We start from the raw sequence: 100,172 nt of genomic DNA, 5'->3' as shown, positions 1-100,172 counted from the left end.
TGCATGAGGGGCCTCCTTCGTCGTGAGACGTGAGCACCCCGAGCATCCCGCCCGGGACCCACGAGGAGCGAGGCCCCGCTCCTTCATGCCATCAAGAGGCCGCGGCGAGGGTTGTTCTAGGCTGGGGTGTGGCGGGTCCGGGAAATGACTTTTCCGAAGTGTCGATCTCGGGGTTCAGGTCGGCCGCGCTGGATTGCAGAGTCGCCCCCGCGTGTCCTCCCGGACCCGTCTTGACCAGCTTCGCGTCGGCGACCATCTGCCGGTAGACGATGTCGGACAGCCGCCGCTTCAGTGCCCGTAGGGCCTCCATCGGGGTCTTGCCCGCGGCCAGTCTGCGCCGGTAGTAGCGGCGCCCTTCGGTGTCACGGCGGAGTTGGACGATGGCCATGATGTGCAGCGCCCGGTTGATGCGCCGGTTCCCGGCTCTGGAGAGCCGGTGCCGGTTCTGGTCGCCGGACGAGGCGTCGATCGGTGCGGTGCCGTTCCACGAGGCGAAGTGGGCGCGGCTGGTGAACCGGGCGATGTCTGCGATGTCGCCGATCAGGCGGGCGGCGCCGGACGGTCCGATGCCGGTCAGGTCCATCAGCCGGCTTCCGGTGCTGTTGACCAGGTCGGTGAGCTCCTGTTTCGCGATTTTGATCTTCTTGTCGATGACGACGAGTTCGCCGATCAGCTCGCAGGCCAGCCGACGGCGGGTCTTGCCGACCACGTCGCGCGGGCGCACGGTGCCCAGCAGGACGCGGGCCTGCTGGGCGGACAGGTCCTTCGTCGCGCCGCCGGGCATCAGTTCGAGTAGCAGGTGGTGCAGCCGGGAGACCACGTCGGTGCGGGCCCGGCCGAGTTGGTCACGGCGGTCGACCAGCAGCCGTAACGCGACTGTGGTGTCGTCGGTGACGACCTGCCGTAGACCTTCGGTGCGCAGGGCGACCACAGCGACGCTGCGGGCGTCGACCGGGTCGGTCTTGCGGCCCTGGCCGGTGGCGAACACCCGGGCCCGGGCGGACAGCTTCGCGGGAACGTCCACGACGGTCTCGCCGTCAGCGACCAGACGTTGAGCGACGTGCCGGCCGATGCCGTTGCAGCCCTCGACCGCCCAAAGGCGGTCCTTGTGCTTGCGACCGGCGGCGAGCATGGCCTGGTAGCCGTCGCGGTCGGTGCCGAACCGGCCCTGCCCGAGCGTCTTCTCCCGCGCGTTGATGATTTCGATGGTGGCGGAACGCTTGTGCGGGTCCACGCCGATGATGACCTGAGCCATCCTGTCCTCCCTCGATCCGACGGTGTTCGTCGACGGGAGGGCAGCGCTACCTTGAGCCGGGCAGTCCCCTCTTGAGCCTCTCTCCGCCGCGGCGACCGGCGGGGCGCACGCCAGATGAGAGCCACACCAACCTGCGGTGGGCAGCCGCGATGAGAGCGACCCCACCGGTCACCTCGACCAAGCCTGGCCGGGCTGCGGTCGTACCACCAGCTAACAGGTAGCCGCGATGCGGGCGGCGCACACCGTTAGAACGGCGGGGTCGCCGGCCGATTTGTCAGCCGGTACAGGGCGAAGCGGTGCTGTAGCGTGCGAGCCTGCACGGACTGAGCGAGCGCTGCGAGGATGGCTGCGGTGGAGACTGACGACGAGGACAAGCTAGGCCTCGACGACCTTATCCCAGCTGCGGGCGGTGAGTGGCACGGACTGCTGTTCGACAACCCATCCCTGCATCTGCCACCGCGCCTAACTTGGTCCTTCACATTTCCCTTCGAGGATGTGTCACGCGAGGGTGACGGCAGCCCGGTCGGCCTCGACGTGGAGTGGCTTCCCATTCCAGCGGACAGTTGGCGCCGCATCGCCGGACACCACCTGACAAGCGCTACCTTCGGGGAACCGGCTGAAGCCACCGTCTACTACTACATGCACCACCGCTTCGAGACGATCGACCTGCAGCTGATAGACCAACGCGACCGTTCGCTGCGGGCCGTCGCCGCCGTGTCCGGCGACATCGATGGCCTCGGTATCGATCCGGTGCGCGTCGACGCCTGGCTCACGTTCACCGGGATACTCGTCTCGCTCCACGACGCGACCTCGCCCGATATGGCCCTGGCCCGCCTCCGCCAGTTCACCGACACGACCGGCCTGGCATTCGACCCCGACAGCGGGGACGCGGCGCTGCGATTCACCGCAGAATCGGACTGATCGCTGCGTGCAGCTCGCACGTGCGGACCGGCGCGGTCACCAGCACCGAGAACCTCACGTACCCAGACCCATCCCTACCAAGATCAGGTGCACGGATCTGCCGCGATGCGAGCGCCGCCGTGACGACGATGGATGTCCGGGCTCGGGCTTTCGAGGCGGCTGCTCCTATCCTCTCTGTTCACGTCGCGGCCCGGCTGCGGATCACCGCCCAGCCGGCTGGCGACGGGGACAGCGCGATCCGGATCCGACTCGACGGCGACGAACTGCCTCTCGATGGACTCGCCGCCACCTCGGCGGCGGTCGCACCGGGCCGCCACGTCCTGCAGGTGAGCGCATCCGCGACCGTCCTGCTCGACGGCCTGACCGTCACGGCGGTCCCCTGACCGCACCCGGCGGCCACGTCCCCGACCTTGCCTGGGCAGCCCACCTAGTCGGCGGGCGAGACCCTGCACTCGGACCGCACGGCGTCGACGTTCCACCGCGACGGCAACCACACCAGCACGCTGCAGGACTCGATGATCGGCGAGATCGCCAAGGCGCACGGCAAGACGCCCGCGCAGGTGATGCTGCGCTGGCACCTGCAGCAGGGCCGCTCGGCCATCCCGAAGTCGACGAACCCGCAGCGCATCGCGGAGAACTTCGACATCGTCGACTTCCAGCTCACCGACGAGGAACTCGCCGCGATCGACGGCCTCGACACCGGCCGGCGCGGCGGACCAGAGCCGGCCGACATCACCCTCGAGACCTTCGGCCGGCCGATCCCCGAGGCCTGATCAACCTCGCACCCCCGCTCTTCGGCCTCGCCGCGTAACAGCGGGGGCTCAATCGACGACGACACGAAGGGACCTACATGCGTACCGCCAAGCTCGGCGACCTCAAGGTCACCCGGATCGGGCTGGCAACCTCATCCTGCGCCACATCAGCCGGAACCGGGCGTCGGCCGGCCATGACCTTGCAGCCGACGACGACGCGCTGTCAGCCTGGCTTACGGCGCATCACCACACGGTCCGGGCCCGGCTCGCCGAATTCCTCACCGCAGCAGGCGAGTAGGTCCGCCACGACGGGCGCAATGCTGTCGACGCCCCGGGACAGCTACACAAGCGCGGCCAACAAGCAGGCCGGCCGGAACCTGACCAAGCTGACCAACACCTTGCTGGGTTCGACGACCACCGAGAAGCCCATCGCCAGCTGACCTTGACGAGGACGAGGCACGGGCGCCGCAACCACCAGCTGGGCTACGGCGACCTGGGCCTCGTCGGACGTCAGTCTGCGGTAACGGTGAGCCCGGCGGCCAGCGCGGCCGTGATGACGCCACGGCGGACAGGCGTTCCCGGCCGATCGACGGTGTGGTGGTCATGGAGCCTCCTTTCTTGGGCAGCACCGGGCGGGCGGCCGGCGCTGTCGGGCGCCGGTCGCCGTACGCCAGGTGAAGGGATGGCTGTTCGGTCGGCTGCTGTCGCTACTGGCCGTTCGTCGTCTCGACGCGGGCGATGAGCTGCTTGAGTCGCGCGATCTCCTCGGCGAGCGCGGCGTTGCCCGCGGCGGTGAGGGTGAACCAGGTCTGGCCGCGCCGCCCGGCGTAGCCCCGTCCACCAACGCGCCAGTCGTGGCACCGCCAGCCGGTAGGGTCGCGGGGTGACGACGAGCGCTGGTCCCGGGGCTGGCGGTCCGCCCGAGCAGCGGCGGTGGGCGTGGGAGCATCCGATCGGCCCGCGCTGGCTGCTCCTCGGCGACGTCGGCTTCGAGGGCTCCTACGAGACCGATGTCCCGCTGGCGCTGTGCGCGGAGATCGAAGGGCTGTTCGTCGACCTGCCGCCCCGGCCGCGGGAGCGGTTCACGCTCGTCGGCTGCACTCCGGAGGGTGCGCTTGCCGACCTGCTCGATCGGCTGCCCGCCGAGGCACTCGGCACCGAACGAGCCTGGCTGGGTGACATCTCGATGATGGCGCCGTCGCCATCGCCGGACATGCCGCCCTCCTGGTGGGGCGAGGACCTGGGCGACGTCGTCGTGGTCGCTCAACGGCCGAACACCACGATGCCGGATGTCGTGGACATCGATCTCGACGGGTTCGTCCACGTCTACGACCGCACGGACGAGGTGGTGCGCCCCCGCGGCGTCGACGAAATCGTTCTGCTGGGCCCGGACGAGGTGCGCTACGGCACCTGTCGGGACATCACCGGCCTGTTCCGCGAGCAGTCCGCACCGCCGGTGCCGCACGTCCGGCTGCTCGGTTGCCGACCGGAAACCGCGTTGCTGACCGCGCTCGGCGCGGTCGGGCAGTTGACCAAGGCGGCCCTGCGTCGCCGCCGGATCCGCGCCGAGGTGTACGTGGTGGGTGCCGATGGTTCGGTCAACCAGGTGACCGGCGCTGTGGTGTCCGGGACGGTCGATGCGGCCGAGCCGTCGCGGCTCGGTGCGGGACTCGTCGACGTGACCGTCGTCAGCGACCCGCGGGAACCGCTGCCGCTGGGGGTCCTCGACGTCCTAGAGCATTGGTACACCCGACGGCCCGTCGAGAAGAATATGTGGGCCGGCTACGACCGGGACTTGCGCCACCATTGGGCCGGGGTGGCGCTCGCCCACCAGTCCGATGTGGTCGACCGGCCGGCCGGCACCACGTACGACCTCGACGGCCGGTTCGTGACCGACATCGAAGGGTTCTACTGCGCGATCGGCGAGGCGATCAACGGCCCGGGCGGATACTTCGGCTGGAACCTCGACGCGCTCGACGACTGCCTCCGCGGAAGGTTCGGCGCGCGGGCGCCGTTTCGGCTGGTGTGGCACGACTCGGCCGTGGCCCGCCAGCGCCTCGTCGCCGGCTACGACCGGCGCCTGCTGGGACCGGCGACCACCATGGGATATCTGCTGGACATGTTCGGGGAGCACCACGTCGAGGTCGACTTGCGCTGACCCGTGAGCTGACGACCACTACAGCTACCTCAGCCGGTCGAACCCTGATCCTCAGGATCTGGCGCGCTCATGCCGCGGGCTATCCGGAGTTCGGCGCAGGCGTCCCGCCAGGCGTAGGACTTGTAGGCGGAGCCGTTGTCAGTAAGCGGCGGGCGGTGCCGGAGCGGGATCAACGGGGGTGGCTGCCGGCGTCCGTCCACTGGGTACCGTTCCTCCGCGACCGCCGCAGTGGTGTCGTTCGCCTTCCGGAATCACCGACCCGTTGGTGGTCGGCTTCCTACGGGTTGACCGCCCCGCGCGCGGCCCTTCGTCGCCAGGGAGCCGCCAGGAGCAGGGCGGCCAGTACGACGGCGGCGCCGAGGCCGAGGATGGCCGTCAACGAGAACGTTGGTTCTGCTGCCCCAGCGTGACCGTGGCGCTCGCCTCCCACCTTGGCAATGGCACGGTCGTACTTCTTCTCGTCGGGGGTGACCAGGCGGCCGACCGACGCGTCGGGCGGGAGAGCGAAGCCCCAGTCCAGCAGGGCCGCCGCCTCGCCCAGGCTCCCCAGTGGCGCGGTCTCCGCGCCGAGCAGGGTCACGGCGAGCCGACGGCCGTTACGTTCGGCCACCCCCACGTACGTCTGTCGAGCCAGGTCGGTGAAGCCCGTCTTCCCGCCGAGCGTCCCCGGGTAGTGGTCCAGCAGCGTGTTGTCGTGGGTGATGGAGAAGCCTGGCGTTCCCGACTCTGCCGGTATCTCCGCCGCTCGGGTGGCGATGTATCGCCGGAAGTCTGCGCGGGCGTAGGTGGCGCGCGCGATCAGTGCCAGGTCGTACGCGCTGGTGTACTGACCGGGGCCGTCCAGGCCGGACGGTGTCGCAGCGTGGGTCTGGTTTGCGCCCAGCCGGTGCGCCTCGTCGTTCATCGCCTGCACGCCGCCCTGCCGCCCGGCGGTGCCACCGCCGGCGCGGGCCAGCACGTTGGCCGCGTCGTTTCCCGATTTGAGGAGGAGCCCGAGCCACAGGCTCTCGATCGAGTAACGGCCGCCCTCGACCACCCCCATTCGTGAACTGGCCGGATCGAGATCCTGCAGATCCGCCCGGGTCACCTCGACCACCTGTGCCGGGTCGAGGTGGGGCATCAGGGCCGCGGCCAGGAGCATCTTCTGCACGCTGGCTGGCGTGCGGTGCTCGTGCGGTCCGCAGCCACCCAGCACCGCACCACTGTCGAGGTCGGCCACGACCCACGAGGTGGCGGTCACCGACGGCGCCATCGGCGCACCCGCGGGAATGGCCAGCCCCGCCGTCGCCAGCGTCTCGCCGCCGACGGCGAGGTCGGCGGGACCGACCGGTGGCGGCGACGGTGCGGCGGGCGGCGGCACTGGCGGCTTCACGGCCGGGCAGGGCACGTACGGCGCGGACGCCGCCAACGTCGATGACCCGGCCGCTACGCCGGGCGTGGTCAGAAGGGCGCTGAGCGCAACGGCAGCAATGCGAATGACAGCCACGTTAAAGCACCGTAATTGCTGACAAGGCCGGCACGGCTCGGTTGCCAAAAGTAGTCCTGAGGCGGCACGAAATTCGGTCTTTGGGTGGGCCGCACTTGTTGGAGCGCCTTGTGCTGTTTCGCGGATCGATGTCCGGATAGTGGAGATACGCGATGGGTCCGTTCACGGCCAACCAGCGCACAGTGGCCTAGTCAGACTCCATCGGATCATTGGGGGTTGTGGGTGGCTGCGGGGTCGACGGCGCCGCAAACGGAAACGCGGGGCGCAGTCGGGCCAGGACGGGGCGGGCGACGCGATACACGATCTGACCGCCGGGCGGTCGGGGCTCGGCGTGGCGGCGCTGGTGCTGCTCGAGCTGGCCCGGTCCCGCCGCCGCGGCCGGTGATCCGGCGCGGACCGGGTGGGCGGCCCACACCGCCGCCGCGGGCGAGGTGTCTGTCGTATGGATATCTACTGTGGCCAATGTCACGTTAGCGTTCTCGCACGCCGGCCGTCCCACCGGCGCATTGACGGGAGAACACCATGCAGACACCGTGGAAGGCCGTCACCACCCTCGCCGCAGCCCTTCTCCTCGTCCTGCCCGGCGGCGTGGCCGCCCGCGCCGCGGGCACGCCGTACACCACCACCCCGGTCTCCGGCTCGCTCGGCACCTACCCGGTCTCCGCCGTGTACGTCGCCGGGATCTCCTCCGGCGGTTACCTGGCCACACAGCTACAGGTCGCCTACTCCGCACGGATCCGCGGCGCGGCCGTCTTCGCCGCCGGCCCCTACTACTGCGCCCAGAACACCGTCGCCCAGGCCCTCTACGGCTGCGGCGACAACATCTACCCGACCCACGTCTCCACGCTGGAGAACTACACCCGCACGTGGGCTTCCTACGGTTGGATCGACGGCACCGGCAACCTGTCCGGGCAGCACGGTGTACGTCTACCACGGCAATAGCGACACCACCGTGAAGAAGTCCGTCACCGACGACCTGGTCCGGTACTACCAGGACTTCGGGGCCAGCGTCCGCTACGACAGCGCCGGCGCCGCCGGCCACGCCTGGGTCACCCCGTACGGCACCGTCGGCTGTACCGCCACCGCCTCGCCCTATCTCAACGACTGTGGCACCGACCCGCAGGGCGCCTTCCTCGGCAAGCTGCTCGGCTCGGTCTCCCCGCCGAACACCGGCCCGCTCGGCGGCACCCTCATCCGGTTCAGCCAGAACACCTTCGCCACCAACGGTTGGGCCAACGGGTTGAGCATGGACTCCGCCGGCTTCGCGTACGTCCCGAGCGCCTGCGCCGCCGGCCAGACCTGCCGGCTGCTGGTCGCCCTGCACGGCTGCGCCCAGGGGTACGCGAAGATCGGCACCGCCTTCGTCGACCGGGCCAACCTCAACCAGTACGCCGACACCAACCGGCTGATCGTGCTCTATCCGCAGGCCATTGCAACCGGAGCGAACCCGAACGGGTGCTGGGACTGGTGGGGCTACCTCGGTGCCACCAACTACCCGATCAAGGGCGGTTACCAGGTGGAGACGATCATGAACATGGTCCGCCGCCTGGACGGCTGACCGCCGTCTGGTCTCCCGCCCCGGCGCTGATCCGCCACAGCACCGCGGCGAGGTGAGAGGAGGTGCTGCTGGCCGCGCGGCAGCGTCAGTACCGGTAAAGATCCAGGTCCGGTGCGGATCATGCAGCCAGCCGGCAGAGCCGGCGGTACTCGGCGGTGACCACGCCGAGCAGAAAGAGGTCCACGCCGAGCGCGGAGAGCGCCCCGAACTGGTTGACGGTGAAGCTGAAGATCTGCCCGAACAGCAGATCCACCAGGAGCGCGAGCTTGAACAGCCGGAAGGCGCGCGTCCGATCGCGGGGCAGCAGCCACGCGCCACGGATGCTCAGCACCGCGGTGATCAGCGCCGAGACCGAAACCCCGAGCACCGCACGCCATTCTCGCTGGTCGTTCAACTGGCCGGTGACCGCGTCCTGCAGGACGTTCACCACGACGACGAACGGCTCGCCGACCAGGTAGAGCACCACCAGCGCAACCACCCACCGGTGGGTGGTCACCCAGATCACGGCCCGGCGGGCCTGGCTGACCCAGGGCTGCCAGAACCGGGAACCGGGTGGCTCGCGTCGAGGCACCGTGTCGAGCAGCCGGGCCACCCCGTCCTCGACGTCCGGGCCGCAACCGCGGACCAGCCGGACCACCGCCGCGCGGCGATCATCGGTGAGGCCGGTGCGGAACCCTCCGACCACCGCGTACAGCGCGTTCGCCGTCCGCTCCCGGTCGGAGAGCCGGATCCGGCTTCGGATCGCCTGGGTGATCACGACCAGCACGGCGAAGGCCCCGTAGATGATGCCGGCGGCCGGGGCGTAGAAGTAGTCGGTGCCGGCGGTGACCAACTTGCCCACCTCGTCGATGAAGAGCCCGAACCCGATCCCGCCCAGGACCGCGCCGACGATGCGCGCCGCGCTGCCGAGGAAGACCAGCGCGACAGCCAGACCGGCGGTCATCAGCAGCCCACCCCAGAGCACGTGCGCGATGTGCAGCCCGCCGCCGCCGAGCTGCGGGTAGCCGGTCGCCTGGAGGTATGCCCGGGTGACCAGCACCGTCACCACCCCGGAGAGCACGAACGCCTGCAGGTACGACGGTGCCTCCAGTACCCGGGGTGGCATCGACCAGCGGGACGGGCGGGCGGCCATGGTCCCGACGCTAGTGGCGGTGTCCGTCACCCCGGGCCGGTTCCGCCGGAGTGGGCGCGAAGCGGGTGATGACCGTCGCGGCGGCAGCGCTGGCTGCCGCCGCCACCAGGAGCGCCGCGTAGGGCGGTGCCAGCGCACCCGCCGCCGTGCCGGCCAGTGCCAACGCTGCGCTGCCGACCAGCCACCGTCGCGGGTTGATCCTCGGCACCGCCCACAGGTACCAGCCCTGGGCGAGGAGGAAGAGTATCGGTCCGCCGAACAGCAGCAGGCTCAGTGCGGCGGACGGGTGGCCGTGGGGGTGGGTGATGGCCATCTCGAAGGCCGCGGCCGCGGCGATGAGTCCGGCCACCATCACTGTCAGGACGTTGCCCGCCATCCGGGTGGCGTGGATCGGGTCGCGGGTCTTTTCCAGGTGTCGCACGACCAGGTGGCCGGGGCCTCCGTAGGCGATCATCCACAGGGCCGCCGTGACGATCAGGGCAGCCAAGCCCGTCGCCAGTGTCATCACCGTCATCGGCACCGCGGCGATGGCTACCCCGGTGGACAGGATCGTCTCACCCAGGGCAATGATCAGGAACAGTCGGCATCGTTCCAGCATGTGCCCGCTCTCGGCGAGCCCGACGCTCTGCGAGTGGAGCCTGCGCCCGGGCACCGGGTGTCCGAGCCAGGTGCCGACCAGGTCGTGGGCCGCGGCCGCGGCCCACCAGTACAAGCGGTGTACGGGGTCCACCGCGGCGCCGACCACCCACAGGGGTGAGCTGGTGAGCAACCACAGGATCGTGCGCCGGTAGTGGTCGCGCCAGATCGCGTTCGGAGCGTTCAACAAGGTCCACAGGCCACGGCCGAGCTGAATGAGCAGGAACGGAACGGCGAAGTTCCATCCCGAGCCGGTGAAGGCGCTGGTCACGGCGGCGTTCATGAAGAGACCGACGAACAGCACCGTCACCATCATGGCGACAGTGCGGGTGCGTTCGATCCTTACGAGAGTCGCTTCCCAGCTGGTGTAGTACCAGACGGTGAAGACAGCCAGCAGTATCACGGCGGTCTGCGCGATGCCGCGCCCTGACAGGTGGTCCCGCAGGTGGTACGTGAGCTGGGAGACTGCGAACACGAACACGAGATCGAAGAACAGCTCCACGGGATCGACCCCGTACGTCTGGGTGCGCCGCAGCTGCTCGTCCATCGCAGGGTCTGCCTCTCGGGTCTCGGACGTAGAACCCGTTCCAGTCGGGCCGACCGGCTGGTCGACGCGGTGGGATTGCGCGGCGCAGCCGCGCTCGACACCGAACTGGGTCGCCTGATCGGGCTGACCGAACCTGCGACGACGATCGCAGCCCGAGCCGGACGGGTGCCAGGCTCCTCGCCGCGGCCGGTGTCTATGGGGCGGGGCTCGCGGCAAGTCCGGTGCAGGCGTGCAGGCCCGCGTACTCCTGGCGGATCCGGGCCGTGTCCTCCCGGCCGGCGAGTTCGGGTCGGCCGGTGCGTCGGGAGATCGTCGCGGGCACCAGTTCCGTCTTCGAGATCGCCGATCCGTCGAGGGTCACCCGCAGCACCCCCGTGTCGTTGCTGTACGCGTCGTCGCGCCACCACAGGAAGTTGCCGAGCCCGTACTGGACGAAGGTCTTGCCGAGCCACCCGTCGCCGAGCAGGAGGTGGGCGTGGGTGCCGACCACGATCGTGGCGCCCGCCCGGGCCACCTCGCTGGCGAACGCGCGCGCCTCGGCGGGCGGACACGCGTCGCCCTCCGTACCCCAGTGGACGTAGACGACGACCACGTCGGCCTGCTGTCGGGCAGCCCGAACCGCGGCGACGGCGCGGGGCAGGTCCCGGGTCATCGCGATGCCGGCCCCGGCTTCTGTGGCCCTCCACTGCGACCACAGCTCGGAGACCTGGCTGAAGCCGAGGACAGCGATTCTGGTGCCGCGTATGCCGGTGATCCACGGCCGGTACGCCGCCGCCGCGTCGGCGCCCGCGCCGACGGCCGGTACCCCGGCGGCCCTGGCCGCGTTCACGGTGTCGGCCAGGCCCGTCCGCCCGTAGTCCAGCGTGTGGTTGTTCGCGATGGACACGACGTCGATGCCGGCGGCCTTCACCGCGTCGTACGCGCTTGCCGGTGCCCGGAAGTGGAACTCCTTCGGCTCGGGATCGCCCCGCGTGGTGACCGCCGTTTCCAGGTTGACCATCGCCAGGTCCGCCGCCGACAGGGTCGACGAGATCGACCCGAACGCGGTCGCAGGGTCGCCCAGCAGATCGGCCGTACGGTCGGCGAAGTGCACGTCGCCCGCGAACGCCAAGGTGATCTCGGCAGGCTGGGACGGGGACGCCGCCGGGGCGGAACGGGTGGGCGCACCGGCCGGCGGGGTCCGGGCGGCCTCGCACGCCGTGACACTCAGGGTCGCCGCCAGCGCGACGAAGGAACGTGCCCATCTCACTCAGCGCAGCGTACGGAAACCCGCCCGACCCTGAGCCTACTTGGCCAGGATTGCATCGACGGGGTGCCGGCCGTCGAGTACGTTACCGGCGAGTTGATCTGGCGATGGTGGACGGCGGGGAGGCCGCATGGCCGGGAAACACCGTTCGTGGTGGGGTTGGGGGCACGTCGAGGACGCAGTGACCGGCGCGGAGGCGACGGCGTTGGCCGACCGGGTGCGTACCCTGCTGCCCGACGTCGATCTGACCGAGCACGTCGCGCCGCCGGTGGCCGAACTCGGCCTGCGCCAGCCGCGGGTCGATCCGCCGACGTCACTCGCCCGGCTGTGCTCGACGGACCCGGGCGACCGGGCGGCCCATGCCCACGGCAAGGCGTTCCGGGACGTCGTGCGCAACCTGCACGGGGACGTCCGCGATCCGCCGGACCTGGTGGTCCGGCCGGCAACCGAGCAGGACGTCGTCGACGTGCTGGACTGGTGTGCGGGGCGGGACATCGCGGTGATCCCCTACGGCGGCGGCTCGTCAGTGGTCGGCGGCGTGGAGCCGCGGCTGGACGACGCATATCCCGCGGCGGTCAGTCTCGACCTCGGGCGCCTCGACCGGGTGCTGGAGGTGGACCCGACCAGCCGGGCGGCCCGCATCCAGGCCGGCGTGTTCGGGCCGGCGCTGGAGGACCAGCTCCGACGGCACGACCTCACGCTGCGGCACTTCCCGCAGTCGTTCGAGTTCTCCACCCTGGGCGGCTGGTTGGCCACCCGTGCCGGCGGTCACTACGCCACCGTCCTGACCCACATCGACGACCTGGTGGAGTCGTTGCGGGTGATCACCCCGGCCGGCACCAGCCAGTCGCGCCGGCTGCCCGGCTCCGGCGCCGGGCCGTCCCCGGACCGGCTGTTCCTCGGCTCGGAGGGCGCGCTCGGCGTCATCACCGAAGCGTGGATGCGGCTGCAGGACCGGCCGCGCTGGCGGGCGGGCGCCTCGGTGCACTTCACCGACTACGACGAGGCGGTCGCGGCCACTCGGGCCATCGCCCAGTCCGCGCTGCACCCGAGCAACTGCCGGCTGCTCGACCCGGCCGAGGCGCTCCTCAACGCCGGCGCCGCCACCACCGGCGGCGTGCTCGTCCTGGGATTCGAGTCCGCCGACCATCTGGTCACACCGTGGCTGGACCGCGCCGTCGAGCTGTGCCGCGACCACGGGGGAACCCTGCCGGAGCCGCCCCGCAGCGACGACTCGTCCGGCCCACGGCAGCGGACCGCCGCCGACGCCTGGCGGTCAGCGTTCCTGCGGATGCCGTACCAGCGCGACGCGCTCGCCGCCCGGTCGATGATCGTGGAAACGTTCGAGACCGCCTGCACCTGGGACCGATTCCCCGCCTTGCGCGCCGCCGTGCTCGCCGCGGCCGGCGACGCGCTCCGCGCCGTCGCCGCGACCGGCGTGGTCACCTGCCGCTTCACCCACGTCTACCCGGACGGCCCCGCCCCCTACTTCGGCGTGTACGCCACCGGCCGCTGGGGCGCCACCGTGGACCAGTGGGACCAGATCAAGCATGCCGTCTCCGACGCGCTGCTCGCCGCCGGCGGCACCATCACCCACCACCACGCCGTCGGCCGCGACCACCGACCGTGGTACGACCGGCAGCGTCCGGACCCGGTCGCGCTCGCACTGCGCGCCGCCAAGGGCGCGCTCGACCCGTCCTGGATCCTCAACCCCGGTGTCCTCGTCGATCCCGCCGGCTGACGTGGGCCGACCCCACGATGCCTGACTCCCCGGTAAACCCCGTGCCGGCGGGGTGGCCGCATCCGCCCGGAGCCGTACCGGGGCCGGGCGGTGCGACGTGTACGGCGACGAGGTGGCCGCGGGGACGCGGCCGGCCGGCCAGCTTCTGTTCGAGCCGGAGGTGCGGTAGACGACGGTGTCGTTGCGGCTGCCTGGCTGCCGGTTCGTGGAAGGTGTGCGGAGGCTCGGCGGTCCTGGCGTGCAGGCCCCGCGCCGATCAGCGGAAGTGATCCAGGTCACTCCCGATGAACTTTCACCCGCCGGCCACGTCCGGGACACCTGGATACCTCTCGCGTTCATCCAGGGAGAATGATGCGTTCAGTTCGCAAGATATCGGCGCTGGCACTGCTGGTGCTGGGCGTCTCGGCGGTGGCTCCGGGCGGTCCGCCGGCGTCGGCGCAGCCCCGGGTCGCGAAGCCGGCGACCACACCCGCCGTCGCGTCCAAGCCCCGGACGGTCACTCTGCTCACCGGCGACACCGTCCACGTCAGCAGTGTGGACGGCCAGACGGCCGTCGACGTCGTGCCGGGCAAGGGGCGGGAACGGATTCCGTTCATCACCCACAGCGCCGGCGAGGACGTACGGGTCATCCCCGCCGATGCCGTTGGCCTGCTCAACCGGGGCAAGCTCGACGAGCGGCTCTTCGACATCTCGACGCTGGTCGACTTCGGCTACGACGACACCCGGGCCACCCTGCCGCTCATCGTCCAGCACAGCAGCGCCGCCACCGCCGGCCTCGCCGGCGCCCGGACGACCCGGGAGCTTCCTGGGGCGAGCGCCGTCGCGGAGAGCCGCGCGGACGCGGTGTCTTTCTGGAACAACCTCACGTCCGCCGCGAGTGGCACCGAGCGGCAACTGCGGGCCGGGTTCGACAAGATCTGGCTCGACGGGCTGCGCCACCCCACCCTCGACGTCAGCGTCCCGCTGACCGGCGCGCCGCAGGCCTGGCAGGCCGGCTGGACGGGAACGGGGGTGAAGGTCGGCGTGATCGACACCGGCGTCGACCAGACCCACCCCGACCTGGCCGGCCGCGTCGCCGCCGCGGAGAACTTCACCGCCGACCCGGACGCCCTCGACCGGGTCGGCCACGGCACCCACGTCGCTTCCACCATCGCCGGCAGCGCGGCCGCGTCGCAGGGCCGGTACAAGGGCATGGCGCCCGGCGCGACCCTCTACAGCGCCAAGGTCTGCATCGAGGAGGGCTGCCCGGAGTCGGCGATCCTGGCCGGCATGAACTGGGCGGCGCAGCAGGGCGTCAAGGTCGTCAACATGAGCCTCGGCGGCCCGGACAGCCCGGAGACCGACCCGATCGAGGCGGCCCTGGCCGACCTCACCCACCGCTACGGCGTGCTCTTCGTCGTCGCCGCGGGCAACACCGGCATGGCCGGGGAGTCCACGGTGAACTCGCCCGGCAACGTGACCGAGGCGCTGACCGTGGGTGCCGTGACCAAGACGGGCGAGCTGGCCGAGTTCTCGAGCCGGGGTCCGCGCACGGGCGACGCCGGCATCAAGCCCGAGATCACCGCGCCCGGCGTCGGCATCGTCGCCGCCCGCAGCTCGACCTCCGACCTGTGGCCGAACGACGAGAACCCGCAGTACGCCAGCCTGTCCGGCACCTCGATGGCGACTCCGCACGTGGCCGGCGCGGCGGCGATCCTGACCCAGCAGCACCCGGACTGGGCACCTGAGCGGATCAAGTCCACGCTGATGGCGGCCGCGCAGCCGAACGCCGCCATCGGTGTCTACGAGCAGGGCGCGGGCTTCCTCGACGTGGCCCGGGCGATCCAGCAGACCGTCACGGCGAGCCCGGTCAGCGTCGCCTTCGAGCGGACCACCGCCGCGCAGCAGAGCACGGTCACGTACGCGAACAGCGGCTCTTCCGCCCTCACCCTGGCGGTCTCCCTCGACGCCAAGGACGCCGACGGCGCCCCGGCGCCGGCCGGACTGTTCAGCCTCAGCGCCTCCTCGGTCACCGTCCCGGCCGGCGGCACGGCCACCGTGACCGTCACCGTGCAGGCCGGCGCCGACCTGCCCGACCGCTACTTCGGCGGTGAGGTGACCGCCACCGGCGGCGGCGCGCAGGTGCAGACCCCGGTCGCGCTCGACATCGCCCGCCACCAGCTGTCCCTCAAGCTCGTCGGGCCGGACGGCGGAGCGCCCACGCCCGAGCAGGGCTGGGTGACCGTCCTGACCGACCTGGACCGGCAGACCATCCTGGTGCTCGGGGACCCCGCGGCCACCAGCTACCGGGTCCGCGCGGGCCGCTACCTGGTCCAGACCTACCTGGTGAGCGGCGACCCGTTCCTCCCGCACGTCACGACGCTGGTACGCCCGAGCCTCGACCTGACCACGGACCAGGCGCTCACCATGGACGCCCGCCTGGCGAAGCCGATCGCGGTGTCGGTGCCGAACCCGAAGGCCACCGCGGTCCACCAGGAATTCGGCTGGACGATCCGGACCGAGCAGCCGCAGATCTGGGGCAGCAACGACCTGTACGGCGTGCTGATGAACCTCCCCTTCGACTACCTGCGCACCGCGCAGATCGGGGCCGGCGAGACGCCCGGCTTCGTCTCCTACGTCAACGGCATCTGGGGCCAGGTGGCCGAGGACGGCAGCCTGCACAACAGCCCGTACGCCTACCGGGTCTACCTCTACGAGCCGCAGAAGATGATGACCGGGCTGACCCGCAAGCTGCGCGCGGGCGACTTCGCCACGGTCCGCTCCCAGATCAGCGCGGACGTGGCCGGAGTGCCGGTTGCGCGGACCGCGGTCGCGCACGCGCCCGGCAACTCGCCGATCTACCGCGACGAGCGCAACATTCCGCCGAGCTTCACCTACGACGTGCCGAGCACCATCACCGAGTACTACAACCAGGACAAGCAGGCGGTGTGGAAGTCGACCTCGGCCCAGCCGCGGCACACGTACTACGAGTCGGCGTGGACCAGCTTCCAGCCCGGGCGCGCGTACAACGTGAAGTGGGCCAACGCGGTGGCCGGGCCGGTCTTCCCGGAGCCGAACTTCGGCCAGCAGTTCGCCACCCGCTACTGGGGCGACACGCTGGGCGGGCCGGGGCCGCTGCACGGCGACGGCGCCGGCCACATGGGCTTCCGGCATGTTCGCGGCGGCAGCGTGCAGGTGAGCCTCTACCGCGACGGGGTCAAGATCGGCGATGGGAGCCAGGCGCCCTGGTCGTGGCAGGTGCCTGCGCAGCCGGGTGACTACCGGCTGGCCGCTACCTTCCGCAGCGACCCGGCGTTCACCCTGTCGACGGTGGTCGACGCGGAGTGGACCTTCAAGTCCGCGCACGTGAGCGACGGTGAACTGGTGAAGCTGCCGATGACGGCGATCCGGTACACCCCGGAGCTCGACATCGACAACCGGGCGCCGGCCGGCCGGCCGTTCGCGATCCCGGTCTCGCTCGACCGTCAGGTCGGGGCGGCGCCGGGCCAGACCACGGCCTTGACCGTCGAGGCGTCCTTCGACGACGGCGAGACCTGGCAGCAGCTGACCGTGCGACGGTCCGGCGAGAAGGCGGTCGCCTGGGTGCGCAACCCGGCCGGCACCGGCTTCGTCTCGCTGCGGGCCGCCGCGACGGACACCAGCGGTAACACGGTCAAGCAGACCGTCATCCGCGCCTACCGGTACTGACGGTAGGCCCCGGACGCGGCGCCCACCGGCGCCGCGTCCGGGTCACCGGTGCCAGAGCAACCGGTCGCGGATCCGCCGGGCCATCGGCGAGTCCGTCCCGTCGAGCTCGGCGAGGGCCTCGCTCCAGGCCTGCCCGGCCAGGGCCGGGTCGCCGTTGGCGGAGTGGAAGTCGCCGATGGCAACCAGCACCTCCGCGGTGTGGTGGGTGGCCCGGGCGCCGCGGAACGTGTCGATCGCCTGCTGCCAGCTCGCCATCGCGTGCGGCAGGTCGTCGATCATCGAGTACGTGTGTGCCAGCCAGGCCTGGGTGGTGCCCACCCCGTGCAGGTCGCCGAGGACCTCGAACTGCCGCCGCGCCTCGATGAACATGCCCAGCGCCTCGGCGTGCCGGCCGAGCCAGCCCTGTGCCCGTGCGATGGCCAGCAGGGCGTTGGTGGCGCCCCGCACATTGCCCTCGGCGCGAAAGAGCGCCCGTGCGGCCTCGGCATGCCGGATCGCCTCGTGGTAACGCCGCTGGTCCAGCCGGATCTCGGCGATGTTGTTCTCCACGTGGCCCTGCTCGGTGCGCCGGCCGAGCCGGTCGAAGAGCGCCCGGGCGTGCTGCAGGTGCGCCAGCCCCCGGTCCAGATCGGCCAGGAAGTAGCAGGCGCCGGCGAGGCTGCGGTGCAGCAGGGCCTGGGCGGCGGGGTCGTCCCCGGTCGCGGCGAGGCCGGTGCTCACCGTCGCCGCCCACTGCGTGAACTGCGCGGTGTCCTGGAAGAAGTTCTGCAGGGCCAACGCGATCTGCCAGGCCGTGCGAGGCCGGCCGCGCTCCCTGGCCCGCGCGACGATGTCGGTCAGCACCCGCTGCTCGGCGGCGAACCAGGCCATCGCGTCGGCCCGGCCGGTGAAGCCGCGCCCGGTGACCCCGCGCTCGGACGGCAGGGGCAGCGGCAGCGGCACCTGCGGCTGCAGGGGCAGATGCGCGGCGTAGGCACTGAGCTGGTAATAGTCGTAGACCCGATCGATGGCGGCGTCCCGCTCGGCCGCGTCGTCGTGCTCCTCCCCGAGCTCCACGGCATAGGCGCGCAGCAAATCGTGCATCCGCCATCGGCCGTCGCCGGGCTGGACCAGCAGCTGCCCCCCGAGCTCGGCGAGCAGGCCGCGGGCGGCGCGCGGGGACAGGCCGCCCAGGGCGGCCACCGATTCCGTGCTCACCTCCCCGGCCGGGTGCAAGGGCAGCAGCCGGAAGAGCCGGGCTGCCTCGGGAGTCAGGGCCCGGTAGGACCAGGAGAAGATCGCCTCCAGATCGGCGTGTGCGTCCCCGAAGCCGGCCAGCCGGCCGTCGGCCTCGGCCAGCTCACCAGCGACCGCGGGCAGGCTGAGCCCGGGCCGGCCGACGCTGCGGGTGGCGACCAGCGCCAGGGCCAGCGGCAGCCGGCCGCACCGCGCGATGATCTCGTCGACGGCGGCCGGGTCGGCGGCCGCCGCGTCGCCGAGCCGGCGAGTGAGCAGCTCGCGGGCCTCGGCGTCGGTCAGCAGGTCGAGGTGCAGCGGTTGGGCGCCCGCCGGGCCGGCCACGCCGGTGATCCGGCGGCGGCTGGTGGCGATGACGAGACTGCCGCCGGTGCCGGGCAGCAGGTGGCGGATCTGGTCCCAGTCGCGGCAATTGTCGAGCAGGATCAGCATCCGGCGCTCGGCCAGGATGCTGCGGTAGAGGCCCGCCTGGGCGTGCAGCTCGGCGGGGATGGCGGCCGGCGCGACCCCGAGGGACCACAGGAAGCCGCGCAGCGCCTCCGCCGGTGTCATCACCGAGTCACCGGAGTCGAAGCCGCGCAGGTCCGCGTGCAACTGCCCGTCGGGATAGCGGGCGGCCAGCCGGTGGGCCAGGTGCACCGCGAGGGTGGTCTTCCCGACGCCGGGCATCCCGTCGATGACCAGCGCGCTGGTCCGCGGGTCTCCGGCCAGCAGTTCCTCCGCGGCGGCCACGACGCCGCGGCGGCCGGTGAAGTAGGGGTGGTCGGCCGGCAACTGCGCCGGCGGCTCGGCCCGGGGCGACTGCGACAACTCCAGCTCGGCTGGCGGCCATAATTCGGCCTCCGCGCCGCTAGGCGGCGCTTCGGGCCGAATGAAGGCCGGTCTGACCCCCCGCCTCGTCCTGGAGCCGTCGGCCGGGGCGTCGTGGTCGAGCAGGCTGTCCCGGGCCGCGCGCAGGTCGACACCCGGCTGGATGCCGAGCTCGTCGGCGAGCCGGTGCTCGATGTCGGCATAGGCCGCGAGAGCCTCGGCCCGCCGGCCGTCCGCGGCGAGCGCGAGCAGCAGCCGCGCCTGCAGTGCCTCGTCCAGCGGCTCGTATTCGGCGGCCAGCCGGATCGCGGGCAGCACCAGGGGGACGCACCCGGCCCGCAGGGCGGCGTCGGTCGCCGCCCGGACGGCAGCGAACCGCTCGCCGTCGACAGCGACGAACTCCGGATGGGCCCGGCCGCCGGCCTGCAGGCCCGAGGCGCACCGGTCGCGCCACAGCGCCAGCGCCTCCCGGTAGAGCTCGACGGCCGGCTCGCCGGAGCTGCCACCGGCCTGGGCGACCAGGCGCCGGAAACGCAGCAGGTCGAGTGACTCCCCGTCGATCCGCAGCCGGTATGCGGCGTCATCGCGGATCAGCACCGAGCCCGCTGCCCGCGTCGGCAGGCCCGGCTCGAAGCGCCGCCGGAGCACCCCGACGTGCCGGTGCACCACGTTGACCGCGCTGGGTGGGGGGTCGGATTCCCAGAGCAGGTCGACGAGCTCGGCGACGCTGACCGCGCCGCCGGCCCGGGCGAGCAGCAACGCCAGGATCAGCCGCTGCTGCCGGGTACCCAGGTCAATTTCGGACTGGCCGCGCCAGGCCCGCACCGGGCCGAGAACGGCGAATGAGAGCAGGCTGGTCATCCTGATGCGATCCATACCGGGCTGGTGGCCACGAGGGCCGCAGCATGGCAGGGCCGGCGCCACGAGACGGGCGCGCGTCGCGGCACTGTGAGCTGCGACTCAGCGGTCGGATCGCCGGCCGGCAAAGTCGTCCCTGCTCAGGCCGCCTTGAGGCCGGTGCGCAGAGCGCGCAGCGCATAGTGGGTCCGGGACTTCACCGTGCCGATCGGCACTCCCAGCCGGCCCGCGAGCTCTGCCGGTGACCGTCCGACCAGGTAGACCTCGGAGAGCAGACTGCGCTGCGCCGGGCTCAGCCGGCCGAGCGCGTGCCGGATGGCGTACGACGCGAGCGCGCTGCCGACGGTGTCGTCACCAGCGGGAATCCAGGTCATGTCGACGAGGTGGACCTCGGCCGGCCGGTTGAGCCGCAGCCGGACGCCGTCGATGACGAGCCGTCGCGCGATGGTGATGAGCCATCGGCGGGCGGCATCGGGCTCGGCCGGCACCGAGTCGAGGTGCCGCCAGGCCCGCAGCATCGTCTCCTGGAGCAGATCCTCCGCGGTCTGCCGCTGGCCGCGGGTCAACACGAGCAGGAGACGCAGCACGGCACGGGCGTGGTCCGCATGCAGCGCGGTCATGCGCTCGGTCCGGCCGTCCGGTGATTCGTCGGGTGCCCGCAGCACGGTGTTTCCTCCCCCAGAGGCAGGAGCAACGGTGAATGCGGCACGAGCCTAGGGACGGCCGATGCGAATGGACTGACGCGAAAGTGCGGATCGAGTGCCGTCGCCGATCGCGATCGGTCACGGACCCGACGTGACCGCCGCGAGCAGGTCGGCCAGCCGCCGGCCGGTCCGGGTCTGCGCGTACGGGATCAGGGCCAGCGCCTCCTGCCACGCCCGCACCGCGGCGTCCTGGTCGCCGGCGGCGGCGAGGGCGTCGCCGAGCCGCGCCAGCACCTCCGCAGCCGGCGCCGACGCCGAGGCCTCCTGGTAGGCGACGGCCGCCTCGCGCCAGCAGTCGACCGCCTTGCCAAGCTCCCGGCGGGCGGAATGCACCTGGCCGAGCACCTCCCACGCCTCGGCGATGCCGAGCCTGTACCGCGCTCCGCGCGACAGCGCCATCGCCTGCTCGGCGCAGCGTACGGCCTCTTCCTCCCGGCCCAGCTCGGCGTTGCTCGCGGCGATGATCACCAGGGCGTCCGCGAGCAGCCTGTCGTCTCCGGCCGTCCATGGCCCCAGCGCCGCGGACAGCGTCCGGACGACCTCCTCGTGTCGCCCCTGGGCGCCCAGGACCATCGCCCGATTGATCCCGGCCCGAATCATCTCGCCGTGCAGGCCCAGCTGGGCGAGCAGCTCGAGCGCCTGGTCGAGGTGCCCGACCGCGGTCTCGTGCTCGCCCCGGAAGTAGGCCGCACCGGCCAGGCTGCGGTGCATCCGGGCCTGCCCGACCAGGTCGCCGCCCGCCCGGGCGGCCTCGAGGGCCACCTCGCCGGTCGTCGTCCAGTCGGCCCACCGGCCGCTGCGGTCGAAGAAGTGCTGCATGCCCAGGGCGAGCTGCCAGGCGTCGGTGTGCCGGCCCCGCTGGGCGGCCCGGCCGACCAGCGCGATCAGGACCTGCCGCTCGGCGGTGAACCAGCGCATGGCGTCGCCGTTGGCGGCGAAGCGCAGCGGGGTCTCGCCCGGCCCCGGCTCGATCATGGGTTGGTACTCGGAGGCCAGCAGCCGCCGGTGCGCCTGATAGCAGGTGGCCCGGTAGAACTGCAGGCAACGCAGCTCCGCGGCGGCGCGGTCGGCCGGGCTGTCGTTCTCCTCGCCGAGCTCCGTGGCATAGGCCAGCAGCAGGTCGTGGGTGCGGTAGCGGCCCGCCAGGTCCTCGGTGATCAGGTGCGCGCGGCTCAGCTCGCCGATCAGCGCCCGCCCGCTCCGCAGCGGGACGCCGGCCAGGCCCGCCGCCCCGGCGATCGAGATGTCGGGGCCGGGATGGATCGGCAGCAGCCGGAACAGCCGGGCGGCCGGGGCGGAGAGTGCCTGGTAGGACCAGGAGAAGACGGCACGCAGACCGGTCTGCGGGTCGTCGCCGTCGAAGCCGTCCAGGCTCCCGGGCGCCTGGGCCAGCTCGGCGGCGATCTGCGCCGGTGGCGTCCGCGGCAGGCTCGCCGCGCGGGCGGCCACCACGGCCAGCGCGAGCGGCAGCCGCCCGCAGCTGGCGATGATGGCGTCGATCGCGGCCGGGTCCGCCGCGACGCGTCCGGCGCCGAGCGGCCCGAGGAGCGCCGCGCGGGCCTCCTCGAGGCTCGGCAGGCCGACCGGCAACGGGTGGGCGCCGGCCGTGGTCAGCAGGCTGCTGAGCCGGCTGCGGCTGGTGACGATGACCAGACAGTCGGGGCTGCCCGGCAGCAGGTGTCGGATCTGCTCGGCGTCCCGGCAGTTGTCGAGCACGATCAGCAGACGCCGGCCGGCAAGGCTGCTGCGGTACATGCCCGCCTGGGCGTGCAGCTCGGCGGGAATGCCCTCCTGCGGGACCCCGAGCGAGCCGAGGAAGCCGCGCAGGGCCTCGGCCGGGCTCATCGCCGGCTCCCGTCCGTCGTATCCGCGCAGGTCGACATAGAGCTGCCCGTCCGGGTAGCCGGCGGCGAACTCGTGGGCGAGGTGAACGGCGAGGGTGGTCTTGCCGATCCCGGGCATGCCGTCGATCGCGAGCACCGCCGGCCCGCCCGGGCGCGCGACCGCCGCCCGGGCCTCGGCGATGAGGTCGTCCCGGCCGCTGAAGAAGGGCAGGTCCGGCGGCAGCTGCGCGGGCCGGGGGAGGGGCGACGGCGACCCGGTACGCGCCGGCCGGGTGCGCTGGTGCAGCAGCCGGTCGTACGCCTCCCGCAGCTCCTCGCCCGGATCGATGCCCAGGTCCTCGGCGAGCCGGCGGCGCACCACCCGGTACGTCTCCACGGCTTCGGCCTGGCGGCCGTCGGCGGCGAGGGCGAGCAGCAACCGGCTCTGCAGCGACTCGTCGAGCGGGTGTTGCTCGGCGGCCTGCCGCAACGGCGCCAGCACCGCGCTCAGCCGGCCGCAGCGCTCGGCGGCGTCGGCGGCCTCGCGCACGGCCTGGGCGCGTTCGGCCTCCACCGCGAGGAACGCGGGATGCCGGCGGGAAGCCGGTTCCAGGCCGGCGGCGCACCGGCCGCGCCACAGCCGCATCCCGTCGAGGGAATGCCGCAGCGCCGACTCCGGGTCGCCGTCCCGCAGGCGTCGGCCGGCCAGCCGGCTCAGCGACCGGAACTTCAGCAGGTCAAGAGACTCCTCATCGGCGCGCAGCCGATAGCCCGCGAGCTCCCGCAGGATGTGCCGGCCCGCCGAGCGGGTGGGCAGGCCGGGCTCGAGCAGCCGCCGGAGCACCCCGACGTGCCGGTGCACGACGTTCGCGGCGCTGGCCGGGGCGTCCTCGTCCCAGAGCAGGTCGACCAGCTCGGCCAGGGAGACCGGTGAACCGGCCCGGGCCAGCAGCAACGCGAGCACCAGGCGCTGCTGGCGGGCGCCCAGATGCAGCTCGGCGCCGGCCCGGACGACCCTGATCGGGCCGAGCACCGAGAAACCGATCGTTTCGCCCGCCTCCGCCCGCACACCGGCAACGGTAACCGGCCGACCGCCACCGGAGCTTGCGACCGCAGCCCAAGGGCGGGACCGGGTCTCCGGGAGGGCGACGGGGGAAGGGGGAGGCAGGCGGTAGGACTGAGCGCTGCGTCTCCCGCCTACGACACGGGTACGGCCATGCGGGGCAATGCCGCTGACCTGGTGGTGGTCAAGCTGGAGCAGCGGCTCGGGTGGGGGCGGGCGGGTCAGAGGCGACCGCCGGCAGCGGTGTCCGAGACACGCTGGGCGAGGTAGATCGGCACGACGGAGAGCACGATCAGCACGGCCGCGACGACGTTGATGACCGGCGCCTGGTTCGGCCGGAACAGGTTGTTGAAGATCCAGATGGGCAGGGTCTGCACGCCCGGCCCGGCCGTGAAGGTCGTCACGATGATCTCGTCGAAGGAGAGCGCGAAGGCCAGCAGCCCGCCGGCGAACAGCGCCGAGCGCAGCAGCGGGAAGGTGACGTAGCGGAACGTCTGGAAGGTGTCCGCGCCGAGGTCCGCGCTCGCCTCCTCCAGGTTGCCGCTGAGCCGGCGCAGCCGGGCCAGCACGTTGTTGTAGACCACCACCACGCAGAACGTCGCGTGCCCGATGATCACCGAGAGTAACCCCTTGCCCATCCCGAGCGGCTCGATCAGCGAGCGGAAGGCGGTGTCCAACGCGATCCCGGTGACGATGCCGGGCAGCGCGATCGGCAGCACCACGAGCAGCGACACGGCGTCGCGCCCGAAGAACCGGTAGCGCTGCACCGCGAGGGCGACCAGGCTGCCGAGCAGCAGCGCGACGGCGGTGGCGCCCAGCCCGGCTTTGACCGAGGTCCACAGCGCCTCGCGCGCGCCCTCGTTCTCCCACGCCCGCACCCACCAGTCGGTGGTCCAGCGCGGCGGCGGCCAGGCGAAGGTGCGGTCGGAGTTGAACGAGTTGACCAGCACGATGGCCAGCGGCACGTAGACGAAGGCCAGGCCCATCGCCATGGCCGTGCGCAGCAGCCAGCGCCCTCCGCGCGACAGCGTCACAACTCCTCCAACGCGCCGGAGCGGCGCACCGCGACCAGATAGACGACCATGATGAGTACGGGGATCGTGGCGAGCGCCGCCGAGAACGGCAGATTGTTCGCCGCGCCGATGTTGGCGTACACGAGGTTGCCGATGAGCTGAGTCTTGCCGCCCACGATCTGCACGGTGATGTAGTCACCCAGCGACAGGGAGAACGTGAAGATCGTGCCGGCGATGACCGACGGCACGATCATCGGCAGCACCACCGAGCGGAAGGTGCGCCCGGCCCGGCCGCCGAGGTCCGCCGACGCCTCCAGCAGCGAGTCGGGCAGCCGTTCCAGCCCCGCGTAGATGGGCAGGATCATGTATGGCAGCCACAGGTAGCTCAGCACCAGGACGATCGCGGGCAGGCCGTAGCCGGGCCCGTTGCCGGGGCCGCCGAAGAGCCAGTCCACCGGGCCGCCGTTGGCGAGCATCACCCGCCAGGCGTACGCCTTGACCAGGTAGCTCGCCCACAGCGGGGTGAGGATCGCGATGATCAGGAATCGGCGGCTGCGTGGTGAGGCGACCTTTGCCATGAAGAACGCCATCGGCAGCGCGATGAGCACGTCGATGACGGTGACTGCGGCGGCGATGCCGAGGCTGCGCAGGGCGACGGTGCGATAGACCTCCTCGGTGAGGATGGTACGGAAGTTCGCGAGCGTGGGCTGGCGGACCAGGTCGCCGGTGAAGCTGTTGACCGTCCAGAACGCCGAGACGAGGAGCAGGGCCAGCGAACCGAGGTACGCCACGAGCAGCCAGAGCAGCGGCGCGGAGAGCAGCCCCGCGAGGCGGATGCCGCTGTGGCGGTGCAGCCAGGACGAGAGCCGGCGGACCGGCCCACGGGAGATGGTGTCATCGCCCGTGGGTCGGTCCACGGTGGAGAGGGCGGTCATGTGTCTCAGCCCTTGATCGTGGTCCAGGCCTGGGTCCAGGCCGCGTAGTCCTTGCACGTGACGTCCGTGCGGCCGTCGAGGCACTGCGCCACCGGCGTGCTCCAGAACCAGACCTTGTCGAAGTACGCCTCGTCGGCGGCGTGGAACGTGGCGCAGTGGTTCTTGTCCGCCGTCTTGTCGCAGGCGAGCTTGTTCGCCGGGGCCTCGCCGAACCACTCCGCCACCGCGGCGTTCGCCGTGGGGTCGATGATGTGGTTCATCCAGAGGTAACCGCAGTTCGGGTGCTTGGCCTTGGCGGAGACCATCCAGGTGTCGGACCAGCCGGTCGCGCCCTCCTCCGGCAGGACGGCCTCGACGGGAGCGCCGTCGGCCTTGGCGAGGTTGACGATGACCTGCCAGGCGGTGCCCACGACGGAGTTGCCGGACTTGAAGGCCTGGACCTCCTTGGTGTAGTCCGACCAGTACTCACCGATCAGCTCGTTCTGCTTCTTCAGCAGGCCCACGGCGGCGGCGAACTGCTTGTCGTCCAGCGCGTACGGGTTCTTGATGCCCAGTTCCGGCTGGTGCTTCATCAGGTAGAGCGCCGCGTCGGCGATGTAGATCGGCGAGTCGTACGCCGTCACCGTGCCCTTGTACGGGGAGTTCGCGTCGAACACCGCGCTCCAGGAGGTCGGCGCCGGGGTGACCTTGTCGGTGCGGTACATGAGCACGTTGGCCCCGCGGCCGTGCGGGATGCCGTACGCCACCTTGTCGACGGAGTTCCACTGCTTGAGCTTGAGGCCGTCGAAGACGTCCTTGTAGTTCGGCACCAGGTCGGTGTTGACCGGGGCGACCTCACCGCCGTAGATCAGCCGCAGGGAGGCGTCGCCGGAGGCCGAGACCACGTCGTAGTCGCCGGTCTTCATCAGCGTCACCATCTCGTCGGAGGTGCCGGCGACCTTCACGTTGACCTTGCAGCCGGTCTCCTTCTCGAAGCCGGTGACCCAGTCGACCTTCGGGTCGGTGGAACCGTTCTCGACGTACCCGGCCCAGGCGACGACATTGACCTGGCCCTCACCGGCGCCGAGCGACGCCAGCTTGTCGATCTTGGGTGGCTTGATGCCGCCGGGGCCGGAGCCGCCGGTGGCGCTGCCGCCGTCGCCGCATCCGGCCAGCGCGAGCAGGCCGGCCGCGGCGACCGCGGTGAACACTCGGGTGGTGCGCATCTGCGCTCTCCTTCGACTCGGGTGGGTGCTTCAACGAGGGGTGACGGGAACCGCGACGACGTGTTCCGCCCGCCAGCTCAGCCGGATCGGCTTGCCGCGCAGGGCCGCCACGTCGGTGGGGGAGGTCTGTTGGTTCTGCTGCATCGCCACCACCCGGGCCCCGGCATCGAGGTCGACCACGAAGCGGGTGGCCGCTCCGGCGTAGATCACCTCGACGACCTGGCCCGCCGCGCTGATCTCCTCGGCGGACGCGGGCGCGCCGCCGAGTCGGATCTTCTCCGGGCGTACGGAGAACACGCCGTCGCGGCCGAGCACCGCCCGGGCCGCCTCGCCCTCGAACAGGTTCGACGTGCCCACGAACCCGGCGACGAACGGCGTCCGGGGGCGCTCGTACACCTCGGCCGGCGTGTCGACCTGCTCGATGCGGCCCTGGTGGAACACCGCCACCCGGTCGCTCATCGTCAGCGCCTCCTGCTGGTCGTGGGTCACGAAGACGAAGGTGATGCCGACCTCGCGCTGGATCGCCTTCAACTCGACCTGCATCTCCTCGCGCAGCTTCAGGTCCAGCGCGCCGAACGGTTCGTCGAGCAGCAGCACGGCCGGGCGGTTGACCAGGGCGCGGGCCAGCGCGACGCGCTGGCGCTGTCCGCCGGACAGCGCGCTGGGCCGGCGCTCCCCGTACCCCTCGAGGCGGACCGTCCGCAGCGCCGCCGCCGCGCGCTCACGGCGTTCGGCGCGGGGGACCTTGCGCACCCGCAGGCCGTACTCGACGTTCTGCTGGACGGTCATGTGCGGGAAGAGGGCGTAGTCCTGGAAGACGGTGTTGACGTCCCGGTCGAACGGGGCGAGCCGGGTGACGTCGCGGCCGGCGAGGGTGACCGTGCCGCCGGTCGGCAGCTCGAATCCCGCGATCATCCGCAGCACCGTCGTCTTGCCCGAGCCCGACGGTCCCAGCATGGAGAAGAACTCGCCGTCGGCGATCTCCAGGTCGACGCCGGCGACGGCCTCCACGGCGTCGAACGACTTGCGCAGACCGGTCAGGCGGATCGCGGGTTCCGACACGGCGACAGGCTCCCACTCTTCAACGGATCCAGCGGACCCACGCAGGCGACGGCTACGGATTCTTTGGCGAGAGAATAGAACCGCAACGGATACCGCAGTCAAGAGCTGTGGCCGGATCGTTGGTTTTCCGTCCCGGCGGTACGGCCCCGACGGCAGGCGGGGCCGTGACCGCCTCGCTGGTCAGAGCGCCGGTCGGCCTTCTCAGCGGTCGTGCCGCGCTGCGGAGACCCGGGAACGGAGCCCTTCGAGGTAGGTCTCCAGGACCGTTCGGAACACCTCGTTCTCGTCCTCGAGGGCGGTGGCCACGGGGGTGCTGGCCGACCGCAGCGTCGCGGGGCGCTGCGCGGGGGTGGCGTAGACATGCCGCCCGATCGCGACGTCCAACGCCTGTTGCTCGGGGGAGAGACTGAGCAGTGTCGCCGTGATGCCGATGTGCCCGAGGACGACCTCCGCGAAGGCCCGGCAGTGACGGGCAGCTTCTTCGGGCTCGATTCCCGCCTTCGTCAGCTGGCCGGTGATCGTGTGAACGAGCTGCATCTCGGCGTCACCCCCGGTGAAGCGGGCGACCGACTGGGCCCCCAGCGCAGGACGCGCCAGGTAGGCCCGCCGCATGGACCAGGCGGCGCTGCGCAGCGTGTCCACCCAGCTCCTGCCCGGCTCGATCCCGGCGACCGCCTCGGCCATGAGCTGGTCCCCCATGGCGAGCAGGAGCTCGTCCTTGTGGCGGAAATGCCGGTAGAGGGCGGTGGGATCGGCGCCGAGGGCACGACCGAGGCGGGTGAGTGTCAGGAAGGTCGCTCCCTCACTGTCGGCGAGGCGCATGGCCGCCTCCAGGATGACCTCCCGGGAAAGGCTTGCCCGCTTCCTCGTCCCGGACGAGCGCGCGGGCTCCGACAGCGCATCCGGGGAGGCGCCGGGACCGGCATCGGATTCCTTCGCCATCGAAGTCTGCCCCTCCTCGTGGTCGCGCTGATGCCAGCAGATCACACCGCCGCGACCGCGGCCCGCGCCGGGTCAGGCAGGTGGTCACGGTGGTGCCGAGCTTCGTCAGTGGCACTGTCAACGCCGTTGACGGGAGAAGATCACGGCGAGTAGATTTCGGCTCCGTCGCCGATCACGCGGCCCGCATCGTCTCCTGGAGGATTCATGGACCGCAGCAGGCTCATCAATCTGTTGGAGCGCGAGCGCGACAGCCACATTCGACGGAATCCGCGTTCGGCCGCGGCGTACGCGAAGGCCGAGCACCTGTTCGGTCGAGTGCCGATGACCTGGATGAACAAGCAGGCCGCAGGCTTCCCGCTGTACCTGGACTCCGCCCGCGGCAGCCACGTGGTCGACCTCGACGGCCACGACTACGTCGACCTGTGCCTGGGCGACACGGGAGCCATGGCGGGACACAGCCCGGCTGCGGTGACGGAGGCGGTCACGCGACGGCTGGCCTCCCTCGGCGGAGCGACGGCGATGATGCCGACCGAGGATGCCGAATGGGTCGGCGCCGAGCTGACCCGCCGGTTCGGCCTGCCGAAGTGGAGCTTCTCGCTGACCGCCACGGACGCCAACCGGTGGGCGATCCGCCTGGCGCGCGCGGTCACGGGTCGGCCGAAGATCCTGGTCAACAGCTTCTGCTATCACGGCAGCGTCGACGAGTCACTCATCGTCGTCGGCGAGGACGGCGAGGGGGTCAGACGACCGGGCAACGTCGGCGCTCCGTGCGACGTGACGCTGACCAGTCGGGTGGCGGAATTCAACGACATCGACGGGCTCGCGCGGCAACTCGCCCACGGCGATGTCGCCGCCGTGCTCATGGAGCCGGCGCTGACCAACATCGGCATCGTGCTGCCCGAGCCGGGCTACCTCGACGCGGTGCGTAGCCTGGCCCGCCGGCACGGCACTCTGTTGATCAACGACGAGACGCACACGTTCTCGGCTGGCCCCGGTGGTTGCACGGGTGCCTGGGGCCTCGCACCGGACATCGTCACCATCGGTAAGGCCATCGGCGGCGGGGTGCCCGTCGGCGCGTACGGTCTCTCCGCCGAGCTGGCCGCTGCGATCCTCGACCGCGACGACCTGGACCTGGTCGACATGGGCGGGGTGGGTGGGACGCTCGCCGGGAACGCGCTCTCGGTGGCCGCCACGCGGGCCACGCTCGAGCATGTGCTCACCGATTCCGCGTTCGCGGAGATGACGGCGCTCGCGACCCGGTTCACCGACGCGGTCACCACCGTCATCGAGGCCCACGACCTGCCTTGGTCGATCAGCCAGCTCGGCGCCCGGGCGGAGTACCGGTTCGCGCGACCCGCCCCGCGCGACGGGACCACATCGGCGCGCGCATCGGACGGCGAACTGGAGGACTATCTGCACCTGTACCTCGCCAACCGCGGCGTGCTGCTCACTCCGTTCCACAACATGGCCCTGATGTCGCCCGCGACGACTGCCGCTGACGTGGACCACCACACCGAGGTGTTCACGGCCGCCGTCGCGGAGCTGCTGGCGTGACCACCTCGCGTCCGCTGGCCGGGCAGGTCGCGCTGATCACCGGCAGCGGCAGCAGCAGCGGCATCGGCTTCGCCTGCGCGCGCCGCCTGGGCCTGCTGGGTGCGCGCGTGGCGCTGACGTCGACCACCGAGCGGGTGCAGCTTCGGGCCGCCGAGCTGGCGGCCCTGGGGATCCCCGCCACCGGTCATGTCGCCGACCTCACCGATTCCGACCAGGCCGCGGACCTGGTCGCGGCGGCGGTCGCCGGGCACGGCGCGGTGACGGTACTGGTCAACAACGCCGGCATGACGTCGCTGGCCAGCCCGGAAAGCCTGGTTCCCGCCACGGATATGAGCGACGAGCAGTGGGAGCGCGGACTCCGGCGCAACGTCTCGACCGCCTTCTACGTGACCCGCGCCGCCCTCCCGGCGATGTGCGACGCCGAGCAAGGGCGCATCGTGAATATCGCCTCCACCTCCGGCCCCGTGTCGGCGTACCCGCACGACGCGGCATACCACGCGGCCAAGGCGGCGATGCTCGGGCTCACCCGGGCTCTCGCGGTCGAGACGGCGTCACGGGGTGTCACCGTCAACGCGGTGGCCCCGGGATGGATCGCCACCGGCTCCGCCACCGACCATGAGCTGGTGGCCGGTCGGCGAACGCCGGTCGGCAGATCCGGTACCCCGGACGAGGTCGCGGCCGTGGTCGCGTTCCTCGCCGCCCCGGACGCCAGCTACGTCACAGGCCAGCTGATCATCGTCGACGGAGGCAACTCGATCGCGGAGGATCACACATGAGCGGTGATCAGACCGTGGTCGTAGGGCACGGGCCCAAACGCCCTCGGGGACGGCGCGTGCCTGGGCAGTCGGGGGTCAGACGCCGCCGCGAAGAGGGGAACCCCTCGGGTGGCCTGCTCCTACAGTGCCGGGCCGGCCCGGAAGCGAGGTCGGCGTGCCCGCACGTGTTCGCGGGCGCGGTGAGCAGGCTGCCGCACCTCGGCCGGACTGCGGCCGATCATGTCCGCGATCGACGGGCAGGCCGTCGGGCCCGGCGATGCTGCCGTCGAGCTGGCGCGTGGGTGGCTCTGCGGTGTCCGGTGTAGATCGCCATGGTGTTGTTACGCGTCGGCGTAGGCGCGCAGCGCCTCGTAGGTCTTCGGCAGGCCGTATTGGCGGAGCGGCCCGTCAGGCCCCGACGGGCCGAACACGTGTGGATTCTGCGTGAGCCAGAGGACCACTGCCCGCTGCGCCGCCGTCAGTTCCTCGAAGGTGCGGTCGTGGTCCGATTCCATGTGCGGAAACGCGTAATCCAGCACCACGTTGAAGTGGTTGTGCCAGTTCGACTTGGGTGACTCGGCCAGCACCGCGGCGACGAGGTCCGCCCGCACCTGCTCGGCCACCGGCTCGGCGACGCGGTCGAGCACTTCGAGTGCCAGGTCGGCGGGGTCCGCTTCCCAGATGGTCGGCTCGGTGTTCTGTCTACGGATGACCGCCCAAGCGCGCAGCTCGGCTACTGCAGAGTCGGGCACCCCTTTCCCTGCCAGGAGCGCCCACGCCAGAGCAGCCGACCATCTGAGGTGGGAGTCTGTGCTTGCAAGTTGCCGGTCGAGCAGGCCCGCCACAGGCTGGGCGCACGCGCCGCCGACCAGTCCCAGGGCGACCAACGCGGCTCCCGCTATCCGCACTGGCTGCTGGTCGTCCGAGGCGATGTCGAGGAGCCGGGGGCGGATGGAGGTCATCTCCTCCGGGAACCAAGCCAAGGCCTGGATCGCTTCGCCGACCACCTCGGCGTCTGAGTCAACCAGGCATTTCAGCAGCACCGGGACGCCTGCCCGGACCGCGTCGTATGCGGCGAGCTCGTGCCGGGTCTCCGACAGGCGCCGCTCGACCTTGGCGAGCGGGATGGGCTGTCGCTGCCCGGTGCTGACGATGTCGTACCAGTCCTTCATCGTTTGCGACCAGCGCTGCCAGTTCTCCTCGGGGACCTCGGCCACGGCGTTCCGCAGGTCGGCGACCGGGAAGCCGGTGGCCACGTGGTAGCGCCCGTCACCGACAGCAAGGCTGGAAAGCAGGCGAATGACTTCGTGTCGGGCTGGCGTGGCGGGGTCGGCCACCAGCTCCAGCAGGAACGGGACCGCGTATGCGCTGGCCTCGTAACGGCTGCCCTGGTGGAAGATGTTGCCGTACAGCTCGTACATCGCCGTGCTCCGGACCTCGCCGTCCAATGACCGCAGGTCGCCGATGAGGGCTGGCACGTCCGCGGCACTTCCGTATGCGTGCGTCAACGACGCCCAGTCGATGGTGTTCAGGTCACGTGGCACCCGCCGGATTCTCCACGATGCGAGCCCACCATGGGGTACGGCCGCCAGGTGGCAGCATTGCTGCGGTGGATCAGTGGCCGTTCATAAGCGTCCGCCGGTCTGATACGACCGCCGAAGAGGTCACTTGGCTCGCAGTCAGCCGAGCAGGCCTCCGGTGGGCAGCGGCAGACCGGGCAGCGACGGCAGCAGCGAGGGACTCGTCAGCGGCGGCGGTGGAACGCCGGGCAGCGGCGGCAGCGGTATGGGGCGGTTGCTGGGCGGGGGCGCCGGCGGAAGGGCCGGGGCGGTGGTGGGCGCGGCGGGACCGGTGGTGCCTGCGGCGGGGCTGCCGGGACGGGGGCCGTCGGCCGTCGAGCCGGGGTGGGGCGCCGGTAACACCGGCGTGGTCCCACACTGGGGCCAGGTGGGGCAGGCCGGCACGGCCAGGTCCCGCAGAACGGCGTCGATCTCGGCGCGCAGCCGGGCGGCGTCGGCGGGGTCGGTGACCCGAGCCAGCTCCCGCTGAGCCTGCTCGAGCAACTGCCGAGCCTCGTCGAACCGTCCGGCAGCGGCGGCGTCGCGGGCCCGGGCGATGGTGTACTCGACGCTGCTCACGTCCGCCCGCTCCGGATAGAGGACCTTGGTCAGCGACCACAGGGGGCTGGTCGGCCCGGCGTTGCGGCTGCCGACGCCGAGCCCCGTGGCCAACACGAGGGCGGCGATCACGGCTGCGGCCACCCGCCAGGTCCGCCGCTGCAGCGGTCGCGACCGCCCGGTGACGGGGAGCAGGGCACCCGCGGGCAGATCGACGCTGTCCCGGCCGCCCTGGTGGCCGGCGCTCGTGGCGGCGCCGAGGACCGTGGTGGTCTCGTCGTCCGCCGCGTCGACGGCGATCTCGGCGCGCCAGGCGGTCAGCATCTCCGTGAGGAGGTCACCGTCGGCGACCGCCTCGTCCCGCCCCAGCGCGTCGAGAGTGGCGTCGTCGCGGGCCACGATGGCGAGGTCCAGCTCCTCGTCGTCCCGCCTACGTTCGCTCATGCCACCACCTCGTCCAGTTCGCCGCGGGACAGCGTACGGAGCCGGGCGAGCCCACGGGACTGGGTCACGCGTACGGCCGCGGCCGACATGCCGAGGATCGCGCCGACCTCCTCAGCGGTGAGACCGACCGCCACCCGCAGCGTGATGATCTCCCGTTGGGCGTCGGGCAGGCGTTGCAGCAGCACCGACAGCTGGCGGGCCAGATCCGTGGCAAGGGCCTGCTGCTCCGGCCCCGGCGCGGCGTCCGGCCGCTCCAGCGGGGTGTCGGTCACGGTGACCGCCGAGTCACGCACCGCCGCACGCTGTGCATCGACGACCTTGTGCGCGGCGACGGCGAAGACGAACGCCGAGAACGGCCGGCCCTGCTGCCGGTAGCGGGGGAGTGCCTTGAGCACCGCCAGGCAGACCTCCTGGGCCACATCGTCGGCCGTGGTGTACGCCCCGCCGATGCGGCCCAGCCGGGCGCGGCAGTAACGGACCAGCCGCGGCCGTACGTCCGTGAGCAGGGCGGCCACGGCCGCCCGGTCGCCGTCGGCGGCCCGGCGGACGAGCTCCGGCTCGATCGTCGTGGTCATGGGAATGCGAGACACCTTCGTTACCGGCTGGTGAACGCACGCTATCGAGATGCACTCCCCTTGGCTAGTTCACGTCCCGTGGTCGCGGCGCCACGAAAAGAATCTGTTGCGCTCAGTTCGTCTCCCGCGATGTCACAGGTAGGAACCAGGTGAGGGAGGGGTCGATGGGCGTCGAAGTCGCAGTGCAGGGGCTGACCAAGTCCTTCGGTGGCCAACCGGTCTGGTCGGACATCAGCCTGACCCTGCCGGCCGGCGAGATCTCCGTCCTGCTCGGCCCGTCCGGCACCGGCAAGTCGGTGTTCCTGAAGACCCTCGTGGGGCTGCTGCGGCCCGACGCCGGCTCCATCTGGATCGAGGACAAGGACCTGCCCCGGCTCTCCGAGCGCGCGCTGTACGAGGTGCGCAAGCTGTTCGGCGTGCTGTTCCAGGACGGCGCCCTGTTCGGCTCGATGAACATCTACGACAACGTGGCCTTCCCGCTGCGCGAGCACACCCGCAAATCGGAGTCGCAGATCCGTGACGTGGTCACCGAGAAGCTCGACATGGTCGGTCTCGTCGGCGCGGAGAAGAAGCTGCCCGGCGAGATATCCGGTGGCATGCGCAAGCGCGCCGGGTTGGCCCGCGCGCTCGTGCTCGACCCCCGCATCGTCCTGTTCGACGAGCCCGACTCCGGACTGGACCCGGTGCGTACGGCGTACCTGAACCAGCTCATCATCGACCTGAACCAGCGGACCGGGGCGACGTTCCTGATCGTCACGCACGACATCAACACGGCCCGCACGGTGCCGGACAACATCGGGCTGATCTACCACGGGCACCTGGCCATGTTCGGGCCGCGGGAGATGCTGCTGTCCAGCACCGAGCCGGTGGTGCGACAGTTCCTCAACGCCCAGCGGATCGGCCCGATCGGCATGGCCGAGGAGAAGGACGCCGAGGAGCTGCGCGCCGAGGCGGACGCCGGCGTGGAACTGCCCCCGCTGCCGCCCATCCCGCTGCAACTACCGCCCTCGGACGGGCTGCCACGGCAGGCCGAGCGGCCACCGGGGCAGTGGTGCCGGGACAACGACGTCACCCCGCCGCCCGGCTCCTTCGAGGGGCTGTCGACCAGCGGGCTGGGCCCGCGTCCGGCCGGCGGCCAGCACCACCGCGAGGTGCTCCGGTGAGCGCCCCGGTCAGCGCCGTCCGCGCCACCGGCGAGTTCTTCGCGTTCTGCCTGGACACGCTGCGCGGCCTGGGCCGCCGGCCGGTGCAGGTACGCGAGTTCGTCCAGCAGGCCTGGTTCATCAGCTCGGTGTCGATCCTGCCGGCCGCACTCGTCTCCATCCCCTTCGGCGCGGTCATCGCGTTGCAACTCGGCTCGCTGGTCCGCCAGCTCGGCGCGCAGTCCTTCACCGGCGCCGCGTCGGTGCTCGCGGTGGTCCGCGAGGCAGGCCCGATCGTCACCGCGCTGATCATCGCCGGCGCCGGCGGCTCGGCGATCTGCGCCGATCTGGGCTCCCGCAAGATCCGTGAGGAGCTGGACGCGATGCAGGTGCTGGGCATCGACCCGATCCACCGCCTCGTGGTGCCGCGCGTGCTCGCCTCGATGCTGGTCGCCGTCCTGCTCAACGGCCTGGTCAGCGTCGTCGGCGTCAGCGGTGGCTATCTGTTCAACGTGGTCCTTCAGGGCGGCACGCCCGGGGCGTACCTGGCCAGCTTCCAGGCCCTGGGGCAACTGCCCGACCTGCTGGTGGGCGAGGTCAAAGCGTTGCTCTTCGGCGCCGCCGCCGCACTGGTGGCCTCCTACAAGGGAATGACCGCCAAGGGCGGCCCGAAAGGGGTCGGCGACGCGGTCAACCAGAGCGTGGTGATCACCTTCATGCTGCTGTTCGCACTGAACTTCATCGTCACGGCCATGTACTTCCAGGTCGTCCCGCAGAAGGGAAGCTGAGATGGCGGTGCTACGTCAACTCGACGACCTCGGCGGTCAGCTCGCCTTCTACCTGCGCGCGTTCGCCTGGGCGCCGCGCACCGTGCGTCGGTACAAGCGCGAGGTGCTACGGCTGCTGGCCGAGGTGAGCTTCGGTTCCGGCGCGCTCGCCGTGCTCGGTGGCACCGTCGGCGTCATCTGCTTCCTGACCTTCTTCACCGGCACCGAGGTCGGGCTGCAGGGCTACCAGGCGCTCAACCAGATCGGTAGCAGCGCGTTCACCGGTTTCGTCTCGGCGTACTTCAACACCCGGGAGATCTCCCCGCTGGTGGCGGCGCTGGCCCTGTCTGCCACCGTCGGTTGCGGCTTCACCGCCCAGCTCGGCGCGATGCGGATCTCCGAGGAGGTGGACGCCCTGGAGGTGATGGGCGTGCCGTCCCTGCCCTTCCTGGTGACCACCCGCATGATCGCCGGCCTCGTCGCGGTGGTCCCGCTGTACGTGGTCGGGCTGCTCACCAGCTACCTCGCCACTCGTACCATCGCCGTCTCCTACTTCGGACAGTCCGCCGGCACCTACGACTACTACTTCCACCTCTTCCTGCCCCCCGGCGACGTGCTCTGGTCCTTCTTCAAGGTGCTGGTCTTCAGCGTGATCGTGGTGCTGGTGCACTGCTACTACGGCTACACCGCCAAGGGCGGGCCCGCCGCCGTCGGCGTCGCGGTCGGCCGGGCCGTCCGGCTCGCCATCGTCGCGGTCAACATCGTCGACTTCTTCCTGTCGCTCGCCATCTGGGGCGCGACCACCACCGTCCGGATCGCGGGGTGACCATGAGACATCGCATCCTCGGCATCGTGTTCATCGTCGTGCTGACCGCGGCGCTGACCGCGTCCGTCCTGCAGTACCGCAAGGCGTTCACCCCGGTCGCCTGGGTCACCCTGCGCGCCGACCGGACCGGCCTGCAGCTCAGCCAGGGCGCCGACGTCAAGGTACGCGGGGTCGTCGTCGGCGAGGTGCGCTCGGTCGGCACCGAGGGCAGCGGCGCCACCATCCGGCTGGCCCTCGATCCGCGCACCACGCCCCGGATCCCCGCCGACGTCGGCGCGCGACTGCTGCCCAAGACCCTTTTCGGCGAACGGTACGTCGAACTCGTTCCCCCGCCCGGCCGCGACGCCGCCCCGCCGATCCGCAACGGCGCCGTGATCACCCAGGACCGCAGCCGCACCGCGGTGGAGCTGGAACGGGTCCTCGACCAGGCGCTGCCACTGCTGCAGGCGGTCCGGCCCGACCAGCTCGCCGCGACCCTGGGCGCCATCTCGACCGCGTTGGAGGGACGCGGCGACCGGCTCGGCGCGAACGTGGTCCGGCTCGACGAGTACCTCAAACAGCTCAACCCGGCGATGCCCACCATCGCCGAGGACGTCCGGAAGCTGGCCGTCGTGCTCGACGGCTACGACGTCGCGCTGCCCGACCTGCTCGCCCTGCTGCGCGACGTGACCGTCACCGCCCGCACCGTCACCGACCAGGGTCAGCAGCTGGCGGCGTTCCTGGCCGACACCACCGACACCGCCGATGTCACCACGGGCTTCCTCGGCCGACACGGCGACCAGCTCATCACGCTCGGCGAGGTGAGCCGACCAGTGCTGCAACTGCTGGCCACGTACGCCCCCGAGTACCCCTGCCTGATGAGCGGACTGGTCGCCCTGCAACCCCGGGTCGAGGAGGTCTTCGCCGGCGGCCGGATGCACATCACCCTGGAGGTCACCCGCGACGGCGGCAGGTACGAGAAGGGCCGCGACGAGCCGGTCTACGGCGCGCACAACGGCCCGCAGTGCCATGGCCTGCCGCGCCCCGCGCAGCCGGCACCTGAGGTGCCCGTCAACGACGGGTACGACTACCGGGGCGCCCGCCCCCGTACCCCCCTCGTCGTCGGCACGCCGGCGACCTCGCCCACCGGCGGCTCCCCGACGATGGGCCAGGCCGGCACGGGTGAGGAGCGCGCCCTGGTCAAGCCCCTCGTCGGGGCCGTCACCGGCATCCCACCGGCGGAGGTCCCCGACATCGCGGTCCTGCTCTGGGGGCCCCTGCTCCGCGGCGGGGTGGTGAACGCCCGATGAGCGCCAAGACGTGGGCACCCGTGCTGAAGCTGGCGGCCTTCGCCGCGGTGACACTGCTGCTGACCGCACTGCTCGCCCAGACCCTCGGTGCCTTCCCGCCGGGCGGCGTCACCTACCGCGCCCGGTTCACCGACGTGACCGGACTGCTCCCGGGAGACGACATCCGCGTCGCCGGAGTCAAGGTCGGCCGGGTCAGCCGGATCACCGTGGTCGACGACACCGTCGCGGAGGTCGCCTTCACCGTCACCCCCGACGTGCCGGTGGCCACCAGCGTCCGCGCCAAGATCCGCTACCGCAACCTGGTGGGCCAGCGGTACGTGGCACTGACCGAGGGCCCGGGGGAGGGGCGGCCACTGCGGCCGGACGGCCTCATCCCGCTCGACCAGACCATGCCGGCACTGGACCTCACCGTGCTGTTCAACGGCTTCCGGCCGCTGTTCACCGCGCTGAACCCGGACGACGTGAACAAGCTCGCCTACGAGATCACCCAGGTGTTGCAGGGCGAGGGCGGCACCGTGACCAGCCTGCTGCAACGGACCGCCTCCCTCACCAACACCCTCGCCGACCGGGACGCCGTGATCGGACGGGTCATCACCAACCTCAACGGCGTCCTGGGCACGCTGGCCGAACGGGACCGCAACCTGGACCAGAGCATCAGCCAGTTGCAGCAGTTCGTCTCCGGTCTCTCGGCCGACCGTACCGCCATCGGCGAGTCGCTGGTCAGCATCGCCGACCTCACCACCGCCACGTCCGCGCTGCTGCGCGACGCCCGCCCACCGCTCGCCGCCGACGTGCGCGCCCTGGGCGACCTCGCCGGCAACCTCAACCGCAACGCGGCCGTCATCGACAGCACGCTCGGGCGGATGCCGCAGCGGTACGACGCACTGACCCGCGTCGCCTCCTCCGGATCGTGGTTCAACTTCTACCTCTGCGACTTCGACGGCAACGTGGCGGTGGCCGGCCGGGCACCGCTCGACCTGCCCGCCTTCAGCGCCTCGGCCGCCCGCTGTGCCACCGGAGGCAGCCAATGACACCGTTCCGCGAACGCAATCCCGTGGTCGTCGGCACGATCGGGCTGGTGCTGATCGTGGCGGCGCTGCTGGGCGCCTTCCAGCTCGACCGGCTCGCCGCGCTGACCGGACGTTCGTACCAGGCGGCCTTCCACGACGCCAGCGGCCTCGCCAGCGGCAACGAGGTGCGCGTCGCCGGAGTGCGGGTCGGCAAGGTGACCGCCGTGGAACTCGACCGCGACGTCGCGCCGCACGTACGGGTCCGGTTCCGGGTGGACGACGACAGCGTCCGCCTCGGCACCCGGACCGGCGCCACGATCCGGATCAAGACCGTGCTGGGCCAGAAGTACCTCGCCCTGTCGCCGGCCGGGCCGGGGCGGCTGCGCGAGGGCGGGGAGATCCCACTCGCCCGCACCGCGGCGCCGTTCGACGTGGTGCAGGCCGTCACCGGGCTCGCCGACACCCTCGACAAGGTCGACACGGACCAGCTCGCCGCCGCCTTCACCACCCTGTCGCAGGCCTTCGCCGACACCCCCGGCAGCGTCAACGCCTCCCTGGTCGGGCTCTCCCGGCTCTCCCGTACCGTCGCCAGCCGCGACGCCGAACTGCGGGCCCTGCTCGCCCGGGCCCGTGACGTCACGTCGGTGCTCGCCACCCGCGACGAGGAGTTCCGCAAGCTGATCAGCGACGGCGAGGCGCTGCTGACCGAGGTGAGCCGCCGCCGCGACGCCATCCACAGGCTCCTCGTCGGCACCGACGAGCTCGCCACCCAGCTCTCCGGATTGATCACCGACAACCGTGCGCAGCTCGGACCCGCGCTGCGCGAGCTACGTGAGGTGGTCGCCATCCTGCAGCGCAACCGGGACGACCTGGAGAAGACCATCCAGCGGATGGGCCCGTTCGTCACCGCGTTCGCCAACGTGGTGGGCAACGGCCGCTGGTTCGACTCGTACGTGTCCGGGCTGCTCCAGCCGTACCAACCCACCACCGGAGGCCGCTGATGCCCGGGACCATCCGGCGCTGGCGACGAGCCCTCGCCGTCGCCACGGCCCTGCTGGTCGCGGTCGCCGCAGGCGTGGTCGTCCTGCGCCACGGCACACCCCCACGACAGGTGGTGGCCTGGTTCACCAGAGCCGTCGGCGTATACCCGGGATCGGATGTGCGGGTGCTGGGCGTACGCGTGGGCGAGGTGGTCGCGGTGACCCCGCAGGGCCGATCGGTCAAGGTCACGATGCGCTACGACGCAGCGGTCTCCGTGCCCGCCGACGCGCAGGCGCTCATCGTCCCGCCCAGCGTGGTCAGCGACCGGTACGTGCAGCTCACCCCCGCCTACGCCGGCGGCGCCGCACTCGCCGACCGCGCGGAGATACCGCTGGCACGCACCGCCGCACCGATGGAGGTCGACGACATCTACCAGGCCCTCGACGAGTTCAACCGCACGCTCGGCCCGCAGGGCGCCAACCGCGACGGGGCGCTGTCCGACCTGGTCGCTACCGGCCGGGCCAACCTCGAGGGCAACGGCCAGAACCTGCACGACACCCTCGACGGGCTGTCCCGGGCCCTGACCACCCTCTCCGACGGCCGGCAGGACCTCTTCGGCTCCGTCGCCAACCTGCAACGCTTCACCACCGCGCTGGCCCGCAGCGACCAGCAGGTACGCACCTTCAACCAGCAGCTCGCCGACGTCGCCGAACAGCTCGCCGGAGAGCGTGACGAACTGGCCGCGGCGCTGCACAACCTCGCCGCCGCGCTGGCCGAGGTCACCACCTTCGTCAAACAGAACCGCGCGGCGTTGACCTCCAACGTCGCGGCCCTGACCGACATCACCGGCGTGCTGGTCCGCCAACAGCAGGCGGTCATCGACATTCTCGACGTCGCCCCGCTCACGCTGAACAACCTCAACCTCGCCTACAACCCCCGTTCCGGCACTCTGGACACCCGGGACAACGCACTCGGTCCGTACGACCCCGCGGGCTTCGCCTGCTCGTTGATGGTGGACCAGCTTCCCGCGGCGCAGGTGCCCGCGAAGTGCCTGGCACTCGCGCAGACCCTGCACTCGCGCGGACTGCCCATGACCGACCAGCTGCGCAAGCTGCTCAAGCTGCCGCCCGGCGCCCCGGCGACCGGCGGGTCCTCACCGGGACCTCCTGTCAGCTCCCCCGGTGCGTCGATCCCCGACCAGGCGCCGGGCGGCTCCGGCATCACCAGCGACCCCACCCTCGGGGGCATCCTGCGGGGCGTCTCATGACCGCCCGGACACTGCGCGCCCTGGCCGGCGCGGTCCTGGTGGCCCTGCTCCCCGCCGGGTGCGGTCTGCCCGACCTGGCCGGCCTGCCGCTGCCCGGCGCCGCCCCCAAGGGCGACGGATACGCCGTCACCGCCGAGTTCAGCGACGTGCTGGACCTGGTGCCGCGGGCCGCGGTCAAGGTCGACGACGTGACCGTCGGCAGCGTCGAGAGGATCTCCCTCGCCGGCTGGACCGCCCGGGTCACCCTGCGCGTCGGCGCTGACGTACGCCTGCCCGCCAACGCCACCGCCGCCGTGCGGCAGAGCAGCCTGCTCGGCGAGAAGTACGTGACCCTCGCGGCGCCACCCACCGCCCCGACGAGCACCCGACTCGCCGACGGCGACGTCATCCCACTGTCCCGTACCGCCCGCAGCGCCGAGGTGGAAGAGGTCCTCGCCGCCCTCGGGTTGCTGCTCAACGGAGGCGGCCTGGCCCAGCTGCGGACAATCAACCAGGAACTCGGCGCCGCCCTCGACGGCCGGGAACCCGCCGTCCGCGATGCGCTGGGACAGCTCGACGAGTTCATCGGTGGGCTGGACAAGCAGAAGGCCGACATGGTCCGCGCCCTCGACGCCCTCGACCGGCTGAGTGGCCGGCTCGACCGGCAGAAGCGGACGCTCGGCGAGGCGGTGGACTCCGTCGCCCCCGGACTGACCGTGCTGGCCCGGCAGCGCGCCCAACTGACCGAGGCGCTGACCGCCCTGGGCCGGCTCGGCCAGGTCGGCACCAGGGTCGTCAACCGCAGCCGGGACGACACGCTGGCCGACCTCCGGGCGCTGCAACCGATCCTGGATCAGCTGGTACGCGCCGGCGACGACCTGCCGAAGTCGCTGGACTTCATGCTGTCGTTCCCGTTCCCGCCGAACGTCACCGGCGCGATCGTCGGCGACTTCGTCAATCTGTCCGTCACCGCCGATCTCGACTCGGCCTCGATCCTGGCGAACCTGGTTGCCGCGGCCCCCGCACCGGCACGCCGGGCCGCGTCGCCGAAAGCGCCCACCCCGGCCGCACCGCCCAGGGCCGGTGGCCCGGCACCTATCGCACCGCGACCGGGCGCCGGGTCCCCTGCACTGCCCGACCTGCCGATCGTGGGGTGTCTGCCCGACCCGGACCACTTCCCGGCGATCTGGACACCGCCGACGGACTGCCTGCTGCCGAAGGGCTGTGTCCTGCTCAAGCCCGGTTCGACGGTGCCCGTCGGCGGTCTGATCCTGCCGAAGGGACTGGTGCCGCCGGGCACCGCCTTCCCCGCCGGGACCCAACTGCCCGCCGGCACCGTTCTGTCGGCGCAGTGCGTGCTGCCGGTGACCGGTGCGGTGACCGGACAGATCGGTGGACTGCCGGACGTCCTCGGAGAGGGACTGATTCCATGATCGGACGTACCGCGAAACTGCAGGTCCTGGCGTTCGTGCTGGTGAGCATCCTCGGCGTCGGCTACGTCGGGATCCGCTACGTCGGGCTGGGTGACCGGCTGTTCGGCGGAAGCTACCTGGTCCACCTGGAACTCGCCCGCGCGGGCGGGATCTTCCCCAACGCCCCCGTCACCTACCGCGGGGTTCCGGTCGGCCGGGTCACCGCCGTGGGGCTGCGCGGCGACGGGGTCCGCGCCGACCTGCGGCTGCGACGCGACGTCCGGGTGCCCGACGACCTGCGCGCCGTGGTGGCCCAGCGCTCCGCCGTCGGCGAGCAGTACGTGGACCTGCGCCCCGAGCGCGACAGCGGGCCGTACCTCGGCGACGGCGCGATGATCCCGGCCGACCGGTCCGGCGTCCCGCTCGCCCCGGAGCTGCTCCTGGCCAACCTCGACGCCCTGGTCCGCTCCGTCGATCCGGAGGACCTGAGCGTCCTGATCACCGAACTCGGCACGGCGTTCGAGGGCAACGAGGCGGTGCTGGCCCGGATCCTCGACGCCGGCGACGCGCTGCTGGCCGAGGCGTCCACCCGGCTGCCGGAGACGCTTGCGCTGATCAACGACGGACGTACCGTGCTCACCACCCAGGCGGAGTCGGCCGAGGCGCTGCGCCGCTGGGCGGCGGGGCTGGCCAAGCTCGCGGTCACCGTCCGCGCCGCCGACCCCGACCTGCGCCGGCTGCTCGCCGCCGGACCGCCGGCCGGGCGCGAACTGGTCGCCCTGCTGCGCGGGCTGGATCCGGCGATCGGCACCCTGCTCGGCAACCTGGTGACCGTCAACGGCATCGCCGCCCGGCGGCTGCCCGGCATCGAGCAGCTCCTGGTGGTGTACCCGATAGCCGTCGCCGGCGGTTTCACGGTCACCCCGGGTGACGGCACCGCCCACCTCGGTCTCGTCCTCAACGCGAATGACCCGCCGTCCTGCGTGTACCGGGGCGGCGGAACGACGTGCGCCGCGGGGGAGCGGGCGGCGGGCTCCAGCGTGCGCGGCGCGGCCAACGCCCCCCGGCCAGGTGGCCGCGAACCCGCCCCCGGCCCGGCCGGGTCCGGTGCCACACCGCCCCTCGCGGCCGGAACCACCGGGTACGACCCGGCGACCGGCCTGGTGCTCGGCGCCGACGGTCGACCGCTGCAGTTCGGCGGGACCGGCGGCCAGGCCCGCACGGCCGGGGACCAGTCATGGAAGCAGTTGCTGCTCGCCGGGGTGACCCCGTGACCGGCGCGAAGGAGGAGGTGGCGGTGCAGGCTCGCAGGGACCACACGCTGAAAGTGATCAAGGGAGCGAAGGCGGGGGTGCCCGGACGGGTGGCGCAGCGGCGCATCGTCCCCCGCCAGCTTCCCGAGCCCGCGGAGCCGATCGAGGAGCTGCTGGAGCGGCTCGACCGGGAGCCGGTCGAGGACCCGGCGGAGCTCGACGACCCGACGGCCGGAGACGACCCGGCGAGCGTGGACGGCCCGCCGCAGGAGGACGCCGACGACTGGCGCGCCGGCGTCCCGGCCACGGCAGGGCCGCGCCGGCGGCCGTTGGCCGTCCTCCTGGTAGCCGTGCTCGTCGCGATCCTCGCGGCGGCGGGCGTGACCGGTCACCGGTGGTACGCCGACCGCGCCACCGACCAGGCCCGCCAGGCCGCCCTCGCCGCCGCCAAGCAGGCCAGCGTCAACTTCGTCTCGGTCAGCGCGGGCAGCGTCGACCGGGACATGCAGCGGATCATCGACGGCGCCACCGGCGACTTCAAGGAGGAGTTCACGCGAGGTCAGTCGCAGGTCCGGGCCGCGGTGGTGGAGAACAAGGTCGACTCGCGCGGGACGGTGCTGCGGGCCGGGCTGGTCTCCGGGGATCGCCGTCGAGCGGTCGTGCTGGTGGCCGTCGACGCCACCGTCAAGAACGTCAAGGCACCGCAGGGACGGCCGTCGCACTACCGGATCCAGGCGGATCTGGTCCACGACGGGGACTCCGGCCGGTGGCTGGTGTCCCGCCTGCAGTTCGTCGGATGAGAGAGGGAGAACCCGTGGGTACCCTGGTCGAATTCGCGCGTCGGCCGCGCATCCCCTGGCGGCGCACCACCCGGATCGGGCTGATCCCGGCGCTGACCGTCGCCATCGTGCTGACGGCTGCCGTCACCGGCCTCGCCTGGTCCGGCGACCACCGTGCGGCGCAACGGGACGCGGCCGTACGACAAGCCCTGGCCACCGCACCGGCCGCGGCCAAGGCAATCTTCTCCTACGACTACCGCACCTTCGACGACAGCATCGCCAACGGCCGTACCTTCGCCACCGGCGACTTCGAGAAGGAGTACGCGCAGACCACCGCGGCACTCAGGGAGACCGCCACCAAGCAACAGGCGGTCGTGGCGGCCGAGGTGTCCTCGACCGGTGTGGTGAGTGCGACCACCGAGCGCGTCGAACTGCTGGTGTACCTCAACCAGTACCGGCGCAACGTGAACACGGCGGGGGAGAAGGTCGACCAGAACCGGGTGGTGCTCACCCTGGTCACGGTCGACGGGCAGTGGCGGGTCGCCAAGGCCATCGCCATCTGATCTCCCGGGTGTGGCCCACCGCGTCGCGGGAGGGAGGTGGCTGTAGTCCGCTCCCGGGCCGGTCCTTCGAGCCAGACCGGCGGCGTGAGCAGCGGCGATCGCCACACCCGGCGAGCGCGGCGCGGCTTACGTCGCCGTTGCTCGCCGCTCTTCCGATCCCCCTCCTGGTCGGGCGTTGGACGGTCTCATTCCGGGGGCCGCGGATCGTCCTGCCGCTTCGCGCCACAGCGGGCGGATGGTGATGCCGTCGGGGAGGTTGAAGGGATCACGGGCGATGTAGCCGTGCCGGGTGTACAGCGAAGCCTCGGCGGTTGTTGCGACCTCCGCGTAGGTGGGAAGCACCAGGTGATCCATCCGGGCGAGGCAGCGGGTGAGTAGGCCGGACGTACGAGCGGCGTGGGAGGCGCCCGGCGGGACCGCAAGGATCGCCAGGTGGTTATGAGCCTCGGCGGGACGGTGGGACTTGAGGACCAGGTCGAGGCATCGGAAACGGTCGAGGTGGTCGCCGCAGGCGGCGGCGAGCTGTTGGCGGTAGCTGGCCGGCGGCGGGATCGGGCGGTAGCGGTGGAACCAGACGGCGGCGGCGGACCGGTCAGCGAACAGGAAGACCTCGCCGAAGAGGAGGGCGTGCTCGACCCAGATGCGGGCAACGGCGGTGAGTATGGCTCGCCGCTGGTCGTGATCGGGCACGAGCCACGCGCCGATCGGCGAGGTGTGCAGGGAATCGGCGACGAGGCCGGCGACCAGGTCGCTGTCGCACCAGCGGGCGTGGGCCGTGGGTGGGGTGGTTGGCATGAAGACTCCCGTGGATCAGCCGTGGTCGCCCGGTCGGCGGGTGCTGCCCTTACAGCCGGGCGATGGTGTGTAGTCAGGTCAGCCGGCCCCCGCCGGGGGCGGGCGGTCAGTCCGCGGCCTGCTGTCGCGTCACTTGGACGTCGGCACCACGGCGATCGGGCCGAGCTGATGTGCGCGGGACAGCGGGTTCACCGGGCGGTGGCGCCACCATGAAGCTGCGTCGTCTGACCACAGCTGTGGCGATGCGCCGCGACCGGGATGCCGCCGGCGGCGGTCCCCATCTGGGTCAGCCGTACTGGCAGGAGGTGACGTCAGGCCGGTCTGGTATCGGGCTGCGGCGATCGTCCGGTGAACGCGCCGCACCGAGACGAAGGGCAACGCTGGGACACCAGATCCGGCGTCCACGAATGCGGCCAGGTTTCGGTGGCCATGGCCGTACCAGCGCCAGAGGAGACGGAGCTGATGGCGTTGCCGGACGGGACGGGTGTGTGGCCACCGGAGGGGCTCCCAGGGACGCCCGTGGGGCCACGATCCGGGTCAGCGGCAACGCCGCCGGCCGGTTTCGCACCTGTCCCCGGCACGGTGTGGTGCGCCAGGGGCGAGACAGCTTGCGGGTGTGTCTGGGTCGCACATGCTCCGAGGAATTGCGCGACAGGGCCTGGAGTGATGGTGACGGCCACTGCCGGGGCAGGCCCGGGCGGTTCGACCGACCCGGCGGGCGGGACCACCGGATTCGCCGGGTCGCGGAGGATCGGCCGGGTCAGGCCGCGGACCGGGGGTAGTTTCTCGACGATCGGTTCGGCCACCGGCCGAGGAGCGGCGTCAGCGGGTTTCCGCAGCTTCGTTTTGGAGATCCTCTGGGGTGCCGCGTCCACCGTTGGACGCGTCACCGGCCCGACGGCCTCGACGACCCCCGCCCATCCTGTACCGGCCCTCCGGTCCACCGCGCGAGGCGCCCGCGTCGCGAGGTCAGCGGGCGGTGTCCGGACGGCCGGGTCGGGCTCTGCGCGACGCGGGATCCATGCGGCGGCTGCCTCGGGAGACGCGGGCGCCGGCTCGCGCACCGCCCCGGTCTCGTCCGGGCTGGGGTCGATCGTCGTCGACCGGGCAGGCGAGGCGGGCGGGGCCGAGAGGACCCCGTCGACCACCGCTCCGGTGTCATCGAGCAGGGTGTCGAGGATGCCCGGGCGAGGACTCTCGGCGGCCTGGGCGGGCTCGTGCGTGATCGCCTCGTAGGCGCCCCAGCTGACGATGACACCGCCGAGCACGAGCATCGCCCGCACCGTCGTCTGGGCGAGTCGTCGGCCGCGACATGGCATCGGGGCACCTCCCGGCTCGTCCGCTCTCGCCCATCAACGTTCACCGATTGTGCCCTGAAGCGGTCAGCCCGTCACCCTTCGACACGAGGATCACTGCGATCTGCATACCGTGGCGTCGGACTGGGCCGGGTGTCGATGCCACTTCGGCTGGGACGACCAACCCGGTCGACGGCCGCCGTGACCTCCGCAGGAGACGATTGCCCGCGGGTGATGGTTGCGGTCGGCGGCTCAGTTGGCGGCGAGTGCGGCCAGGTAGTTGTCCGCGGCACCGGGTGTCATGAACCAGTTCTGGAAGTCGTTGGGGTCGGAGAAGCCGTTGGCGAACCGGCGGGCGATGGTGGGGTTCGTGGAGGCGGCGCCGAGGATCTGCTGCACGTGCGGGGGCAATGGCTGGAGCATGGCGTTGGTCCAGGCCGTCACGGCCCGCCCGGCGCTTTCCCAGAACCGTTCGAACGTCTGCGTCATCCATTGTTGGTCGAACGGTTGGTCTCCTCGTTCCAGGATCGATCCGAGGTACGAGGAGGCGCACTTCGCGGCGGTGTTGCTGCCCTGGCCGGTGATGGGGTCGTTGGCCACTACGACGTCGGCCATGCCCAGGACGAAGCCGCCGGAGGGCAGCGCCGCCACGGGCTGGCGCACCGTCGGCGTGTATCGGCCGGACAGGGTGGCCCGCCCGTCCGTCAGCTCCACGCCGGCGCACCGGTCGTAGACCCATGGGGTGTACTGCCGCGCCAGCTCGAGGGTGAGCTTGAGATGCTCGGCCGGGTCCCGCCGGTCTTTCCACAGGTCGAGCGGGCCGTCGGGCACGGCTTCCCAGAAGAGGATCTCGCAGGGACCGGAGAGGGTCAGTGCGGGGATGACGAAAAGTTCCCCGAGCCCCGGGACCGCGTTGAAGCTGACATGCGGGACCGGCCACAGCGGGTCCGGAGTCATGCCGTACACGTAGGCGACGGCGAGTCCTCGCTGAGGTGCGGTGTGCACCGACCGCTGTGGGTCGCGGTCGAAGACGCCCACGAGGTCGCCCTTGCCAGCGGCGACAATGGTCAGATCGTAGCGGCTGAGCCTGGTCAGGCCGTCCAGGTCGGCGGTCGTCACACCCTGGTAGTGCACGGTGCCGCCGCGCTGTTCGAACAGATCCAGCCAGGCGGCCATCTTCAGGCGCTGGTCGGTGCTCTGCGCGTAGCGATCCAGAGGGCAGGGGATGCGCAGCGCCCGTTCGCCGGGTGGGGCGGACAGGGATACGTGCAGCCCCTCGATGCGCGGTGCCTGCTCCTGCCAGAGGTCCAGCCCGTACTGGCGCTCGGTGTCCAGCGCGGCGGCGAACATGGCCTGGGTGCTCATCACCCAGCCACGGCGGATCTCATCCGGAGTACGGGCCGACATGATGGTCACGTCGTACCCTTCGGCGAGCAGGCTCAGCCCGAGTTGCAGTCCGGACTGTCCGGCCCCCACGATCAGAATCTTCCGCATTGGTGCCTCCAGGGTGGTTGAGCTACCGGGCCGCGAGCGCGCCCGGGATCGAGCCGGTGGTGCGTGCCATGGCTTGTTCGACGACCGCCAACAGCGCCTGCGCCGCCGACGACGGGTCGCGGACGTCGCAGGTGATCAGCGGAACCTCGGCGGACAGCATGAGGGCGGCACGGATGTCCTCCAAGGGATGCGTCAGCACGCCGTCGAAGAGGTTGACGCAGACCACGAACGGCACGTCGCTGTCCTGCTCGAAGTAGTTGACCGCGGGGAACGATGCCTGCAGGTTCCGGGTGTCGGCCAGGACCAGTGCGCCGACCGCGCCACGGCACAGGTCGTCCCACATCGGCCAGAACCGCGGTTGACCGGGCGTGCCGAACAGGTACAGGACAAGGTCCGAGCCGATCGTGAGCCGGCCGAAGTCCATCGCCACGGTCGTGGTCGTCTTGTCGATTCCCGGGTCCAGCCGGTCCACCGTCTCGCTCGCCGCCGTCATCCACGCCTCGGTGTTGATCGGGGCGATTTCCGAGATGGACTGGACACAGGTCGTCTTGCCGACGCCGAAACCGCCAGCGATGACGATCTTCGCCGAGGTCAGCAGAGGGCTGTCAGGCAAGCTGGCGGAGGCCATCGCGCAGTCTCTCCAGGAGGTGAAGATCAGACGGGGTGGTGTGGTGGCCGCCGTGGATCTGCAGCCGATCGGTGGCGGCAAGGTCGTCAACCACGACCCGTGTCACGCCCAGCGACATGCCGCATACCGCCGACAGTTCGGCAACCGACCTCGTTTGCCTGGCCTGCTCGTACAGTGAGCGCGCTTCCGGCAGCAGACCCGAGGCGAAGACCGCGTCGTAGAACGGCACCGACACCAGGGTGTGCACCAGCAGATGCTGCCGGGTCCGGGCGCGCCCCGCGGTCAACACGTAGGGCCGCACCTTCCAGTAGGTGGTGGGCACGTTCGCTCCCTTGGCTCTGGCCACTCAGCGGGACGGCTGGCTGACGGTGTGGCGGTGCAGATCGTGGCGGACCTGCGGGGTCAGGACGTGCCCGACGGCGCCGACGAACTGCGCCATGCGGTACGACACGATCCGCAGGTCGCAGCCGGCGGCAGCGGCCACGGTGAGGCCCGCGTACTCGCCGACCCGCATGAACATGAGGTGCCCGCGCGGCAGCCGAACCGTCAGATACTCGGACGGGCCAAGATCGAGCAGGTCTGCGCTGCGGTCGGCCATACTGAGCAGCCCCGCAGTCAACGCGGCAAGCTGATCGCCCAGGTCGCGGGTGACCTCGCGGGAGGCGGCGAGCTGCAGCCCATCGAGGGACACGATCAAGGCGTGGGTCACGCCCGGCACGTCGTCGGCGAACTGGCGCACCAGCCATGTGAAGTCCTGATGGCCCGACGCGGCTGCTTGCGGTCCGCCGCTACCGCCGGTGGGGTGAGTCATGGCAGGTGTCCTCCGGGTTTCACGGTTGGTTGCGCATCGGCGATACCGGCGGCGAAGGCGGCCGTCTCATCGGGCCAGGTGTTCTGATCCGACGATGACCGGCGCCACGGTGTCGGATCGGAATTCTGCGGTTGTCGTCCGCCGCCCGAGCGGCCGTCGTCGCGCACACTCTCGCGTACGCGGCGAGGAAGGCCGGCGCTGCTGGCAGCCGACTGAGGCGCTGAGGCGCGGTAGCCGTCGCCGGTTGGCTGAGCATGGACCAGCGTCAGGCGGGCGGTGGGAGCATGTGCGCCGGCGTGGGGCTCCGGCATCGGCGTATTCGCCTGACCAGATTGAATCGGCGCGCGAGGGGCCGCGCCCGCCGGACGTCCCGTGTGCGAAGGCGGCGGCGGTGCGGCTCCCGGTCCGGGCGCAGGCGCCATCTCGGACAGTAGCGGCGCGGGAACCAGCACGGTCGCGGTCGTACCGCCCGAGGGCCGGTTGGTCAGAGCAACGCGCAGGTGATGGGCGCGGGCCAGGTACGAAACGACGACAAGTCCCAGATGGGCTGCCGGGTTGTCCGCAACGGGCGCGGAGGCGGTACCGGCCAACATCGCGTTGAGTCCCGGGAGCTGGTCGGGTCTCACACCGACGCCGGCGTCCTCGACACGAAGCAGCACACTGCCGCCTTCGGTGATGAACGCGGACACGGTCACCGACGAAGTGGGCGGTGAGAAGCGGGTCGCGTTGTCCAGCAGCTCAGTCAGCACTCGGATCACGTCGTCGGCCGCGAACTCCACGACCCCGAGGTCCAACACATGTCCGACGCGGATTCGCGGGTAGTGCTCGGTAGCCGACGTCGCGGCCCGAACGACGTCCACCAACGCGACCGTCTGCCGATCGGCGTCCTCGACCCGTCGGCCCAACAGAACCTGCAGGTTCTCCGCGTGGCGGCGGATACGGGTGTTCGCGTGATCGATGCGGTAGAGCCGCTCGAGTCGCTCCGGATCCTGCTCGTCGGCCTCGACGATCTCGAGGTGGCTGCCCATCTGGTACGCCGAGGCAAGAATGCGCAGCGCGAACTGCTCGCAGATCGCCGACCACAGACTCTCGACGCGCTCCGGCGGCGGCGACGGCTCCGGTCGGGTTGACTCCTGCTCTCCGGCGACCCCCCATTGCGCGACCGTGGGGTCCAGCCATCTGGCCAGCCGTTGCCGCCAGGTCATGTGATGTCCGTCCACCAAGGGAGTGGTTGCCGTTGCTTGGTGTTTCACGATCTATCCGGCCAATCGGTTATTTCGTGTTCCGACACGGGGGAGGAGTTAAACACCGTCTTCGGTTGCTCGCAATGCTTTGAACGTTAATGCGAGAAACATCCTCATTCGCCCCGTCTCGCCGGGGTCAGTCCGTCGCGGCGCGAGGTCGTCCGGCGTGGATCTGCCGCAGGCCCCACTGCTTGTCGTACAACGGATCGTTCCCAACCGCCTGAGCGGACGGTCGCGGCGACGGCCACCAAGGCGGTGGCCACGGTGGTGCTGGCGAGTGACCGGTTGGTCGGCACGGGCCTCTCCTCGTGATGTGACAGGCGCTTCATCTGTGAATCGTTGATCAGGTGCGAAACGCAACAACGGCGGCAGCGGGACACCGAGGCGCGGCAACACCACGGGGCCGGCGCGTGTGGTGGGCCAGGGGCGCGCTCAAGCATCCGCGCCGCCTTGGCAGTCCCTCGCGTCGCCGCCGCACCCCCGGTGGACGATGCTGCGCCGCAACCTCAAGCGCATGCTGCGGTACCTGTCGATGACCGTGGCGCCCGTGATCATCCTGATGACCGTGACGGCCACGGTCCAGGGGACCGCGATCTCGATCGCCATGGACATGACCGAGGGCATCATCACCCGGTTCCGCGCCATGCACATCGCCCGCGTCTCGGTGCTGACCGGACACGTCCTGGGCAGCATGATCCAGGCGGTGTTCAGCCTGGCGATCGTGATCGGCGTGGCGCCGCTGGTCGGCTTCCGGCCCACCGCCGAGCCGGGCGCGTGGCTGGCCACCGCCGGCTTTCTGGTGGTGGTGACCTTCGCGCTCGTCTGGTTGTCCGTCGCGCTCGGCCAGGTGAGCAAGAGCGTCGAGACCCCGAGCAACCTGCCCATGCCGCTCGTTCTGCTGCCCTTCCGCGGCAGCGGTTTCGTCCCCACCGACTCCATGCCGGACGGTCTGCGCTGGTTCGCCGAGTACGAGCCCTTCACGCCGATCATCGAAACCCTGCGCCGCGCCGGGCGGACAGGACAGTGACGCGGGTTTCGCGCTCAGGCCAGACCGGCTACTTTCTTACTCGGACGATCTCCTTCTATAGCCTGGCGCGTTCCGGATGCATCCCGTCAACCATGTCATGACTGGGCTGGTGAAGGCAGTGCGATCCTGGTTCGGCCCCGCACACCGGGCAGGGCCGCCACTCCTGGACCGGGCCGGCGTCGTGGCCCAAGGTCAGGGCGATCTCGCTGATCTCGTCGGCTAGTTGGTGCAGGTTCGGGTCCCGGTGCCTGATGGCGGCCTGGTGGATCTTCTGAATTGACTCTCGCGCTCGCTCCAGCGTGCGCCTCGCCGCTACGCCCGGATCAGAGGACATGTCATCCCCGCTTCCCGTTGGTCCGGGAATGAAACCGGCTAGTGGTAGACCACGAAGAAGACCAGCACGACGACCACCCCAGCGGTGGGGGAGTGCAGGAAGCCGGCACCGCCCGCGAGGATGGCACCGAGGGGCGCCCCCACCAGCGGTATCAGGTCGATCAGCAGGTTGCCGCGGACACCACGATGAGCACGCCGAGCGTGGCCAGAGCCACGAAGCTGGCCAGGAAGACCCTCAGCGTGGCGCCGGCCCAACGCCGGACGAGCCGTCGCTCTCAGCGCGCGAAGGCGCCTGACGCGAGTGCGTCGCCTGCTGCCCGCCGGCCTACTTCGATCATCTCGAGTGCCCGATGAAACTCATGGCCGCGGCAGGCGTCCGTCGGAATTTCGATCAGTAGGTCCGGTGGGTGGCCGGCCAGCCGATACCGGATGAGAAGGTCCTCCACGGCCTCGAGGGACAGGCTGACAATGTCGAGTGCGCGCAAGCCAGCGGGCAGGGCTTCTGGTTCGCGGTCTTCCGTGGTGATGGTCCCCATGGCGGCGTCGTTCGCCGGGCCGCCGTCGTCGGGCACACCGGTACCGATGCCGTCCCGGTCGGGGGCTCGGATGTCCCCCCGCACCTGATTCCACGGCACTCGAGTCGGGTGCAGGTCGGTTGACTCCCGGATCGGTGCCGCGTGATGGGAGCTCGCGCGGGTGCCGTTGAGGGATACGGCGACGACCGCGTCGGCCGGTATGGCGGTGGTTGGCGCCATCGGTAGCGGATCCATCAGACCGCCGTCGGCGAGGAGCCGGCCGTTGACGATGATCGGGGTGATCACGGGTGGCAGCGCGATGGAAGCACGTACGGCGATGTCCAGCGGGCCATGCTGAAACCACACTGCACGGCGGGCCAGCAGGTCCGTCGCGACCGCCGTGAAGGGCACGGGCAGCTGCTCGATGCGCACCCCGTCGAGCAGCTCGCAGACCCGGGCCATCACCTTGTCGGCCCGGAATGCGCCTGGCGCGTGTACGGCCGGGTCGAGCAGGCGCAGCACCTCGCGGTGGCCGACGGTCCGTACCCAGTCGACGTAGGCGTCAAGCTTGCCCGCCGCGTACAGCCCACCGACGAGGGCGCCGATCGATGAACCGGTGACACCGGCGATATCCAACCCGTGCTCTTCGAGGACCTGGATCACGCCGATGTGCGCGTACCCGCGCGCCCCGCCTCCGCCGAGTGCCAGTGCGACCCGCATGTCACCACCGCCCACCGCTTCCACTCGGGCCGAGGCCCACCAGGCTTCGATGCGGAGGAGGCCGAGCGCGGCGGTCGCCTGACTCTCCCCCGGGGGCGAGCGTAACGACGCTCCCATCGGTAGCGGTGCTCAATCACCAAACTGCGGACTGGGGCCGTTGACAACAACCGCAGAACGTCCGAGCCCTTTGGTCACCCGCCAAGTGGGCGGACAGCATCGATCATCCGGGGAAGCAGTCGGCGGCCGGCATGGAGAACGGTGCCGTCGGGGCGGACGACGGCTGCGCGAGCAGCGCCCGTCCCCAACCATCGGTGCAGTTCGCTCGCCGGGCGGGCAACGATCAGAACTGCTCCGCGCTGTTCGATGTCGGCCCGTTGGGCGGCGGACGGCTCGATGGACGTGACGATCGCGAACCGGCCGGCGGCCACATCGTCGAAACGTCGGTCGCCGTCGATGATCGCGTTCGGGCACAGCCCGCCGGCGAGGCCGCGGCGCAGCCGTGGCCGCACCACGAGGTCGGAGCGGTGCAGCGGGGGTGTCCGGCTGTCCGTGGCCAGGTCCGTGAGGCCCGGCACCAGGTGCAGCCGCGGCGCCACCGCGCGGCGGATGATGTTGCCTACCTCGCCGCCGGCCGTCATCGCGGTGCCGATGAACTTCGCCAGCTTGATCATGGCGCGGGCGTGGTGCCTGCGTTCGATCTGGTAGGTGTCGAGCACGGTTTCGGGCAGGGTCCCGTCGAGCACGCCGGCGAGTTTCCAGGCCAGGTTCATCGCGTCGCGCACCCCGGCACACATGCCCTGGCCGATGAACGGTGGGGTGAGGTGGGCGGCGTCGCCGAGCAGGAACATCCGGCGGTCGCGCCAGCGGTCGGCGAGCTGCGCGCGGAAGGTGTACTCGGCGAGGCGGACGATCTCCAGCTCCGCGACGGGGATGTCCCCGGTCCACCGCGAGATCAACGGATGCAGCCGGGCCATGTCGCGGTAGTCGTCGGCGGTCTCGCCGGGCGTCAGCTGGAACTCCCAGCGATAGCGGGTCTTCCCGATCCGCATGTAGGTGCCGGCGCGGGCCGGGTCAGAGAGCTGGTGCACGCCCTCCCACTGGTCGAGGTCGGCCTCGGTGACCACGTCGATGACGAGCCAGCGTTGCGTGAAGCCCAGATCCTGCATGGTCGCGCCGACGGTGGCCCTGGTCAGGCTGTTGGCGCCGTCGCACCCCAGGACGTACGCCGCCCGGACGGACTCGTGCTCACCCGTGGCGGTGTCGGTGACGTCGACCCGCACCCCGTCCGCGTCCTGGGCCAGCGCGGTGACCTCGGCGTTGCCGCGGAGGGTGACCGTGCCGTACTGCTTGAGGTTGCGGCGGAGGATCGCCTCCAACTCCGGCTGGTCGAACATGCTTCCCTGGGGGTAGCCGTGCCGGCTCGGCGTCGTGTCGCGTTGGAACTCGGCCAGCACCCGCATGTTCCGGTCGAGGAGGCGCAGACCCCGGTGCGGGCGGGAGATCGCGGCGAATGCGTCGCGGAGCCCGAGCCGCGCCAGGATGCGGTGGACCTCGTCGTCGAGGGCGACCGCGCGGGGCTGGGGGTAGACCGACTCCCAGCGATCGAGGATCAGGCACTCGACGCCGTACTGGGCGAGCAGCGTCGCGGCGGTGAGCCCGGTGGGGCCCGCGCCGACGATCACCACGGGAACGGTCCTCATCGGGCCGCCATGAGATGAAGGGCGAGGTAGCCGACGACGAGGAGTCCGCAGACGACGGCCGGGGCGTACTTTCGCGGGCCGTCACCCTTACGAAGATGTACGACGACGGCTCCGCCGAGCAGGAGCAGCAGCCCGGCGCCGGCGAGGGTGCCGATCAGCGGCTCGATCAGGCCGACGAGCAGGCCGATCGCCCCGGCTGCCTCGAGCAGGCCGATGCGGCGATAGGCGGCGACGGAGAAACCGGCCTCGGCGGCCAGCTCCCGCATGGGTTGCACGGCGAGGATCTTGGCCGCGCCGAGAGCGAGGAAGATCAGGGCGAGCAGCACCGCGAGGATGGCCGCAGCGAGCGTCATGGCTTAACCACCAATCGCCATTCAATGGCATAACGGCCCAGGATGGCCGTGACGGCCGCCTCGTCGGCGGATGGAGAAACGGTCACGACCACCACGATGGAGTTGCCCTTGATCGTGGCTCCGACCTCGTGGACCCCCGGGACCTTGTCCAGCGCGGCACCGACCTCCCGACGGATCGCGTCCGTGCGCAGCGCGGGCTTGTAGAGCTTGCCCACTGCGGTGACCGGCAGCTCGTCGAGGACCGTCACGGCCTTGGGGGCGGCGGTACGCTCGAGCACCCGGTCGCTCGCCCAGTCACGCAGTTCATCCTCGGTCACCGTGGCGCCCGGCGCGAGGGTCACGTAGGCGACGGGTACCTCGCCGGCGTGGACGTCGGGACGCCCCACCGCGCTGGCCGCCGTGACCTGCGGGTGCGACAGCAGCGCGTCCTCGACGATGGCGGGGTCGATGTTGTGCCCGCCGCGGATGATGAGGTCCTTGGCCCGGCCCGTGAGGTAGATGAAGCCGTCGTCGTCGATGCGGGCGAGGTCGCCGGTGTCCAGCCAGCCGTCGACCAGCTTGCCCCGGCCATCCAGGACCGCGCCGTTCCCGTCGCGGCCGGTGACGTAGCCGGGGAAGACCGTGGGTCCGCTGATCGCCAGCAGACCGGTCTCTCCGGGCGGTAGGTCTCTCCAGGTTCCGTCCGCGGCGACCACCCGTAGCCGTTGGTAGGGCAGGCGCTGCCCGACCGAACCCGGCCGCGACACGTCGGGGAAGCTGCGCGCGCTGGCGCAGGTCGCCTCGGTGAGTCCGTAGCCCTCGACGAGGACTGTCCCGGTGTGGGCCTGGAAGCTGTCCCGGACCGCGGCGGGCAGCGGTGAGGCGCCCACCATCGGAAACCGCAGGCTGCTGATGTCGGCATCGACCGGGCACTGCGCCAGCGTGGCGTACACGGTGGGCACGGCGCTCATGGCGGCGATCCGGTAGTGCTCGACGATCTTCCAGAACGCGCCGTACAGTGCCGGGTCGCGGTAGCCGAGCGGACCCGCCCACACCGCCGTCTGCCCCTTGAACAGGGGCGCGAGCAGGGTGACCACGAGCGCGTTCACGTGGAACAGCGGAAGGGCCGCGAAGACCACGGTCTCCTGGTCGAACAGCGCGCTGGCGGCCAGCATCCACCCGTCGGTGACCTCGTTGGCGTGCGTGTGCGCGGCAAGTTTCGGAACGCCGGTCGTGCCGCCGGTGTGGAACATCGCGGCCAGATCGGCGGACCGGGGCGGGTCAGCGTGGAAGCCGGAGGAATCCATGGCCGCGGCGAGCTCGCCGAGGTACCCGGTGCGCACGCCGTCGATGGCCGGCAGCGGCTCCGGGGTGCCCGCGGCGCCGGTGGGCCGGAGCGCGAGGATCACGTCCAGCAGGCCGTCGCGGGCCAGCGACTGCGCGGTGTTCCACGTGTCTGGCGCGAGGTCGGGCCCGGCCGTGATCAGCACGCGGGCTCCGGAGCGCCGGATGAGTTCGGCGAGGTATTCCCGGGACAGGCCGCCGCCCAGGGGCACCGCGATCCCCGCGAGTTGCGCGGCCAGCGTGGCGGTGATCAGCTCGGCGCAGTTGGGTGCCATCAGGGCGACCGCGTCATTCCGCCGCACCCCGAGGTCGTGGAACAGGTTCGCGTACCGGTGGACATCGGCCAGGAGCTCGGCGAAGGTACGGCGCAGCGGCTCACGCCAGTGAGCGGCGTCCGGCAGGACGCTGATCGCCGTCCGATCCGGCCAGCGCGTCGCCGCTCGCGCGAGCAGCGCGTACGTCGACTCGGGCAGGCCCCGCGCCGCCAGCGGCACGGCCTCGATGGCGGCCAGGTCGGCGGGCGTGGCGTAGGCCGGCCACAGCAGCGGCCCGGTCATTCGGCGTACCTCACGACGGTGCGCTGCCGGCCCAGGTCGATCGCGCCGTCGTCGGTGGCGATGGTGGCCTCGACGACGTCGCCGTCCTGGAGGTACTTGGGGTTGCGGGCCTGACCCTTGAAGAACATCTTCCACTTCACCGCGGGCGGCAGCAGCGAGACGAGGAACATGACCGGCTTCGGCGGCGCGCTGAGGGCGGTTCCGACAGGCGTGCCGGTCAGCAGCAGGTCGCCGGGGTCGATCCGCTGGAAGCGGGTCAGCGCCTGCAGCGCCTGGGCCGGGCGGTAGATCATGTCGGCGACGGTCATGTCCTGCCGGAGCTCGCCGTTGACCCACAGCTTCAGCCGGAGGTCGATGAACCGCTTGAGTTCGTCGGCGTCGAGCAGCACCAGCGCGGGGCCGACCGGGGTGAAGGTCGGGTAGGACTTGGCCTCGTAGAACTGGGTCTTGGGCAGCTGCACGTCGCGTGCCGAGATGTCGTTGGTGACCACCAGGCCCGCGATGTAGTCGGCGAGGTTGTCGTCGGTGACGGTCGTGCCGACCGGCATCTCGCGGACGAAGACCAGGCCGATCTCCACCTCGTAGTCGAGCAGACGCACGTGGGCGGGGCGGACCACGTCGGCGAACGGCCCACTGATCGAGCCCGAGGTCTTGCGGAAGAAGGTCAAGGGGACGGTTGCGGGATCTCCGCCGCTGTCCTTGACGTGCGAGGCGAAGTTCGTCATCTGGGCGACGACACGGCAGGGCGCCGTCACCGGGGAGACCAGGGCAAGGTCGTCGACCGGGACCGTGTCGCTGCTCGTCGCGGCCGCGAGGATCGCCGGCCGGTCGGCCAGCAGTTCGGCGGTGGTGGTGGCATTGGTCTGCACCTTGGCGGCGCCGGTGGGGGTGAGCACCCACCAGGCGTCGGCGGTGCGCAGTACGGAGGTGCTCATGAGGTAAACGCTCTCATCAGGCCGCGGAGGCGGTGGAGGTTGAATTCGTTGTCCTCGCGCAGTGCGCCGACGACCGCGCGCAGCTCGCGAAGCGATTCCCGGCCGGGTCTCATGCCGAGGAAGTCCTTGGTGGCGGGCGGACCCCACTGGGCCAGCCCCGAGGCCGCCATCGGCGCCCAGCCCGGCTCGAGCGTGCAGTCGAACAGGTCGCCGTCGGTGAAGTGCTCGACCAGGAAGTCGTCCGGGTCGCGCCAGTAGTCGAAGATCTGGCTGCCCTGGATGTGCCGGCCGATTCCCCAGGACCGCTGGTAGCCCCGGTCGAGCAGGTGCTCCCCGCCGGCGGCCAGCGAGTCGAGGTCGGGGACCTGGTAGGCGGAGTGCACGTACCGGTTCGCCGGGCCGAGGGTCATCGCGAGCGTGTGGTGGTCGGTGGGCGTGCTGCCGAGATCGCAGCGGATGAAACTCATGACCGGGCCGCGCTCGCGCTGTCCCTGGTGGTAGAGGAAGTCGCTGACGATCAGGCCCAGGTGCTCGAGATACCAGTTGAGCGTCTCGAGGTATCTGGTGGTCTGCAGCACGACGTGACCGAGGCGCTGCACCTTGGCCGGCTCCCGTGGCGGCCGCTGGGTGGCGTTCGTCCGCGCCACGTCGTGCCCGACGTTGAACGTCAAGGTCTGCTGCGCGGGCAGCGCGGAAAGCTCGTGCGTGCCCGCGACCACGCGGACCTGCACCCCGCTCGGGTCGACCAGATCCACCGTCACCCCGCCCAGGCTCTCCGGCAGGGAGGTCATCGTCCTCCCGGTCGCCTCCGCGAGCCGTAGCACGTCGTTCGGCTCCGCGGCCTTGAAGGCGGGCCCGATGAACCGCGAACGGGGCCCCCGGCGGATGAGCACGCAGGGCGAACCCGGGTCGGTGCCCCGCAGGTGCAGCTCGTCCTGGGTGCGCAGCGTCGTCGTGAAACCGAAGGCCTGGGCGAACAGCTCCGCCCCCTCCAGATCAGGCTTCTGGAACTCCAGCCAGGCCAGGTCGTGCACCTTGACGATCGGGTTGCGGGACCGCCCCGGGTGCTCGCCCGACAAGGCACCCTGCTCGCTGTGCAGACCCGTATGAGGATCGTGCCGGTCGCTCATGTGTCGCCCTCCTTTCAAGGTGCTGACGAAATCGTCACTTACGAGTTTAGCCTCAGTCAAGAGCAGATGACGATTTCGTCACCGCTGAAGGTCACCGGGGTAAGGTGAGCGCAGATCGACCTCGGGGAGGTGAACAGGATGGCGCAGCAGACCAGGCACGCTCCGAACCGCCTGGAACGGCGCAAAGCGCGTACCCGCTCCGCGCTGTTGCGCGCGGCCCAGGCCTTCATCGCCGCCGGGAAGCTGAACGTCCCGATTCTCGAGCTCACCCAGACCGCCGACGTGGGGATGGGCTCCTTCTACAACCACTTCGACAGTCGGGAGCAGCTCTTCCAGGCTGCGGTGGAGGACGCGCTCGACCGCTACGGAGCCCTGCTCGACGAGCTGACCGTCGGCCTGGACGACCCGGCCCACGTCTTCGCGCAGAGCTTCCGGCTGACCGGACGCCTTCACCGCCGCAGTCCCGAGCTGAGCAAGGTCCTGCTCAGCAACGGCCTGGCCCTGGCCGGTTCCGACAAGGGACTCGCGCCACGAGCCCGGCGCGACATCGAGGACGGCGTCCGCGCCGGCCGGTTCAACGTGCGCGACCCCGAACTCGCGATGGTGACTGTCGCCGGCGCCGCGTTGGTCCTCGGGCAACTGCTGCACGACCACCCCGAGCGCGACGACGCCGCAGCCACCGACCAGGTCGCCGAGGACGTGCTGCGCATGCTCGGCCTTCCGCCCGACGAAGCGCACGAGATCGGCCGGCGGCCGTTACCCGCGCTCGACGGTGTCCGCCTGTAAGACCGATGTCCATCCGCCCGAGCGGGCCGCCGGCCGATCCTAGGCAGTGGCCGCCTCGCGCACCGTCCGGTTGGCCGCCTCCGGCTCGTAACCGGTCGCGCGGAGCAGGTCACTCGCCATGGTGCGCAGCTGGATCACGATGGCGTCCGAGAAGGGCTTCAGGCCCTTGTGGTAAGCCTGGCCGGCCAGGTATGCCCCGTCCAACACCGCGTTGCGGGTCTGGTCGAACGGCCCACCCGCCCGCGCCTCCCGCCTCAGCAACTGGATCGCCTCGGCGAACCTGTCCACGGCGCCGGGGAGTTCCTCCGGCACCGGCTCGTCGTACTGCAAGGTGGTGGCCGCCCAGCGGGCCAGCGCCCGGCACCCGAGGACCACCCGATCGATGTGCTGGATGCCGCGCCCGTAGTGCTCGACATCGCCCCGGCGTCGCCAGCGCGCCGGCGCGATGGTGGTCACCTCCTCGGCGCCGCCCAGGGCCTCGTGCATCCGGGCGAGATCGGGTTCCATCGCGCTCAGCTGATCCAGCGCCCGTATCGCGCGGTCCGGGTCGCGCCGGGCGAGTGCGTGTGCAACCTCTCGAAGCTGCGTGTGGAGGGTCTCGGCGACCGGTGTGGTGGCGCGGTCGAGGATGCGCATCGGGTTGATCGGTAGAAGCAACGCCACCACCGCCAGGCCGATGGCGCCGCCCACTCCCGCGTCGACGATCCGCGCCCATTCGAGGCCCTGCTCCACATGGGAGATCGTGGCGATCAGCACAGCGGTACTGCCCGACTGAGCGACCAGCGCACCGCTGCGCCCGGTCATCAACAGGGCGACGGCGATGGCCAGCATCACCACCAGGCCGATCTGCCAGGGCCCGAACCCGAGAGAGCGGATGAGGAGATCACTGACAATCAGGCCCAGCCCCACGCCGAGCATCAGCTCGGCGGTACGTAGGGCGCGCTGCCCGAGGGCGGCGACGATCGTGCCGACGGCCGCGCTGGGCGCGAAGATCGGTGCGGGGCGACCTAGGACGTCGTGCGCCAGCCCCCAGGACAACGTCGCGGCAAGCCCACATTGCGCTGCGACGAACAGGATGATCGTGAGCAGCCGCAGCCTCAGCCGACCTGCCTCACCACCGCGACGCCGAGCCTCCGCCGTCAAGTCCTTGGCGCGCCCGGCAGCGGCGTTGGGGCGAGCCCCGTCTCGCCGGTCAGCAGCCATGGCGCGGGTTACCCGACCCGCCCCTCACAAACCTCCGACCCTTCCTGCCGCTGCCCGCCAGCGATCGTCTAACGGGGTGGTGACGCTGGCTCGGCTGGAAATCTTCGGGTACGGAGCCCGTCGGCGACGGCGACGCCGGCGAGGATGAGTGCGGCGGCGTTGGCTACCTCGAGCGGCGGCACCCGCCTCATGGCTGGGGTGAGGGCGACGAGGGCGAGCGCGTCCGCCCAGCCAGGAGGGCCCTCGACCGGCCTAGAGGTTGACGGCCTCGCGCACCATGCGGTTGGCCGTGTCCGTCTCGTATCCAGTCGCCCGTAGCAGGTCACTCGCCGCCGTGCGGAGCTGAACCACCAGGGCGCTCCCGTACGACCCCAGGCCTTTCCGGCACGCCTGCCCGACCAGCCGCGCGACGTCCAGTACCCCCTGGCGGGTCTGCTCCAACGGCTCAACCTTTCGTGCCTCCCGCTGCAGCACCCGGACCGTCTCGGCGAGCCTTTCCAAGGCGGCAATGAGCTCCTCCGGCACCGGCTCGTCGTACTGCAGCGAGGTCGCCGCCCAGCGGGCTATCTCTCGGCACTCGAGCGCCACCCGATCCATGTACTGGATGCCGCGCTGGTAGCGTTCGACATCGCGTCGCCGCTTCCAGCGGACCGGCGAAATCATGGTCACCTCCTCGGCGCCACCCAGGGCTTCGTGCAGCCGAACGACGTCGGCGTCCATACCGCGGAGATGGTCGAGTGCCCGCACCGCGCGGTCCGGGTCCCGCTGCCGGAGCGCCTGCGCGACCTCTTGAAGCTGCGATGCGGTTGTCTCGACCAGGGGTGCGGCGGCGCGATCGAGAGTGCGCATCGGGTCGATCGGCACCAGCAGGGCGACCACCACCAGCCCGACGACGGCACCCGATCCGGCTTCGATGAGCCGCGCCCATTCCAGGTTCTGCTGGACCGGCGACAGCGTGGCGATCAGCACCGCGGTGCCGCCCGCCTGGGCGACCAGCGCGCCGCTGTGCCCGGTCATCAGCAGGGCGATGGCGATGGCCAGCGCCACCACCAAGCCGATCTGCCAGGCCCCGAACCCGATGAAACGTAGTATGACGTCGCTGATGAGCAGGCCCAGCGCGACACCGAGCATCATTTCGGCCGTACGTCGGGTGCGCTGTCCGAGTGCGGCGACGATCGTGCCGACGGCCGCGCTGGGCGCGAAGACCGGCGCGGGCCGTCCCGCCACCTCGTGCGCGAGCCCCCAGGCCAGGGTGGCGGCGAGCCCGCACTGCGCCGCGATGACCACGATGATCTCGGCTTGACGCAGCCGCAGCCTGCCGGCCTTACCACCGTGGTGTGCAGCCCGCGCCGCCAGGTGTTTCGCCTGCTCGACCACCTCCTCAGGGCGGGGCACGGGGCTCCGGTCAGCGGCCATGGCGGGGGTTACCCCGCCCGGCCCGCACAAACCTGCGACCCGTTCTCCCTGTCGAGCCGTTGCGGCCGCACCAGGACCAGGTTGACCGCTCGTTTCAGCCCGGTGGTGACGGCGGCTCGGATGGGAGTCTTCGAGTACGGGCCGCGTCGGCTACGGCGACGCCGGCGAGGATGAGTGCGGCGGCGGTGGCTACCGCGAGCGGCGGCACCGGCCTCATCGCCGGGGTGAGGGCGACGAGGGTGAGCGCGCCAATCACGCGGGGGAGAGACACGCGTCCGAACACCGCGTACTCGAAGGTCGCCCGTCCGGCGAGGAACAGGGCGGGTCCGCCGAGGATGACGAGGATCCAGACCGAGTCGGTGTGGCCGAGCGGATGCTGGATGACGAGCTCAGATGCGCCAGCAGTTGCTGCGATAGGCGGAAGAACGCGAGGACGAAGACCAGGTCGAAGAACAGTTCCAGGAATGCCGGCCGCCCCTGCTCGGGTTTTCGCAGGAGTCGCTCCGCCCTACCGGTCGTCATCGGTCGCCCGTTTCTGCCGTTTCTGCCAGCGCTTCCACGTGGACCGAGCGCGCCTGAGCTGGCGGCACGCCGTCGTCAGCCCGGTCAGTCGGCGGTCGGTGGCCGGTCCCGGTGACCGGAGTGCCGGCTGCCGGCCGTCCCACCGTCCCTCGGGTGGTCGCCCGCCGGCTGGTCCGGGCCGCCGCCCCCCGCGCGGTCCGCGGGGCCGGCCGCTGCCGGCACGGAGCCGGCTTGCCGGTTGGCGGGGACGAACTCACGCAGCAGGATCCGCGCGATGCCGGCGGCGGGGATGGCCAGCAGGGCTCCCAGGAGACCGCTCAGCTCCGCGGCGAGCAGCACGCTGACCAGCACGGTCAGTGGGTTCAGTTGGACCGCGCGGGACATGATGACCGGTTGCAGCAGGTGGTTCTCGACCTGCTGGTAGACCACGAAGAAGACCAGCACGACGACCCCGGCGGTGGGCGAGTGCAGGAAGCCCGCGCCGCCCGCGACGATGGCGCCGAGGGTCGCGCCCACCAGCGGGATCAGGTCCGCGATGGCGACCAACAGCGCGATCACGGCGGCGAACGGCACGCCGGTGAGCGCGAGCACCACGAAGGTCGCCAGGCCACAGATGAGGCTGATCAGGAGGTTTCCGCTCAGGTAGCCGGTGATGGTGCGCGCCGACGCCCGGCCGATGCGGCGTAGCCGCTCGGCCCGGGCGCCGCCGGCCAGGGCCAGCGTCCCGGCGGTGATCCGTGGCCCCTGCACCACCATCAGGTACGCCAGCACCACCACCGTCAGCACTCCGGCGACGCCCTGAACCGTCCCACGGACCAGCCCGACCGTCGACCGGCCGAGCTGGCCGCCGAAGCGCTGGAACTGATCGGCGTGGGCCTCGACGTACTGTCGCAGGTGGAACCGCTCCAGCAGCTCACCGACCGGCCCGCGCCCGGCCCGCGCCTCGCGCAACAGGTCCGGCGCCCGGTCGGCGAACCGGGCCAGCTCGTCCAGCAGGGGCACCACGATCAGTACGCCGAGCGCGGCGAGAGTCACGACGGCGGCCAGGAACACCAACAGCGTGGCCGCCGCCCGACGCCGGACGATCCGTCGTTGCACCCGGTCCACCAGGGAATTCAGCGCCACCGCGAAGAACGCGGCGACCACCACCCAGATCAACACCCGCCGGGTCTCCCACACCAACGCCAGCCCGACCAGGGTGGCGAGGACCAGACCGATGACGATCAGCGCCTGGCGGGCCGTGGACCGGTCGTCGGCGTTGCTCATCGGGCGCGGCTACCCTTCGCGAAACAAGCGAAACACCAGCGGAGCAGCTTCGATCTCTGGGCGTGGAACTCGTGCGTCCGGAATGGCGCTGGTCCTGACCAATGTGCGCCGCTGATCTTCCGGCAGCACCTACGGTGAGGGCAGTGGCAGGGGTCCTGGTAGGAGGTCGGTGAGTGGAGCCGTATCCGATCGTCGAGTCACATGGCCTGATCGGGGACCTGCAGACAGCGGCGCTGATCGCGGACGACGGCACCCTTGACTGGTTCTGCGCGCCGCGGTTCGACTCGCCCAGCCTCTTTGCCGGACTGCTCGACCACAAAAGGGGCGGGTATTTCCGTATCGCACCCGATGGCGCCGACCACGTCAGAAAGGAGCAGTTGTACCTGCCGGGGACACCGATCCTGATCACTCGTTTCCTGACGTCCGACGGCGTGGGTGAGGTCATCGACTTCATGCCGGTCGCCGGCGATACGCCGACCGATCGTCATCGCCTTGTTCGGCTTGTCAACGTGGTTCGGGGCACCATCCGGCTCCGGATGGATTGCCAGCCGCGATTCAACTACGGGCGCGACCGGCACGAAATCGAGATGTACGCCGACGGCGCCGTTTTCCGCAGCCCGACGCTCAGCATGACGGTGCATCGGGTCCGCCACGCCGACCAGCCCCCGGACGAAGTCGAGTTCGAACGCGACGGCGACGGGGTGCGCGCCTTCGCCACCCTTCGCGAGGGTGCCACCGGCGGCGTCCTCGTCGAAACCGGCTCGGGTGAGCCACCCCGGCTCATCGGGCCTCAGGAGATACGGGCCATGTACGAGCAGACCCGTGACTATTGGCGGGCCTGGCTCAGCGGCTCCTGTTATCGCGGACGGTGGCGGGAAGCGGTGGAGCGCTCCGCCCTGACGCTGAAACTCCTCACGTACGCGCCGACCGGCGCCCTGATCGCCGCTCCGACCGCGGGCCTGCCGGAGCAGGTCGGCGGGACCCGGAACTGGGACTACCGCTACGCCTGGATCCGCGACGGCTCAGCTTCGGTCTACGCCCTGCTCGGTCTCGGCTTCACCGAGGAAGCGCGCCGATACCTGCTGTGGCTCAACGATCGGATCTGTGATGCGGCCGGCCGTGCGGCGCCGCTGCACCACCTGTACCGCGCCGACGGCTCGACCGCCCTCGACGAGGAACTCCTCGATCACCTGGAGGGCTATCGAGGCTCACGCCCGGTGCGGATCGGCAACGCCGCTGCCGACCAGCTCCAGCTTGATATTTACGGCGAGGCGCTGAGCGCCATCCACTTCGCCGACTCGTATGGACTGCGCAGCTCCTATCAGGCGTGGCTCAACACCGTGAAGTCCATCGACTGGCTCTGCGAGCACTGGGATAGACCCGATGAAGGGATCTGGGAGACCCGGGGCGGCCGCCAGGACTTCACCTTCGGCCGCCTCATGTCCTGGGTGGCTGTCGACCGGGCCATCCGCCTTGCTGAGCGGTACGGGGTACCCGGCGAAGTCGACCGCTGGAGCACCGAGCGCGGCCGGATCTACCACCAGATCATGAACCGGGGTTACCACCCCGCACGCCGGGCGTTCGTGCAGCACTACGACACCGACGTCCTGGACGCGGCGCTGCTCATGATGCCGAGCGTGGGGTTCATCGCGCCCGACGATCCGATGTGGCAGTCCACACTGCGGGCGATGGACGACGAACTCGTCTCGGACAGCCTCGTCTACCGGTACAACCCCACCGCATCGCCCGACGGCCTGCCCGGCAACGAAGGCACCTTCAGCATGTGCACCTTCTGGTACGTCGAAGCCCTGGCCCGCTCGGGACGTCTGAACGATGCGCTGATCACCTTCGAGAAGATGCTCACCTACAGTAGCCACCTCGGTCTCTTCGCAGAGGAGATCGGCCCGACCGGCGAGCAGCTCGGCAACTTTCCCCAGGCCTTCAGCCACCTCGCACTGATCAAGGCCGCGATGACCCTCGATCAACTCATGGACGCTGCACCGGGACCGTGTCGCGCTCCGCTCGAAACCCTGGTAGCGCGACACTCACCGCGTCCGTGAAGACTCGTCGCCAGTTCCGTTCACGCCTCGTCGCGAAGCCTACGCTTCAAGATCTTGCCGGTGGAGGTCATGGGCAGGTCGTCCCGGAACTCGACGAGGCGGGGGTACTTGTAGCTCGCCATCCGCTCCTTGCACCAGCCCACCAACTCGTCCTCGGTCAGCTGGGATCCCGCTTGGCGGATCACGAAGGCCTTGACCTCCTCGCCGTGTGACGGGTGCGGCACGCCGACCACGGCCACCAGGCTCACGTCCTGGTGGGTCATCATGGTCTCCTCGATCTCCCGGGGATACACGTTGTAGCCGCCGCGGATGATCATGTCCTTGGTCCGGTCGACGATGAAGTAGTAGCCGTCCTCGTCACGGCGGGCGAGGTCGCCGGTGCGGAACCACCCGTCCCGGAGCACGTCCGCGGTCGCCTCGGGGCGGCCGTGGTAGCCCTTCATGACGTTGTGTCCCCGGATCGCGATCTCACCCGCTTCGCCCTCCGGCACCTCGTTCCAGTCGGCGTCGACGAGCCGCATCTGTACGCCCCAGACCGGCTGCCCGATCGAACCGGGCTTCGCCTCCCGCCCGGGGTGGTTGAACGAGGCGACGGGGCTCGTCTCGGAGAGGCCGTAGCCCTCCCGGATCCGAACGCCGTACAGCTTCTCCCCCTGCTCCAGGATCTCCACCGGCAGGGCGGCGCCCCCGGAGATCGCCATGCGGAGGTGTGCCGTGATCGCGGCGACGTCGGCCTTCTCCCGGCCGGCGGAGAGCAGGCCCCAGTACATCGTCGGCACCCCGGCGAAGAAGGTGACCCGCTCGCGCTCCATCAGCGTCAGCGCCGTGCCGGCGTCGAAGCGCGGCAGGAGAACCAGCGTGGCGCCACCATACATGCCGGCGTTCATCTGCACGGTCTGCCCGAATGAGTGGAACAGCGGCAGCGTCACCAGGTGGACATCCTCATCGACGGCGCCGAAGAGGCGCCAGCACGTCACGGCGTTCATGACCACGTTGGCGTGGCTGAGTTCGGCGCCCTTGGGCTGTCCCGTCGTCCCGCTGGTGTAGAGGATCACCGCGGTGCCGGTGGCCTCCGTGATCACCGTCTCGAACCGGGTGGCCCGGCTGGCGAGTGCGGATCCCAGCGTGGTGGCGCCCTCGATCGGGCTCGGTGCCTGGGGGTCTGCGGTCATGAGGAAGAAGTGGTCGCACCCGTCGGCACCGCGGAAACCCTGCCAGCCCTCGCTCCCCATGGGCAGCTCGGGGCTGCCCTCGAAGCAGAAGTACGCCTTGGCGCCCGAGTCCCGCAGGTGGTAGGCGATCTCACCGGCCTTGAGGAGCACGTTCAGCGGTACGACGACGGCGCCGGCCTTGAGGATGCCGTAGTAGACGATCGGGAAGTACGGAAGGTTCGGGCACGACAGCGCGACGCGCTCGCCCGGCCGGATGCCGCTGTCGACGAGCAGATGTGCGACCTGGTTCGCCGCACCGTTGAGTTGGGCGTACGACAGGCGGGTGTCACCGAGCACGACGGCATCCCTGCTCGGCAGTCGTTCGGCGGTGCCTTCGAGCATGAGCGCGAGGTTGAGCATCCTGGCTCTCCTTGGGTGGGTCCGGTCAGGTCAGGGCATTGCCGTCGCGGCAGGCGGTGGCGGGTGTTCGCCGACGGGCGCCTGCGGCGCGGCGACGAACGGTGGGCGGGGCAGGTCGGCGTCACCGGTGGCGGCGGCGTAGACGACGGCGTCGGGGCGGAGCGCGAGCACGGTGGCGCGGTGCTGGCGCATCCAGGGGATGAGCACGTCGTCGCTGTCGACGATCGTGCCGGGCGCGGGGGCCGAGCCCGCCGGCGTGACCTGCCGGCACGACACTGCGCCGGCCGCCCAGGCCGACCACGGGCGGGCCGGGCCGGTGTGCAGCAGCGTCCACCGTCCGGCGAGCACGTCGTCGAGACGAGCGTGGTCACCGCCGTCCGTCTGGACCCACGGCTGTGGGAGCTGGTTGCCGACCGCCCGATTGCCACCGGTGTGGTCCAGCAGGCCCTTCCGGTAGCTGGTGTCCGGGAACCACCCGGCCTCCTGCATGTAGGCGCGGAAGGCCGGGACCCGCATGAGGACCCGGAACGCGGCGTTGCGCACGGCCGCCAGCCCGGGACGTCGCTCGGTGATGATGCGTCCGAATCGCACCGCCTGCGCGGTCATCTCCCGCACGTGTGGTTTGCGCTCGACCTCGTAGCTGTCCAGAACGTCATCGGGCAGCTCACCGCGCAGCACCGCGGCCAGCTTCCAGCACAGGTTGCCCGCGTCGCGTACGCCGGAGGACATGCCCTCGCCGATCCACGGCGGCATCGCGTGTGCCGCGTCGCCGGCGAGGAAGATCCGGCCGACGCGCCAGCGTTCGGCGAAGCGGACGTGGTGGCTGTAGACCACGGCGCGGAGGATCTCGACCTCGTCGGGCGTCCGGCCGTAGCGGCGCAGCAGCCGCCAGATGTAGTCGTGGCTGACCAGATTCTGCTCGTCCTCGCCGGGCAGGACGGGGAACTCCCAGCGGTGGTGGCCCAGCGGGGTCGGGCAGTCCACGGCGGGCCGGGCGGGGTCGCAGTGGAAGCGCAGTCGGTCCACGGTGTCCCAGTCCCGCTTGACCTTGGTGTCGATGACGACCCACCGGTCGTGGTAGGTACGGCCGTCGAAGCCGGTGCCCAGCTGGGTCCGGATCGGGCTGGAGCCGCCGTCGGCGGCGATGAGGTAGGCCCCCCGCAGGGTACGTAGCGTGTCGTCGGTCAGGTCCCGCGCGGTGACGGTGACACTGTCGCTGTCCTGCTCGACGGCCTCACATTCGTGGCCGAGGAGGACCTCGACGTTCGGGTAGCGGTCCACACCGTCGCGGAGGACCTGCTCCATGGCCGGCTGGTAGATGAACAGCTGCGGCGGGTGCCCGTTGCCCCGCGGAGCCGGCGCGAGGCTCAGGAACGACCGCCCACGGGCGTCGACGAAGTCGATCGGCAGGCCGGCGAGCATGTCCTCCTTGAGCCGCTCCGCGAGGCCGAGTCCCTGCCAGATCCGGATCGTCTCCTCGTCCGTGGAGATCGCCCGTGCGCGGGGAAAAATGGAGGCGTCGCGCTCGACCACGGCCACCCGTACGCCCATGCCGCCGAGCAGATTGGCGGCGGTCACGCCGACCGGGCCGTATCCGGCGATGATGACGTCGTAGTCGCGCAGTTCGGTGTTCATGCGGTGGCTCCGCTCAGTGCCGGGACGGTGACCTCCGCCCGGCGCAGCGAAGCCGCGCCGTGGCGGAACTGGTTGAGCTTGTCGATGACGGTCCGGCCCTCGGGGGTGTGCCCCCAGATGCTGATCCCCTGGTGGGTGGTGGGTTCCCAGGTGGCCTCGTCGACGACGATGGGATTCCAGCCGACCTCCCACTCGAAGCCGGACGGCGTCCGGACGTAGTAGGAGAGCTCCTTGTCGTTGGTGTGCTGCCCGATGCCGAGGGCCATGGTGAAGCCGAGTTGCTTGAGACGCTGGTAGGAGGTGGTCATGTCGTCCAAGGTGGCGACCTGGGTGTTGAGGTGCTGGACCGCGGTGCGGATCGGATCGATACGCAGGCCCTCGGTGTTGGCCACGGCGACGGTGTGGTGGCGGCCGTTGACCCGCAGGAACCGGATCCGGAAGCGCACCCTGCTGATCGTCTCGACGATGAAGTCGCTGAGCCGGGCGTCGAGCAGGTTGTCGTAGTAGCGGTGGATGGCGTCCGGCTGCCGTGAGCTGATGGCGATGTGACCCATGCCGGCGTCGCCGGTGACGAAGCCGCTGGCCCGCATGTGCAGCGGGGCGGTGGTGGTGACCGCGGTGGTGTACAGCTCCTGGACCAGGCCCTTCGGGCCGGGGAAGCGCACCAGCCGTTGCACGCCGCGCAGCGCCGCCTCCTCGTCGTGGCCCTGCTCGACGGTGACGCCGCGGGCGGTGATGCGGGCGACGATGTCGTCGAACGCCGCGTGGTCGTCGACGTGCCAGCCGACCGTGGTCACGTCCTCTGCGGGGCCCCGTTGCAGCAGCAGGCGGCACTCGTGGTCGTCCAGCCGAAAGCGCATCCGGTCGCGGTCGAGTTCGTCGACGTGCAGGCCGACGCCGTCGGCGCCGAAGCGGCGCCAGTCTGCGAACCGGGTGGTCTCGATGCACAGGTAGCCCAGGTGCACCTTGCCGAAGACGTTCATGCGGACTCCTCGGAGAGGAAGGCGGCGGTGAGGGCGTTGAACAGGTTCGGGCGTTCCCACTGCACCCAGTGGCCGGTCCGGGCGACCAGGTACAGGTCGCAGCGGGGCATCCGCTCGGCGAGGAGCCTCCCGCCGGACGGCCGGTTGACCTTGTCGTCGGCGCCCCACAGCACGAGCGTGGGCGTGGCGGCCCGGGACAGCCGCTTGTCCCGCAGCAGATCCATCCGCAGCAGGGTGCGTAGCCCGGCGGGGCGCCGCAGCGGCGGGTTGGCGACCACCTCCGGGTCGATGCTCGCCTGGTACCGCTCCTCGATCATCTCGGCGGGGACGGCCGTGCCGTCGTAGACCAGGTCGTCGCGGATGAACCGTTCGAGCTTGGTCCGGGTCGGGCCTTCGCCGCCGTAGTAGGCGAGCAGCCGCTTCAAGCCGGGAGTCGGCGGACGTCGGGTCGTGCCGATCCCGCCCGGGCCCATGAGGATCAGGCGTCCGACCCGGTCGGGCCGGTCCAGGGTGAGCCGCAGCGCGGCGGCGCCACCGTAGGAGTTGCCGACGAGGTGGGCCCGGTCGATGCCGAGCGCGTCCAGCAGCCCACGAACGGCGCCGGCGAGGTCACCGAACGGGTCGGACTGGTCGATGTGCCTGCTGGACCGGCCGTAGCCGGGCAGGTCCGGCACGATCACCCGGAACCGCTGTGCGAGGGCGTCGATGTTGCGGGCGTAGTTCGACATCCCGGAGGCCCCGGGCCCGCCGCCGTGCAGCAGCACCACCGCCTCACCGGCTCCCCGCTCGGTGACGGCGATGTCCCGCGCACCGACTCGCACCAGCCGCTGATCCGCGGTGACTTCCTCGACGCTCACTTGACCTCCCGCGACCCGACGCTGTTAATGTAGCGATCGTTCCAGTTGTAGTGGCCGCTACGGTAGGCTCCGCTCCTAGCGTCGTCAAGACATCAGCCGGAAACACAGGGGAGCGAGCGATGACGGAATCTCGGGGGGAACGCAAGCGCCGGGCCAACGGCGAGGAGTCCCGCAGGCGCATCCTCGACGCCGCCGCCGAGATCGCCGGTGAGCGCGGCTACGAGGGCACCAGCATCGCGCTGGTCAGCGAGAAGTGCGGCCTGCCCGCCAGCTCGATCTACTGGCACTTCAAGAACAAGGATGACCTCATCGCCGCCGTCATCGAGCGCAGCTTCGACATCTGGGTCGACGTACTCGCCCTCCCCGGCGACGACAGCGAGCCGATGCCGGAACGCCTCGCCGCGATGGCGGTGAAGGTCGCCAGGACCCTGCTGGACTCGCCCGACTTCCTTCGCCTCGGGCTCATGCTCACCCTCGAGCGCCGCCCGGAGGAGCCCAGCGCCCGGCGCGTGTTCCTGCAGGTCCGGGACGTCGCCCGCGCGCGGCTCGCCGCCGTGCTCGCCAGGGTCGCCCCGGACGCCGACCGGGACACGATCGAAACGATCACCACGTACGCCATCGCCGCCACCGACGGGCTGTTCATCGCCAAGGAGATCGGCGGCGACAGCGTCGACCTGCCGCGGCTGTTCGAACTGCTCGCCCGCACCCTGTACGACAGCCTCACCCGCCTGACCGGCGGCAGTCCCGCCACGGAGGCCCCATGACCACCGGCACCACCGACCCCGTTGCCGCAGCCTTTCGTCGGTTGCGCACCGCCGCGGAGACCCGCACGCCGTGTCCGCCGGTCCGCGACCTCATCGGCCCCGACGACGAGACCCTCGCCTACGCCGTTCAGCGCCGGTCGACCGAGGCCGGGGTCCGGGACGGCAGGCGGCCGGTCGGGCGCAAGGTCGGGCTCACCTCCCTGGCAGTGCAGCGCCAGCTCGGCGTCGACCGGCCCGACTTCGGCATGCTCTTCGACGACATGGCGTGCGCGGAGTCCGCGGTGATCAGCCTCGACCGGCTGCTGCAGCCCCGCGTCGAGGCCGAGATCGCCTTCGTCCTCGCCGACGACGTCGTCGACCCGGGCGTCACCGCCGTCACCGTGCGCCAACGGGTCGCCTACGCGGTGCCCGCGCTGGAGATCGTGGACAGCCGTATCGCCGGCTGGGACATCAGCTTCGCCGACACCGTCGCCGACAACGGCTCCAGCGGCCTGTTCGTCCTCGGCGCCGACGGGGTCCCCCTCGACGCCGTCGAACCGGTGGCGGTGCAGATGACCATGCTCGTGGACGGTGTACCCGCCTCGACCGGCTCGGGCAAGGCGTGCCTCGGCGACCCGCTGGACGCCCTCGCCTGGCTCGCCCGGACCGCCCTGGCCCACGGCGACCCGCTCCGCGCCGGCGACGTCGTGCTCTCCGGCGCACTCGGGCCGATGGTCCGGCTCGACCAGGGCATGCACGTCCGCGCAGACCTCACCGGCCTCGGCAGCGTCGAGGCCACCTTCACCACCCCCGTCACGAGAGGCGGCAGTTGATGTCGCGTACGAAGGTCGCCGTCATCGGATCCGGCAACATCGGCACGGACCTGATGATCAAAGTCCTGCGCCTGTCGCAGCACCTCGAGATGGCCGCGATGGTCGGCATCGACCCCGCCTCCGACGGCCTCGCCCGGGCCCGCCGCCTCGGCGTGCCCACCACCGCCGAGGGAGTCGCCGGCCTCATCGCGATGCCCGACTTCGCCGACATCGCCGTGGTCTTCGACGCCACCTCGGCGGGGGCGCACCGGGCCAACGCCGCCGCCCTCGCCCCGTACGGCAAGCGGCTCGTCGACCTCACCCCGGCCGCGATCGGCCCGTACGTCGTACCCGCGGTGAACCTCGACGCGCACCTGGACGCCGGCAACGTCAACATGGTCACCTGCGGGGGACAGGCCACCATTCCCGTCGTCGCGGCCGTGTCCCGAGTGACGCCCGTGCCGTACGCCGAGATCGTCGCCTCCATCGCCTCCCGGTCGGCCGGCCCCGGCACCCGCGCCAACATCGACGAATTCACCGAGACCACGGCCGCCGCCATCGAACAGGTCGGCGGCGCCCGGCGCGGCAAGGCGATCATCATTCTCAACCCCGCCGAGCCGCCGATGATCATGCGGGACACCGTGCAGTGCCTCATCGGCCCCGCCGACCACGACGCCGTCCGGGCCAGCATCGAGCAGATGATCACGGAGGTTGCCGCGTACGTCCCCGGCTACCGGCTCAAGCAGCCCGTGCAGTTCACCCCGCTGGCCCCGGACGAACCGGTGCACACCCTGCTGCCCGACGACACGACACCGGTCACCACCAAGGTGACCGTCCTGCTCGAGGTCGAAGGCGCCGCCCACTACCTCCCCGCGTACGCCGGCAACCTCGACATCATGACCTCCGCGGCGCTCCGGGTCGCCGAACGCCTCACCGCAGCCCAGGGAGCCATCCGATGACCGCCGCCGCACCCGCTCGCCGCCTGTTCATCCAGGACGTCACCCTGCGCGACGGCATGCACGCCACCCGGCACCGCATCACCCCGGCCGACGTCACCCGGATCGTCACCGCCCTCGACGCCGCCGGCGTCGATGGCATCGAGGTCGCCCACGGCGACGGGCTCGCCGGCGGCAGCCTCACCTACGGCCCCGGCAGCCACACCGACCGGCAGTGGATCGAAGCGGCCGCGGCCGCCGTCACCCGCGCCCGCCTCACCACCCTGCTCCTGCCCGGCGTCGGCACCGTCCACGACCTCGAACAGGCGCACGCCCTCGGCGTACGGTCGGTTCGGGTGGCCACTCACTGCACCGAGGCGGACATCGCCGCCCAGCACATCGCCACAGCCCGCGAGCTGGGCATGGACGTGTCGGGATTCCTCATGATGAGCCACCTCGCCGAGCCCAAGGAGCTCGCCGCTCAGGCCAAGCTCATGGAGTCCTACGGCGCCCACTGCGTCTACGTCACCGACTCCGGAGGACGGCTCACCATGGACGGCGTCCGCGACCGGGTGCGGGCGTACCGGGACGTTCTCGACCCGGGCACGGAGATCGGCATCCACGCCCACGAGAACCTGTCCCTCTCCGTGGCCAACAGCGTCGTCGCCGTGGAGGAGGGCACCACCCGCGTCGACGCGTCACTCGCCGGCCACGGCGCCGGCGCCGGCAACTGTCCGATCGAACCGTTCATCGCCGTGGCCACCGTGCAAGGCTGGCAGCACGGCTGTGACCTGTTCGCCCTCCAGGACGCCGCCGACGACCTCGTCCGGCCGCTGCAGGACCGGCCCGTCCGCGTCGACCGGGAAACCCTCACCCTCGGCTACGCCGGCGTCTACTCCAGCTTCCTGCGCCACGCCGAAACCGCCGCCCGGCAGTACGGGCTCGATGCCCGGGACATCCTGCTGGAGGTCGGCCGGCGCAAACTCGTCGGCGGGCAGGAGGACATGATCCTGGACATCGCCCTCGACCTGAGCCGGAGCTGATCGTCCGACGAGGCAGAGGTCAACCAACCGGTACGCGGCTGACGCAGCGGATGGGGCTCATGCTGCGCGAGGACTCACCTCAGCGGGGCGGGTGGCTTGGGCTCTCGCCCGCGAGCGCGCCACGCGTCCGCGACGACGATTCCGACCAGCACGGCCGTGGCGCCGGCACCGGCGACCAGCGGAGGAGCGTGCCACACGGCCGGGATCAGCAGGCCGAGGGCGAGGAGCCCGATCAGCCGTGACGGGGAGATCCGGCCGAAGACCTGCAGCTCGAAGGGAGCCCGCCCCACCAGGAAGAGTGCCGGACCGCCGAGGATCGCCACCAGCCAGTTCGGTTCCGGCTGGCCGGTGGGCTCGATGATGTACAGCTCGAAGCCGACACCAGCGAGGACGACACCGGAGATCATGATCAGATGATTCAAGGCGGCCGTCACGGATTGCCGGGCCGGATCGCGGGCGGCGGTGATGGCCAGCGGCAGGAGCAGGCCGGCCCGGTAGAAGTAGATGCGCCAGAGCTGCACGATGCCGACGAAGGCAAGCGCGAACCCCATCCCATGGGGGAGGGTGATGTCGCTGTCGGAGAACGCCAGGCCGGACACGAAGACGGCCTCGCCCAAGCTGATCAAAAAAATCTGCTGCAACCGCTCGGCCAGGTGCTCGCCCGCGACCTGTGTGCCGGCCCATCGGCGAAAGCCGACCACGAACCCGGGGAGCTCGATGGTCAGCGCAAGTGCCCAGAGCGCACCGCGCAGAAGCGGGTCGTGCACCAACGCCCCCGCGATCCACGGAACTGTGCTTCCGCCGAGCGACAGTAACCCTGGTAGTGCGGACCCCTCGGTCCGCACTTGCCTGACCAAGAAATAGACCAACAGACGGCTGACCCGCACCGCAACCCAGGCACCGGCGAAGACCAGGGCCCGATCCTCGAACCCCTGCGGCACCGAAACCGCCATGACGGTGGCACCGGCCATCGAGGAGAACACGACGAACTGACCCGGCCGCGAATCCGGACGCACCCGGCTGGTCAACGCGGCAGTGGTCTGCCACATGAGCCAGAGCCCCAGAAACAGCAGAAGGGTCTCAGCGAACTCACTGAACCCGAGCCCTCCGGAGTGGAAGTCGTCCAACAGCCGCAAGCTGATCCGGTTGAGCGCGAAGACGAAGACGAGATCGAAGAACAGCTCCAGGATGCTCGCCCGCTGCCAGTTGGCCCCCTCCCGTACGCGCCGCTCGCGGCCCGGCTCATCCATCCGTCATCAGTCTGCTTCGCCGCCGCAGGCGCGCACGGCGTTCGCCTGCGGCAGCAAACCTCCTCGGGCCAGGAAACACGAGGCGGAATATCCGGAGCGGAAGGCGATAAACCCGCCATATCCGACCTCCGTCTGCCAGCCGGGACGTCGGCGGGATGAGACCTTGGCAGGTGCGGTCCAGCTCAGCGGGAGGTCATCGGGGCAGGTGAGCCTCGATGCCCGCGATGAGGGTCTGGACTGCGAATGTGAAGCTGCGGTCGCCGGCTGGGTCGGCGCTCGATGCGGTGGCCGGCCCTGCTGTGGTCGTGGGTTGCAGGGCGGCGAGGCGACCCAGGGTCCCGTTGCCCTCGGCGAGAAGGAAGCCCGAGAAGAGGCTGGCGAGGACCGCTCCGACGGCGGCGACCTCCGTGGTGGGCACGCCCGCGCTGGTGAGGATGCCGGTCAGCCCGGTCCAGAACGGGTCTTCCGGCTCGATGAAGTCCGGGCTGGCCAGGCTGTGCACGATGAGGTTGGGGTGCCGGTGCGCCAGCGCCCGGAAGTCCTCGGCGAACCGGTGCAGCTGTTCCTGCCAGGTCCCACCGTCGACCTGCGGCTGGAACTGCGCGGCGACGAGGTTCTTGACGCCGCGCAGCAGGGCGGCCTTGTTCGGCACGTGGTGGTAGAGCGACATCGGGTTGACGCCCAGCACCGCGGCCAGTTTCCGCATGCTCAGCGCGCCCACCCCGTCGGCGTCGACGAGTCGGAGCGCCGCGGTGTAGATGCCCTTTTCGGTGAGACGTGCGTCTCCTCGGCCGCTTGAGGCCTGTCCGGTCGTAGCCATACACCGTATGTTAGCAGCAGCCATACAGTGTATGGCTGACGTCTGGCACCCGGATCCATTGGCCGGTCACCGCCGGCAACCTCAGGAAAGGAACCCACGTGTCGAGCAACCTCACGACCATCCCCGCACCGCGCGGGGTTCCGATCGTCGGAAACGCTCTGCAGATCCCGTCCGACGGACCGGCGGCGTTCTTCGAGGAGACGGCCGGTCAGTTCCCCGAGGGCATCTACCGGCTCGCGCTGCCCGGCCGCGAGCTCGTCCTGGTCTCGGACCCGGACCTGGTGGCGGAGCTGTGCGACGAGTCGCGCTTCTACAAGCCGATTGAGAAGCCGCACAGCGACGTGCGGGCGATCGCCGGGGACGGCCTGTTCACCGCGAGGGGGGACGAGCCGAACTGGGGCAAGGCGCACCGGATCCTGATGCCCGCGTTCAGCCAACGGTCGATGAAGTCGTACTTCCCGGAAATGCTCGAGGTTGCCGATGCGCTGGTCGGCAAGTGGCGGCGCGACGAGGGCAAGGACCTCGACGTGGTCGCCGACATGACCCGGCTGACCCTCGACACGATCGGAATCACCGGCTTCGACTACCGGTTCGACTCCTTCCGCAGCGAGGAGGTGCACCCGTTCCTGCAGGCCCTGGCGGACTCGCTGCACGAGGCCATGGGGCGGCTGAAGCAGCCACCCTTCGTCACCGCGATGCGGCGCCGGCAGAACCGGACCTTCGAGGAGAACGTCCGCGTCATGCACTCGCTCGTCGAGGAGGTTATCCGCGAGCGCCGCGCGGGTGGGGGCGATGACCGCCGCGACCTGCTCAGCCTGATGCTCGGCGCGGTCGACCCCGAGACCGGCGAGCCGCTGTCCGACGAGAACATCCGCAACAACGTGGTGACGTTCCTCATCGCCGGGCACGAGACCACCAGCGGTCTGCTGTCGTACGCCCTCTACCAGCTGCTGCGCAACCCGCACGTGCTGGCCCAGGCGTACGCGGAGGTCGACCGGCTGCTGCCCGGTGACACGGTGCCCACCTACGAGACGATCATGAAGCTGAACGTGATCCCGCGGGTCCTGGACGAGACCCTGCGCCTGTGGGGCCCCATCCCGGCGATCGCCCTGGCACCGTACGAGGACACCGTGCTCGGTGGCCGGTACGCACTGCCGAAGGACCAGCAGGTCATGGTCGTGATCCCGGCGCTGCACAAGCACCCCAAGGCGTGGGACCGGCCGACCGAGTTCGACATCGACCGGTGGCTGCCGGAGAACATCGCCCAGCACCACCCGCACGCCTACAAGCCGTTCGGCAACGGCGAGCGGGCCTGCATCGGCCGGCAGTTCGCCCTCACCGAGGCCCGGCTCGCCCTGGCCCTGCTCCTGCAGAACTTCGCGATCATCGACCAGAACGACTACCAGATCAAGGTCAAGGAGACGCTCACCCGCAAGCCGGACAACTTCATGGTGCGGGTGCGCTCCCGGCAGCCGTACGAGCGATTCGACACCGAGGTGCGGGCGGTGCCGGAGTCGCCTGCGGCGGCGGCCGCGGTGAACGTCGTCGGCGTCACGCTGCGCGTCGCGTACGGCTCGAACCTGGGCGCGTCGGAGGATCTCGCGCGGCAGCTGGCCGGCCGGGCCGAGCAGTCCGGCTTCGACACCACCGTGCTCACGCTGGATGAACTGGCCGACAACCCGCCCACCGACGGGATCCTCGTCGTGGTCACGCCGAGCTACAACGGCAAGGCCCCCGACAACGCGCAGCGCTTCGACGCCCTCGCCGCCGCCGGCGGACTGACCGCGGATTCGATGTCGAAGGTGCGGTTCGCGGTGCTCGGCAACGGCAACACGCACTGGCTCACCTACCAGGCATTTCCCAAGCGGGTGGAGGCGGCGCTGCTGGCGGCCGGCGCCACGTCGATCGTGCCGCGCGGTGAGGTCGACGCGAACGGCGACTTCGACGGCATGGCGACCACGTGGATGAACGCACTGTGGACGGCGCTGGCCGAGCAGTACGGTGCGGATACCAGCGCCAGCACCGGCCCACGGCTGTCGCTGGAGGTCCTCACCGAGGCGCAGGTGCGCCCGGCAGTGGTCTCCGAGAAGGCGTACCCGATCACCGTCGTGGCCAGCGAGGAGCTGGTCGGCGACCCGACCGGGCTGTGGGACTTCAGCGTGGAGGCACCCCGCCCGCAGGCGCTGTCGATCACCGTCGAGCTGCCCGACGGGGTCGGCTACGAGACCGGCAACCACCTCGCCGTCTTCGGCAAGAACGACCCCGAGTTGGTGACGCGGGCGCTGCGGCTGCTGCGGGTACCCCGCGATCAGGTGGTACGGCTGCGCCGCGCGGACGCCAGCAGCGGCGCCCACCTGCCGATCGACCAGCCCGTGACCGCGGAGCTGCTGCTGACGGAGTTCGTCGAGCTGCAGGAGGTGGCCAGCCGGACGCACCTGCGGGCACTGGCCGAGCACACCCAGTGCCCGTGGACCACCGGCCAACTGCAGGGGTACTTCGACGACACCGACGAGGCGCGCCGGCGCTACCAGGATGAGATCCTCGCCAAGCGGGTCTCGGTCCTCACCCTGCTGGAGCGGTTCCCCGCCGTCGAGTTGCCGCTGGCCGCCTTCCTGGAGCTGGCCGGGCCGATCCGGCCCCGGTTCTACTCCATCTCCTCGGCCGCCATGGTCGAGCCGAACCGGCCGCGACTGACCGTCGGCCTGCTGGAGGGTCCGGCCCTGTCCGGCGACGGGGAGTACCGCGGCCTGGCCTCGCAGTACCTGGCCCGGCTGCGGCCCGGCGACGTGTTCTTCGGGTACGTCCGCGTCCCGGCCCCGCCGTTCCACCCGCCGGCCGACCCGGCCACGCCGATGATCCTCGTCGGTCCCGGCACCGGCTTCGCGCCGCTGCGCGGCTTCCTCGAGGAGCGCGCCGCTCAGCAGGCGAGCGGTGTCGAGGTCGGTCTGTCGAAGGTGTTCTACGGCTGCCGGCACCCGGAGCACGACTGGTTCTACCGCGACGAGATGCAGTCCTGGGAGCAGGCTGGCATCGCCGAGGTGCACCTGGCGTTCTCCACCGTGCCCGGTCACCCGCACAAGTACGTCCAGGACGCCATCACCGCCGACGGCGACGCGATCTGGGACGCGATCGAGAACGGCGCCCACATCTACGTCTGCGGCGACGGCCGGCGGATGGCCCCGTCGGTACGCCAGGCGCTGGCCGGCATCTACTGCAGCCACACGGGCGGCAGCGCCGACGACGCCGAGAAGTGGCTCGACCAGCTCGAGGACGACGGGCGCTACCAGCAGGACGTCTTCGCCTGATCACCCGTGCCGAGCGGCGCGAGAGCGCGCCGCATTCGGACACCATGCCCGCGCGGTGGGGGCCACCGTGAACACCGCGAGACAAGGAGAACGTCATGTCCACCATGCTTGCCGGCCGACTCGACTACAAGACCGGCGCGTTCGCCATGGAGGAGGTACCCGTCCCGCAGCCCGGACCGGGCCAGGTGCGGATCAAGGTCGCCGCGGCCGGCATCTGCCTGTCCGACGTCCACCTCATCGACGGGAGCCTGCGGCTGGACACCGCCGTGGACAAGGTGACCCTGGGGCACGAGGTGGCCGGCGTCATCGACTCCGTCGGGGCGCAGGTGCCCGCCGACTGGCAGGTCGGGCGGCGCGTGCTGCTGCAGGCCGGCCAGCCCTGCGGCGCCTGCCCGCCCTGCCGCCTGGGGCGGGTGGCCCAGTGCCAGCACCCGCTGACCCGCGGGGTCGACTACGACGGCGGCTGGGCCGAGTACGCCATCGCCGAGCACTTCACCCTCGTCGGCGTACCCGACGACCTTCCCCTGGAGCAGGCCGCGATCATCCCCGACGCGGTCTCCACCCCCTGGGGTGCGATCGTCGGCACCGGTGACGTACGCCCCACCCAGGCGGTCGGCGTGTGGGGGCTGGGCGGTCTGGGGGCCCACGCGGTGCAGTTGCTGCGTCTCGTCGGGGCCGCCCCGATCGTCGCCGTGGATCCCCTGGCGGATGCCAGGGCGCGGGCCCTCGCCCTGGGTGCCGACCACGTCCTCGACCCCGGCGCCGCCGACTTCGCCGAGCAGGTACGCCGGATCACCGGCGGACGCGGCCTCGACGTCGCCTTCGACCTGGCCGGTGCCCCGCCGGTCTGGACCCAGGCCCAGACGGTCCTCGCCAACGAGGGCAAGCTGGTCCTGGTCGGGCTGGCGCCCCAACCGCTGACCATTCACCAGACCACCCTGTTCAGCTTTCTGAAGCAGCAGGTCCGCGGCCACTACGGCAGCGCACCGGAGCACGTCGAGCAGCTCGTCTCCCTGGTGGGCCACCACCGCCTCGACCTGTCCGGGTCGATCACCGATGTGCTGCCGCTGTCCGAGGCGCCCCGAGGCGTCGAACGGCTGGTGAAGAAAGAAGGCAGCCCGATCCGGCTGATCCTCAAGCCCTGACACCTACTGCGGGTCGTGAGGCTGTCGCCTCCTACTCCGGCGGTCGACGCTGGCGTGCCGGCAGGGTGGGTCACCCTGCCGGCATCGGCTGGACAAGGAGACCGGCTGTGGCGTGAACCTGCCTCGCGCAGCGACCCGGTGGTCATGCGCCAGGTCACTGTGCGAGGGCGTCCGCGCCGTTGGAATTCGGTTTGTATCCGAGGGTGGACTGAACCCTCAACTACATGATCCCGTTGGTAGCAGAGCTGCCGTTGCCTTGAATCGGTGGCTGGCGGGTCAATGTCGTGGCAGCCGGCAATGCCGCCTGGACGCACGATCTGGGTCAGCAGGCAGCCACATGGCCAGCGGCAATGGCGCACCGCCTGGGTCACGGTACGTGGACCAGCAGCATCTCGTGGTCGCCGGTGCCTGTCCGACCTGCGCGCGGCCACGCTGCGCTTAGATTGGGTTCGCTTTTGGGTCTTAGCTTTTGAGAGCGTTCGTCAGCACGTTGGAGACGACGTCCGGCAGTACGGGAATGTCCCGCTCCATGAGCTCGTCACTTATGTCCCTAGCGCTTCGCCCGGGATCTTCCGCATGCAGCCTGATGATCAGGTTGATGACCCGCTCATCGAGAGCATCGGCACCCCGAACGATGCGAGCAGGCCTGTAGTAGGGGTCCGTGTGCCCGTATGTCATGGACCTACCTCCTAGAGTTGCCTCCTGACGCTATGAGCGCAGATGGCTGCGGGTCCAGGACACTTCCTTGGCACGGTCGTCGCTCGCGGGTGCACGGTCCTGCCACCGATATGGTGCTTGCTGCCCAAGGCGATCCCGGGTTCGGGGAGAGGCAGGCCGGTCACATGGTCGACGTTGCAGTCGTCGACCCGTTGCCCCTATTCCGGGCCGGCGTAGCGGCCGCGCTCGCGGCCGCTGCGCATGTCGTCGAGCAGCCACCCGACTTGCTCGCCTGGGCACGGGATCATCCGGCCTCCGTCCTGGTGCTGACCCTCGGCTCGGAACGGGATTGGTCGCTACTGACCACGGTGACTTCCCGGTACACCGCCGTAGCAGTGGTCGCGCTGACCTCCGATGCAATTCCGGCCGCCGGCGTCCGGGCGGTACGGGCGGGAGCCCGTAGCATTCTGCTGCGCTCGACGACGCCCGAGGCTCTACGGCAAGCGGTACAGGCGGCAGCCGACGGCGTGTCCATCCTGCCGGCCGACGTCCTCCGCGCCTTAGGCGGGCACGAAGGTGCGGTATCCCTGAACATGCCTCGGCCCCTGTCAGAAGAGCAGCTGTCGTGGCTCCGTGCGCTCGCCACAGGCAGCACGGTCACCAGACTGGCGTCCATGGCCGGTTATTCGGAGCGGGCGATGTATCGGATACTGCGCAGCCTCTACGCGCAGCTCGGCGTACACACCCGGACCGAGGCTCTCATTCGGGCGCAGAGCCTGGGTCTGATCGATCCACGGTGACCCTGCCCTCGAACGACGCGATGATCGCGTCCAGCGTGCGGACAGCCGATTGCTGCCTCAGCACCACCAGCATCTTCAGCATCCGCCGAGCCATGCCGAGGGGGCGCCGGACCCCGGCCTTGTTGAACGCCTCGGTCGCGGGCGCTAGCCGGTCGCCGCGACAGACATGCAACCCACACACGGCGAACCCGACAAAGTCGAGCGCTGCGAAGTCTCGAGGGTCGCTCCTGAGGATGGCGTTAGCATCGTCGAACAGTTGAACGAAGTCGGTCCGTGCCGCTGCAGGGTCGATGCGCACCCGAGTCACGGCACGAATGGCGATGACGATCAACGCGTCCCGGTCGGTTCTGCCACGCGCTGCGGGCACGATCGCCTGTGCGGCCTTGTTCGGTCGCCGCATGAGGAGGTACGCAAGGGCAAGGGTGGTACGCGCCCTCCGGAACACACGCCGGTCGCCGTCGACCAATGCGTGTTCGGCGCTTCTCTCCGCAATCGCCACCGCTTCCGCCACCACGGGCGAGCGATCTTCGGCGTGGTCAACGGCATCGAGAAGACGGGTGGCAGTAGCCTCGAAACACTCGGCGACTAGTCGCCCGGTCCTCTCAACCTGCTCGATGAGCACGAGGGCCTTCGTGGCGTCGCCCTGCTCCATGGCGCTGCGCGCTCGCGCGAGGTCGAGCCGCAAGGACTCCAGCGGCCCGAGTTCCTGAAGGACACGGGCTTTGTCCTGCAGCGCGAACGCGACATCGTACTCACCCCAACGCAGATGACAGTCAGCGAGACCGTTCAGCGCTCTCGCCTCGCCCCGCCCGTCGCCGCCCTTCTTTGCGAGCTCATACGCCTCCTGGTAGCGCCGTTTCGCGCCTTCTGTGTCATGTAGGAGCCACAACGCGTGGGCAAGGTTGCTGATCGTCAGTGAGCGATCGTTCGGTTGGCCAGCGGACGCCGTTAGTTCGACGGCACGTTCAAACATGACCCGGGCGTCCTCGAACCGCCCCTTGTCGACATAGATCTGCCCGATCGCGTTGCACGTTACGAGCTCGGCCTCAGGCCCGAGATGGCCCTGCATCCGCAAACGTGGACCGAGGAGCAGTTCGTGGCGGTTGAACTGCTCCAGCTTCGACTGCAGAGCCTCAACCCGGCCGAACGCGAGCCGGTACCGCCCCGCAGTCAGCAGGATGTCGACCTCATGGAGCAGCGGATCCAGATGTTCAACCTTGGTCACGGTTCGGCGCCCTCGCTCGGCCATGACCGCGGCGGCACGCTGCAGCAGCGTCTCCCCGCGATGCGGCATGGCGGCCAGGACGAGGTCCCGGTCGGCATCGCGCACATAGAACAGCCCGGCCGCCGTGTCGATGATGCGCCGTTTGACGAGCCACTGGAGAACATTTTCGACGCGTTGCTTGCCGTACTCGGTGGGTAGCAGGGCACGTATCGCCTGCTCGTTGACCGGTGTACCGAACGCGGCGACCGCCTCCAGCACCTGGCGCGCCGTCGGATCGAGGGACTCGATAATCCGATCGAAGACGAAACCAGGCACACGAGCGACTGGCACGCGGGTAAGCCCGTTGACGACCTCGCCCAGCGATGTATGGCCGCGACCGCCGAATGTCATGATGAGCTCCGCCAGACGCGGAAGTCCTCGGGTGAGCCGGTGTGCCTTCGCGATGACCCGGTCGGACGTGGACCGGGACACGAGGTCACTATCGTGGTCGAGACGGCGCAGCAATTGCCCGAATTGCTCCGGCAGAAGCCCCTCGTCGATCCGGACGTGTCTGGCTTGCATGGCCCAGCTGTGACCGGGGCTTGCGCGCGGCGGCTCGCGGCAGATCAGCACCACCGTGATTCTGTGGTGCTTGCGGCGGGCGTAGAGGCGGTCGAAGACATCCTCCAGTTCCAGATCGACCAGGCGATGGCTGGTCGGGTCCTGCAGGTGATCGGCCGCGTCCAGCACAATGATTGCTCGGGCACCGCGTGTCTGCTTGATCGCCCGGTCAATGTGCAGGCGGAGACTCTCGTTTGCCGCATCGCCGGGTCGAGCCTTTCCGGCCTTGCCACCGGTGAGCACGGAGGCTCCGAGCGGCGAGTCTCGCTGTACCAGGTGGTACCGGACTACAGGTGCCTTACCCGGTTGCTCATCGATGTCCTCGACGACCTTGGCCAGCTCGCCTCGCACGAGCGTCGTCTTGCCCACCCCGTCTGGCCCGCTGACTATGACGATGCCGGGCTCTTCCCGAGTTAGCTCGGCGCGGACAGCGGTGGCCTCCCGAACGCGCGGCACCAAAGTGGAAGTTGCACCATTCACGTGCGAGGGGCTGCCGCCGGAGTCGGCTGGTCGGCTGCCGAGGGCGACGACGAGCTGATCGATCTCCTGTTCCAGCCGGCCCGCCTGGCGTATGTGAAAGTCTCGGTCGCCGCGACTCTCGTCGCGCAGCTGGTCGCGGTGGTATGCCAGACGATGCCGCATGCGCTGCAACCGACCGTCGTTGGTCTCGCGGAAGCGCAGCGCCCGCCGCAACGCGCGCAGGCCAGCGTCACGCCCCTTGCTGAAGTCCACCGTAAGGTGACCCCATGTTCGCTCGAACTCAGTCCCATCCGAATCGATCCGCAGGTTGACGATTTCAAGTCCTTTGGCTTGCGCAAAGTCAAGTTCCCGTCGGCACATCCGTGCGTTGACCGCGAAGCGGGAACGTACAAACATGACCAGCTCGCAGGTCTCCAGCAACGCCGGAATGCTCTCTACCCAGAGGGTGCCAATCGCGAGGCTGAACTTGTCGAGGTGCGGAGTTACCCCAAAGTCACCGCTTTTGAGCTCCCGGTACAGCCAGTTCGCGAATTCGGCGTCGCCGTGGCTGTGCGAATAGCAGATGAACACGCGGGTCATGACTCCGCCGCCTTCGGCAGCGGCAGATTCAGCGGGATGAGATCCGCGGCCTCGGGCACCTGCAACTGGCGGCGCGCTGCGGCGTAGAAGGCGAGCAATCCGTCAAGTGTCCGACTCCGCGGGGTGAAGTCACCGAACTCTTCCTTACGGGGGTCGGCGCCAGTCAGCGCTTCTGTTCGCAGAGCCCATGCATCGCGGACAACGGCACGAGCGGCCTCTTGCGTCGCGCGATTGCCGAGCAGCCGGACCTCCGCCATCAACTCCTGCAGCGTGCGATGCTCGCGGTCAAGCTCCTGCTGGAGCGTACGCCGCTGGTCTGCGTCGAGGTCCGGCGCTGCCTCCTCGCTGATGTCCACTATCCGACGGGTGCAGGCCGCGAATTTCGCACATGCCGTATGAAGGGTGATATCCCAGCGAGTGCGGAGCGCCGCGCTGGCGCGGAACTTCTCCAGCATGAGCGTAGGGAGGAAGCCGATGCCGGCTCCGACGACGACGGGAATCAGGGGAATCAGCAGCTTGGTCCAGGTGTCGCCCATCGGCACCTCCGCGTTAACGATAACCCTGCGTCAATGATGCGCTACTTTACGCAGATGGCCCAATCCTCCGTAAGGCCGACGAGGGACGCAATGGCCAGTTGGCAGACGATGTTCGGCATGCTGGCCGTGCAGTCGAAGTGACGGCCTAGGGTGTGTCCTGCCGATCTTGTAGTTGTTGATCGTTGACGATGTGTCGGTGGTGCGTCGTGGTGAGTGACCGATGGGGCGTGGTTGGTGATCGCGCCGTTGTTTCCCGAGCCTGGTGGGTCGCGGGGCGGTGGCGGGATCACCGGCAGGTCACCACCTTCTCCACCTGCGACGCCATCCAGCAGGGACTGCCGCACATGTGGTGCGACAAGTGGTGGCGGATGTGCGACCGCGACCCGGTCACCACCTGGGTCGACGGCCGGATCGCCCTCCTGGGCGACGCCGCCCACCCGCCGCTGCAGTACATGGTGCGCGATCTATGGCGATCGAGGACGGGTGGGTACTCGCCGGGCACGTCGAGCGACTTCGAGGCGACGACGGCGCCGTCGACTGGGCGGGCGCACTCGCGGCCTTCGAGGCGGTCCGACCGGAGCACTGCCGACGTGTGGTGCTGACGGCTCGCGGGTGGGGCGAACTGTGGCACCTCGACGGCGTCGAGCGCGAGGGCGTCCCCGGCACACCTTCTGCTGGTGTCCGGGATGCCGGCCGGCGGCCGGATTGAAAGGGCGATCTCCACCGGGCCGGCATCCGTCGGCGCCGTCGTGGCGCGTACGTGGTGGGGGGAGTTCCCGCCGTTCCTCCCTGCCGGGTTGCCCTTGTCATGCCCGGACGGTCGGTGATCTCACCCTCGAGCGCTTGCTCCAGGATCCGCTTTGTGGGCTGCTGCAGCAGCCCGCCATCGCCGGTCAGTTGCCACCCGGTCGCCCGGGTCTGCGCTCCCAGCTGGGCGACCGGGTCTGCGTCGAAGGCGGGCGGGTCGAGGTCGAAGCAAAACTAGATTCATTCCAAAAGAGTGGACTATGTTCATCACATGACGTCCGACTTCGAGGCGCAGTTGCGGGCCGTCTCGTTGCGCGTGACCCGGCCCCGACTGGCGGTGCTCGCCGCGCTGCGCGACCACCCGCACGTCGACACCGACGCGGTGATCGCGCTGGTACGGGCGGGTCAGCCCACCGTCTCCCACCAGACGGTGTACGACGTGCTGCGCGCGCTCACCGACGCCGGTCTGGTGCGGCGCATCCAGCCTGCCGGTGCGACCGCCCGCTACGAGTCCCGGGTCGCGGACAACCACCACCATGTCGTGTGCCGCTCCTGCGGCGCGATCGCCGACGTCGACTGCGCCGTCGGCCATGCTCCCTGTCTCACCGCCTCGGACGACCACGGTTTCGTGGTCGACGAGGCGGAGGTCGTCTATTGGGGCACCTGCCCTGACTGTGCGACCGAACGAACGCCCCAGTGATCCGCCAGCTCGGAAGGAAGCAGATGAGCGACACCCAGGACAACGGTCCCACCAGTGCGCAGGGCGTGGACCAGAAGGCAGCGGCCGGCTGCCCGGTCGCGCACGACTCCGTGACCGCGCAGGGCAGCGAGAGCGAGAACCCCGCGATCGACTCGCCGACCCCGAAGACCGGAGGTCGTCCGCGCACCAACCGGGACTGGTGGCCCAACCAGCTCGACCTCTCGGTCCTGCACGCCCACTCGTCCAAGGGCAACCCGCTGGGGGAGAGCTTCAGCTACGCCAAGGAGTTCGCCAAGCTCGACGTCGAGGCCCTCAAGCAGGACATCGTCAAGGTCCTCACGACCTCGCAGGACTGGTGGCCGGCCGACTTCGGCCACTACGGCGGCCTGATGATCCGGATGAGCTGGCACGCCGCCGGCACCTACCGCATCGAGGACGGTCGCGGCGGCGCCGGCGACGGCGGTCAGCGGTTCGCCCCGCTCAACAGCTGGCCGGACAATGCCAACCTCGACAAGGCCCGCCGGCTGCTGTGGCCGGTCAAGCAGAAGTACGGCCAGAAGATCTCGTGGGCCGACCTGCTCGTGCTCGCCGGCAACGTCGCCCTGGAGTCGATGGGCTTCAAGACCTTCGGCTTCGGCTTCGGTCGCGAGGACGTGTGGGAGCCCGAGGAGATCTTCTGGGGTCCGGAGGACACCTGGCTCGGCGACGAGCGCTACGCCTCCGAAAAGGAGATGGCGGCCGGCGTCGGGGCGACCGAGATGGGTCTCATCTACGTCAACCCGGAGGGCCCCCGCGGCAACGCGGACCCGGCCGCGGCGGCGCACTTCATCCGCGAGACCTTCCGGCGGATGGCGATGGACGACGAGGAGACCGTCGCGCTCATCGCCGGTGGCCACACCTTCGGCAAGACCCACGGCGCCGGCGTCGCCGACGGCCACGTGGGCGCGGAGCCCGAGGGGGCCCCGCTGGAGACGCAGGGCCTGGGCTGGCTGAGCACCTACGGCAGCGGCAAGGGCGGGGACACGATCACCAGCGGGCTCGAGGTGACCTGGACCGACCGGCCGACGCAGTGGAGCAACCGTTACTTCGAGATCCTCTTCGGCTACGAGTGGGAGCTCACCACGAGCCCCGGCGGCGCGAAGCAGTGGGTCGCCAAGGACGCCGAGGCGATCATCCCGGACGCCCACGACCCGTCGAAGAAGCACAAGCCGACGATGCTCACGACCGACCTGTCGCTGCGCGTCGACCCGGCGTACGAGAAGATTTCGCGCCGCTTCCTGGAGAACCCCGACCAGTTCGCGCTGGCCTTCGCCAAGGCCTGGTACAAGCTGCTGCACCGCGACATGGGTCCGGTCAGCCGCTTCCTCGGGCCGTGGGTCCCGGAACCCCAGCTGTGGCAGGACCCGGTGCCGGCCGTCGACCACGAGCTCGTGGGTGACGCCGACGTCGCCGCCCTCAAGGCGAAGGTCCTGGAGTCCGGCCTCACGACCGCCCAGCTCGTCTCCACCGCCTGGGCCTCCGCCGCGAGCTTCCGGCACACCGACAAGCGTGGCGGCGCCAACGGCGCGCGGATCCGCCTCGAGCCGCAGCGCGGCTGGGAGGTCAACCAGCCCGAGCAGCTCGCGACGGTCCTGGCGACCCTCGAAGGCATCCAGCGGGAGTTCAACTCCGCCGGCGGCGCGAAGATCTCGTTCGCCGACCTGATCGTGCTGGCCGGCTCGGCCGCCGTGGAGAAGGCGGCGCGCGACGCCGGCGTCGAGGTGACCGTGCCGTTCCGCCCGGGCCGCACCGACGCCACTGCGGAGCAGACCGACGTCGAGTCCTTCCGGGTCCTCGAGCCGCGCGCCGACGGGTTCCGCAACTACCTGCGTCCCGGCGAGAAGACCCAGCCGGAGGTGCTGCTCGTCGACCGTGCCTACATGCTCAACCTGACCGCGCCCGAGATGACCGTCCTCGTCGGCGGCCTGCGCTCCCTCGGCGCCAACTCCGGCGGCACCCGGCACGGCGTCCTCACCGACCGGCCGGGCGTGCTCACCAACGACTTCTTCGCCAACCTGCTCTCCCCGGGCACCCGGTGGAAGGCGTCGGAGTCCGACGAGCACGTCTACGAGATCCGCGACGTGGCCACCGACGAGGTGAAGTGGACCGCTACCGCGGTCGACCTCATCTTCGGCTCCAACTCCCAGCTGCGAGCCCTCGCGGAGGTCTACGCCAGCCAGGATGCCCGCGACAAGTTCGTGTCCGACTTCGTCGCAGCCTGGACCAAGGTCATGGAACTCGACCGGTTCGACCTCGCCTGACCCGGCCTTAACCGACGAGCCCCGGTCGATCCACCAGCGATCGACCGGGGCTCGCCCGCCACTGAATGCGGTCACCGGACATGGCTTCAGGCCGACGCCGAGAGTCAGGCCCTGCGGAAGGTGCGACGGTAGGCGTCCGGAGGCACGCCGACGGTGCGGTGGAAGTGTCGGCGCAGCGTCGTGGCGGTTCCCATCCCAGCCGCCTGGGCGATGGCGTCGATACTGTTGTCGGTGTTCTCCAGCAGCTCCTGGGCCCGGCGGATCCGCTGCGTCGACAGCCACTGCAGCGGGGTGGTGCCTGTCACCGACCTGAAGTGGCGGGCCAGGTTGCGCGAGCTCATGTTCGCCTGGCGAGCCAGGTCCTCCACGGTCAGCGGCCGGTCGAGCCGTTCCATCGCCCAGGGGAGCAGGTCGGCGAGGGGATGGTCGTCGCGGGCGGGCACCGGGGTGGTGACGAACTGGGCCTGACCGCCGGCGCGATGCGGGGGCACGACCAGGCGGCGGGCGACGGCGTTGGCGACCGTCGAGCCGTGGTCGCGGCGAATCAGGTGCAGGCACAGGTCGATCGCGGCGGCTTTGCCGGCGGAGGCGAGCACAGTGCCGTTGTCGACGTAGAGCACGTCCGGGTCGACCTTCACCCTGGGATAGCGGGCGGCCAGCGCCTCGGTGTGGGCCCAGTGCGTGGTCGCGCGCAGCCCGTCCAGCACCCCGGCGGCGGCCAGCACAAACGCACCGGTGCACAGCGAGACCATCCGAGCGCCCGCCTCGTGGGCCGCGCGGACGGCGTCGAGCAGGTCGGGTGGCACGTCCGCGTCGATGTCTTCCACGGCAGGGATGATCACGGTGTCGGCGCGGGCGAGCCGGTCCAACCCGTCGTCAGGTTCCATCCGGAATCTGCCGATCCGGACCGGGCCTGGGCCGCAGACCACGAGGTCGTACCACGGGTCTGCCAGGCCGGAGGGGTCGCGGACGAAGACCTCGCAGGCCATGGCGAGCTCGAAGTGCAGCATCGCGTCGGTGGCGGCGAGCGCGATAGTGGCCATGTCCGAAACTGTACGGGGCATGGCGTTCCAGACACTGGTCCGGGGCTGGCCGCTGCGGGAGGCTCTCCTCAGTCGATCTTTTCGAGGAGTACGGGGAGGAACCGCAGATGGGTTCGAGTCAGATCGTGGCGGTGTTCGGTGCGTACGGACACACCGGGCGGTTCGTGGTGACGGAGTTGCGCGATCGCGGGTTCGTCCCGCTCCTCCTCGGCCGCGATGCGGGCAAGCTCCAGGCGATGGCGGCGTCGCATCCGGGGCTCGAACACCGGGTGGCGTCGGTCGACGATCCAGCCTCGCTCGACCAGGCATTGAAGGGCGCGGCCGCGGTCATCAACTGCGCCGGCCCGTTCGCCTCGACTGCGGCCCCCGTCATCGAGGCCGCGCTGCGCACCGGGGTGCCGTACGTGGATGTGGCGGCCGAGATCGAGGCCAACCTCGACACGTTCACGCACTTCACCGACCGCGCTCGCACCGCAGGCGTCGCGGTGGTCCCGGCGATGGCCTTCTTCGGCGGACTCGGCGATCTGCTGGTCACGACGGCGATGGGCGATTGGACGGCGGCCGACGAGGCGCACGTCGCGTACGGACTGAGCAGTTGGCACCCCACGGCCGGGACCCTCGCCTCCGGCACCGTCTCCCGGGAGCGGCGCGATGGCCACCGTGTCCGCTACACCGGAGGCCGGCTGGAGTATTACGTCGACGAGTCCAGCCTGCCGACCCTGGAATGGGACTTTCCCGCTCCGCTGGGCCGTCGGGCCGTCCTCGGCGAGTTCACGATGGCCGACGTCGTCACCGTCCCCAGCCACCTGTCCATCCCCGAGGTGCGCACGTACATGACCACCGACGCGGCCAAGGACCTGGCCGCCAAGGACACACCCGCACCGACTGCGATCGACGAGCTCGGCCGGTCCGCGCAGACGTTCACCGTCGACGTCATCGTGCGCTCCGGCGACACGCAACGCCGCGTCGTGGCCAGGGGTCGGGACATCTACGCCATCAGCGCACCGCTGGCGGTCGAAGCGGTCCATCGCATTCTCGGCGGTCGGACGAGGACGAGCGGCGTCGCCTCCGCCGGCGAGATCTTCGACGCGCCCGACTTCCTCCGTGCGCTGTCCGCGCACATCTCGCTCGAACCGCGCCACGAGTCCCGGGTGCCGCAGTTCACCTGATCGCCCAGCCGCAGGTGACAGCCCAGACAAGCCCTGAGGACACCGTCGCGGCCTGTACCCACCTTACCGGCGGAGGTCACCTACGCGAGGTGGTGAGAGGTCTCTGGTCAGGAGACCGCGGCCTTCACCAGCTCGACGACCTTCTTCTCTACCGCGGGGCTCCACTTCTGCAGCGCGTACGACACCGGCCACAGGTCTCCGTCGTCGAGGTTGGCCGTGTCCTGGAAGCCCAGGGTCGAGTACCGGTAGTTGAACTTGCCCGAGTCCTGGAAGAAGACGACGATCTTGTCGTCCGCGTTCGCGTAGGCGGGCATTCCGTACCAGGTCTTGGGCGACAGCTCCGGGGCGGTAGCGGTCACCGTCACGTGCACGCGCTCGGCGAGCGCACGATCTTCCGGCGCCATCTGCGCGATCCGGTCGAGGACCGCTTGCAGCCCGTCGGCCTTCTTGGCGCCCTTCTTGCCCTCGGCGCGCAGCTCGGCGGCGCGCTCCTTCATCGCGGCACGCTCCTCGGGGCTGAAGCCGTCGGACACGGTCGGGGAGGTCTTCGCGGACATTCTCGGGCTCCCTTTCGCCGTTCAAAGGCTCGGCGTATGCCGGCCACCTGGGAAAGGCTAGGCCGGACGACGCCCTGGCGCTTCTCGATTCCTGATCGGTTCGGAGGCCCGGACGAGGCGTTCGGGTAGCGCGCCGTTCACCGGGGGAGCGTCCCGGCCCTGCCGCCGGCCGCGGGCGTCCGGTGCGGCCCGGTCGTGCCGGGTTGAGTGCGCCACCCAGCCCGGAGGCACTCGGCTCGCCGACGTGGTCCTGCCCACCCACCACTGCGCATTGAAGAGGGGCATTTCGCCGAGGCGCCGGCTGGACGCCAAGATTGGCCCGGTCCCCGAGGGGTGGGGCTGGGAAGCTCACGCTGGTCGCCGGCCGATGAGGATAGTGCGCCTCGCAGCCGCTACTGCAGCGGCTGGTAAGCGTCATGCTCGCCGTAGTAGATGACGGCCATCGTTGCCTCCTCCGGCGAGGGGATGGCATCAGCCCGCCACTCGCTCCAGACCTCGATGACTTCGACGGCGAGAACAACTTCGAGTAGGTAGTGGTGACCGGACTCTGTCGTCAAACCTTCTGGGACGTCGTCACCTCGAAGTACTACCGCGTCCGTCGACGGCGTCCATGGACGTTTGGCGTAGATCGTCGGACCTGCCGAGTACCCGTCGCCGGCCGGGATGTCGTGCAGGCTGGAGACCACTTCGAGGAGGCTTGCCATGACCGCGATCTTAAGGTCCGTGGTCATGAGCCGAGGTGAGCGTTACTGTTCTGCCGCTGTCAAGGCGCGCCGGTCGCTGGTCGGCTCGTCACCGTCCGTGCCGGCGGTCTGCGTGGCTATGGCATCCGGAACTGCCGATGTGAGTGCGACGGTTGACCGGTTGACAGAAATCAAGCTGGAGAGTGTCGGATCGGCCGGATGCCGTTCGTAGCGTATGCAGAGACGGACGTCGGGTCCGGACGATCAGAGGGAGCGGATATGCCCGAGTACCTCATCTACTTCAATCAGCAGTGGGTGGGTGACCACACCGAGGAGTGGTTCCGCGGGCGCGGGCCACTCGCCAGGGCGGTCGTTGATGAGATCAAGGCCGCCGGGGCATTCGTCTTCGCCGGGGGCCTGGAGGAAGAGGACGGCCCGGTCTTCAGCGCAGACGCCACAAGCGGTGCGATGGTCTTCACCGACGGGCCCTATGTCGAGAGCAAGGAGTTCCTGGGTGGCCTGACCATCGTGGACGTGCCGGATGAGGCGACCGCCCGGATGTGGGCCGGCAAAATCGCGGAAGCATGCGGCTGGCCGCAGGAGGTTCGCCGGTTCAAGCCGCGGCGCGTCTTGCAGGGATGAGATCGTCACTCGTCGGCTGAGGCGTGGCCGGCACCGGGGCGACGTCGCTGCTGCGGTACCGGCAAGGATTCGACCAGACACGGCTATGGGGGCGGCCAGAAAAGTGCCGCCCCCGGAGCCGGCCGACGAAAGCGCTTCGCCGTACTCATCTGCCGCTGATGGGGCGTTGGCGGATCCACCTGCGGGACAGGTCCGGGACCCGCCGGAGGTGCCCGGCACGCTCCAAGCGGTCGAAGGATCTCAGCCCGCGGCGGACGACAAAAAACAAAGGCAAGAAGATCCCACTCCCTGCCACTTCTAACGTATAGCGCACAGGGGGGCTTGCGGCAAGACCCGGGTCCTGCCGCAGAATCGGCGGCCGGACCCAGCACCGACGAGGAAATGGGGGGCACGCCGTGGGTGTGTTGTCGATGTACGGGGGACCCCGCGACCTCGAACCGCTGATGAGATTGGCGGTGCAGTTGCGGGCGCTTGACGCGGAGGTGCGGGGGTGCGCGCCGCCCGACCGGGCGCAGCGGCCGGCCGACTCGTCGGAGGGAAGCCGACCAGACATGAGGACGTGCCCGACAAGAGGTTCGACACAGCTGGAGGCGCCGGTGATTCGATCGGCCAGTGCGGTGCAACGGAGCACGACTGCCTCGGAGGTATCGCAATGATCGAGCAGTACGTGTTGGATCTTCTAGAGGTTGACGCGACGCAGGTCGCGGTCGTTGGCGGCAAGGCCGCGCACCTGGGCGGGGTGTCGCGGATAAAAGGCATCCGCGTGCCGGCTGGGTTTTGCGTGACGACGGCCGCCTTCCGGCGGATCATGGCGGAAGCGCCGTCGATCGATGATCGGCTCGATCAGCTGTCGCGCCTGAACCCGGATGACCGGGAGGCGATCCGCAGGCTCAGCGCGGAGATCCGCCGGACCATCGAAGGGATCGCGATCCCGGGCGATCTGGCGGCGGCGATCACCCGCGCGCTCGCCCGGCTCGGCGAGCAAGCCGGCTACGCCGTGCGATCCAGCGCGACAGCAGAGGACCTGCCGACGGCATCCTTCGCCGGCCAGCAGGACACGTACCTGAACGTCGTGGGGCCGGCGGCGATCCTCCAGCACGTCAGCCGGTGCTGGGCGTCGCTGTTCACCGAGCGGGCCGTGACCTACCGCCTGCGGAACGGCATCGACCACCGTACGGTCCACATGGGCGTGGTCGTGCAGCAGATGGTCTTCCCGGATGCGGCCGGCGTCCTGTTCACGGCCGACCCCGTCACGGGCAACCGGAAGGTCGCCACCGTGGAAGCCAGCTTCGGCCTCGGCGAGGCCCTGGTTTCCGGCCTGGTGAACCCGGACGTCTTCAAGGTGCGCGACGGCGAGGTCGTCGCGGAGGCGGTCGCCGCCAAACAGCGTGCCGTTCACGCCCTGCCGGCTGGCGGGACGCAGGAAGTGGCGATCGACCCGCAGCGGCAGGAGCAGCCGGCGCTGACGGATGCGCAGGTCGCGCGGCTCGTGCAGCTCGGGCGGCGGATCGAAGCGCATTTCGGCCGCCCGCAGGACATCGAATGGTGCCTGGTCGACGATGACTTCCAGATCGTGCAGAGCCGGCCGATCACCACGCTGTTCCCCATCCCCGCGGCCCGCGACCGGGAGAACCACGTCTACGTCTCCGTTGGTCATCAGCAGATGATGACCGACCCCATGAAGCCACTGGGCGTCTCCGTGTGGCAGCTGACGGCCATGGCGCCGATGCACGAGGCCGGCGGGAGGCTGTTCGTCGACGTCACCCGGCGCCTGGCCTCGCCCGCGAGCCGCGCCGGCCTCCTGGAGGTGGTGGGGAGGGGCGATCCGCTGATCAGGGACGCGCTGGAGACCGTCCTCGACCGCGGCGACTTCGTTCCGACGCTCCCGGAGGCTGGTCCCGGCGGGTCGCCGGCCGGCGGCGCGTCCGCCCCGATCGAGACCGATCCGGCCATCGTCACCGAGCTGATCGAGCGCAGCCAGGCCTCCATCGCCGCCCTGCGGCGCGACATCGCGACGTTGACCGGACCGGCGCTGTTCGACTTCCTGCTGGAGGCCTTCCAGGAGCACAAGCGAGTCCTCAGTGATCCCTTGAGCATGCAGGCGATCATGGCGGGGATGGAGGCCACCTGGTGGCTCAACGACCAGCTGCGGGAGTGGCTGGGCGAGAAGAACGCTGCCGACACGCTCACGCTGTCCGCCCCCGGCAACGTCACGTCAGAGATGGGGCTGGCGCTGCTCGACGTCGCGGACGTGATCCGGCCGCACCCGGAGGTGGTGGCGTTCCTGCAGGGCGTGGAGGACGAGGGCTTCCTGGACGAGCTGCCGAAGCTCGCGGGCGGGACCGAAGCGCGCGACGCCATCGAGGCCTACCTCGACCGGTACGGCATGCGCTGCGTCGGCGAGATCGACATCACGAGGCCGCGTTGGCGCGAACGCCCCAGCACGCTCGTGCCCGTGATCCTCGACAACGTCAGGAACTTCGCGCCGGGCGCCGCCGAGCGGCGCTTCGAGCAAGGGCGGCAGGAGGCGCAGAAGAAGGCGCAGGAGGTGCTCGAACGCCTGCGGGCACTGCCGGACGGGGAGCAGAAGGCCGACGAGACCAAGCGGATGATCGACCGGGTCCGGACCTTCATCGGCTACCGGGAGTACCCGAAGTACGGCATCGTCAGCCGCTCCTTCGTCTACAAACAGGCCCTGCTGGAAGAGGCCGAGCGCCTCGTGCAGGCCAACGTGCTCGCGGAGAAGGAAGACATCTTCTACCTCACGTTCCAGGAGCTCCACGACGTCGTGCGCTCGGGCCAGGTGGATGACCAGCTCATCCGGCAGCGCAAGGACGCGTTCCGGTCGTACCACGCGCTCACGCCGCCCCGGGTGCTGACATCGGATGGCGAGGCCATCGCCGGGGCGTACCGACGCGACGACGTGCCGGCCGGCGCCCTGATCGGCATACCGGTCTCGGTCGGGACCATCGAAGGGCGCGCCCGCGTCATCCTGGACATGGCCCAGGCTGATCTCGAACCGGGTGACATCCTCGTCACGGCCTACACGGACCCGAGCTGGACACCCCTCTTCGTAGGCATCACAGGCCTGGTGACGGAGGTCGGAGGATTGATGACACACGGCGCAGTGATCGCACGGGAGTACGGCCTGCCGGCGGTCGTCGGTGTGGTGGATGCCACCCGGCTGATTCCCGATGGGCAGCGGATCCGCGTGCACGGAAGCGACGGGTACGTCGAGATTCTGCCTTGACCGGCGGCGCCGGGCCTGGCCGCCGAGCTGATTCCCGTTCGCCCGACCGGGCGTCTCGCGTCGCCCGGCTCACCCCCACGGAGAACGCAGCCGTCCGCGCTCGTCGGTGATGCCGGGCACTGGATGATCACCCGGCCGGCCCTCCGCTCAGCCGCCGGCCGCGAAGTCCCGCAGCTTGTCCGGGTTGAGCACCAGGAGCAGCCCTTCGATCCCGCGCGCCGAGGCGTCCAGGGCGACGACGGCGAGCGGATTGCCGTCGGCGTCGAGCACGAGCAGCGCGGCGTCGCCGTTGGCCTCGACGAGCTGGAAGGTCGCGGCGTACCAGTACTTGCGGAGGACATTGTCGAGGAGGTTCGCCACCCGGGCTGCGCCGCGCACGTCCTTGCGGGCGGCGGGCACCTGGCCGCCGCCGTCGGAGTGGGCGATCACGTCCGCGGTGAGGAGCCGCTCCAAGGCGGCCAGGTCGCCGTCGCGGGCGGCGGCGAGGAACGCCTCGGCCAGCCGGCGCCGCTCCGGCGGGCCAACGGGGGTCGACCGGTCCGAGGCGAGGTGCCGCCGCGCCCGCCCGGCGAGCTGGCGGGCGTTGGCCTCGGAGGTGTCCAGCACCGCGCCGATCTCCCGGTACGGGTAGCCGAACGCCTCTCGCAGCACGTAGGCGGCACGCTCGGTCGGGGTGAGCTTCTCCAGCAGCAGCAGGACCGCAAGGTCCAGCGCCTCCGCCCGCTCGGCGCCCAGCGTCGGGTCGGCGGAGGTGTCCACCGGCTCGGGCAGCCACGGCCCGACGTACGTCTCGCGGGTGGACCGCGCCGACGTCGCGGCGTTGATCGCCAGCCGGGTCGTGGTGGTGGTGAGGAACGCCGCCGGGTTGTGCACCGCTCGGCGGTCGGTGCCCTGCCAGCGCAGCCACGCGTCCTGCACGATGTCCTCGGCCTCGGCGACGCGGCCGAGCATCCGGTAGGCGAGCCCGAACAGTCGCGGGCGGACGGCCAGGAACGCCTCCACATCCGTCGCCGGGACCGTGTCCCCGCCACTGGTCGACCGGGCGGGACCCCCGATGTCCGGCTCGCTGCTCACCTCCACAACCTAGGCGCCCACGGCAGGGTCGCGGGGGCGGCCGTCTCCGACAGCGGCCGCCCCACGAGCCACTAGCGGGCCTGGGCGGAACTGGCGCGCCAGTCCTCGATGCGGGTTTCGGCGCGCCGGGCGCCGTCGGCCGGCACCAGCGAGCGTTCCGCCAGCACCGCGCCGAAGTACGGCGCCGCGGGGTCGCCCACCACCTCACGAGGGTCGTGCCGGGCCGCCAGGGTGGCCCGGCCCAGCTCGTCGAGGCGGAACTGCTCGGGGCCGCCGACCTCGACGACCGCATTCGTCGGCGTGCCCGCCGCCACCTCGGCCACCGCGGCCGCCACGTCGTCGGCGGCCATCGGCTGGATCAGCACCGGGGCGAGGTGCACGGTGTCGCCCACCGTCGCGCTGTCGACGATGCCCGGCACGAACTCGAAGAACTGG

84 protein-coding genes (1 of these 84 cut by a window edge) are annotated in these 100,172 nt (G+C 70.7%); 38 read left to right on the top strand and 46 right to left on the bottom strand.

The features are described from left to right. Positions 1–91: 91 nt before the first annotated feature. Complete coding sequence (locus V6U81_RS02540) at positions 92–1,420, bottom strand: IS110 family RNA-guided transposase (protein WP_334483756.1); 1,329 nt, start codon at positions 1,418–1,420, stop codon at positions 92–94. A gap of 186 nt (positions 1,421–1,606) precedes the next feature. Between V6U81_RS02540 and V6U81_RS02535 the strand changes: the two genes are divergently transcribed. The 5 genes from V6U81_RS02535 (at position 1,607) to V6U81_RS02515 (ending at position 5,086) form a co-directional block, all read left to right on the top strand. After that, complete coding sequence (locus tag V6U81_RS02535; protein ID WP_334483753.1) at positions 1,607–2,176, top strand: hypothetical protein; 570 nt, start codon at positions 1,607–1,609, stop codon at positions 2,174–2,176. 119 nt (positions 2,177–2,295) lie between these two features. Further along, complete coding sequence (locus V6U81_RS02530; protein ID WP_334483750.1) at positions 2,296–2,559, top strand: hypothetical protein; 264 nt, start codon at positions 2,296–2,298, stop codon at positions 2,557–2,559. Positions 2,560–2,691: 132 nt separating this feature from the next. Then, positions 2,692–2,949, top strand: coding sequence for an aldo/keto reductase (locus tag V6U81_RS02525; protein ID WP_334483747.1), 258 nt, complete (start codon positions 2,692–2,694; stop codon positions 2,947–2,949). Between the two features lie 77 nt (positions 2,950–3,026). Continuing rightward, positions 3,027–3,368: a hypothetical protein gene (locus tag V6U81_RS02520; protein ID WP_334483745.1), complete on the top strand. Its 342-nt coding sequence runs from the start codon at positions 3,027–3,029 to the stop codon at positions 3,366–3,368. 443 nt (positions 3,369–3,811) lie between these two features. Continuing rightward, entirely contained in the window at positions 3,812–5,086 is a 1,275-nt protein-coding gene (locus tag V6U81_RS02515) for a barstar family protein (RefSeq protein ID WP_334483742.1), read from the top strand. 277 nt (positions 5,087–5,363) lie between these two features. Here V6U81_RS02515 and V6U81_RS02510 read toward each other — a convergent pair whose 3' ends face one another. Next, positions 5,364–6,572, bottom strand: a complete 1,209-nt coding sequence (locus tag V6U81_RS02510) for a D-alanyl-D-alanine carboxypeptidase family protein (protein ID WP_420883954.1) — start codon at positions 6,570–6,572, stop codon at positions 5,364–5,366. A 522-nt stretch (positions 6,573–7,094) separates the two neighbouring features. Here V6U81_RS02510 and V6U81_RS02505 point away from each other — a divergent pair. After that, the gene (locus V6U81_RS02505; protein ID WP_334483739.1) at positions 7,095–7,514 is read left to right on the top strand and encodes a hypothetical protein; all 420 of its coding nucleotides are present in this window, start codon (positions 7,095–7,097) and stop codon (positions 7,512–7,514) included. A gap of 10 nt (positions 7,515–7,524) precedes the next feature. Beyond that, the gene (locus V6U81_RS02500; protein WP_334483736.1) at positions 7,525–8,130 is read left to right on the top strand and encodes an alpha/beta hydrolase family protein; all 606 of its coding nucleotides are present in this window, start codon (positions 7,525–7,527) and stop codon (positions 8,128–8,130) included. A 118-nt stretch (positions 8,131–8,248) separates the two neighbouring features. Here V6U81_RS02500 and V6U81_RS02495 read toward each other — a convergent pair whose 3' ends face one another. The 3 genes from V6U81_RS02495 to V6U81_RS02485 form a co-directional block, all read right to left on the bottom strand. After that, positions 8,249–9,235: a hypothetical protein gene (locus V6U81_RS02495; RefSeq protein ID WP_334483777.1), complete on the bottom strand. Its 987-nt coding sequence runs from the start codon at positions 9,233–9,235 to the stop codon at positions 8,249–8,251. A gap of 37 nt (positions 9,236–9,272) precedes the next feature. Then, complete coding sequence (locus V6U81_RS02490; RefSeq protein ID WP_334483732.1) at positions 9,273–10,445, bottom strand: low temperature requirement protein A; 1,173 nt, start codon at positions 10,443–10,445, stop codon at positions 9,273–9,275. A gap of 193 nt (positions 10,446–10,638) precedes the next feature. Beyond that, positions 10,639–11,694 carry a CapA family protein gene (locus tag V6U81_RS02485; RefSeq protein ID WP_334483730.1) on the bottom strand — a complete coding sequence of 352 codons (1,056 nt, stop codon included), beginning with the start codon at positions 11,692–11,694 and terminating at the stop codon, positions 10,639–10,641. Between the two features lie 127 nt (positions 11,695–11,821). Here V6U81_RS02485 and V6U81_RS02480 point away from each other — a divergent pair, with 127 nt between their 5' ends. Both V6U81_RS02480 and V6U81_RS02475 read left to right on the top strand, forming a co-directional pair. After that, positions 11,822–13,432 (top strand): FAD-binding oxidoreductase, encoded by a 1,611-nt coding sequence (locus V6U81_RS02480; protein WP_334483728.1) that lies wholly within the window; start codon positions 11,822–11,824, stop codon positions 13,430–13,432. A 351-nt stretch (positions 13,433–13,783) separates the two neighbouring features. Further along, complete coding sequence (locus V6U81_RS02475; RefSeq protein WP_334483726.1) at positions 13,784–17,119, top strand: S8 family peptidase; 3,336 nt, start codon at positions 13,784–13,786, stop codon at positions 17,117–17,119. A 42-nt stretch (positions 17,120–17,161) separates the two neighbouring features. Here V6U81_RS02475 and V6U81_RS02470 read toward each other — a convergent pair whose 3' ends face one another. The 8 genes from V6U81_RS02470 to V6U81_RS02435 form a co-directional block, all read right to left on the bottom strand. Next, the gene (locus V6U81_RS02470) at positions 17,162–20,041 is read right to left on the bottom strand and encodes an AfsR/SARP family transcriptional regulator (protein ID WP_334483723.1); all 2,880 of its coding nucleotides are present in this window, start codon (positions 20,039–20,041) and stop codon (positions 17,162–17,164) included. A 122-nt stretch (positions 20,042–20,163) separates the two neighbouring features. Beyond that, complete coding sequence (locus V6U81_RS02465; RefSeq protein WP_334483720.1) at positions 20,164–20,643, bottom strand: sigma-70 family RNA polymerase sigma factor; 480 nt, start codon at positions 20,641–20,643, stop codon at positions 20,164–20,166. Positions 20,644–20,805: 162 nt separating this feature from the next. After that, entirely contained in the window at positions 20,806–23,619 is a 2,814-nt protein-coding gene (locus V6U81_RS02460; protein WP_334483717.1) for an AfsR/SARP family transcriptional regulator, read from the bottom strand. Positions 23,620–23,834: 215 nt separating this feature from the next. Continuing rightward, positions 23,835–24,647, bottom strand: coding sequence for an ABC transporter permease (locus V6U81_RS02455; RefSeq protein WP_334483714.1), 813 nt, complete (start codon positions 24,645–24,647; stop codon positions 23,835–23,837). After that, positions 24,644–25,561 carry an ABC transporter permease gene (locus V6U81_RS02450; RefSeq protein ID WP_334483711.1) on the bottom strand — a complete coding sequence of 306 codons (918 nt, stop codon included), beginning with the start codon at positions 25,559–25,561 and terminating at the stop codon, positions 24,644–24,646. The genes V6U81_RS02455 and V6U81_RS02450 overlap by 4 nt, the downstream gene beginning before the upstream one ends. 5 nt (positions 25,562–25,566) lie before the next feature. Next, positions 25,567–26,766, bottom strand: coding sequence for an ABC transporter substrate-binding protein (locus V6U81_RS02445; RefSeq protein ID WP_334483708.1), 1,200 nt, complete (start codon positions 26,764–26,766; stop codon positions 25,567–25,569). A 30-nt stretch (positions 26,767–26,796) separates the two neighbouring features. After that, positions 26,797–27,828: an ABC transporter ATP-binding protein gene (locus V6U81_RS02440; protein ID WP_334483705.1), complete on the bottom strand. Its 1,032-nt coding sequence runs from the start codon at positions 27,826–27,828 to the stop codon at positions 26,797–26,799. Positions 27,829–28,029: 201 nt separating this feature from the next. After that, on the bottom strand, positions 28,030–28,770 hold the full coding sequence (locus V6U81_RS02435) for a TetR/AcrR family transcriptional regulator (protein WP_334483702.1): 741 nt from the start codon (positions 28,768–28,770) through the stop codon (positions 28,030–28,032). A gap of 204 nt (positions 28,771–28,974) precedes the next feature. On the opposite strand from V6U81_RS02435, the gene V6U81_RS02430 reads away from it, so the two are divergent. Next, a complete protein-coding gene (locus V6U81_RS02430) occupies positions 28,975–30,324 on the top strand; it encodes a transaminase (RefSeq protein WP_334483700.1) in 1,350 nt (449 codons plus the stop codon). Further along, positions 30,321–31,100 (top strand): SDR family NAD(P)-dependent oxidoreductase, encoded by a 780-nt coding sequence (locus tag V6U81_RS02425; protein WP_334483697.1) that lies wholly within the window; start codon positions 30,321–30,323, stop codon positions 31,098–31,100. The genes V6U81_RS02430 and V6U81_RS02425 overlap by 4 nt, the downstream gene beginning before the upstream one ends. Before the next feature lie 320 nt (positions 31,101–31,420). On the opposite strand, the gene V6U81_RS02420 is transcribed toward V6U81_RS02425, so the two are convergent. The 3 genes from V6U81_RS02420 to shbA all read right to left on the bottom strand — a co-directional run bounded on the left by V6U81_RS02420 (position 31,421) and on the right by shbA (position 34,215). After that, on the bottom strand, positions 31,421–32,623 hold the full coding sequence (locus tag V6U81_RS02420; RefSeq protein WP_334483695.1) for a hypothetical protein: 1,203 nt from the start codon (positions 32,621–32,623) through the stop codon (positions 31,421–31,423). A gap of 135 nt (positions 32,624–32,758) precedes the next feature. Further along, positions 32,759–33,640 carry a hypothetical protein gene (locus tag V6U81_RS02415; protein WP_334483693.1) on the bottom strand — a complete coding sequence of 294 codons (882 nt, stop codon included), beginning with the start codon at positions 33,638–33,640 and terminating at the stop codon, positions 32,759–32,761. After that, on the bottom strand, positions 33,637–34,215 hold the full coding sequence (gene shbA, locus V6U81_RS02410; RefSeq protein ID WP_334483691.1) for an RNA polymerase sigma factor ShbA: 579 nt from the start codon (positions 34,213–34,215) through the stop codon (positions 33,637–33,639). Before shbA ends, V6U81_RS02415 begins: the two co-directional genes overlap by 4 nt. A gap of 164 nt (positions 34,216–34,379) precedes the next feature. Between shbA and V6U81_RS02405 the strand changes: the two genes are divergently transcribed. Genes V6U81_RS02405 through V6U81_RS02355 form a run of 11 tightly spaced genes read left to right on the top strand, consistent with a single transcriptional unit; the run spans position 34,380 to position 45,483 of the window. Then, the gene (locus V6U81_RS02405) at positions 34,380–35,378 is read left to right on the top strand and encodes an ABC transporter ATP-binding protein (RefSeq protein WP_334483690.1); all 999 of its coding nucleotides are present in this window, start codon (positions 34,380–34,382) and stop codon (positions 35,376–35,378) included. Further along, positions 35,375–36,145 carry an MlaE family ABC transporter permease gene (locus tag V6U81_RS02400; RefSeq protein ID WP_334483687.1) on the top strand — a complete coding sequence of 257 codons (771 nt, stop codon included), beginning with the start codon at positions 35,375–35,377 and terminating at the stop codon, positions 36,143–36,145. Before V6U81_RS02405 ends, V6U81_RS02400 begins: the two co-directional genes overlap by 4 nt. A gap of 1 nt (position 36,146) precedes the next feature. After that, positions 36,147–36,950 carry an MlaE family ABC transporter permease gene (locus V6U81_RS02395; protein ID WP_334483684.1) on the top strand — a complete coding sequence of 268 codons (804 nt, stop codon included), beginning with the start codon at positions 36,147–36,149 and terminating at the stop codon, positions 36,948–36,950. 2 nt (positions 36,951–36,952) lie between these two features. Continuing rightward, positions 36,953–38,239: an MCE family protein gene (locus V6U81_RS02390; protein WP_334483681.1), complete on the top strand. Its 1,287-nt coding sequence runs from the start codon at positions 36,953–36,955 to the stop codon at positions 38,237–38,239. Then, complete coding sequence (locus V6U81_RS02385) at positions 38,236–39,270, top strand: MCE family protein (RefSeq protein WP_334483678.1); 1,035 nt, start codon at positions 38,236–38,238, stop codon at positions 39,268–39,270. Before V6U81_RS02390 ends, V6U81_RS02385 begins: the two co-directional genes overlap by 4 nt. Next, positions 39,267–40,250 (top strand): MCE family protein, encoded by a 984-nt coding sequence (locus V6U81_RS02380; RefSeq protein ID WP_334483676.1) that lies wholly within the window; start codon positions 39,267–39,269, stop codon positions 40,248–40,250. Before V6U81_RS02385 ends, V6U81_RS02380 begins: the two co-directional genes overlap by 4 nt. Continuing rightward, positions 40,250–41,497 carry an MCE family protein gene (locus V6U81_RS02375; protein WP_334483674.1) on the top strand — a complete coding sequence of 416 codons (1,248 nt, stop codon included), beginning with the start codon at positions 40,250–40,252 and terminating at the stop codon, positions 41,495–41,497. Before V6U81_RS02380 ends, V6U81_RS02375 begins: the two co-directional genes overlap by 1 nt. Further along, positions 41,494–42,909: an MCE family protein gene (locus tag V6U81_RS02370; RefSeq protein ID WP_334483671.1), complete on the top strand. Its 1,416-nt coding sequence runs from the start codon at positions 41,494–41,496 to the stop codon at positions 42,907–42,909. The genes V6U81_RS02375 and V6U81_RS02370 overlap by 4 nt, the downstream gene beginning before the upstream one ends. Next, on the top strand, positions 42,906–44,162 hold the full coding sequence (locus V6U81_RS02365) for an MCE family protein (protein WP_334483668.1): 1,257 nt from the start codon (positions 42,906–42,908) through the stop codon (positions 44,160–44,162). Before V6U81_RS02370 ends, V6U81_RS02365 begins: the two co-directional genes overlap by 4 nt. Continuing rightward, the gene (locus V6U81_RS02360; protein ID WP_334483666.1) at positions 44,159–44,941 is read left to right on the top strand and encodes a hypothetical protein; all 783 of its coding nucleotides are present in this window, start codon (positions 44,159–44,161) and stop codon (positions 44,939–44,941) included. The genes V6U81_RS02365 and V6U81_RS02360 overlap by 4 nt, the downstream gene beginning before the upstream one ends. A 14-nt stretch (positions 44,942–44,955) precedes the next feature. Beyond that, positions 44,956–45,483: a hypothetical protein gene (locus V6U81_RS02355; protein ID WP_334483664.1), complete on the top strand. Its 528-nt coding sequence runs from the start codon at positions 44,956–44,958 to the stop codon at positions 45,481–45,483. 126 nt (positions 45,484–45,609) lie between these two features. Here V6U81_RS02355 and V6U81_RS02350 read toward each other — a convergent pair whose 3' ends face one another. The 6 genes from V6U81_RS02350 to V6U81_RS02325 form a co-directional block, all read right to left on the bottom strand. Beyond that, a complete protein-coding gene (locus tag V6U81_RS02350) occupies positions 45,610–46,278 on the bottom strand; it encodes a hypothetical protein (RefSeq protein WP_334483661.1) in 669 nt (222 codons plus the stop codon). Between the two features lie 1,547 nt (positions 46,279–47,825). Further along, complete coding sequence (locus tag V6U81_RS02345; protein ID WP_334483658.1) at positions 47,826–49,067, bottom strand: styrene monooxygenase/indole monooxygenase family protein; 1,242 nt, start codon at positions 49,065–49,067, stop codon at positions 47,826–47,828. 22 nt (positions 49,068–49,089) lie between these two features. Continuing rightward, positions 49,090–49,695, bottom strand: coding sequence for a GTP-binding protein (locus V6U81_RS02340; RefSeq protein ID WP_334483654.1), 606 nt, complete (start codon positions 49,693–49,695; stop codon positions 49,090–49,092). Then, the gene (locus V6U81_RS02335; protein ID WP_334483651.1) at positions 49,673–50,017 is read right to left on the bottom strand and encodes a DUF742 domain-containing protein; all 345 of its coding nucleotides are present in this window, start codon (positions 50,015–50,017) and stop codon (positions 49,673–49,675) included. Before V6U81_RS02335 ends, V6U81_RS02340 begins: the two co-directional genes overlap by 23 nt. Positions 50,018–50,041: 24 nt before the next feature. Then, positions 50,042–50,506, bottom strand: a complete 465-nt coding sequence (locus V6U81_RS02330) for a roadblock/LC7 domain-containing protein (RefSeq protein WP_334483649.1) — start codon at positions 50,504–50,506, stop codon at positions 50,042–50,044. Further along, the gene (locus tag V6U81_RS02325) at positions 50,503–51,711 is read right to left on the bottom strand and encodes a sensor histidine kinase (RefSeq protein ID WP_334483646.1); all 1,209 of its coding nucleotides are present in this window, start codon (positions 51,709–51,711) and stop codon (positions 50,503–50,505) included. The genes V6U81_RS02330 and V6U81_RS02325 overlap by 4 nt, the downstream gene beginning before the upstream one ends. 529 nt (positions 51,712–52,240) lie before the next feature. On the opposite strand from V6U81_RS02325, the gene V6U81_RS02320 reads away from it, so the two are divergent. Next, positions 52,241–52,777, top strand: a complete 537-nt coding sequence (locus tag V6U81_RS02320) for an ABC transporter permease (RefSeq protein WP_334483643.1) — start codon at positions 52,241–52,243, stop codon at positions 52,775–52,777. Positions 52,778–52,832: 55 nt separating this feature from the next. On the opposite strand, the gene V6U81_RS29080 is transcribed toward V6U81_RS02320, so the two are convergent. The 7 genes from V6U81_RS29080 to V6U81_RS02290 form a co-directional block, all read right to left on the bottom strand. Next, a complete protein-coding gene (locus tag V6U81_RS29080; protein WP_420883953.1) occupies positions 52,833–53,111 on the bottom strand; it encodes a zinc finger domain-containing protein in 279 nt (92 codons plus the stop codon). 274 nt (positions 53,112–53,385) lie between these two features. Beyond that, positions 53,386–54,345: a patatin-like phospholipase family protein gene (locus V6U81_RS02315; protein ID WP_334483641.1), complete on the bottom strand. Its 960-nt coding sequence runs from the start codon at positions 54,343–54,345 to the stop codon at positions 53,386–53,388. A gap of 191 nt (positions 54,346–54,536) precedes the next feature. Beyond that, a complete protein-coding gene (mhpA, locus tag V6U81_RS02310) occupies positions 54,537–56,045 on the bottom strand; it encodes a bifunctional 3-(3-hydroxy-phenyl)propionate/3-hydroxycinnamic acid hydroxylase MhpA (protein ID WP_334483638.1) in 1,509 nt (502 codons plus the stop codon). After that, on the bottom strand, positions 56,042–56,398 hold the full coding sequence (locus tag V6U81_RS02305) for a DoxX family protein (protein ID WP_334483636.1): 357 nt from the start codon (positions 56,396–56,398) through the stop codon (positions 56,042–56,044). Before V6U81_RS02305 ends, mhpA (V6U81_RS02310) begins: the two co-directional genes overlap by 4 nt. Then, on the bottom strand, positions 56,395–58,278 hold the full coding sequence (locus tag V6U81_RS02300) for an acyl-CoA synthetase (RefSeq protein ID WP_334483634.1): 1,884 nt from the start codon (positions 58,276–58,278) through the stop codon (positions 56,395–56,397). Before V6U81_RS02300 ends, V6U81_RS02305 begins: the two co-directional genes overlap by 4 nt. Continuing rightward, entirely contained in the window at positions 58,275–59,213 is a 939-nt protein-coding gene (locus V6U81_RS02295; protein ID WP_334483632.1) for a fumarylacetoacetate hydrolase family protein, read from the bottom strand. Before V6U81_RS02295 ends, V6U81_RS02300 begins: the two co-directional genes overlap by 4 nt. Beyond that, positions 59,210–60,343, bottom strand: coding sequence for a VOC family protein (locus tag V6U81_RS02290; protein ID WP_334483629.1), 1,134 nt, complete (start codon positions 60,341–60,343; stop codon positions 59,210–59,212). The genes V6U81_RS02295 and V6U81_RS02290 overlap by 4 nt, the downstream gene beginning before the upstream one ends. A gap of 138 nt (positions 60,344–60,481) precedes the next feature. Between V6U81_RS02290 and V6U81_RS02285 the strand changes: the two genes are divergently transcribed. Next, positions 60,482–61,129 (top strand): TetR/AcrR family transcriptional regulator, encoded by a 648-nt coding sequence (locus V6U81_RS02285; RefSeq protein ID WP_334483626.1) that lies wholly within the window; start codon positions 60,482–60,484, stop codon positions 61,127–61,129. Between the two features lie 39 nt (positions 61,130–61,168). On the opposite strand, the gene V6U81_RS02280 is transcribed toward V6U81_RS02285, so the two are convergent. The 4 genes from V6U81_RS02280 to V6U81_RS02265 all read right to left on the bottom strand — a co-directional run bounded on the left by V6U81_RS02280 (position 61,169) and on the right by V6U81_RS02265 (position 65,536). After that, positions 61,169–62,332 carry an FUSC family protein gene (locus V6U81_RS02280; protein WP_334483623.1) on the bottom strand — a complete coding sequence of 388 codons (1,164 nt, stop codon included), beginning with the start codon at positions 62,330–62,332 and terminating at the stop codon, positions 61,169–61,171. Between the two features lie 252 nt (positions 62,333–62,584). Next, a complete protein-coding gene (locus V6U81_RS02275) occupies positions 62,585–63,709 on the bottom strand; it encodes an FUSC family protein (RefSeq protein ID WP_334483620.1) in 1,125 nt (374 codons plus the stop codon). Between the two features lie 133 nt (positions 63,710–63,842). Then, complete coding sequence (locus tag V6U81_RS02270) at positions 63,843–64,163, bottom strand: low temperature requirement protein A (RefSeq protein WP_334483774.1); 321 nt, start codon at positions 64,161–64,163, stop codon at positions 63,843–63,845. A 191-nt stretch (positions 64,164–64,354) separates the two neighbouring features. Further along, the gene (locus tag V6U81_RS02265) at positions 64,355–65,536 is read right to left on the bottom strand and encodes an AI-2E family transporter (protein ID WP_334483617.1); all 1,182 of its coding nucleotides are present in this window, start codon (positions 65,534–65,536) and stop codon (positions 64,355–64,357) included. A gap of 173 nt (positions 65,537–65,709) precedes the next feature. Here V6U81_RS02265 and V6U81_RS02260 point away from each other — a divergent pair, with 173 nt between their 5' ends. Continuing rightward, the gene (locus V6U81_RS02260) at positions 65,710–67,596 is read left to right on the top strand and encodes a glycoside hydrolase family 15 protein (RefSeq protein ID WP_334483614.1); all 1,887 of its coding nucleotides are present in this window, start codon (positions 65,710–65,712) and stop codon (positions 67,594–67,596) included. 20 nt (positions 67,597–67,616) lie between these two features. On the opposite strand, the gene V6U81_RS02255 is transcribed toward V6U81_RS02260, so the two are convergent. Genes V6U81_RS02255 through V6U81_RS02240 form a run of 4 tightly spaced genes read right to left on the bottom strand, consistent with a single transcriptional unit; the run spans position 67,617 to position 72,642 of the window. Next, positions 67,617–69,167 (bottom strand): long-chain-fatty-acid--CoA ligase, encoded by a 1,551-nt coding sequence (locus tag V6U81_RS02255; protein WP_334483611.1) that lies wholly within the window; start codon positions 69,165–69,167, stop codon positions 67,617–67,619. Positions 69,168–69,197: 30 nt separating this feature from the next. Further along, positions 69,198–70,802 carry a bifunctional 3-(3-hydroxy-phenyl)propionate/3-hydroxycinnamic acid hydroxylase MhpA gene (gene mhpA / locus V6U81_RS02250; protein WP_334483609.1) on the bottom strand — a complete coding sequence of 535 codons (1,605 nt, stop codon included), beginning with the start codon at positions 70,800–70,802 and terminating at the stop codon, positions 69,198–69,200. Then, positions 70,799–71,785: a VOC family protein gene (locus V6U81_RS02245; protein ID WP_334483607.1), complete on the bottom strand. Its 987-nt coding sequence runs from the start codon at positions 71,783–71,785 to the stop codon at positions 70,799–70,801. Before V6U81_RS02245 ends, mhpA (V6U81_RS02250) begins: the two co-directional genes overlap by 4 nt. Further along, positions 71,782–72,642: an alpha/beta fold hydrolase gene (locus tag V6U81_RS02240; RefSeq protein WP_334483605.1), complete on the bottom strand. Its 861-nt coding sequence runs from the start codon at positions 72,640–72,642 to the stop codon at positions 71,782–71,784. The genes V6U81_RS02245 and V6U81_RS02240 overlap by 4 nt, the downstream gene beginning before the upstream one ends. A 119-nt stretch (positions 72,643–72,761) precedes the next feature. Between V6U81_RS02240 and V6U81_RS02235 the strand changes: the two genes are divergently transcribed. From V6U81_RS02235 to dmpG, 4 genes are read left to right on the top strand one after another with little or no spacing between them, the layout of a single operon-like run. Beyond that, on the top strand, positions 72,762–73,406 hold the full coding sequence (locus V6U81_RS02235) for a TetR/AcrR family transcriptional regulator (RefSeq protein WP_334483602.1): 645 nt from the start codon (positions 72,762–72,764) through the stop codon (positions 73,404–73,406). Further along, on the top strand, positions 73,403–74,218 hold the full coding sequence (locus tag V6U81_RS02230) for a 2-keto-4-pentenoate hydratase (protein WP_334483599.1): 816 nt from the start codon (positions 73,403–73,405) through the stop codon (positions 74,216–74,218). Before V6U81_RS02235 ends, V6U81_RS02230 begins: the two co-directional genes overlap by 4 nt. Continuing rightward, the gene (locus V6U81_RS02225; RefSeq protein ID WP_334483597.1) at positions 74,218–75,156 is read left to right on the top strand and encodes an acetaldehyde dehydrogenase (acetylating); all 939 of its coding nucleotides are present in this window, start codon (positions 74,218–74,220) and stop codon (positions 75,154–75,156) included. The genes V6U81_RS02230 and V6U81_RS02225 overlap by 1 nt, the downstream gene beginning before the upstream one ends. Continuing rightward, on the top strand, positions 75,153–76,175 hold the full coding sequence (gene dmpG / locus V6U81_RS02220; protein ID WP_334483594.1) for a 4-hydroxy-2-oxovalerate aldolase: 1,023 nt from the start codon (positions 75,153–75,155) through the stop codon (positions 76,173–76,175). Before V6U81_RS02225 ends, dmpG begins: the two co-directional genes overlap by 4 nt. Positions 76,176–76,249: 74 nt before the next feature. Here dmpG and V6U81_RS02215 read toward each other — a convergent pair whose 3' ends face one another. Further along, a complete protein-coding gene (locus V6U81_RS02215) occupies positions 76,250–77,425 on the bottom strand; it encodes a low temperature requirement protein A (protein ID WP_334483591.1) in 1,176 nt (391 codons plus the stop codon). Between the two features lie 193 nt (positions 77,426–77,618). Further along, the gene (locus V6U81_RS02210; protein ID WP_334483589.1) at positions 77,619–78,245 is read right to left on the bottom strand and encodes a TetR/AcrR family transcriptional regulator; all 627 of its coding nucleotides are present in this window, start codon (positions 78,243–78,245) and stop codon (positions 77,619–77,621) included. A gap of 98 nt (positions 78,246–78,343) precedes the next feature. On the opposite strand from V6U81_RS02210, the gene V6U81_RS02205 reads away from it, so the two are divergent. The 3 genes from V6U81_RS02205 (at position 78,344) to V6U81_RS02195 (ending at position 84,152) form a co-directional block, all read left to right on the top strand. Further along, complete coding sequence (locus V6U81_RS02205; protein WP_334483586.1) at positions 78,344–81,550, top strand: bifunctional cytochrome P450/NADPH--P450 reductase; 3,207 nt, start codon at positions 78,344–78,346, stop codon at positions 81,548–81,550. Positions 81,551–81,645: 95 nt separating this feature from the next. Next, positions 81,646–82,695 (top strand): zinc-binding dehydrogenase, encoded by a 1,050-nt coding sequence (locus V6U81_RS02200; RefSeq protein ID WP_334483583.1) that lies wholly within the window; start codon positions 81,646–81,648, stop codon positions 82,693–82,695. A gap of 842 nt (positions 82,696–83,537) precedes the next feature. Further along, the gene (locus tag V6U81_RS02195) at positions 83,538–84,152 is read left to right on the top strand and encodes a DNA-binding response regulator (RefSeq protein ID WP_334483580.1); all 615 of its coding nucleotides are present in this window, start codon (positions 83,538–83,540) and stop codon (positions 84,150–84,152) included. Here V6U81_RS02195 and V6U81_RS02190 read toward each other — a convergent pair. Then, on the bottom strand, positions 84,112–87,036 hold the full coding sequence (locus V6U81_RS02190) for a tetratricopeptide repeat protein (RefSeq protein ID WP_334483578.1): 2,925 nt from the start codon (positions 87,034–87,036) through the stop codon (positions 84,112–84,114). The genes V6U81_RS02195 and V6U81_RS02190 overlap by 41 nt on opposite strands. Continuing rightward, positions 87,033–87,572: a hypothetical protein gene (locus tag V6U81_RS02185; RefSeq protein WP_334483576.1), complete on the bottom strand. Its 540-nt coding sequence runs from the start codon at positions 87,570–87,572 to the stop codon at positions 87,033–87,035. The genes V6U81_RS02190 and V6U81_RS02185 overlap by 4 nt, the downstream gene beginning before the upstream one ends. A 466-nt stretch (positions 87,573–88,038) precedes the next feature. On the opposite strand from V6U81_RS02185, the gene V6U81_RS02180 reads away from it, so the two are divergent. The 3 genes from V6U81_RS02180 (at position 88,039) to katG (ending at position 91,319) form a co-directional block, all read left to right on the top strand. Further along, a complete protein-coding gene (locus V6U81_RS02180; protein ID WP_334483573.1) occupies positions 88,039–88,281 on the top strand; it encodes a hypothetical protein in 243 nt (80 codons plus the stop codon). A 309-nt stretch (positions 88,282–88,590) separates the two neighbouring features. After that, positions 88,591–89,019, top strand: a complete 429-nt coding sequence (locus tag V6U81_RS02175; protein ID WP_334483571.1) for a Fur family transcriptional regulator — start codon at positions 88,591–88,593, stop codon at positions 89,017–89,019. Between the two features lie 23 nt (positions 89,020–89,042). Further along, positions 89,043–91,319: a catalase/peroxidase HPI gene (katG, locus tag V6U81_RS02170; RefSeq protein ID WP_334483567.1), complete on the top strand. Its 2,277-nt coding sequence runs from the start codon at positions 89,043–89,045 to the stop codon at positions 91,317–91,319. A 104-nt stretch (positions 91,320–91,423) separates the two neighbouring features. On the opposite strand, the gene V6U81_RS02165 is transcribed toward katG, so the two are convergent. Further along, positions 91,424–92,362 carry a helix-turn-helix domain-containing protein gene (locus tag V6U81_RS02165; protein ID WP_334483565.1) on the bottom strand — a complete coding sequence of 313 codons (939 nt, stop codon included), beginning with the start codon at positions 92,360–92,362 and terminating at the stop codon, positions 91,424–91,426. 107 nt (positions 92,363–92,469) lie between these two features. On the opposite strand from V6U81_RS02165, the gene V6U81_RS02160 reads away from it, so the two are divergent. Beyond that, a complete protein-coding gene (locus tag V6U81_RS02160; protein ID WP_334483562.1) occupies positions 92,470–93,531 on the top strand; it encodes a saccharopine dehydrogenase family protein in 1,062 nt (353 codons plus the stop codon). Between the two features lie 107 nt (positions 93,532–93,638). Here the strand turns inward: V6U81_RS02160 and V6U81_RS02155 are convergent, their stop codons facing one another. Together V6U81_RS02155 and V6U81_RS02150 are read right to left on the bottom strand one after the other, a co-directional pair. Further along, positions 93,639–94,088 (bottom strand): iron chaperone, encoded by a 450-nt coding sequence (locus V6U81_RS02155; RefSeq protein ID WP_334483559.1) that lies wholly within the window; start codon positions 94,086–94,088, stop codon positions 93,639–93,641. A gap of 392 nt (positions 94,089–94,480) precedes the next feature. Next, complete coding sequence (locus V6U81_RS02150) at positions 94,481–94,819, bottom strand: hypothetical protein (protein WP_334483557.1); 339 nt, start codon at positions 94,817–94,819, stop codon at positions 94,481–94,483. A 231-nt stretch (positions 94,820–95,050) separates the two neighbouring features. Between V6U81_RS02150 and V6U81_RS02145 the strand changes: the two genes are divergently transcribed. Together V6U81_RS02145 and rph are read left to right on the top strand one after the other, a co-directional pair. Next, complete coding sequence (locus V6U81_RS02145) at positions 95,051–95,413, top strand: YciI family protein (RefSeq protein ID WP_334483554.1); 363 nt, start codon at positions 95,051–95,053, stop codon at positions 95,411–95,413. A gap of 652 nt (positions 95,414–96,065) precedes the next feature. Further along, complete coding sequence (gene rph / locus V6U81_RS02140; RefSeq protein ID WP_334483552.1) at positions 96,066–98,663, top strand: rifamycin-inactivating phosphotransferase; 2,598 nt, start codon at positions 96,066–96,068, stop codon at positions 98,661–98,663. Between the two features lie 147 nt (positions 98,664–98,810). Here the strand turns inward: rph and V6U81_RS02135 are convergent, their stop codons facing one another. Next, on the bottom strand, positions 98,811–99,737 hold the full coding sequence (locus V6U81_RS02135; RefSeq protein WP_334483549.1) for an RNA polymerase sigma-70 factor: 927 nt from the start codon (positions 99,735–99,737) through the stop codon (positions 98,811–98,813). 71 nt (positions 99,738–99,808) lie between these two features. Then, positions 99,809–100,172, bottom strand: the final stretch of a protein-coding gene (locus V6U81_RS02130) for an SDR family oxidoreductase (protein WP_334483546.1). 392 nt of this gene lie beyond the right edge of the window; only the last 364 of its 756 coding nucleotides appear in the window; its start codon lies beyond the right edge, outside the window; the stop codon is at positions 99,809–99,811.

Origin of the sequence: Micromonospora lacuserhaii (assembly GCF_036902735.1) — a bacterium.
In the GTDB taxonomy this organism is placed as follows: Bacteria; Actinomycetota; Actinomycetes; order Mycobacteriales; family Micromonosporaceae; genus Micromonospora.
The sequence above is the reverse complement of the archived record's forward strand: the minus strand, read 5'-3'. Positions and strand labels throughout refer to the sequence as shown.

Excerpts from the sequence above, each read along its gene's own strand:
- V6U81_RS02525 (WP_334483747.1), top strand. The coding sequence starts at position 2,692 with ATGATCGGCGAGATCGCCAAGGCGCACGGCAAGACGCCCGCGCAGGTG.
- V6U81_RS02520 (WP_334483745.1), top strand. The coding sequence starts at position 3,027 with ATGCGTACCGCCAAGCTCGGCGACCTCAAGGTCACCCGGATCGGGCTG.
- V6U81_RS02505 (WP_334483739.1), top strand. The coding sequence starts at position 7,095 with ATGCAGACACCGTGGAAGGCCGTCACCACCCTCGCCGCAGCCCTTCTC.
- V6U81_RS02495 (WP_334483777.1), bottom strand. The coding sequence starts at position 9,235 with ATGCCACCCCGGGTACTGGAGGCACCGTCGTACCTGCAGGCGTTCGTG.
- V6U81_RS02490 (WP_334483732.1), bottom strand. The coding sequence starts at position 10,445 with ATGGACGAGCAGCTGCGGCGCACCCAGACGTACGGGGTCGATCCCGTG.
- V6U81_RS02480 (WP_334483728.1), top strand. The coding sequence starts at position 11,822 with ATGGCCGGGAAACACCGTTCGTGGTGGGGTTGGGGGCACGTCGAGGAC.
- V6U81_RS02475 (WP_334483726.1), top strand. The coding sequence starts at position 13,784 with ATGCGTTCAGTTCGCAAGATATCGGCGCTGGCACTGCTGGTGCTGGGC.
- V6U81_RS02470 (WP_334483723.1), bottom strand. The coding sequence starts at position 20,041 with ATGGATCGCATCAGGATGACCAGCCTGCTCTCATTCGCCGTTCTCGGC.
- V6U81_RS02465 (WP_334483720.1), bottom strand. The coding sequence starts at position 20,643 with ATGACCGCGCTGCATGCGGACCACGCCCGTGCCGTGCTGCGTCTCCTG.
- V6U81_RS02450 (WP_334483711.1), bottom strand. The coding sequence starts at position 25,561 with ATGACCGCCCTCTCCACCGTGGACCGACCCACGGGCGATGACACCATC.
- V6U81_RS02445 (WP_334483708.1), bottom strand. The coding sequence starts at position 26,766 with ATGCGCACCACCCGAGTGTTCACCGCGGTCGCCGCGGCCGGCCTGCTC.
- V6U81_RS02435 (WP_334483702.1), bottom strand. The coding sequence starts at position 28,770 with ATGGCGAAGGAATCCGATGCCGGTCCCGGCGCCTCCCCGGATGCGCTG.
- V6U81_RS02430 (WP_334483700.1), top strand. The coding sequence starts at position 28,975 with ATGGACCGCAGCAGGCTCATCAATCTGTTGGAGCGCGAGCGCGACAGC.
- V6U81_RS02415 (WP_334483693.1), bottom strand. The coding sequence starts at position 33,640 with ATGAGCGAACGTAGGCGGGACGACGAGGAGCTGGACCTCGCCATCGTG.
- shbA (WP_334483691.1), bottom strand. The coding sequence starts at position 34,215 with ATGACCACGACGATCGAGCCGGAGCTCGTCCGCCGGGCCGCCGACGGC.
- V6U81_RS02405 (WP_334483690.1), top strand. The coding sequence starts at position 34,380 with ATGGGCGTCGAAGTCGCAGTGCAGGGGCTGACCAAGTCCTTCGGTGGC.
- V6U81_RS02395 (WP_334483684.1), top strand. The coding sequence starts at position 36,147 with ATGGCGGTGCTACGTCAACTCGACGACCTCGGCGGTCAGCTCGCCTTC.
- V6U81_RS02390 (WP_334483681.1), top strand. The coding sequence starts at position 36,953 with ATGAGACATCGCATCCTCGGCATCGTGTTCATCGTCGTGCTGACCGCG.
- V6U81_RS02385 (WP_334483678.1), top strand. The coding sequence starts at position 38,236 with ATGAGCGCCAAGACGTGGGCACCCGTGCTGAAGCTGGCGGCCTTCGCC.
- V6U81_RS02380 (WP_334483676.1), top strand. The coding sequence starts at position 39,267 with ATGACACCGTTCCGCGAACGCAATCCCGTGGTCGTCGGCACGATCGGG.
- V6U81_RS02375 (WP_334483674.1), top strand. The coding sequence starts at position 40,250 with ATGCCCGGGACCATCCGGCGCTGGCGACGAGCCCTCGCCGTCGCCACG.
- V6U81_RS02370 (WP_334483671.1), top strand. The coding sequence starts at position 41,494 with ATGACCGCCCGGACACTGCGCGCCCTGGCCGGCGCGGTCCTGGTGGCC.
- V6U81_RS02365 (WP_334483668.1), top strand. The coding sequence starts at position 42,906 with ATGATCGGACGTACCGCGAAACTGCAGGTCCTGGCGTTCGTGCTGGTG.
- V6U81_RS02350 (WP_334483661.1), bottom strand. The coding sequence starts at position 46,278 with ATGCCAACCACCCCACCCACGGCCCACGCCCGCTGGTGCGACAGCGAC.
- V6U81_RS02345 (WP_334483658.1), bottom strand. The coding sequence starts at position 49,067 with ATGCGGAAGATTCTGATCGTGGGGGCCGGACAGTCCGGACTGCAACTC.
- V6U81_RS02340 (WP_334483654.1), bottom strand. The coding sequence starts at position 49,695 with ATGGCCTCCGCCAGCTTGCCTGACAGCCCTCTGCTGACCTCGGCGAAG.
- V6U81_RS02330 (WP_334483649.1), bottom strand. The coding sequence starts at position 50,506 with ATGACTCACCCCACCGGCGGTAGCGGCGGACCGCAAGCAGCCGCGTCG.
- V6U81_RS02325 (WP_334483646.1), bottom strand. The coding sequence starts at position 51,711 with ATGACCTGGCGGCAACGGCTGGCCAGATGGCTGGACCCCACGGTCGCG.
- V6U81_RS02320 (WP_334483643.1), top strand. The coding sequence starts at position 52,241 with ATGCTGCGCCGCAACCTCAAGCGCATGCTGCGGTACCTGTCGATGACC.
- V6U81_RS29080 (WP_420883953.1), bottom strand. The coding sequence starts at position 53,111 with ATGTCCTCTGATCCGGGCGTAGCGGCGAGGCGCACGCTGGAGCGAGCG.
- V6U81_RS02315 (WP_334483641.1), bottom strand. The coding sequence starts at position 54,345 with ATGCGGGTCGCACTGGCACTCGGCGGAGGCGGGGCGCGCGGGTACGCG.
- mhpA (WP_334483638.1), bottom strand. The coding sequence starts at position 56,045 with ATGAGGACCGTTCCCGTGGTGATCGTCGGCGCGGGCCCCACCGGGCTC.
- V6U81_RS02305 (WP_334483636.1), bottom strand. The coding sequence starts at position 56,398 with ATGACGCTCGCTGCGGCCATCCTCGCGGTGCTGCTCGCCCTGATCTTC.
- V6U81_RS02300 (WP_334483634.1), bottom strand. The coding sequence starts at position 58,278 with ATGACCGGGCCGCTGCTGTGGCCGGCCTACGCCACGCCCGCCGACCTG.
- V6U81_RS02295 (WP_334483632.1), bottom strand. The coding sequence starts at position 59,213 with ATGAGCACCTCCGTACTGCGCACCGCCGACGCCTGGTGGGTGCTCACC.
- V6U81_RS02290 (WP_334483629.1), bottom strand. The coding sequence starts at position 60,343 with ATGAGCGACCGGCACGATCCTCATACGGGTCTGCACAGCGAGCAGGGT.
- V6U81_RS02285 (WP_334483626.1), top strand. The coding sequence starts at position 60,482 with ATGGCGCAGCAGACCAGGCACGCTCCGAACCGCCTGGAACGGCGCAAA.
- V6U81_RS02280 (WP_334483623.1), bottom strand. The coding sequence starts at position 62,332 with ATGGCTGCTGACCGGCGAGACGGGGCTCGCCCCAACGCCGCTGCCGGG.
- V6U81_RS02265 (WP_334483617.1), bottom strand. The coding sequence starts at position 65,536 with ATGAGCAACGCCGACGACCGGTCCACGGCCCGCCAGGCGCTGATCGTC.
- V6U81_RS02255 (WP_334483611.1), bottom strand. The coding sequence starts at position 69,167 with ATGCTCAACCTCGCGCTCATGCTCGAAGGCACCGCCGAACGACTGCCG.
- mhpA (WP_334483609.1), bottom strand. The coding sequence starts at position 70,802 with ATGAACACCGAACTGCGCGACTACGACGTCATCATCGCCGGATACGGC.
- V6U81_RS02245 (WP_334483607.1), bottom strand. The coding sequence starts at position 71,785 with ATGAACGTCTTCGGCAAGGTGCACCTGGGCTACCTGTGCATCGAGACC.
- V6U81_RS02235 (WP_334483602.1), top strand. The coding sequence starts at position 72,762 with ATGACGGAATCTCGGGGGGAACGCAAGCGCCGGGCCAACGGCGAGGAG.
- V6U81_RS02230 (WP_334483599.1), top strand. The coding sequence starts at position 73,403 with ATGACCACCGGCACCACCGACCCCGTTGCCGCAGCCTTTCGTCGGTTG.
- V6U81_RS02225 (WP_334483597.1), top strand. The coding sequence starts at position 74,218 with ATGTCGCGTACGAAGGTCGCCGTCATCGGATCCGGCAACATCGGCACG.
- dmpG (WP_334483594.1), top strand. The coding sequence starts at position 75,153 with ATGACCGCCGCCGCACCCGCTCGCCGCCTGTTCATCCAGGACGTCACC.
- V6U81_RS02215 (WP_334483591.1), bottom strand. The coding sequence starts at position 77,425 with ATGGATGAGCCGGGCCGCGAGCGGCGCGTACGGGAGGGGGCCAACTGG.
- V6U81_RS02210 (WP_334483589.1), bottom strand. The coding sequence starts at position 78,245 with ATGGCTACGACCGGACAGGCCTCAAGCGGCCGAGGAGACGCACGTCTC.
- V6U81_RS02200 (WP_334483583.1), top strand. The coding sequence starts at position 81,646 with ATGTCCACCATGCTTGCCGGCCGACTCGACTACAAGACCGGCGCGTTC.
- V6U81_RS02195 (WP_334483580.1), top strand. The coding sequence starts at position 83,538 with ATGGTCGACGTTGCAGTCGTCGACCCGTTGCCCCTATTCCGGGCCGGC.
- V6U81_RS02190 (WP_334483578.1), bottom strand. The coding sequence starts at position 87,036 with ATGACCCGCGTGTTCATCTGCTATTCGCACAGCCACGGCGACGCCGAA.
- V6U81_RS02185 (WP_334483576.1), bottom strand. The coding sequence starts at position 87,572 with ATGGGCGACACCTGGACCAAGCTGCTGATTCCCCTGATTCCCGTCGTC.
- V6U81_RS02180 (WP_334483573.1), top strand. The coding sequence starts at position 88,039 with ATGGCGATCGAGGACGGGTGGGTACTCGCCGGGCACGTCGAGCGACTT.
- V6U81_RS02175 (WP_334483571.1), top strand. The coding sequence starts at position 88,591 with ATGACGTCCGACTTCGAGGCGCAGTTGCGGGCCGTCTCGTTGCGCGTG.
- katG (WP_334483567.1), top strand. The coding sequence starts at position 89,043 with ATGAGCGACACCCAGGACAACGGTCCCACCAGTGCGCAGGGCGTGGAC.
- V6U81_RS02165 (WP_334483565.1), bottom strand. The coding sequence starts at position 92,362 with ATGGCCACTATCGCGCTCGCCGCCACCGACGCGATGCTGCACTTCGAG.
- V6U81_RS02160 (WP_334483562.1), top strand. The coding sequence starts at position 92,470 with ATGGGTTCGAGTCAGATCGTGGCGGTGTTCGGTGCGTACGGACACACC.
- V6U81_RS02155 (WP_334483559.1), bottom strand. The coding sequence starts at position 94,088 with ATGTCCGCGAAGACCTCCCCGACCGTGTCCGACGGCTTCAGCCCCGAG.
- V6U81_RS02150 (WP_334483557.1), bottom strand. The coding sequence starts at position 94,819 with ATGACCACGGACCTTAAGATCGCGGTCATGGCAAGCCTCCTCGAAGTG.
- V6U81_RS02145 (WP_334483554.1), top strand. The coding sequence starts at position 95,051 with ATGCCCGAGTACCTCATCTACTTCAATCAGCAGTGGGTGGGTGACCAC.
- rph (WP_334483552.1), top strand. The coding sequence starts at position 96,066 with ATGATCGAGCAGTACGTGTTGGATCTTCTAGAGGTTGACGCGACGCAG.